We start from the raw sequence: 94,499 nt of genomic DNA, 5'->3' as shown, positions 1-94,499 counted from the left end.
CAGAAAGAACCTCGGAGAACCCGCCACCGGGACGGCCACCCGGGATACCGGCCTGCCCGAATCCGGAAACCCACCACAAAAGCAATCACACCGCGTGATCAAAGATCACGCGGTGGATCGAGGCTGAGAGCGTGTGAGTAGAGCCACCGTGACCCCCGCCCCAGCGGTACCGAGTGTGCCGACGGCCGCGCCGAGCAGTGCTGCAATCCCTGCATCCATGAGGCCCGATTCTGACGAGTGCTGGTCAGCCTGTCAGCCGTTCCGGTTCTCTGTCGTTCGGAATCTGGGCGAAGTGCGGAGGGGGATACGCCCGCGACCAAGGGCAACCTCAGGCAGCTGCATCCGTCACCTGCTTAGGAGAGCAAGCCTGCGTACCTGGGCCGTCTGTGGGCCGTCAGAGGGCGGCCCACGACGGCCAGCGACTACCACTAACGACCATGACAGGCCCGGCACCATCAGGTGCCGGGCCCCTCGTTCCGGCTGCTAGACCCAGGTGTCCAGCCACATGCGGCCGCGCCAGGAGTCCATCGGGAGGGACTGGCCCGTGTAGATGGGCCAGAAGTAGATGAAGTTCCAGACGATCAGCAGGACGAGCACGCCCGCGCCGATCGCGCCGATCGCGCGGCGGCGTTCCGAGGAGCCCGCCGGGCCGAGCATCGCGCCGATCATCATCGCCACGGCCAGGCACAGGTACGGGACGAAGACCACCGCGTAGAAGAAGAAGATGGTCCGCTCCTGGTAGTTGAACCAGGGCAGCAGGCCCGCGGCCAGCGCGCACGCGATCGCTCCCGCCCGCCAGTCGCGCCGGAACAGCCACCGCCACAGCACGTACAGCAGGGCGAAGCACCCCGCCCACCACAGCAGTGGCGTGCCCAGGGCCAGTACCTCGCGGGCGCACTTGGCGGTCTCCGTGGCCGGGCAGCCGTCGGTGCCGGGCGCGGGGGACTCGTAGAAGTACGAGACGGGCCGGCCGAGCACGAGCCAGCTCCACGGGTTCGACTCGTAGGTGTGTCCCGAGGTCAGGCCCACGTGGAACTTGTAGACCTCGGTCTCGTAGTGCCACAGGCTCCGCAGCCACTCGGGCAGGAAGGACAGCGAGCTGTTCTGGTCGTGCTTGGCGGCCCAGTCGCGGAAGTAGCCGCCCTTGCCGTTGTCCGGGCTGAGGATCCAGCCCGTCCACGACGCCAGGTACACGGCGATCGCCACCGGCACCGTCGACAGGAAGCCGGGCAGCGCGTCCCTGCGGAGCATCGCCGCGTACGGGGCGCCCGCGCCGGCCGTGCGGCGCGCGGCCGCGTCCCACAGCACGGTCAGGATCCCGAAGAAGGCCAGGACCACGAGGCCGTTCCACTTGGTGCCGAACGCCAGACCCAGGCAGACGCCCGCCAGGATCCGGTACGGGCGCCAACCCAGCCGCAGCGTCTCCGCGACGGCGAGGTCCGGGCGGGTGCGTCCGTCCCCGTCCACGGGGAGCGCCGCCGCGAGTCTCGCCCGGGCCTTGTCCCGGTCGACGACCAGCGCGCCGAAGGCGGCCAGGACGAAGAACATCAGCACCAGGTCGAGGAGGGCCGTGCGGCTCATCACCAGGTGCAGGCCGTCCACCGCCAGCAGGGCGCCCGCCAGGCAGCCCAGGAAGGTGGAACGGAAGAGGCGGCGGCCGATCCGGCACAGCATCAGAACGGACAGGGTGCCGAGCACGGCGGTCATGAACCGCCAGCCGAACGGATCGAAGCCGAACATCCACTCGCCGATGCCGATCACCCATTTGCCGACCGGCGGGTGCACGACGTAGCCCGGGTCCAGCGGCAACGCCACCCCGTCCGGGTCGGACAGGATCGACTTGTCGATGTCCTTGGGCCAACTCGCCTCGTAGCCCTGCCGGATCGTGGCCCAGGCGTCCTTGGCGTAGTACGTCTCGTCGAATATCACCGCCTTGGGGCTGCCCAGGTGCACGAACCGCAGCACCCCGGCGACCAGGGCCACCAGCAGCGGCCCGGCCCACGCCATGACCCGCTGCCAGGTGACCGCCGCCGAGGCCGGCACGCCGAGCGCCGTCCACAACTGTGCGGAGGGGCGGGCGTACGGGGGTACGAGGCGGGTACGGACGTCCGCGTCGGGGGTCCGCGGCGCGTGGCCGAAGCCCCGCAGACGGCGGAGCCAGACGGACGGCTCGGGCTCGGAGTCGCGTCCGCCCGAGGGGGCGGGCGGGGCCCCCGCGGGGCTGGGCGGCGGCGTCGCGGTACTGGTCACCGGGTCATCGTAGGGAACGCGTCCGCGGGAACCCCAGCGCCGGGGCGGCCCGGGGCGTGCCGGGTGGGGCTCCTGAGAGGATGGGCGGGTGACGACTGACCAGCCCCGCGGCGCCGAGACCTCCCCTTCCACCGGTGTGCTCGTGCTCGCCGGCACCCCGATCGGCGATCTCGCCGACGCCCCGCCCCGGCTCGGGGCCGAGCTGGAGCGGGCCGACGTGGTCGCCGCCGAGGACACCCGGCGGCTGCGCAGGCTGACCCAGGGGCTCGGCGTGCACACCACCGGGCGCGTCCTGTCGTACTTCGAGGGCAACGAGTCCGCCCGCACCCCCGAACTGGTCGAGGCCCTGGAAGCCGGCAAGCGGGTGCTGCTGGTCACCGACGCCGGCATGCCCTCGGTGTCCGACCCCGGCTACCGGCTGGTCGCCGCCGCCGTCGAGAAGGACATCAAGGTCACCGCCGTGCCGGGGCCCTCCGCCGTGCTGACCGCGCTCGCCCTGTCCGGGTTGCCCGTGGACCGGTTCTGCTTCGAGGGATTCCTGCCGCGCAAGGCCGGCGAGCGCCTCGGCCGGCTGCGCGAGGTCGAGTCGGAGCGGCGCACCCTCGTCTACTTCGAGGCGCCCCACCGGCTCGACGACACCCTGGCCGCCATGGCCGAGGTCTTCGGCGCCGACCGGCGGGCCGCCGTCTGCCGCGAACTGACCAAGACGTACGAGGAGGTCAAGCGCGGCGGGCTCGGCGAGCTGGCGGCGTGGGCCGCGGAGGGCGTGCGCGGGGAGATCACCGTCGTCGTCGAGGGCGCTCCGGCCGCCGGACCCGGCGACGTGGACGACGAGGAGCTGGTGCGCAGGGTGCGGGTGCGCGAGGAGGCGGGCGAGCGTCGCAAGGAGGCCATCGCCGCCGTCGCCGCCGAGGCGGGCGTACCCAAGAGGGACGTTTTCGACGCGGTCGTCGCGGCAAAGAACGCGGCACAAAAGGTGCCCGGAATCGGTAAAGACCCGGCCTGAAAAGCAAAGCTCAGACCGTGCACCGGGCACTTTGGGCATGACTCGGCCAAAGACCGTCCAACAGTCGACAGGGCCTGATGCGCTCCCGCCCCCAGAGGCGTCCACTGGCTATGCACCAGTGGAAAAGAGGAGCTGGCATGACAGAGATCGCAGACACCCCGGTACCCGGACCCGTCGTCGCCGCCACCGCCGAATCCCCCGTCGTCCCAGCGCCCTCGAAGCGCAACGTCCCGACCGTCCACGAGGCGTACTCGTTCGCCTGCATGAAGTGCGGGTACGGCTGGGAGCAGGCGTACGAGATAGAACACCACGTCGACGGCGAGGGCCGGCCCTTCATCGTCTACACGGTCCAGGCCGAACGGGTTCCGTCCCCGCTCTCGAACCCGACGTGCATGAACTGCGGCGGCCACGTGGTCCGCATCATGCGCGAGGGTCAGGTCAAGTCGGTGCTCGGTACGCTCGACCGCATCTACCACCACCCCGTCGCGCCCGGCATCGCCGGACCCGTCCCGGCCGGGGCCAACACCCCGCGCACCCCCAAGCCCCGCAAGTCGCCCCCGGCGCACGCCGCCCCGGGGCCGGTGGTCGTCACCGACGGGGAGGAACGCCGGGGGCTGCTGGCCCGGCTGACGCGGCGGTTCCGCCGGTCCTGAGCCCGCCCCCGCACGGGACGCGGGGAGGCGTCCCGGAGCCCCGGTCATAAGATCGGCCGTATGAGCCGTACCGCCAACGACGCACCGCCCCCGCCGCCCGAACCGCTGCGGGTGGCGGTCGCCGATTCCCACACCCACCTGGACATGCAGTCGGGCACCGTCGAGGAGGGCCTCGCCAAGGCCGCCTCGGTGGGCGTGACCACCGTCGTGCAGGTGGGCTGCGACGTGAAGGGCTCGCGCTGGGCCGCCGAGACCGCCGCCGCGTACGAGAACGTCCACGCGGCCGTCGCCCTCCACCCGAACGAGGCCCCCCGGATCGTCCACGGCGACCCGGACGGCTGGTCCCGGCAGGGAGCCCGTTCCGGCGGCGGCGACGGCGCCCTCGACGAGGCGCTCGCCGAGATCGAGGCCCTCGCGGCGCTCGACCACGTGAAGGCGGTCGGCGAGACCGGCCTCGACTTCTTCCGCACCGGCCCCGAGGGCACGGCGGCGCAGGAGCGTTCCTTCCGCGCCCACATCGAGATCGCCAAGCGCCGGGGCAAGGCCCTGGTCATCCACGACCGCGAGGCCCACGCCGACGTGCTGCGCATCCTCCGCGAGGAGGGCGCGCCCGAACGCACCGTCTTCCACTGCTACTCGGGGGACGCCGAGATGGCCCGCGAGTGCGCTGCCGCCGGCTACTACATGTCCTTCGCCGGGACCGTCACCTTCAAGAACGCCGCCCCGCTGCGCGAGGCCCTCGCGGTGGCCCCGCTGGAGCTGGTGCTCGTGGAGACCGACGCCCCGTACCTCACCCCGGCGCCCTACCGCGGCCGGCCCAACGCCCCGTACCTGATCCCGCTCACCGTGCGGGCCATGGCGGCCGTCCGGGGCCTCGACGAGGACGCCATGGCGACCGCCCTGGCCGCCAACACGGCGCGCGCCTTCGACTACGTTCCGCCGAAACCCGGCGCCGCGCTCTGACACACCCGTTCGCCTGACACGCTGCGTAACCGAAAGACTTTGGTGCGTGACGATCGTTCCCGTTAGGGTGCCCTGCCCGAACCAGCGGGGCCGGACCAGTGGAGCGAGCGTCGTGAGCGATACCCAGGGCAGTCACCGCCGTGGCGGTCCCGTCGGTCCCGTCCCGGAGGCGTACCCGGCGCCCCCGACCCGGCACGACGCGGTACCGGAGCCCTGGGATCCGGAGCCTCCGGGACCGCCGGGGGCCGCGCCCGTCGCGGAACGGGAACCCGAACCCGCGTGGCCCGAACCGTGGCCCGCACCGGCGTGGCCCGCCCCCGGCGCGGATCCCGGCCCCGCTGACCCGGTGGACGCGGCCGCCCTGCCGGGAGCGCCCGTGTCCGGGGTGCCCGCGCCCCGGTCCGCGCGCCGCCGCAGGTCCCCCGAGCCGGAGTGGGGCCGGGCGCACGACCGCGGCGCCGACACGCTCCGGCCGCCCCACGACCCACCGCCGCCCCACGAAGCACCGGTCGAGGAGTCCGCGGGCCCGGGGCGGCGACGCCGCCCGGAGAGCGCGCCCGGACCCGCCCCGGCGGCGTTCACGGGAGACCCCGACGCCCCGGTGAACCCGGCGCCCCCCGGTTCCGGACGCCGCCGCGGAGCGGACGCCGCCCCCGAGGCACCGGGAGAGCCCGCCGCCGGCCGCCGCAGACGGGCACTGCCCACCCCACTCCCGACGGCCCCGCCGACCGCGGCCCCGCCGACCGCGGCCCCGCCGACCGCGGCCCCGCCGACCGCGGCCCCGCCGACCGCGGCCCCGCCGACCGCGGACGCGGCGCCCGTCCGGCCCCGCCGCTCCACCGGCACCGCCGCCGACACCTGGCGGCGGATCGTCCCGCAGGCCCTCGTCGTCGCCTTCCTCGCCGGCGGCACCACCGCCTTCGTCGCCGCAGACAAATCGGTTCGGCTCACCGTCGACGGAGTCCCGAGGTCCCTGCACACCTTCGCGGACGGGGTCGACGAACTCCTCGCCGCGGAAGACCTCGGCGTCGGCCCCCACGACCTCGTCGCCCCCGCCCGCGGCAGCGCCCTCGACGACGGCGAGGACATCGTCGTCCGCTACGGGCGGCCCCTGCGCCTCACCCTCGACGGGGAGCGCCGCCAGGTGTGGACCACCTCCCGCACCGTCGAGGGCGCGCTGCGCCAGCTCGGCATCCGCGCCGAGGGCGCCCACCTCTCCGACCCCCGCACCACCCCCGTCCCGCGCAGCGGCCTCACCCTCGACGTCCGCACGGAACGCGGCGTCACCTTCCTGGCCGACGGCCGCGAGACCACCGTCCGCACCAACGCCGCCACCATCCAGGAGGCCCTCGACCAGGCCGGCATCACCCTGCACGGCCAAGACGCCACCTCCGTCCCGCTGACCGCCTTCCCGCGCGACGGCCAGATCGTGACCGTGCTGCGCATCACCGGCACCCGCGAGGTCCGCGAGGAGCGGATCCCGTACGAGATCCAGCGGGTCAGGGACGAGGACCTGTTCGCCGGCACCGAGGTCGTCGAACGGGTCGGCCGCCCCGGAACGCGCCGGGTCACCTACGGCCTGCGCACCGTCAACGGGGTCCGTCAGAAGCCCCGCCGGCTCGCCGACGAGATCGTCCGCGCCCCCGTCGACCGGCTCGTGAAGGTCGGCACGAAGGCACTGCCCGACTCCGTCGCCGGCGCCGACGGCCTCGACTGGGGGGCGCTGGCCCAGTGCGAGTCCGGCGGCCGGCCCGGTGCCACCGACCCGTCGGGGACGTACGGCGGGCTGTACCAGTTCGACGTACGGACCTGGCAGGCCCTCGGCGGCAGCGGACGCCCGCAGGACGCGGCGGGGACGGAGCAGACGTACCGGGCCAAGAAGCTCTACGTGCAGCGGGGGGCGACTCCGTGGCCGCACTGCGGCCGTAGGCTTTACCGGTGAGCACCGCAGAGCAGCAGCCTGAGAGCACGACCCCCGACGCACTTCTCGGCCCGGCCGACATCCGGGAACTGGCCGCCGTACTCGGCGTCCGGCCGACGAAGCAGAAGGGTCAGAACTTCGTCATCGACGCCAACACGGTCCGTCGGATCGTCCGCACCGCCGAGGTGCGGCCCGACGACGTGGTCGTCGAGGTCGGCCCGGGCCTGGGCTCGCTGACGCTCGCGCTGCTGGAGGCCGCCGACCGGGTCGTCGCCGTCGAGATCGACGACATCCTGGCCGCCGCCCTGCCCGCCACCATCGAGGCCCGGATGCCGGCCCGCAAGGACCGCTTCTCCCTCGTGCACTCCGACGCGATGCTCGTCACCGAGCTGCCCGGCCCGGCGCCGACCGCGCTCGTCGCGAACCTGCCCTACAACGTGGCCGTCCCGGTGCTGCTGACCATGCTCGACCGGTTCCCGACCATCGAGCGGACCCTCGTCATGGTGCAGGCGGAGGTCGCCGACCGGCTCGCCGCCGAGCCCGGCAACAAGGTGTACGGAGTGCCCTCCGTCAAGGCCAACTGGTACGCCCACGTCAAGCGCGCGGGCTCCATCGGCCGCAAGGTCTTCTGGCCCGCGCCGAACGTCGACTCCGGACTCGTCTCGCTGGTCCGCCGCACCGAGCCGATCAAGACGACCGCCTCCAAGGCCGAGGTCTTCGCCGTCGTGGACGCCGCCTTCGCGCAGCGCCGCAAGACCCTGCGCGCCGCGCTGGCCGGCTGGGCCGGCTCGGCGGCGGGCGCCGAGGCCGCCCTGGTCGCCGCCGGCATCTCGCCGCAGGCCCGCGGGGAGTCCCTGACGGTCGAGGAGTTCGCGGCCATCGCCGAGAACAAGCCCGAGGCGCCGAGGCCGGCGCTGTGAGCGGGCACCCCACCGGGCAGGCACCCGACGCCGTGACCGCCCCCGGATCCGTCACCGTGCGGGTCCCCGCGAAGGTCAACGTCCAACTGGCGGTCGGCGCCGCCCGACCCGACGGCTTCCACGACCTCGCCAACGTCTTCCTCGCCGTGTCCCTGTACGACGAGGTCACCGCGACCCCGGCCGCCGGGACGAAGGTGACCTGCGAGGGCCCCGACGCCGACCAGGTCCCCCTGGACCGCGCCAACCTCGCGGCGCGCGCCGCCGAGATCCTGGCCGGACGAGCCGGGCTCTCCCCGGACGTGCACCTGCACATCGCGAAGAACATTCCCGTCGCGGGCGGCATGGCCGGAGGCAGCGCCGACGGGGCCGCCGCCCTGGTGGCCTGCGACGCCCTCTGGGGCCTGAACACCCCGATGACGGAACTCCTCGACATCTGCGCGGAACTCGGCAGCGACGTTCCGTTCAGCCTGATCGGCGGCGCCGCGCTGGGCACCGGGCGGGGCGAGATCCTCACCCCCGTCCCCGCCGGCACCTTCCACTGGGTCTTCGCCGTCGCCGACGGCGGCCTCTCGACCCCGGCCGTCTTCCGGGAGTTCGACCGGCTCGCCGCCGGCCACGACATTCCCGCCCCCCGGGCGTCGCCGGCCCTGCTGGCCGCCCTGGCCTCCGGCGACCCCGACGCCCTCGCCCCCACCCTGGTCAACGACCTCCAGCCCGCCGCCCTGTCCCTGCGCCCGCAGCTCGCGTCCGTCCTGGCCGCCGGCACCGGGGCCGGGGCGCTCGCCGCGCTGGTCTCGGGCTCCGGACCCACGACGGCGTTCCTGGTCCGCGACCCCGAGGCGGCGGCCGAGGTCGCCGCCGTCCTCGACGCCTCCGGGCTCTGCCGCGCCACCCGCGTGGCCTCCTCCCCGGCCCCCGGCGCGACCCTGCTCTGACCGGTCCCACCCGCCGGCGCGGCCGTGTACCGGCCCCGCCGGCGGGGCGGGTACCCAGACCGAACATGAGTACCCGCACTCTGTCGGGGCCTCCGCGCGGCGGGCGACCGTGGCCCCATGACAGCCACCGCAAGCGAAATGGCCGCGGCCACGCCCGCCACTCGGGACCGGTACGTCGACCTGTTGAGGGTCGCCTCGCTCGCGACCGTGGTCCTCGGGCACTGGCTGATGGCCGCCGTCGGCCCCGACGGCATGGGGAACCTGCTCGGGATCGTGCCCGACCTCCAGCCACTCACCTGGGCGTTCCAGGTGATGCCGGTGTTCTTCTTCGTGGGCGGCTTCTCGCACGCCCTCTCGTACCGTTCCCTCACCCGCACGACCGACGGACCCGTCTACGCCGCCTTCCTGCGCGCCCGGCTCCAACGGCTGCTGCGCCCCACCCTCGTCTTCGTCGGCGTGTGGACCGCCTGCGCCCTCGTCGTACAGCTCGCCGGCGCCGACCGCGGGCCGCTCGCCGGCGCCGCGCTGCGCCTGGTGACGCAACCGCTGTGGTTCGTCGGGATCTACCTCGCCATGGTCGCCTTCACCCCACCCCTGCTGACGCTGCACGAGCGCCACGGCTGGGCCGCCTTCGCCGCCCTCGCCGGGGCCGCAGCCCTCACCGACGTGCTGCGCTTCGCGCTCGGCGTCCCCTACGTGGAGTTCCTGAACTTCGCCTTCGTCTGGCTCGCCGTCCACCAGCTCGGCTTCCTGCGCGCCGACGGGCGACTCACCCGCCCCGCCGTCCTTGCCGCCGCCGGCCTCGCGGGCGCCGCGCTGCTCGTCGCGTACGGGCCGTACCCGCTCTCCATGGTCGGGATGCCCGGGGAGAAGGTGTCCAACATGGCGCCGCCCACCCTCGCCCTGCTCTGCCACGGCATGTGGCTGGTCGGCGCCGTGCAGCTCCTCGCCCGACCCGCCGCCGCGTGGGTGGCCCGGCCCCGCGTCTGGCGGGGCGTCGTCGCCGCCAACGGGATCGCCATGACCGCGTTCCTCTGGCACCTCACCGCCATGCTGGCCGTGTACGCCGGCCAGATGGGCCTCGGCCTGGCGCTCCCCGAGCCCGCCGGCGCCGCCTGGTGGGCGCAGGTCCCCGTCCGCCTGCTCCTGGCCGCCGCGCTGACCGGCGTACTCGTGGCCGCGTTCCGACGCTTCGAGGCGCCCGTGCGCGGCGGCGCCGGCGCCGGGTCCGGGCCCCGCGCCGCCCTCGGCATCACCCTCTGCCTCCTCGGGATCCTCGGTCTGTCGACGACCGGCCTCGGAGGTCTGCTGGAGGGCCACAGCGCCACCCTGATCGTCCTCCCGGTCACCGCGCCCGCCGCGATCGCGATGGCGCTCGGCGGGTGGCTGCTGGTGGAACGGTCCGCCTCTCCCCGGAGGGTTAGGCTGAGGGGCTGATCCACACCCCTTCCCTGGAGCGCGTCTGATGGCCGTCAATCTGGTCAATGTCGAGGCAGTCGGCAAGGTGTACGGAACTCGTGCCCTGCTCGACGGCATCTCCCTCGGCGTGTCCGAGGGGGACCGGATCGGTGTCGTCGGCCGCAACGGCGACGGCAAGACCACCCTCATCCGGATGCTCGCCAAGCTGGAGGAACCCGACACCGGTCGGGTCACCCAGAACGGCGGACTGCGCATGGGCGTCCTCACCCAGCACGACTCGCTGGACCCCGCGGCCACCGTCCGGCACGAGATCATCGGGGACATGGCCGACCACGAGTGGGCCGGCAACGCCAAGATCCGCGACGTGCTGACCGGCCTCTTCGGCGGCCTGGACCTGCCCGGCTTCGGCCAGGGCCTGGACACCGTCATCGGACCGCTCTCCGGCGGCGAGCGCCGGCGCATCGCCCTCGCCCAGCTGCTCATCGCGGACCAGGACCTCCTCGTCCTCGACGAGCCCACCAACCACCTCGACGTCGAGGGCATCTCCTGGCTGGCCCGCCACCTCCAGGAACGCCGCTCCGCGCTCGTCTGCGTCACCCACGACCGGTGGTTCCTCGACCAGGTCTGCACCCGCATGTGGGACGTGCAGCGCGGTGACGTCCACGAGTACGAGGGCGGCTACAGCGACTACGTCTTCGCCCGCGCGGAGCGCGACCGCATCGCCGCCACCGAGGAGTCCAAGCGGCAGAACCTGATGCGCAAGGAGCTGGCCTGGCTGCGCCGCGGCGCCCCCGCCCGCACCTCCAAGCCGCGCTACCGCATCGAGGCCGCCAACGAGCTGATCGCCGACGTGCCGCCGCCGCGCGACACCTCCGAGCTGATGAAGTTCGCCAACGCCCGCCTCGGCAAGACCGTGTTCGACCTGGAGGACGTCACCGTCCAGGCCGGGCCCAAGACCCTGCTCAAGCACCTGACCTGGCACCTCGGCCCCGGCGACCGCGTCGGCCTGGTCGGCGTCAACGGCGCCGGCAAGACCTCCCTGCTGCGCGCCCTCGCCGAGGCCGCCCGCACCCAGGGCGAGACCCAGCCCGCCGCCGGCACCGTCACCGTCGGCAAGACCGTCAGGCTCGCCTACCTGTCGCAGGAGGTCGGCGAACTCGACCCGTCGCTGCGCGTCCTGGAGGCCGTCCAGCGCGTCCGCGACCGCGTCGACCTCGGCAAGGGCCGCGAGATGACGGCCGGCCAGCTCTGCGAGCAGTTCGGCTTCACCAAGGAGAAGCAGTGGACGCCCGTCGGCGACCTGTCCGGCGGTGAGCGGCGCCGGCTGCAGATCCTGCGCCTGCTGATGGACGAGCCCAACGTCCTCTTCCTCGACGAGCCCACCAACGACCTCGACATCGAGACCCTGACGCAGCTGGAGGACCTCCTCGACGGCTGGCCCGGCTCGATGATCGTGATCTCCCACGACCGGTTCTTCATCGAGCGCACCACCGACACGGTGATGGCCCTGCTCGGGGACGCGAGCCTGCGCATGCTGCCGCGCGGTCTGGACGAGTACCTGGAACGCCGGCAGCGGATGATCGACGCGGCCACCCCGGCGCCCGCGCCGGCCGCCGCGAAGTCGACGGCCTCCGGTGACTCCCGCGCGGCCAAGAAGGAACTCCAGAAGATCGAGCGACAGCTCAACAAGATGTCGGACCGCGAGTCGAACCTGCACGCGCAGATCGCCGAGAACTCCACCGACTACGACAAGGTCGCCAAGCTCGACGCCGAGCTGCGCGAACTCATCTCCGAGCGGGACGATTTGGAGATGCGCTGGCTGGAGCTCGCCGAAGACGCGTGATCGTCGTCTTCCGGCCACGCCCGCCGGCCCGATAACGGCCGAGTCACGGGCCGGTCCGCCCTTGGGAACAGGGGCCGGACCGGCCCGGCATAAGAACGGCGTCAGTGATAGAAAGGGCATCCTCCACCCTCCATGACCTCCTGACGCCGAAGGTATGCGCTGATGACCGAGCCGCCCCAGCCGCCGAACCAGCCACCCACACCTTCCGGTTACGGACACCTCCCGGGCCCGCCGCAGCCCGGCTACGGCTTCCCGCCCCAAGGCGCGAACCCGTACGCCCAACAGCCGCCGACCGTCCCGCAGCAGCAGGCGCACCCCGGCTACGGGTACCCGCCGCCCATGCCGCCCGGCCCGCCGCCGGGAGGCCCCGCGGGCCCCGGCGGGCAGCGCCGGCAGAAGCTGCTGATCGTCATCGCCGCGTCCGTGGCGGGCGTGCTCATCCTCGGCACCGGAGCCTGGTTCGCCTTCGGCAAGGGGGACGACGAGGGCGGGAAGCCCGTCGCGCAGGCCTCGACGCCCGCCGACGCCAAGCCCTCCGCCTCGGCCTCCGTGGACAAGGGCGACGGCAGCGGCAACGGCGCCGGCGAGCAGGAAGACCTCAACGCCGGCCGCAAGCAGGGCGAGGACAAGGTCCTCTGGCTCAAGAGCAGCAAGGTGGACGGGCCCGGCGCCGGCGTCGACAGCGAAGGCCAGTGGATCATCGGGGACACCGTCGTCAAGAGCGTGTGGAAGTCCCTCACGGCCTTCGCCGTCGCCGACGGCAAGGAGAAGTGGACGCTGTCCTTCCCCACCGAGCTGTGCGGTGTCACCCCCGACACCACCACCGACGGCAAGACCGTCGTCATGTTCAAGGACGGCGAGTCGGGCAGCTCCACCTGCAACCAGATGCGACTGGTCGACCTCAAGACGGGCAAGGCGGGCTGGACGAAGGAGGTGCCCAAGGAGGGCCTCTTCGACATCATGACCAGCCCCACCCTGTCCATCACCGGGGACACCGTCGCCGTCAGCCGGTCCACCACCGCGAGCGCCTTCAAGGTCAGCACCGGCGACAAGCTCTTCGGCAGCGCCCAGGCCGAGGGATGCAAACCCGGCAGCTACATCGCCGGCAACAACAAGATGATCGCCATCGCGACCTGTTACGACGACGACCACACCGTCGAGGTCCACGACGCCGACCCGGTCACCGGCAAGTCGACCTGGAACTACCGACTTGCCAAGAACCACGAGGTGACCAGCGTCTACTCGCTGGACCCGCTCGTCCTCGACATCAGCGACAAGGACAAGAAGCAACGCGGCATCGTGGTCCTCGGACCCGACGGCAAGCAGCGCACCAGCGTCTCCGGCGAGGGCAGTTTCGCCAACAAGTGCGGGGGCGGCCTCTTCGGGTCCATCCAGGTGTGCCGCGGCGCCGTGGTCGACTCCAACACCCTCTACCTGCCGACCACCCCGGCCGCCGGCACGGGCAACGAAGTCGTCGCCTTCGACCTCGGCACCGGCAAGGTCAAGTGGCGCGTCCCGGCCGGCGAGAAGAGGACCCTCACCCCCGTCACGGCCGTGAACGGACAACTGGTCGCCTACCGCGCCGCGGAGCAGGACAAGGGCGGCGAGATCCTCACCTATCCCGCCGGCGGCGGCGAACCCACCGCGACCCTGCGCAACCCGTCCGGGCCCGCGTCCGCCGTCGAGAACTCCTTCTACAAGCCGAGGATCGACTACGTCGACGGACGGCTGTACATCTCCGTGACCCACCTGCTCGCCAAGGGCAAGGACGAGAAGCTCCTGATGGTCTTCGGCAAGTGAACGAGCCGACCGAGCCGCCAACCGAGCCGCCCACCGAGAGGCAATGGCACCCCATGAGTACCCCGCCGCCCCCCAGTCAGCCGCCCTCCGGCGGCTTCGGCGCCCCGCAGGACCCCCCGCCCGGCGGGTTCTCCACCCCACCGCTGCCGTCCGCGCCGCCGCCGGTCCCGCAGCAGCCGCCCACCGCGCCTTCGTACGGCTACCCGCAGCAGCCGCCCACCGCGCCTTCGTACGGCTACCCGCAGCAGCCCGGCGCCCAGCCGCCCGCCTTCGGGCACCCCACCGCCCCCATGTACGCGGCCTCGGCCCCGTCCGGCGGCGCCCCCGGCGGCAACCGTGACCAGCGCAACCAGCTGATGATCGTCGGCGCGGCCCTGCTCGCCATCGTCCTCATCATCGGCGGCGGCTTCTGGTACGTCTCCGGCGACGACGGCGGCTCCACGCCCATCGCGAAGGGCGACCCGACCGCGGGCTCGGGCGACGACAAGGCGGCGGCCGGCGGCGGCGGCAAGGAGAAGGCGCCCGGCAACCCCAAGTCCAAGGTGCTGCTGAACCTGCCGAACCCGACGCCGACCGACACCGTCCAGGTCCCGGGTTCCTGGCTCACCGACACCACGTACGTCAAGTCGGACATCGGCAAGGTCGTCGGCTACAACCTCGTCGACGGCGGCAAGAAGTGGGAGATGGCCCTCCCCGGCGAGATCTGCGCCGCCACCCACCACATCAGCGACAACAAGACGGCCATCCTCTTCCGGCCCACCCAGCCGACGGCGGAGAGCAAGTACCCGCCCTGCACCCAGGTCGGCGTCATCGACCTGAACGCGGGCAAGCTCCTCTGGTCCGGCAACACCAAGGGCGCCACCACCGGTGACAAGCCGGCCTCCTTCAGCGAGGTCACCCTCAGCGGCCAGACCGTCGCCGCCGGCGGAACCAACGGCGGCGCGGCCTGGAACCTCGCCGACGGCAAGTCCCTGTGGACCCCCAAGGTCGACGCCGAAGGCTGCTACGACTACGGCTACGCGGGCGGCGAGGCCCTCGCCGTCATCCGCAAGTGCGGCCGCAGCGGCGCCCAGAACCTGATCGCCCAGAGCCTCGACCCGGCCACCGGCGCGCCCACCTCCTCGTACAAGCTCTCCGACGGCATCGAGTGGGCCTCCATCGTGTCCACGAAGCCCCTGATCATCGGCGCCGACGTCGGCAAGACCGCCAAGAACGCCACCGGCGTCAGCGACCTCTTCGTCGTCGACCCCAAGGGCGAGCTGAAGGCCCGCATCGCGCTCAGCTCCGGCACCTTCGCCGGCAAGTGCGGCAGCACCGAGGTCGAGAAGTGCACCGGCATGCTCGTCGGCAACGGCAAGCTCTACCTGCCCTCCTACGAGCATCAGGGCCAGTCGTCCTACGGTCGCACCAACGAACTGCTCTCCTTCGACCTGGAGACCGGCAAGCAGACCAGCGACCGCGCCGACGCCGGCGAGAAGTACCTCCTGTACCCGCTGCGCATGGACGGGTCGAACGTCATCGCCTACAAGGAGCCCCCGTACGACAAGGGCGGCCAGATCGTCAGCATCGACGGCAAGACGATGAAGGAAACCCTCCTCATGGAGAACCCGGCGGACAAGGAGATCCAGCGCGCCGAGACCGGCGACTTCTCGCCGGAGTTCTCCGAGTACCGCTACCACAACGGAAAGCTCTTCATCTCGCGCCGTTCGGTGAGCAAGCCGTACAGCAGCGGGGGCGACCCGGACTACCTGTTCGTGTCCTTCAGCGCGAGCTGATCCCGCCACCGCACCACCGCCGAAGCCCCCGGAAGGTCCGCCCTTCCGGGGGCTTTCGCGCGGTAACGAGGACGCTCCGTCGAACAAGCGTGTAGCTTGCCGGGTCAGAAGGATCGGGGGAGGGTGCCCTCATGGGCGTACGGGTCATGGTGGTCGACGAGCACCGGCTGCTGGCCGAGGCGCTCGCCTCGGCCCTGAAACTGCGCGGCCACCGGGTGCTCGCCGCGGCCGCGCCGGCCGTCGGCGCGGCCGAACTGGTCATCAACCGGTCCCCGGACGTCTGTCTCTTCGGTACCGCGACCCCCGCCGAGCCCGGCGTCTTCGAACCCGTCGTCCGCATCAAGCGGGAGCGCCCCCAGATCGCCGTCGTGGTCCTGGGACCGGTGCCGAGCCCGCGCGGGATCGCCGCCGCCTTCGCCGCCGGCGCCTCCGGGTACGTACGCCACGACGAGCGCATCGAGGGCGTGGAACGGGCCCTCGCCAAGGCGCGGGCGGGGGAGGTCGCGATCTCCCCGCAGCTGCTCCAGGGCGCGTTCGGGGAACTGCTCAACCCCGCCGCCCAACCCGACGACGAGGGCAGCCGGTTGCTGCGGCTGCTCACCCCGCGCGAGATCGAGGTGCTGGTCCGGGTCGCGGAGGGCGAGGACACCCGGCTCATCGCGGCGGGCATGGCCATCGCGCCGAGCACCGCCCGTACGCACGTGCAGCGGGTGCTGATGAAACTGGGCGTGGGCTCCCGGTTGGAGGCGGCCGCGCTGGCCGCCCGTACCGGCCTGTTGGACCGGGCGCTCCCACCGGCACGGTCCATCTCCCCGTTCTCCGAACCCGGTTGAGGCGTGGGCCGCTGATTTCCCCGGAGCGCGTGCATCGGGTAAGCCAGGGGCAGCGCGCGTTCCCCGCGTGCGTCCCCGACACGAGGTGGTAGACGAGTGAGCAAGTACCTGGTCACGGGCGGAGCCGGATATGTGGGCAGCGTCGTGGCCGCCCACCTGCTGGAGGCGGGCCACGAGGTCACGATCCTCGACAACCTGTCCACGGGCTTCGGGGAGGGCGTCCCGGCGGGCGCCACCCTGATCAACGGGCGGATCCAGGACGCCGCCGAGCACCTGGACCCGTCCTTCGACGCCGTCCTGCACTTCGCGGCCTCCTCGCAGGTCGGGGAGTCCGTCGCCGATCCCGGCAAGTACTGGGACAACAACGTGGGTGGCACCCTCGCCCTGATGACCGCGATGCGCGACGCCGGCGTGCGCAGACTGGTCTTCTCCTCCACCGCCGCCACCTACGGCGAGCCGGTCGACGGCCCGCTGACCGAGACCTCGGTGACGGCCCCGAGCAATCCGTACGGCGCGTCGAAGCTGGCCGTCGACCACATGATCGCGGGGGAGTGCGTCGCGCACGGCCTGGCCGCGGTGTCGCTGCGCTACTGCAACGTGGCGGGCGCCTACCGGGGGTTGGGCGAGCGCCACGACCCCGAGACCCACCTGATCCCGCTGGTCCTCCAGGTCGCCCTCGGCGAACGCGAGTCGATCGCGGTGTACGGCGAGGACTACCCGACCCCCGACGGCACCTGCGTACGCGACTACATCCACGTCGCGGACCTCGCCGAGGCCCATCTGGCGGCCCTGCGCGTCGCCACCGAGGGCGAGCACCTGATCTGCAACCTCGGCAACGGCAGCGGGTTCTCCGTCCGCGAGGTCGTCGACACCGTCCGCCGGGTCACCGGCCGCGAGATCCCCGAGGTCGTCGCCCCGCGCCGCCCGGGGGACCCGGCGGTCCTGGTGGCCTCGGCGCGCACCGCCCGCGAGCGGCTGGGCTGGACCCCGACCCGTTCGGACCTCACCAACATCGTCACGGACGCCTGGAACTTCGCCCGCGAGCGACGCTCCTGACCGACCGGCACCGGCACCAACCGGCACCGGCACCGGCACCGGTCCCGCCCGTGCGCGTGGTCCACGCCCCTCGCGCCTCCCCGGCGCGGGGGGCGTGCGCGTGTGAGGGTTCGCGCCGCGTACGGGCGCTCCGCGCGGGCGCCCGGCGTGCGCGAGCCGGGTGAAATGCACCCCGTGCAACTGCCCGTGGCACGAGCCGGTCCGGAAAGCCGATTCCGAACCGGCCCGATGGTCGAAAACAAGCCACCGCAGGGGCTGTTCTGGACGACCGCGCCGGAAAATCGCCCGAAAAACTTCTGCTATTCGGCCAACCGCGAGACCGTGCCGGCTCTACGCTGAAGCGTGACGCCGGTGGGGGCCGGTGTTGATTCAGGGGTCGAGACAAGTCGGGTACGACGTCCGGTCTGGGTAGTGCAGAGATGTCTCGGCGGCGGCCGCGGCGACTGCGGATCACCCGGTCCGGGCGCCGTACCCGCCGTCGTCCGTTCCCCGACCCTTGGGGGTTTTGTGGTTCGTATCCGGGTTCTCGTGGTCGACGATCACCGCATCTTCGCCGAATCTCTCGCAGCCGCGCTCGCGGCCGAGCCCGACGTGGACGTGTCCGCGGCGGGCAGCGGTCCGGCCGCCTCGCGCTGCCTCGAACGCGCGGCGGCCGAGGGCCGCCGCTTCGACGTCCTGCTGGTGGACGCCGACCTCGGTGCCACCGTCGGAGCCGTGCCCACGCAGCGCGAACCGGGCTCCGGCCCGCCGGCGCCCGGGCCCGGCGCGGACGGGATCGCGTTGGTCGCGAACGTGCGGGTGGCCCATCCGGGGGTGCGCACGGTGGTCCTCGCCGAGCGCGACGACCCCCGCCGGGCCGCGCTGGCGCTCCAGGCCGGGGCCTCCGGCTGGGTGGCGAAGGACTGTTCGCTGTCCCGGCTGCTGGCCGTGATCCGGGGCGTGCTCCGCGAGGAGACGCACCTGCCGCCGGCGCTGCTCACCGGGGTGCTCCGCGAGCTGACGGCGGCGCGCAAGCACCGCACGGACAGCGAGCGCCTGGTGGAGTCCCTCACGCCGCGCGAGCACGAGGTGCTGCGCTGCATGGTCGCGGGGCTGGGCCGCAAGGACGTGGCGGCGCGGCTGTTCCTGTCCCCGCACACCGTCCGCACCCACATGCAGAACGTGCTGGGCAAGCTCGGGGTGCACTCCACGCTGGCGGCGGTGGCACTGGCCCGGAGGGCCGGTGTGAGACCGGCCGAACTAGCCGGGGATGTTGTCGAACGGAGCGGTCAGCCGGCGTAGCAGTCCGGCGAGGTCACCGCGCTGGCCCTGGGAGAGCTGGGCGAGGATCGCCCGCTCCTGGGCCAGCAGTCCGGCGAGCGACTGGTCCGCGCGGTCACGCCCCTCGGCGGTGAGCCGGACCAGGACGCCGCGCCGGTCGTTGGGGTCGGGCAGTCGCTCGACGAGGCCCTTCTTGGCGAGCCGGTCGATGCGGTTGGTCATGGTGCCCGAGGTGACGAGGGTCTGCGTCAGGAGCTGACCGGGAGAGAGCTGGTAGGGCGCGCCGGCGCGCCGCAGCGAGGTCAGTACGTCGAACTCCCACGGCTCCAGGCCGTGCTCGGAGAAGGCGAGCCTGCGGGCGCGGTCGAGGTGACGCGCGAGCCTGCTCACGCGACTCAGTACCTCGAGCGGTTCCACGTCGAGGTCAGGGCGCTCCCGCCGCCATGCCGCGACCAGTCGATCGACCTCGTCCTCCATGTCGATCAGTGTAAGGGGTCTGTCGACGTGAAGTCTCTTCAGTTCGAGAATCTCAAGCCTGGATACCTTGTGACCATGTCTCTTGACGTCAAGATATAAATGGGGTGACGATGGGAAGGGAGGGGCCGATACCGCTTCCGCTTCCGATCGCCCCACCAGCAAGGAGGCTCGCACATGCATTCCGACACCGCCCCGGCCCGGATCCCCGCCCCCGGCTCCCCCTCCACGCCGGCCTGGGACCCCCAGCAGTACCTGCGCCACGCCGGGCACCGCGCGCGGCCCTTCCTGGACCTGCTGAACCGCATACCCGAGCTGCCCGCCCGGCCCGCCCGGATCGCCGACCTGGGCTGCGGCCCCGGCAACGTCACCGCACTGCTCGCCGAGCGGTGGCCCGAAGCGCGGATCACCGGCTTCGACCTCTCCCCGGAGATGCTCCGAGGGGCCGACGAGGAGTACGCCGGCCCCACCGCCGGCGGCGGCCGGCTCGACTTCCGCCACGGCGACCTCGCGCACTGGCTCCCCGAGGAGACGTACGACCTGATCGTCTCCAACGCCGCCCTCCAGTGGGTGCCCGGCCACCCGGGCTCCTTCGCCTCCTGGGTCAACGGACTGCGGCCCGGCGGCACCCTCGCCTTCCAGGTCCCCGGCAACTTCACGGCCCCCAGCCACCGCATCCTCGCCGAACTCTGCGACACCCCGCGCTGGCGCGACCGCCTCGCCGGCCACGGCGCGCGATACGTCCATCTGCTGGAACCTGCCGAATATCTCGCCCGATTGATCGAACTCGGCTGCTCCGCGGACGTCTGGGAGACCACCTACCATCAGCTGCTGACCGGGACCGATCCGGTGCTCGACTGGGTCAAGGGCACCGCCCTGCGCCCGGTGCTCACCCGGCTCGGCAACGACCGGGCCGCCGTGGACCTGTTCCTCGACGAGTACCGCGGGGCGCTGCGGGAGGCCTACCCGCCCGGCCCGCGCGGCACCGTCTTCCCGTTCCGCCGCATCTTCGCCGTCGCCCGCAAGGAGGCCTGACCGTGCTCACCGCCGTCGACCACGTCCAACTCGCCGCACCACCCGGCGCCGAAGACCTGCTCCGGGCGTACTACTCCGACGCCCTCGGCATGTCCGAGCTGCCCAAACCGCCCGTCCTCGCCGGCCGGGGCGGCTGCTGGTTCGCCGCCGGCGCCGTCCAACTGCACCTGGGTGTCGAGGAGGACTTCCGGCCCGCGCGCAAGGCCCACCCGGGACTGCGGGTCACCGACATCGAGGCGTACGCGCGCCGCCTGCGCGAGCACGGGGCCGAGGTCGTCTGGGACGACGACCTGCCCGGATACCGCCGCTTCTTCTCGACCGACCCCGTCGGCAACCGGCTGGAGTTTCTCGAACCGCACCATCCGGAACCCTGTCTGGAAGCCGCGGGCTGACCCGGCACGCCGACCCGAACGACGGCGCCCCGCCACCGGAGACCGGTGGCGGGGCGCCGTCGTGCACGGGGTGCGCGGAGATCAGAGGAGTTCCGCGTACGTGTTCCAGCCGCCACCGAGGGTGGTGCGGCCCTTGAAGGTGTTCAGACCCTTCTCGCCGGTCGCCGAGTAGACGTAGGCGACACCGGCGGAGTCCACGCCCACCAGGTCCGTGCGACCGTCACCGGTGATGTCGCCGGCCGCGGTGAGCTTGCCGAAGCCGTTCCAGCCGCTGCTGCCGATCTTGACGCGGTCGCCGAAGGGGGCGGCGGTGTTGCCGGTGCCCGGGTAGGCCCACAGGGCGCCGTCGGTGCCGCGGGCCAGCAGGTCCGCGCGACCGTCGCCGGTCACGTCGCCGGCGCCGATCAGCTTGTTGTAGATGCCCCAGCCGGCGCCGAGCTTCACGCGGTTCGCGAAGCCCTGGCCGTTGCCGCCCTTGCCCGGGTAGAGCCACAGGACGTTGGACTTGTCCCGGGCGAGGAGGTCGCCGTAGCCGTCGCCGGTGAGGTCGCCCACGCCCGCGAAGGTGTTGTAGATGCCCCAGCCGCCGCCGAGGAGGTAGTCCCCGTCGTACAGGTCGCCCTCGTAGCGGTACAGCATGTCCGCGCGGGACGCGGTGGTCAGCGAGGACGTCAGCAGGACGTCGACCTCGGACACCGGCCAGCCGGCGTCGTCGGAGATTTGCTCGCGCGGGGCGAACGTACCGTCGCCGTAGGTGCCGTAGCCGAACAGCGTGCCACCGGCGGTGCGGCCCCACAGCACGGACTTGCCGTGCGCGGGGATGCCACCCTGACCGGCGAACAGGCCGACGGACTCCCAGCCCTTGCCCAACTCGCGGCGGTTGCCGAGCACCCCGTTCGCGTCGGCGGCGTACAGGTAGGCCTGGCCGCTCACGGTACGGGCCAGCACCAGGCCGCGGCCGTTGCTGTCGTTGAGCGGGAGGAGCTGGTTGAAGCCGTTCCAGCCGGTCCCGGTCTGGACGCTGTCGCCGAAGGGCGCCGCGGCGGAGCCGGTGCCCTTGTAGAAGTACATGACGCCGGCCGCCGTGGTGGCCACGACGTCGGTCTGACCGTCGCCGTTGTAGTCCGCGCCACCGATGAGCTGGGTGAACGCGCCCCAGCCGGCGCCGAGCAGGACCCGGTTGCCGAAGGGGACGTCGTAGCCGGCCTTGCCCGTGCCCGGGTACAGGTACAGCTGGCCGTCGTTGGTGCGCGCGAGCAGGTCGGCGTTGCCGTCGCCCGTCAGGTCGCCGGCGCCGAACACCTTGTTGTAGATGTTCCAGCCGCCACCGCTCCACGCCGGCGAGCCGGTGCCGGAGGTGCCCGCCTCGGTGAGGGAGAGGCGGCCGGTGACCGTCAGGCGCAGCAGGTCGGGCCGGCTGTTGTGATCGAGGTCGCCGACGGGGATGACGTCCTTGAAGTCCTCGGCGGAGTCCGTCTTCCAGACGTCGTACGTGATGTCCGCCTCGGTGGATCCCGCGGTCTTGAGGTAGGACACCTTGTTCTGCCCGCGGTACAGGATGTCGTCGGCGCCGTCGCCGTTCACGTCGAACAGGTTCCAGGCGGAGCCGGCGGCGGCGTTCGCGCCGGCCGCGAGGCGCTGCTTCTGCTGCGTGGCGGCCTTCGGCTTGCCCGTCGGCAGGTGTCCGGGGACGCGGTCGTCGGCGGTGACCCTGGGGGTCGGGGTGACGGGCTTCGGCAGCCCGGTCGCCGAGGCCGCGGAGGCCAGCAGCATGCCCGTGGCGAGGGCGGTGGCGGTGCAGGCCGCGAGGCGACCGGAGCGCGTGATGCGCATGAAAGACAAGAGGTCTCCCTGTAAAAAAGCAGGCGAAACCGGGTCGAATGTACCCGCGCGGAGGCGCGCTGAAGCGCGTCGCATCGCAGTGAGGTCTCATTCCCCCCCGGGAAGTAACCGAACAGTACAGCCGGGAGGCGTACGGCAGTAGCCATTTGAGGCCCCGTTTTGATCACGTTCAGAACGCACGGTGCCCGGGCCTCCGGGCCCGGGCACCAACCGCTCCGCGGCGGGTTCGATCAGCTCTTGCGGTGACCCACCAGCCGAGGCTTCGCCTCCAGGTTCTCCAGCCCGTGCCAGGACAGGTTCACCAGGTGCGCGGCGACCTCGGCCTTCTTCGGCTGCCGCGTCTCCAGCCACCACTGCCCGGTCAGCGCCACCATGCCCACCAGGGCCTGCGCGTACAGCGGCGCCAGCTTCGGATCGAAGCCCCGGGCCTTGAACTCCAACCCGAGGATGTCCTCCACCTGAGTGGCGATGTCACTGATCAGCGACGCGAACGTGCCCGTCGACTGCGCCACCGGAGAGTCCCGGACCAGGATCCGGAAACCGTCCGTGTAGTTCTCGATGTAGTCCAGCAGCGCGAACGCCGCCTGCTCCAGCAGCTCCCGCGGATGCCCGGCGGTCAGCGCACCCGTCACCCCGTCCAGCAGCTGGCGCATCTCCCGGTCCACGACGACCGCGTACAGGCCCTCCTTGCCGCCGAAGTGCTCGTACACCACCGGCTTGGACACCCCGGCCTTGGCCGCGATCTCCTCCACCGACGTGCCCTCGAAGCCCTTCTCGGCGAACAGGGTGCGGCCGATGTCCAGCAGTTGCTGACGCCGTTCGGCGCCCGTCATCCGGACCCGGCGGCCGCGCCGGGGCTTGTCGCTGCTGGAACTGCTGCCGTCGATCGCCACGTCCCCCATCATGCCGCGTTCGAGGACTTTTCCTTGCGCCGGGCGTCGATGCGCGCCTCGGACGGCCACCGCACGTCAGAGGCCCAGCCCAGCTGCTCGAACCAGCGGATCAGCCGGGCGCTGGAGTCCACCTGCCCGCGCAGCACACCGTGCCGGGCCGACGTCGGATCGGCGTGGTGCAGGTTGTGCCAGGACTCGCCGCACGACAGCACCGCCAGCCACCACACGTTGCCACTGCGGTCGCGCGACTTGAACGGACGCTTGCCCACCGCGTGGCAGATCGAGTTGATCGACCACGTCACGTGGTGCAGCAGCGCCACGCGCACCAGCGAGCCCCAGAAGAACGCCGTGAAGGCGCCCCACCAGGACATCGTCACCAGACCACCGACCAGCGGCGGCAGCGCCAGCGAGAACATCGTCCAGTAGATGAAGTCCCGCGAGATCCGCCGGATCGCCGGATCCTTGATCAGGTCGGGCGCGTACTTCTGCTGGTCGGTCTGCTCCTCGTCGAAGAGCCACCCGATGTGCGCCCACCACAGGCCCTTCATCAGCGCCGGCAGCGTCTCGCCGAACCGCCACGGCGAATGCGGGTCGCCCTCGTGGTCGGAGAACTTGTGGTGCTTGCGGTGGTCGGCCACCCAGCGCACCAGCGGACCCTCCACCGCCATCGAGCCCATGATCGCCAGCGCGATCCGCAGCGGCCGCTTCGCCTTGAAGGAACCGTGCGTGAAGTAGCGGTGGAAGCCGATGGTGATGCCGTGGCAGGCCAGGAAGTACATGAACACCATCAGGCCGACGTCCAGCCAGCTCACCCCCCAGCCCCAGGCCAGCGGAATCGCCGCCAGCAGGGCCACGAAGGGGAGGGTGATGAACAGCAGCAGGGCGATCTGCTCGACGGAACGCTTGTTCTCGCCACCGAGCGTCGCCGACGGTTCGGGCGTATCGGAGGGCGCGGACGCGTCCTCGATCAGATCTGAACTGATGGTCACAGTGATCCCCTGGGGGGTGAGGGAGACGGCAGGTGCCCTTACGGGGGACCCTACGGACCCGTAAGTTACGGCATCGTAAGTATGGCAAAGGTCCCGTGCGGGGCAAGAGGGCCGCGGGTCGGCGGTCGAGTCGGACAAACCGCCGCTACCGTCCGGTACGCACGGCTCTGCCGGGGCACCGGCACGGGACACCTATCCTGGTCACGTCGGACAGCGCGGTCCGCACGGGCAGCCCGAGCTGCGCACCAGCGGGGACACCCCCCGGACGAGATCCGGGAGGCGCCGCGGCGCACGGCAGGGAGCCCACCGCCCAGTAGCGCTCGAACACTGCAAGGAGCCGCACCTGTGAGCAGTGCTGACCAGGCCCCCCAGGCCCCCGTCACCCAGGCCGACACCGACCGGGCCGAAACCGCGAACGCCGAGCTGCGCGCGGACATCCGCCGCCTCGGAGACCTCCTCGGGGAGACCCTCGTACGCCAAGAGGGCCAAGACCTCCTCGACCTCGTCGAACGCGTCCGCGCGCTCACCCGCACCGACGGCGAAGCCGCCGCCGAGCTGCTCGGGGACACCGACCTGGAGACCGCCGCCAAGCTGGTGCGCGCCTTCTCCACGTACTTCCACCTCGCCAACGTCACCGAGCAGGTGCACCGCGGCAAGGAACTGCGCGCCCACCGCGCCGCCGAGGGCGGGCTCCTCGCCCGCACCGCCGACATGCTCAAGGACGCCGACCCCGAGCACCTGCGCGAGACGGTCAAGAACCTCAACGTCCGCCCGGTCTTCACCGCGCACCCCACCGAGGCGGCCCGCCGCAGCGTCCTCAACAAGCTGCGCCGCATCGCCGCGCTCCTGGAGGAGCCCGTCACCGGGGCGGGCGACCGTCGCCGCCACGACCTGCGCCTCGCCGAGAACATCGACCTCGTCTGGCAGACCGACGAGCTGCGCGTCGTGCGTCCCGAGCCCGCCGACGAGGCCCGCAACGCCATCTACTACCTCGACGAGCTGCACGCCGGCGCCGTCGGTGACGTCCTCGAAGACCTCGCCGCCGAACTCCAGCGCGTCGGCGTCGAGATCCCGGCCGGCACCCGCCCGCTCACCTTCGGCACCTGGATCGGCGGCGACCGCGACGGCAACCCGAACGTCACCCCCGACGTCACCCGGGACGTGCTGATCCTCCAGCACGAGCACGGCATCACCGACGCCCTCGAACTCGTCGACTTCCTGCGCGGACTCCTGTCCAACTCCATCCGCTACACCGGGGCCACCGAGGAACTCCTCGACTCCCTCCAGGCGGACCTGGAGCGACTCCCCGAGATCAGCCCCCGCTACAAGCGGCTGAACGCCGAGGAGCCCTACCGCCTCAAGGCCACCTGCATCCGGCAGAAGCTCGTCAACACCCGCGAGCGCCTCGCCAAGGGCACCGGCCACGAGGAAGGCCGCGACTACCTCGGCACCGCCGAGCTCCTCACGGACCTCACCCTCATCCAGACGTCCCTGCGCGAACACCGCGGCGCCCTCTTCGCCGACGGCCGCATGGACCGCACCATCCGCACCCTGGCCGCCTTCGGGCTCCAGCTCGCCACCATGGACGTGCGCGAGCACGCCGACGCGCACCACCACGCGCTCGGCCAGCTCTTCGACCGGCTCGGCGAGGAGTCCTGGCGCTACGCCGACATGCCCCGCGACTACCGCGGCAAGCTCCTCGCGAAGGAGCTCCGCTCCCGTCGGCCCCTCGCGCCCACGCCCGCGCCGCTCGACGCCGCCGGACAGAAGACCCTCGGCGTCTTCGGCGCCATCAAGGACGCCTTCGAGAAGTTCGGCCCCGAGGTCATCGAGTCGTACATCATCTCGATGTGCCAGGGCGCCGACGACGTCTTCGCCGCCGCCGTCCTCGCCCGCGAGGCGGGCCTCATCGACCTCCACGCCGGCTGGGCCAAGATCGGCATCGTGCCGCTCCTGGAGACCACCGACGAGCTCAAGGCCGCCGACGTCATCCTCGACGCCATGCTCGCCGACCCCTCCTACCGGCGCCTCGTCTCCCTGCGCGGCGACGTCCAGGAGGTCATGCTCGGCTACTCCGACTCCAGCAAGTTCGGCGGCATCACCACCAGCCAGTGGGAGATCCACCGTGCCCAGCGCCGGTTGCGGGACGTCGCCCACCGCTACGGGGTCCGCCTGCGCCTGTTCCACGGCCGCGGCGGCACCGTCGGCCGCGGCGGCGGCCCCTCGCACGACGCGATCCTCGCCCAGCCCTGGGGCACCCTCGAAGGCGAGATCAAGGTCACCGAGCAGGGCGAGGTCATCTCCGACAAGTACCTCGTCCCGTCCCTGGCCCGCGAGAACCTCGAACTGACCGTCGCGGCCACCCTGCAGGCCTCCGCCCTGCACACCGCCCCGCGCCAGTCCGACGACGACCTCGCCCGCTGGGACGCCGCCATGGACACCGTCTCCGACGCCGCGCACGGCGCCTACCGCGCGCTCGTCGAGGACCCCGACCTGCCGGCGTACTTCTTCGCCGCGACCCCCGTCGACCAGCTCGCCGACCTCCACCTCGGGTCCCGGCCCTCCCGCCGCCCCGACTCCGGAGCCGGCCTCGACGGCCTGCGCGCCATCCCGTGGGTGTTCGGCTGGACCCAGTCCCGCCAGATCGTGCCCGGCTGGTACGGCGTCGGCTCGGGCCTCAAGGCCCTCCGCGAGGCCGGCCAGGACATGGTCCTCAGCGAGATGGGAGAGCGGTGGCACTTCTTCCGCAACTTCCTGTCCAACGTCGAGATGACCCTGGCCAAGACCGACCTGCGGATCGCCCGGCACTACGTGGACACCCTCGTCCCCGACGAGCTGAAGCACGTCTTCGCCCGCATCGAGGCCGAACACGAGCTGACCGTCCGCGAGGTGCTGCGCATCACCGGCGGCCACGAGCTCCTGGACTCCCACCCGGTGCTCCAGCAGACCTTCGCCGTCCGTGACGCCTACCTGGACCCGATCTCCTACCTCCAGGTCTCCCTGCTGGCCCGCCAGCGCGCCGCGGCCGAGCGCGGCGAGGAGGCCGACCCGCTGCTCGCCCGAGCCCTGCTGCTCACCGTCAACGGAGTCGCCGCCGGTCTGCGCAACACCGGCTGACGCACCCCGCACACGCGAAGGAAGCCCCCGCCGGATCGGCGGGGGCTTCCTTCGTGTGTGGTCTCCGTCAGGAGTTGTAGGTGGACTGCGCGCGCTCCAGACCCTCCTGGATCAGACACTCCACCGCGTCCGCCGAACGGTCGACGAACCAGTCCAGCTCCTTGCGCTCCGTGGACGAGAAGTCCTTCAGCACGAAGTCCGCCACCTGCATCCGGCCCGGCGGCCGGCCGATGCCGCAGCGGACCCGGTGGTAGTCCGGCCCCATCGCCTTCGTCATCGACTTCAGGCCGTTGTGGCCGTTGTCCCCGCCGCCCAGCTTCAGGCGCAGCGTCGGGTAGTCGATGTCCAACTCGTCGTGGACCGCGACGATCCGGTCCAACGGAACCTTGTAGAAGTCGCGCAGCGCCGTCACCGGGCCGCCCGACAGGTTCATGAACGACATGGGCTTGGCCAGCACCACCCGACGGTTCGCCGGGCCGGGCGGGCCGATCCGGCCCTCGACCACCTGCGCCCGCGCCTTGTGCGCCTTGAACTTGCCGCGCATCCGCTCGGCCAGCAGGTCCACGACCATGAACCCGATGTTGTGGCGGTTGCCCGCGTACTCCGCCCCGGGGTTCCCGAGACCGACGATCAGCCAGGGGGCCGTGTCGTCCGACATCAAAAAGCTCCTTAACGAAGACGACCGCCGTCCCGCTCCAGTGGAGCCGGACGGCGGTCGTTCAGCAAGTGCCGAGAGGGGAGGGCGAGGCTCAGGCCTCGGTGCCCTCGGCCTCGGCGGTCGGCTCCTCGGCCTGCGGGGCGACGACCTGGAGGACGGCGATGTCGCCGTCGACGGCCAGGGTGGTGCCCTTCGGGAGGACCAGGTCCTTGGCGTGGATGGTGTCGCCGGCCTCGAGGCCCGCGATGGAGACGGTGACCTCGGTCGGGATGTGGGTGGCCTCGGCCTCGACGGAGATGGTGTTCTGGAGGGTCTCCAGCATGTTGCCGCCGGCGGCCAGCTCGCCCTCGGTGACGATCGCGACGTCGACGGTGACCTTCTCGCCCTTCTTGACGATCAGGAAGTCGACGTGGGAGATCGTGCGCTTCAGGGGGTGCTTCTGCACGGCCTTCGGGATGACCAGCTCGGTGCCGGCGTCGCCGAGGTCCAGGGAGAGCAGGACGTTCGGGGTGCGCAGCGCCAGCTGAAGGGCGTGGGCGTCGACGTTGACGTGCTTCGGGTCGGTGCCGTGGCCGTAGATGACGGCGGGGGTCAGGGCGTCGCGACGCGCCTGACGGGCAGAGCCCTTGCCGAAGGTGTCACGGAGCTGGGCGGAAAGCTTGACCTCGGACATGCTCACTCCTCGTGGGGTGACGGAAATGGACGACAGTCACCCGGCCGGAACGGCCTGCTACGAAGAGCGCGTCGATAACGGAGCGCCGACACCCGTGTGAACAGGTACGGCCTCCCTCGCCGAGCAACTCGTGGAGTCTACCCGGCCGGGAGGCCGTACCCAAAAGGATCTACCGCGCAGCGGCGGGAGCGCCTACTGCTGCTCCTCGAACAGGCTGGTGACCGAGCCGTCCTCGAAGACCTCGCGCACGGCGCGCGCGATCATCGGGGCGATCGACAGCACCGTGATCTTGTCGAGCTCCAGGTCCGACGGGTCGGGCAGGGTGTTCGTGAACACGAACTCGCTGACCTTGGAGTTCTTCAGGCGGTCGGCCGCGGGGCCGGACAGGATGCCGTGCGTGGCCGTCACGATGACGTCCTCCGCGCCGTGCGCGAACAGCGCGTCGGCGGCGGCGCAGATGGTGCCACCCGTGTCGATCATGTCGTCGACCAGGACGCAGACGCGGCCCTTGACCTCACCGACGACCTCGTGGACGGTCACCTGGTTGGCGACGTCCTTGTCGCGGCGCTTGTGCACGATGGCCAGCGGCGCGTCCAGACGGTCGCACCAGCGGTCGGCCACGCGCACGCGACCGGCGTCCGGGGAGACGATCGTGAGCTTGGTGCGGTCCACCTTGGCGCCGACGTAGTCCGCGAGGACGGTGAGGGCGGACAGGTGGTCGACCGGGCCGTCGAAGAAGCCCTGGATCTGGTCGGTGTGCAGGTCGACGGTCAGGATGCGGTCCGCACCGGCCGTCTTCAGCAGGTCCGCGACCAGGCGCGCCGAGATCGGCTCGCGGCCCTTGTGCTTCTTGTCCTGGCGGGCGTACCCGTAGGACGGGACGATCACGGTGATGGAGCGGGCCGACGCACGCTTCAGCGCGTCGATCATGATCAGCTGCTCCATGATCCACTTGTTGATCGGAGCCGTGTGGCTCTGGATCAGGAAGCAGTCCGCGCCACGAGCCGACTCCTGGAAGCGGACGTAGATCTCACCGTTCGCGAAGTCGAAAGCCTTGGTCGGCACGAGACCGACACCCAACTGGTGTGCGACCTCCTCGGCCAGCTCGGGGTGGGCGCGGCCGGAGAAGAGCATCAGCTTCTTCTCGCCGGTCGTCTTGATCCCGGTCACAGCACTGTCTCCTCAGACGTGTGGAAAGCTGCTCGCCCCCGTGCGCGTCCGTCCCGCACACGGTGAGCCAGCCGAATTGCGTGCACCTATCACGGTACGCCGTCCAGGGCGCACCTGTTTCCGGTCAGTTCACCTCAACGGCCGTCGGAGTCCTCCGGAGCCACCGACTGGGCCGCCGTCGCCGCGGCGCTCCCCGGACGCTTGCGGGCCACCCAACCCTCGATATTCCGCTGCTGGCCACGGGCCACGGCCAGCGCGCCGGCCGGGACGTCCTTCGTGATCACCGAGCCGGCCGCCGTGTAGGCGCCGTCCCCGATGGTGATGGGCGCCACAAACATGTTGTCCGAGCCCGTCTTGCAGTGTGAACCGATGGTCGTGTGGTGCTTGTTCTCGCCGTCGTAGTTCACGAACACGCTGGCCGCACCGATGTTCGTGTACTCGCCGATGGTCGCGTCGCCCACGTACGAGAGGTGCGGCACCTTGGTGCCCTCGCCGATGGTCGCGTTCTTCATCTCGACGTAGGTGCCGGCCTTGGCCTTCAGGCCGAGGTTCGTCCCCGGACGCAGGTACGCGAACGGGCCGACGGACGCCGACTCGCCGATCACGGCGGTGTCCGCCACCGTGTTGTCGACGCGCGCCCGGGGGCCGACCCGGGTGTCCTTCAGGCGGGTGTTGGGGCCGACCTCGGCGCCCTCCGCGATGTGCGTGGCACCCAGGAGCTGCGTACCCGGGTGGATGACCGCGTCCTGCCCGAAGGTGACCGTCACGTCCACCAGCGTGCTCGCCGGGTCGACGACGGTCACGCCGGAGAGCATCGCGTTCTCCAGCAGGCGCGCGTTCAGCAGGGCCCGTGCCTGGGCGAGTTGCACCCGGTTGTTGATGCCGAGGATCTGACGGTGGTCGGCGCCGACCGCCGCGCCGACGCGGTGGCCGGCCTCGCGCAGGATGCCGAGCACGTCGGTGAGGTACTCCTCGCCCTGGCTGTTGTCCGTGCGGACCTTGCCCAGCGCGTCGCTCAGCAGGGCCCCGTCGAACGCGAAGACCCCCGAGTTGATCTCACGGATCGCGCGCTGCGCGTCGGTGGCGTCCTTGTGCTCGACGATCGCGGTCACGGCGCCGTCGGCGCCGCGGATGATGCGGCCGTAGCCGGTCGAGTCGGGCACCTCGGCGGTCAGCACGGTGACGGCGTTGCCGTCGGCCTCGTGCGTGGCGGTGAGTTCGGCGAGGGTCTCGCCGGTCAGCAGCGGGGTGTCGCCGCAGACGACGACCACGGTGCCGGTCTGCTCGCCGCCGAGTTCTTCGAGGGCCATCCGGACGGCGTGTCCGGTGCCGTTCTGCTCGTACTGGACGGCCGTGCGGACATCGGCGTCGATGTCGGCGAGGTGCGCGGTGACCTGCTCGCGTGCGTGGCCGACGACGACCACGAGGTGTGCGGGGTCGAGCTCGCGCGAGGCGGCGACGACGTGACCGACGAGCGAACGCCCGCTGATCTCGTGCAGAACCTTCGGTGTGGCCGACTTCATGCGGGTGCCTTCACCCGCTGCGAGTACGACGACGGCTGCCGGGCGGGTTGCGCTCACGGGGGTGCCCTTCGGCTTCGGGGGTGGACCCGTGAAGGATAGCCGGGGGCCGGGGGGCGGAAACGAAGCCGGGTCCCGACCGGAGGTCGGGACCCGCATGTGTGAAAGCTCCCCCGCCAGGACTCGAACCCGGACATAAGGCACCAAAAGCCTCAGTGCTGCCAATTACACCACAGGGGATCAACCGTGACTTGACCGGACATTACTCCCTGGTGGTCGAGTCGACGAGACCTACTATGCCGCACCACCGCCCCTCATCGCGACGGTATGGATCGGTGCCTTGCAGTACGCGCGTCGCGCGGCGCGCGTGAGGGGTGTCGCGCGCCCTCGTCCCCGGGAATTTCGCTCGCCTGCCGACCGGGGCCCCTGCGTAGGCTGGACGGCATGACCAGTACGGGGGAAGAGCGGGACGGGATGGGGCGCGACGGCCCCTGGTGGTGGGAGAGGCGGCGGAGCGCCGCGCTGGACGTGGGACTCGGTGTGGTGTCCGCCGCCGAGTGCGCCGTCGAGGGGGTGCCCTTCGCCCACGAGGCCGGCATTCCCGTGGTCCTCGGGGTGCTGTTCGGGCTCGTGGTGGGGGCCACGCTCGTGCTGCGACGCAGGTGGCCCATCGCCGTGGTGCTGGTGGCCATCGCCGTCACCCCCGCCGCGATGGGGTTCCTCCTCGCGGTGGTGGGCCTGTACACGCTGGCCTCCTCCGACGTGCCCCGCCGGATCACCGCCACGCTCGCGTCGATGTCGCTGGCCGGGACGTTCGTCGTGATGTACATGCGGACGCGCGGGGACGTGGAGGCCGACGGGACGCTCGTGGTCGTGCTGTCCGTGTTCGTGGCGGTGGCGCTGACCGTGCCGCCGGTGCTGCTCGGGCTGTACATCGGGGCGCGCCGCCGGTTGATGGAGAGCCTCCACGAACGCGCGGACTCGCTGGAGCGGGAACTGTCGCTGTTGGCGGACCGCGCGGAGGAGCGGGCCGAGTGGGCCCGCACGGAGGAACGGACGCGGATCGCGCGCGAGATGCACGACGTGGTCGCCCACCGGGTGTCGCTGATGGTGGTGCACGCGGCGGCCCTCCAGGCGGTGGCCGCGAAGGATCCCGTGAAGGCCGTGAAGAACGCTGCCCTGGTGGGCGACATGGGGCGGCAGGCGCTGACGGAACTGCGCGAGATGCTGGGCGTGCTGCGGGCCGAGTCGCCGAAGCCGGCCAGTGCCTCCCTGGCGCGGCCGGCGTTGGTGGGGATCTTCGAGGACGGGCCGTCGATGGACGAACTGGAGGCGCTGGTCGGGCAGTCCCGCACGGCGGGGATGGTCGTCGAACTGGACGTGCGGGGCGAGTGCCCCGGCTATCCGGCCGAGGTCGAACAGACCGCGTACCGCGTGGTGCAGGAGGCGTTGACCAACTGCCACAAGCACGCGCCGGGCGCGAAGGTCGTCGTACGGCTGGCCCACCGGGACGGTGAGGTGGCCATGCAGGTGGAGAACGGGCCGTGTGACGGCAAGGCCGCCGAACCGGGACTGCCCAGCGGCGGCAACGGACTGGTGGGGATGCGCGAACGGGTGCTCGGACTCGGCGGGGTGTTCGTCTCGGGGCCGACGGACGACGGCGGCTTCAAGGTGTCCGCGGTCCTGCCGCGCGAGCGGCGGTAGGGGACGACTTCCCCGCACGCGGGCACCCGGAGGTCGGGGGAGCGGGCGGCCCCCGACCCCCGACCGGGGTCAGCCCGTGGTGAGACGGACCGGCTGGAGACCCGTGAGGAGCAGGGCCAGCGCCTCGTCGAGGCTCGCGCCGAGGAACCAGTCGCCGGTGTGGTCGATGCCGTAGACACGGCCCTCGCGGTCGATGGCGAGGTGCGAGCCGCCGTCGGTCTCGGAGCCGAGCGGGCTCAGCTCGGTCGACAGGGCGCGGCCGAGGTCGCAGAAGGTGCGGGCCAGGTGGAGCCCGGTGAGCGGGTCCAGGCGTACGCGGGCGGGGGCTATCTGACGGCCGGGCCCGGGCCCGGCCACGGTCAGACCGCCGAACTCGGCCCAGGCCTCGACGGCCGCCGGGAAGACGGTGTGCCGGTGCCCGGCGGGGGTGGTGTGGTCGCGCAGGGCGTCGGCCCAGTACTCGGCCTGCTTGATGTCCCAGCGGCCCGGCTCCCAACCGGCGGTGCGCAGCGCGGAGTCCACCGGCCCCGGGAAACGGGTCGCCGAGGAACGGTCGTAGGAGGCGGACGAGGGGGACGAGGTGCTCATGGCGGCTACTCGGAGTGGGTGAGGTCGACGGAACGTACGCCGAAGTGGGCGAGGAGGGCGTCGCAGGAGCGGCACGGGGGCGCGTAGGTCCCGTGGAGCGGGTCGCCGTCCTCGCGGATGCGGCGGGCGGTGATCCTGGCCTGTTTCAGGGAACGGCGCGCCTCGCTCGCCGTCAGCGGCTTGCGGGAGGCGCGCTTGCTGCGGGCGCCCTCGACGCCGGCGAGATGGCGGGAAAGGAGCATCGCTTCCGGGCATCGGCCGGTGAACCGTTCCCGCTGTCCGCTGGTGAGGGTGTCGAGGAAGTCCTGGACGAGCGGGTGCAGCACGGGTGGCTGGTCGGCCTTCCCGGCGGTGCCGGTGAGGGTCTCCCCGCGTACGGACAGGGCGGCGGCGACGGTGGGGAGGATGCCGTCGCGCCGGAAGCGGAGCACGGGGACGGCGGGGCCGTCGGTGCTGCTCCAGCGCAGGCGGGGATCGCCGGCGGGGCCGGCTTCCGTCGGTTCCGTCCGGTCTGTGCGTGTTGCCGTGTTCTGCATGCTGCGTGTTCCCTCCCGTGGCGGCGGTGCGGGCCGCTGTCGCGCACGCCCCCGTGCTGCGGGGACAGCCTGTCAAATGTCCCCTGTGGTGGGGAAGCGGGGTCGAATATTCGTATCAATTCGGCTCTTCCCACCCCATGTGAGGGGGTGTAGCCGGCATGCTGCTTCGGCTGCGGGTGAGCCCCTTGCCCGAGCACATAGGCTGTGGTGAACCAGCCAGATCCAGCAGGGGGCTACCGCCATGACGACAGGTCGGCTCGGGCAGCAGGCCGCGCCACCCAACGCCGCTTACTCGGGGCAGGTCGTGCATTTCCCGGACCCGGTCCGGGCCGCTCGGCATCCCCACGGAGTACGGATCAGCGGGGACGGGCATCCCGATTTCTCGCCCTACGCGCGCGCCGCGGTGGAGATCGCCGAGCCGCCGGAGGGCTTCGGCGTGGACGAGCTGCGCCTGACGGACTACGTGTCCGCCAACGCGGCGATGCGGGAGGCGGGCCACGAGCTGTGGGACACCGTCGGCCCGGTGGCGACCCCGCACGGATGGACCTGGCACCACGTGGCCGGTTCGCGGCGGATGGAGCTGGTCCCCGTCGAGGTGAAGGCGCTGCTGCGGCACCACGCGGGCCTGGCGACGGCGCCCGTGGACCACGAGAAGCGCGGCACGCGACCCCTCCAGGAAGTGCGCCCGGCGCACCTGGGGCTGCCGAAGACGGTGGTGTCGGTGTCCGAGCAGCAGGTGCAGGGCGTCGAGGAGGACCTCGGCTACCGGCTGCCGGAGGCGTACCGGTCGTTCCTGAAGGCGGCGGGCGGCTGCGCGCCGGTGGGCGGGGGCCTGGACGTGGACCTCGGGGTGCTGGTCGACCAGCCGTTCTTCACGGTGCGCGAGGAAGCGGCGGTCAACGACCTCGTCTACGTCAACAAGTGTCTGCGGGACCACCTGACGAAGGACTACCTGTGCGTGGCCTTCGCGCAGGGCGGTCTGCTCGCGGTGAAGGTGAAGGGCGAGGGGATCGGCTCCGTGTGGTTCTCTCCGTACGACGACGCGCGCGACCGGGACGGCTGGTCGGTGCAGGAGCGCGTGGAGCGACTGTTGCTGCCGTGCGGTGCCGATTTCGACGCCTTTCTCGAACGTTTGGCGGGTAACCCGCCGGAGCTGGAGACGGTGGCCGGTCTGATGGTGGACGGCGGATTCGCTCGTTCGGTTCCGGTGGCGGGTTCCGCGCCGGTGGAGGGGTGACGGCGCGATGGTGACGTTCGCACAGGCGCAGGAACGCGCCGAGGAGTGGATCAACGGGGACGTGCCCGCGTACCAGCACCGTGAGGTGCGGGTGCGGGAGTTCGGGCTGGGCTTCGTGGTGTGGGCCGAGGACCGGGCGGCCGGTCCGGTGTCCGGTGGCGGCCGGCAGCGGCTGGTCATCGCGCGGGACAGCGGTGAGGTGACGCTGTGGCCGGGGCTGCCGGTGGGTGAGGTGATCCGGCGGTACGAGGAGGAGTACGGGGCCGCGACCGCTCCGGCGGGCTCGGAGGCTTCGGTTCCGCCGCCGCGGATCGACTCGGAACAGACCTCGTTCATGCTGAGCCCCCCCGAGTGGTTGCAGGAGGCGGCGGACCGTGCGGGGATCCCGCGGGCACCGGCCGAGGCCTCGTCGGACGCGGGCCCGTCGTCGGATGGGGGAGCCGCTCCGGCGGAGTCCGTCGACGCGCTCGGGAGCCCTTCCGCTCCCGCCACCCCGGCGCCGGACGCCCCCGGCGACGTCGTGCCGTTGCGGCGCGGCGGCGAGGTCCCGTACGAGCCGACCGCCAACGACGGGGTCCCGGTCGGGGCCACGCCGTGGGCCGGCACCGATGTGAACTCCGGCGCGGACGAGGGCTCCGTACCCCTGCCGGCGACGGTGTTCGCGCCGCCGCTGTCCGGGTCGGACCTGGAGGACGCGCCGGCCGCGGCGGCCCCCGACGCGCAGACACAGCTCATGGCCGGTGGCAGCCGGCTGCCGCGGACCGCGGTCGTGCCCGCCCTGGGGCACGGGCCGGACGCGGGTGACATCGCCGACGCGCCGACGAGCAAGGCCCAGCTCTCCCGGCCGGGTTCGGGCGCGTCCGTGAGCCCGCCCGGGCCGCCCGGAGCGCCCGGAGCCTCCGCTCCCGGACAGCCGCCCGTCCCGCCGCGACCGCCGGGTGCGCCCGGTGGTGGGGTGGACCATGCCGCGACGATGCTCGCGGGTCCGGGTGTGGGTCCGGCGGGTCCGGGTGCGCCGACGCCTCCGGGTCCGCCCGGGGCTCCGGGTGCGCCCGGTGGTTCCGGTTCCGCCGGTTCTTCCGGCGCGGGGATCGACCATGCCGCGACGATGTTGGCGGGTCCGGCCGTCGTACAGCCGCCGAGGCCTCCCGGCGCGCCCGGGGCTCCCGGTACTCCCGGGGGCGGGACGCCGCACCACGCCGCGACGATGCTCGCCGGCCCCGGCGCACCCCAGCCGCCCGGTCCGCCCGGCGCGCCCGTCGGTCCGGCGCCGCAGCCCATGGCACCGGCGCCCGCCGCGTCCGGCGTGCCCACCGTCGGCCCCGGTTACCAGGCCGTGCTGCGCTACCGCGCGCCCGACGGCTCCGAGCAGCAGCTGATCCGCCGCTCGGCGCCCGGCACCCCGCACCCCGAGTGGCAGATCCTGCACGAGCTGCGCGCCATGAACGTGCCGCCGCAGCAGGTGCTGGAACTACACACGGAGTTGGGGTCCTGCGAGCTGCCCGGCGGCTACTGCGCGCGGATGATCCGCGAGACCTGGCCCCAGGTCCGGATCACGAGCGTGGCCCCGTACGGAACGGACCACGCGAGCCGTCAGCAGGGCATGCGCCACCTCATCACCCACCAGAGCGAACTCCACCAGGTGGCGGACGGTCCGGCGCGCCCCGCACCGGTACGGGCCCCGCTGCCGCAGGTCCCGCTCCAGCCGGCGATCCCGTTGGACGCGATCGCCCAGGAGCTGGCCGGGGCGTTCGGCCCGCAGGGCGTGTTCCGCTTCGACCAGCGGGCCGTGTCCCGACAGGGCGTGCCGGAGATCGTGGCGCAGACCCTCATGTGGTCGGGACTGCCGGTGGACTTCGGCCCGTTCTTCTGGGCGCAGGCCGTGCCCGGCCAGCCGGTGCCGACACTCGCCGAGTTGGCGGCGCAGCGGCAGGTGCAGCCGGCGTCGGACGCGGGCTCGTACCTCGTCGTCGGAAGCGACTTCGGCAAGGCGCTCTGCGTGCAGTACGGGACGGCGCACATCGTGGCGGTCCCGGTGGAGGCCGGGCCGGGCGGTGCGCCGGTACCGCCGCAGTTCGTCAACTCCAGCCTGCCGCAGTTCGTGCGGTCGCTGGCGATGCTGGGGCACATGTGGCGGCTGCGCCAGCACCTGACGCCCGAGCAGGCGGGACGCTGGACGGTCGATTTCCAGACGAATCTGGCGGGCCTCGACAGCGCGGCGCTGGCATCGCCGGAGAGCTGGTGGTCGGTGCTGCTGGAACAGATGTGGGACGGACTCCTCTGACCCGAGGGTCGGTGTGAATGGCCGGGCCGGAACCCTCGAACGGGGTTCCGGCCCGGCCATTCCGGCTTCTGCTCGCAAATGACGCATCCTTGACAGGAATCCCCGCGAGAGAGGCGCTTCAGGATGAGTGCACCCATGTCACCTCACGGTCCCCAGGGTTTGGCGACCGTGCGCGGCCGCGGTTACCGGCCGGAAGAGGTCGACCGGTACCTCGTGCGCCTGTCGGGCAGCCGGGACGAGGCCTGGGAGCGAGTGGCACGGTTGACCGTCCTGGCCAAGCAGATGGAGACGGAGGCGGAGCGGCTGCGCGAGCAGGTCGCCACGCTGACCCCGCAGACGTACGACGACCTGAGCGAACGGGCCCGGCGGATCCTGCTGCTCGCACAGGAGGAGGCGGACTGCGTACGCGCGGACGCGCGCGCCGACGTGTTCGCCACCCAGGGCGCCGCCGAGGCACACGCGGACCGGGTGACCGAACTGGCGCGGCAGGACGCGGAAGCGGTACGGGAACAGACGGAGGTCCGGGCCCGACAAGGACTGCTGCGGGCGCGCCGCGAGGCGGACGACGCCCTGGGCGAGGCCCGGGACGACGCGGCGGCCTGGCGGTCGGACGCGCACGCCTCCCTCGTCGAGACGCGCCGCCGGTCGGAGGAACTGCTGGCGGAACGCGAGCAGGAACACGCGGACCGCCGGGACGCGGCCGAACGCGAACTGGCGGCGCGGGAAGCCGAACTGGAAGCCCGGAACGCGGAGCTGGAACGCCACGCCGAGGCGCGGCTGGCGGACGCGCGGCGGGCCTTCGCCGAGGCGGAGGAGTCGGCGCGGCACGGGCAGGAGGACGCCGAGGCCCGGGCGTCGGAGGTGCTGGCGCAGGCGCGGGTGCGGGAGGAACGGGTCGGGCGGGAGACGGAACGGGTCCTGCGGGAGCACGAGGAGGCGCAGGACGAGATGCGGGCGCACATGAACCACGTACGGGCGAGCCTGGCGGCGCTTACGGGGAGGGCGCCGGCGGGACCGTAGCCCTGGCCGGGCGGTGGGCCGGTCCGGCCAATCCAGCCCCGCCGGCGTTTGAGGCGCGGGGCGGAGCCCCGGAAGCCCGGCGGAGCCGGGGGCGCTTCGCGCGACTCGGTCAGAGGGTGGGGAGGAAGGCCGCGATCAGGGGGGCGATGGTGGGGAGGTGGGTTTCCAGGGCGAAGTGGCCCGCGCCCTCGATGACGTGTACCTCCGCGTCCGGCACGTCCCGCAGGTACGCCTTGGCTCCGGCCGGGGTGAAGAAGGGGTCGCCCGCGCCCCAGAGGACCAGGACGGGGAGTCGCGCCGAGCGGAGCCATGCCTGCCAGGCGGGGTAGTGGGCGAAGTTCGACGCGTAGTCGAAGGCCAGGTCGGCCTGGGCGTCCGCGCGGCCGGGGCGGGCGAGGTGGTGTTGGTCCAGGGTCCAGGAGTCCGGGGAGATCAGCGCGGTGTCGGCGACCCCGGTCTCGTACTGGAAGCGGGTGCCCTCCTCGGTGAACAGTCCGCGGACCTTCTCCTCGTCGCCGGGGACCTCCCGGCGCAGCCCGGCGAACTCGCGGGCCGCGTCCGACAGTCCCTCCTCGTACGCGTTGCCGTTCTGCACGATGAGGCCCGTCACCCGCTCCGGTCGCCGCGCGGCGACCCGCAGGCCGACCGGGGCGCCGAAGTCGAAGACGTACAGCGCGAAGCGGTCCAGGGCGAGGGCGTCGGTGAAGCCCTCGACGATGTCCGCGAGCCGGTCGAAGGAGTACGTGAACCCGTTCGGGGTCTCGGTCCGGCCGAAGCCGGGATAGTCGGGGGCGATGAGCCGGTACGGGGTGTCGGCCAGGGCGTCCATGAGGCGGGTGAACTGGTGGGAGGAGGTCGGGAAGCCGTGCAGGAGCAGCAGTACGGGGGCGTCGGCCGGGCCGCTCTCGCGGTAGGCGACGGTGACGCCGTCCACGTCGACGGTGCGGTGCTGGATGCGGGCCACGGTCATCACATGCCTCCTGGGGTGCTTGTTCCATTAGTCTCGGGGAGCAGGGCTAATGGGTCAAGGGGATTGGGTAGCATTAGCTGTGTGACTGTGAACTTTCCGCTGATCGGCGAGCACCTCGCGCTCGACCTGCTGAACACCCGTCCCGCCGACGGGGACCTCATCGCCGAACCCGAGGGCCTGTCCGGGTGGTTGGCCGAACAGGACGGGCGGTTGGGGTCGGTCGCCGGCGGGGTCGGGGAGGCCGAGGTGGCCGCGGTGGTCGCGGTACGGGAGGCGGCGCGGGCCGCGTTGGCCGCCGTACGGGGCGGTGAGCGGCCGCCGGTCGACGCGCTGCGCGTGCTGAACGCCGCCCTGGCGGGCGCCCCCGCCCACCGGGAGCTGACCTGGACCGCCGGGGCCGGGCTGGCGGCCGATCGCCGGCGCCCGGCCGCCGACCCGGCGGCGCGCCTCGCGGCGGAACTCGCCGAGGCGGTGGCGGAACTGCTCACCGGGCCGCGGGTGGGGGAGGTGCGGGAGTGCGAGGGGGCGGAGTGCGTGCTGCTGTTCCTCCCGGCGCACCCGCGGCGGCGGTGGTGCGTGGCGGGCGCGTGCGGGAACCGGGCGCGGGTGGCCCGCTACTACGCGCGGCGCCGGGCCTGATCGGGGAAGTCGGGGCGCGGGTAGTGGTACGGGTCGCTCCTGAGGCCGTGTGAGGTCACCACCACGGTGAAGGCGGGCGCGGTTCCGTCCGGGAGGGGGGCCGTGAGGGTGGACGTCGTGGGGTCCAGGGTCGAGGGGACGGCCGTGTCGTCCACGCTCACCCGGGCGTCCTGGAAGCCGCCGCCCGACACGGTGACGACGCCGTCGGCGAGGGCGACGTCGGTGATCACCGGGTTGGCCCGGGTGGCCATCTTGTTCACCAGGTAGGCGCCCGCCGGGGCGCCGGTCAGGGCCCAGATCTCCGAGGGGAGGCGGGGGAGCCCGCCGCCGACGTCCGAGAGGAAGAACAGCACGACGTAGAGCATCGTGACCGCGCTGAGGGTGACGTACTGGAGGTCCATCAGGTCGGTCCGGCCGCTGTCGTTCGCGATGAGGTCGCGCAGGGGTCGGCGGCCGCCGGGGGTCGGCTTCGGGGCGGGTTTGGCCATGCTGCCGTTCTCCACGCGCACCCCGACGACGGTCTTCGCCGCGATGAGGGCCACGTACGGGCCGCCGAGCAGTGGCAGGTACACCGTGGTCAGCGAGGACAGCGGGCCGTGTTCGCCCTGGAACCAGTCGACGCCGCCGCCGGCCGTCAGCCCGTACGCGAGGATCGTGAACAGCAGCCAGAGCAGGATCACCGTCCAGGCCAGGGCCAGGGTGGTGGAGGTGGAGAGCCGGCCGTCGCGGCCGGTGACGAAGCCGGGGTTGCGGCGCAGTCGCAGGGCGACGGGGCAGGTCAGGGCCGTCAGTAAGAGCAGGGCGAAGAGTGCGGAAGTCATGTGTTCCCCCGGGTGGTGGCCGTGGGTAGACAGATAGCCCATTCGTTCGGGCCATGACAACCCGGGCGGTCTACTGCTGGTCGGGCAGGACCGGGAACTTCCGCGGTGCGACCAGGAGCAGCACCACCAGGGCCGCCACCGCCGCGGCCGTCGCGCCGAGGAAGACGTGGTCCACCGCGGCGTCCACGGCCTCCCGCAGGTAGTCGGCGGCGGCCGGCGGGAGCTGTCCCGGCCGGTCGAGGGCCTTCGACACGTCGTCCAGGTGGTCCGGCAGCCCCGCCACGGGGGCGTCCGCGAGTCGGGCGGCCATGGTGGCGTTGGCGACGGCCCCCGTCAGGGCCGCTCCCACGCTCTGGCCGACCTGTCGGGAGAACAGCACGGAGGCCGTGGTGGTGCCCCGTTCCGCCCACCCGACGGTGGACTGCACCCCGACGATCAGCGGCAGTTGGAACAGGCCGAGGGCGCCGCCCAGCAGCAGCATGACCAGTGCGGGCTGCCACACCGAGCCCGGGTACGGGAGCAGGGTGAAGCCGAACAGGGCCAAGGCGGCGATCCCCACCCCGAGGACGGCGCTGTCACGGAAGCCGACGCGCCGGTAGACGTGTTGGGACAGGGCGGCGGTGAGGGGCCAGGTCAGGGTCATCGCCGAGGTGAGGAGCCCGGCGCCGACGGCCCCGAGGCCCAACACGCTCTGGGCGTAGATCGGCAGGAACACCTGCGGGGCGACGATCAGCAGGCCGAGGGCGCCCATGGCGAGGTTGACGGCCGCGATGGTGCGGCGGCGCCAGACCCAGCCGGGCAGGATCGGTTCGGCGGCCCGGCGCTCCACCCGGACCACCACCGCGGCCAGCAGCGCGCTCGCGCCGAACAGCCCCAGGGAGGGCGCCGACAGCCAGGGCCAGGCGACGCCGCCCTGCACCAGGGCGAAGAGCAGCACTCCGCCGCAGGCGAAGACCCCGAGGGCGCCCGCCCAGTCGACGGGCCCCCGGCGGCCGGGCGGGCGTACGGGTTCGACGAGGTGGCGGGCGATGAACCACAGGGCCACGGCGGCCGGCGGCCCGTTGACCAGGAAGATCCACCGCCAGTCGGCGTACGTGGCGATCAGGCCGCCGACGGCCGGGCCGGCCAGGGCGGACACGGCCCACACCGCGGACATCCGGGCCTGGATGCGGGGGCGTTCCCGGCCCGGGTAGAGGTCGGCGGCGAGGGTCTGGACCGTGCCCTGGAGGGCGCCGCCGCCCAGCCCCTGGATGATCCGGAAGGCGATGAGGGCCGGCATGTTCCAGGCGAGCGCGCAGAGCACGGAGCCGACGAGGAACAGGGCCGTACCGAAGATCAGCACGGGCTTGCGGCCGTGGGTGTCGGACAGCTTGCCGTAGACGGGGAGCGAGACGGTGGTGGCGAGGACGTACCCGGCGAAGATCCACGAGAACACGGCGAAGCCGCCGAGGTCGCCGACGATCTGGGGGACGGCCGTGGAGACCACGGCGGCGTCGAGGGCGACGAGGCTCATGGTCAGCATCAGCGAGACGACGACCACGGTCTTCGGGCGCCCCGGTGCGGGGGCGCCGGCCGCCGGTTCCTCCGTGGCGGAAACGATTCCCCCGGACGGTCCGGCCGGCGGGACGATCGCGTCGGCCGGACCGGCCGGCTCCTCCCCGAGGGGCGGTTCCGCTTTCTCCCCGATGCCCATCGAACCCCCTTCACCGTGCACGCATCCGCGGGGAACACCTTCTCACCACGGGTGTTTCCGGCGGTATCCCTCACTTCGGGTCCATCGAAGGGTGCAGAACCCCTAGGGGTTCGTCAGCACAAGGACCCAGGGGCCTTTCGTCCCGCCGGAGGAGGTGGGCGCTCCCGGCGCGTCTTTAACTGGTTCACATGAGGCGAGGTCGTCGGAGGGTGGGGACAACCCCCCGACGGATACGGCGACGGGCACCAGTGCGCCCGAACGCCCCCGCGCCGGAGACTTCACGACGGCGGCACACGGATCACCGCGAGCCGACGCCGACGCCGACGCGGACGCACGCACCGACGCGACGCACCGACGCACGCACACACGCACGCCGACGAACGAACGAGGGGAAACACCGTGACAACGGCTATGACCGAAACCAGGCACGGGGGTACTGGAGGGCATGAAGCCGTCGCGGCCCGGGCACGCAAGGTCGTCAAGGCCTACGGCTCGGGAGAGACCCGTGTCGTCGCCCTCGACGCGGTGGACGTGGACATCCGACGCGGGCAGTTCACCGCGATCATGGGCCCGTCCGGCTCCGGCAAGTCCACGCTGATGCACTGCCTCGCGGGACTGGACACGGTGACGAGCGGTGAGATCTTCCTCGACGACACCGAGATCACCGGCCTGAAGGACAAGAAGCTCACCCAGCTCCGCCGGGACCGGATCGGCTTCATCTTCCAGGCGTTCAACCTGCTGCCGACGCTCAACGCCCTGGAGAACATCACGCTCCCCATGGACATCGCCGGCCGCAAGCCCGACGCGGAGTGGCTGAACCGGGTCGTCGAGACGGTGGGCCTCGCGGGTCGCCTCAAGCACCGCCCCACCGAACTCTCCGGCGGCCAGCAGCAGCGCGTGGCGGTCGCCCGCGCCCTCGCCGCCCGCCCCCAGATCATCTTCGGCGACGAGCCGACCGGAAACCTGGACTCCCGGGCCGGCGCCGAGGTCCTCGGCTTCCTCCGCCAGTCGGTGGACGAGCTGGGCCAGACGATCGTCATGGTCACCCACGACCCGGTCGCCGCTTCCTACGCGGACCGCGTCATCTTCCTCGCCGACGGCCGGATCGTCGACGAGATGATCGACCCGACCGCCGACCAGGTCCTCGACCGCATGAAGGACTTCGACGCACGCGGGCGGACCTCGTGACCGTCATGAAGACCGCGCGACGCAACTTCGTCGCGCACAAGGGAAGGATGGCGCTCTCCGCCATCGCCGTCCTGCTGTCCGTGGCCTTCGTCTGCGGCACGCTGGTGTTCACGGACACCATGAACACCACCTTCGACAAGTTGTTCGCGGTCACCAACTCCGACGTCACGGTCAGCCCCAAGGGCGTCGCCGACGGCGAGGAGACCCCGGGCAGCGGCAAGCCGCAGACGCTGAACGGCTCGGTCGTCGACCGGGTCGAGAAGGCCGAGGGCGTGAAGTCCGCCGAGGGCGGCGTCCTGTCGATGTCCGTCACCGTCGTCAACACCAAGAACGAGAACCTGGGTTCGACCACCGGCGCCCCGACCATCGCGGGCAACTGGAGCGACAACGAACTCAAGTCGATGAAGATCACCTCCGGCAACGCCCCCCGCGGGCCGACCGAGTTGATGATCGACGCCGACACCGCCGAGAAGCACCACCTGGGGCTCGGCGACGAGATCCGCACCATCGCCGTCACCGGCGACAACCGGGCGAAGATCAGCGGCATCGCCGCCTTCACCGTGACCAACCCGGGCGCGACCCTCGTGTACTTCGACACGGCCACCGCCCAGACGTTCCTGCTCGGCTCCGCCGGCGCCTTCACCCACGTCAACGTCACCGCCAAGGACGGGGTGAGCGACGAGCAGCTCAAGCAGAACGTCGCCGCCGCCGTCGGCGCCGACACGTACAAGCTCCAGACCGCCAAGGAAGCCGCGGACGCCAACCGCAAGGACGTCGGTTCCTTCCTCGACGTCATGAAGTACGTGATGCTCGGCTTCGCCGGGATCGCCTTCCTCGTCGGCATCTTCCTCATCTTCAACACCTTCTCCATGCTGGTCGCCCAGCGCACCCGGGAGATCGGCCTGATGCGCGCCATCGGCGCCGACCGCAGGCAGATCAACCGGTCCGTCCTCGTCGAGGCCTTCCTGCTCGGCGTCGTCGGCTCCGTCCTCGGCGTCGCCGCCGGAGTGGGCCTGGCCGTCGGCCTCATGAAGCTCATGGGCCAGATGGGCATGGACCTGTCCACCGACGACCTGACGGTCGCCTGGACCACCCCGGTCCTCGGCCTGGTCCTCGGCGTCGCCGTCACCGTCGTCGCCGCCTACATCCCGGGCCGCCGCGCCGGGAAGGTCTCCCCGATGGCCGCCCTGCGCGACGCGGGCACCCCGGGAGACAAGAAGGCGGGCCGGATCCGGGCCGCCCTCGGCCTGGTCCTCACCGGGGTCGGCGGCGCGGCCCTCTACCTGGCCGGCGCCGCCGAGGAAGCGGCCCCGGGCTCCCTGTGGCTGGGCCTGGGCGTGGTCCTCACCCTCATCGGCTTCATCGTGATCGGCCCGCTCCTCGCGGGTGTCGTGGTCAGGGCGCTGTCCGCCCCGGTGCTGCGGCCCTTCGGATCGGTCGGCCGGCTCGCCGAGCGCAACGCGCTGCGCAACCCGCGCCGCACCGGCGCCACCGCCGCCGCGCTGATGATCGGCCTGGCCCTGGTCGCCTGCCTGTCGGTGGTCGGATCCTCGATGGTGGCCTCCGCCACCGACGAGCTCGACAAGTCCGTCGGAGCGGACTACATCGTCAACTCCATGACCGGCCAGCCGGTCATGCCGCAGGCCGAGCAGGCCATGCGCGCCAACAAGAACCTCGACCACGTCACCGCCTACCGCGAGGTGCCCGCCAAGATCACGGCCCCCGACGGTTCCACGGTCACCGAGGGCCTGGGCGCCACCGACCCGTCGTACGCCAAGGACATCCGCCGCAAGATGCGGGCCGGGGAGCACGCCGACGCGTACGGTCCGAACGCGATGGCGGTCGGTTCGCTCTACGCCGACGAGCACGGGATCAAGCTCGGTGACACGCTGACGGTCGCCTTCACCGGCGGCAAGACCGTCAAGCTGAGGGTCGCCGCGATCACCGGCGACGAGGGCAACATCGACAAGGGCATGAAGTACGTCTCCACCGCCGTCGCCGAGGCCAACGTCCCGGCCGACCGGATGCCGCGCCCCTTCATGCTGCTGGCCAGCGCCAAGGCCGGTCAGGCCGACACCGCGTACGCCGAGGTCAAGGCGGGGCTCGCCGAGTACCCGCAGTACAAGGTGCTCAACCAGGCCGACTACAAGCAGGCGCTGAAGGACCAGGTCGGCCAGCTGCTCAACATGGTCTACGGGCTCCTCGCCCTCGCGATCATCGTCGCGGTCCTGGGCGTGGTGAACACCCTGGCCCTGTCGGTGGTCGAGCGGACCCGCGAGATCGGCCTGATGCGCGCCATCGGCCTCTCCCGCCGCCAACTGCGCCGCATGATCCGTCTGGAGTCGGTGGTCATCGCCCTCTTCGGCGCCCTCCTGGGCCTCGGCCTGGGCATGGGCTGGGGCGCGACCGCGCAGCAACTCCTCGCCCTCCAGGGCCTGAAGGTCCTGGAGATCCCCTGGCCGACCATCCTCGGGGTGTTCGCCGCGTCGGCCCTGGTGGGCCTGTTCGCCGCACTGGTGCCGGCCTTCCGGGCGGGGCGGATGAACGTACTGAACGCAATCGCCACCGACTAGGTCGGGAGGCGGTTGTCACGGGGGTACGCCGGCCCCGGTCGTCCAGTCGGACGACCGGGGCCGGCGTCGTGCCGGGGCCGGCCCACCGCGGCACCGGTCGTCACTGCGCGCGACGACGGCAATCCCCCGCGCGGTCGGGGGAGACGCGTCGTAGGGTGGGAACCCCCGGCCCGTTCACGTGTCGGGCCCTTCGCGTTGCCCCTCCACCGGACGGAAAGCCCTGCTCATGAGCCTGTACGGACTGCTCGACGCCGTCACCCGGGACCCCGCCCTCGCCGAGGCGGTCGCGGCGGCCGGGGACGGCAACCGGATGCACGTGGACCTGGTCGGTCCGGCCGCGGCGCGGCCCTTCGCGATCGCCGCGCTGGCCCGGCGGACCGAACGGACCGTCCTGGCGGTGACCGCCACCGGGCGGGAGGCCGAGGACCTGGCCGCCACGCTGCGTTCCCTGCTGCCGCCGGACGAGGTGGCCGAGTACCCCTCCTGGGAGACGCTGCCCCACGAGCGGCTCTCCCCCCGCAGCGACACCGTGGGCCGCCGGCTCGCGGTGCTGCGCCGGCTGACGCACCCAAGCAAGGACGACCCGGCGACCGGCCCCGTCTCCGTGGTGGTCGCGCCGATCCGCTCCGTACTCCAGCCGCAGGTCAAGGGGCTGGGGGAACTGGTCCCGGTCAGTCTCCGGCAGGGGCAGGCCGTCGACCTGGGGGAGGTCGTCCAGGCATTGGCCGCGGCCGCGTACGCGCGGGTCGAGCTGGTGGAGAAGCGCGGCGAGTTCGCCGTGCGCGGCGGCATCCTCGACGTGTTCCCGCCCACCGAGGAACACCCGCTGCGCGTGGAGTTCTGGGGCGACGACGTCGAGGAGATCCGCTACTTCAAGGTCGCGGACCAGCGGTCCCTGGAGATCGCCGATCACGGGTTGTGGGCCCCGCCCTGCCGTGAACTGCTGCTGACCGACGAGGTGCGGGAGCGGGCCGCCGCGCTCGCCCAGGAGCACCCGGAGCTCGGGGAACTGCTGAACAAGATCGCCGAGGGGATCGCGGTCGAGGGCATGGAGTCCCTCGCCCCGGTCCTGGTCGACGACATGGAACTGCTGATCGACGTGCTGCCGGCCGGGTCGATGGCCGTCGTGTGCGACCCGGAGCGGGTGCGGACCCGGGCCGCCGACCTCGTCGCCACCAGCCAGGAGTTCCTGATGGCGTCCTGGGCGGCCACCGCCGGCGGCGGACATGCCCCGATCGACGTCGGCGCGGCCTCGCTGCGGGGCATCGCCGACGTCCGCGAGCACGCCCGCGCCCTCGACATGATGTGGTGGTCGGTCTCCCCGTTCGCCGCCGACGACAGCGCCGACGGGGCCGACACCCTCAAGCTCGGGATGCACGGCCCGGAGGCCTACCGGGGCGACACCGCCCGCGCGCTCGCCGACACGAAGGCGTGGATCGCCGACGGCTGGCACACCGTGTACCTCACCGAGGGACACGGCCCGGCCGCCCGCACCGTCGAGGTGCTCGGCGGCGAGGGCATCGCGGCCCGCCTGGAGGCGGACCTCGCGGTCCTGGAGCCGGGCATCGTGCACGTGACGTGCGGCTCCCTCGACAACGGCTTCGTCGACCCGGCGCTCCGGCTGGCCGTGCTCACCGAGACCGACCTGACCGGGCAGCGCACCGCCAGCAAGGACCTGGGGCGGATGCCGACCCGGCGCCGCAAGTCCGTCGACCCCCTGACCCTGGAGGTCGGGGACTACATCGTGCACGAGCAGCACGGCGTGGGCCGCTACATCGAGATGGTCCAGCGGACGGTGCAGGGCGCCACCCGCGAGTACCTGCTCGTCGAGTACGCCCCCGCCAAGCGCGGCCAGCCCGGCGACCGGCTGTACATCCCCACCGACCAGCTGGAGCAGGTCACCAAGTACGTCGGCGGCGAGGCCCCGACCCTGCACCGGCTCGGCGGCGCCGACTGGACCAAGACCAAGGCGCGCGCGAAGAAGGCGGTCAAGGAGATCGCCGCCGACCTGATCAAGCTCTACAGCGCGCGGATGGCGGCCCCCGGCCACACCTTCGGCCCGGACACCCCCTGGCAGCGGGAACTGGAGGACGCCTTCCCGTACGCGGAGACGCCCGACCAGCTCACCACCATCGCCGAGGTCAAGGAGGACATGGAGAAGTCCGTCCCCATGGACCGGCTGATCTGCGGCGACGTCGGCTACGGCAAGACCGAGATCGCGGTGCGGGCGGCCTTCAAGGCGGTACAGGACGGCAAGCAGGTCGCCGTCCTCGTGCCCACCACGCTGCTCGTGCAGCAGCACTTCGGGACGTTCTCCGAGCGCTACAGCCAGTTCCCGGTGAAGGTGAAGGCGCTGTCCCGCTTCCAGAACGAGACCGAGTCGAAGGCCACGCTGGAGGGGCTGCGCGAGGGCTCGGTGGACATCGTCATCGGTACGCACCGGCTGTTCTCGCAGGAGACGAAGTTCAAGGACCTGGGCCTGGTCATCGTCGACGAGGAGCAGCGGTTCGGCGTCGAGCACAAGGAGCAGCTGAAGAAGCTCCGCGCCAACGTGGACGTGCTGACCATGTCCGCGACCCCGATCCCGCGCACGCTGGAGATGGCGGTGACCGGCATCCGCGAGATGTCGACGATCACCACCCCGCCGGAGGAGCGCCACCCGGTGCTCACCTTCGTCGGCCCGTACGAGGAGAAGCAGATCGGCGCGGCCGTCCGCCGCGAGCTGCTGCGCGAGGGACAGTGCTTCTACATCCACAACCGGGTCGAGTCCATCGACCGGGCCGCGGCGAAGCTGCGCGAGATCGTGCCCGAGGCGCGGATCGCGACGGCGCACGGGCAGATGTCGGAACAGGCCCTGGAACAGGTCGTGGTGGACTTCTGGGAGAAGAAGTTCGACGTCCTCGTCTCGACCACGATCGTCGAGTCCGGCATCGACATCTCCAACGCCAACACCCTGATCGTGGAGCGGGGCGACAACTTCGGTCTCTCCCAGCTCCACCAGCTGCGCGGACGCGTGGGCCGCGGCCGCGAGCGCGGGTACGCGTACTTCCTGTACCCGCCGGAGAAGCCGTTGACGGAGACGGCGCACGAGCGGCTCGCGACGATCGCCCAGCACACCGAGATGGGCGCCGGCATGTACGTGGCGATGAAGGACCTGGAGATCCGCGGCGCGGGCAACCTGCTGGGCGGTGAGCAGTCGGGCCACATCGCGGGCGTCGGCTTCGACCTGTACATCCGCATGGTGGGCGAGGCCGTGGCCGACTACCGGGCCGCCATCGAGGGCGGGCCGCAGGAGGAGCCGCCGCTGGAGGTCAAGATCGAGCTGCCGGTCGACGCGCACGTCCCGCACGACTACGCGCCCGGTGAGCGGCTGCGCCTCCAGGCCTACCGGTCGATCGCCTCGGCGAACTCCGAGGCCGACGTCAAGGCCGTGCGGGAGGAACTCACCGACCGCTACGGCAAGCTGCCGGAGCCGGTGGAGAACCTGCTGTTGGTGGCGGGGCTGCGGATGCTCGCCCGTGCCTGCGGGGTCGGCGACATCACCCTCCAGGGTCCCAACATCCGCTTCGGGCCGGTGGAGTTGAGGGAGTCCCAGGAGCTGCGGCTCAAGCGGCTCTACCCGGGGGCGGTGCTCAAGCCGGCCGCCTCGCAGGTGCTGATCCCGCGACCGAAGACCGCGAAGGTCGGCGGGAAGCCGTTGGTCGGACGGGAACTGCTGGCCTGGACCGGCGAGTTCCTCACCACGATCCTCGGCTCGTGACGTGACCGACGCGGGTGCGGAGCCGGCCGGCCCGTCGGCTCCGCACCCGCGTCGGCGGGCTACCTCGTCGGGTCGTCGTCGACGCCGAGGCGCTTCTCCGCCTCCTGCTGGGCCCGGTCGACCTGGTCGGCGTACTTCCCGCCGGTCTTCTCGTTGGCCTCTTCCTCGAGGTTGTCCGAGATGTCCTTGCCCTTGGTCTTGGCCTGGTCCCTGAACCTGTCGAAGATCCCCATGTGCACGACCTCCTGATGGTGTCCCCTTTGTGACGCTACGCGCGTTCCGCGTGCTTCGCCCGCCGGCCGGTGGGCCCGCCCGGCGGGCCCCGGCGGGTCGTCGTGCTGCGACCCTGCAACGGTTGCGGTCATCCCCTCACTCACTTCGGACAAGGCTGTATACGCTCAGTCCCGGAACTCATCTTTTCTTTATCCGTACGGCCCGTCAGGAGCAGCGATGCACGGCCCCGGCTTCCCGCCGCAGCATGGCCACCCCGGCCCCCCGCCCAGCGACGGGAGCGTGGTGACGTTGCGCGTACTGTTCGCCGTGCTGCCCGTGCTGACCTGCGGTTTCCTCGCGTGGGGCACGATGTTGCGGCTCGCGTTGGTCACGCGCAAGCCGCGGGACTGGATGCTGCTCGTCGTCAGTTGCGTGCTGCTCGTCGTGTGGGTGATCTTCATCGGCCTCGACAAGACCCCGGACACCAGCGGCTGGCAGAGCGACTTCGGCGCCGGCGGCACCCTCCTGACCGGTCTCGCGGTCACCGTGTACTACCTCGTCGCGGACATCCGCCACCACGAGAACCGGAACAACGGCCGCACGCAGGTCCCGTGGTACCCGGCGCCCGCGCCGTACACGCCGCCGCAGCAGCACGGTTCCGGGCAGGGCTACGGCTACCCGCAGGGCCAGACCCCCACCCCGATCCCGAACCGGCCGGACGTCCCGCCGCAGGTGACGCCGCCGCCGCGGATCGGGCAGGTCCGCGCCGAACTCGACGAGCTGAGCGAACTCCTGCGCAACCGGCCGCCGCAGCCGAACGGGCCCCCCAAGCCGGGCGGCCCCTACCAGGACCCGAACCCGACCGCGACCCAGGATCCCCACCAGTGACCGACCGGCTCATCGGCGACCGCTACCAGCTCGCCGCCATCCTGGGCCAGGGCGGCATGGGCCAGGTCTGGACGGCGTACGACCGCCGGTTGGACCGGCGGGTGGCCGTCAAACTGCTGCGACCCGACAAGGTCGCGGGCCCCGGCACCGTCGCCGAGGAGCTGCGCCGCCGCTTCGTGCGCGAATGCCGGGTCACGGCCCAGGTCGACCACCCCGGGCTGGTCACCGTGCACGACGCCGGCAACGACGGCGACGAGCTGTACCTGGTCATGGGGTACGTCGAGGGCTCCGACCTGTCCGACCACCTCGCGGCCCACGACCCGTACCCCTGGCCGTGGGCCGTCGCGGTCGTCGCGCAACTGTGCGCGGTGCTGTCCGCCGTCCACGCGGTGCCGATCGTGCACCGCGACCTCAAGCCCCGCAACGTGATGATCCGCCCCGACGGCACGGTGCTCGTCCTCGACCTCGGCGTCGCCTCGGTGATGGACACCGACACCACCCGCCTCACCAGCACCGGGACTCCGATCGGCAGCCCCGCCTACATGGCACCCGAACAGGCCATGGGCGGCGCCGTCGGCCCGTACACCGACCTGTACGCCCTCGGCGTGCTGCTGTACGAACTCCTCAGCGGCAACGTGCCCTTCGCCGGGTCCACCGCCCTCGGAGTCCTCCACCGGCACCTGTACGAGCCCCCGGTGCCGGTGCGCCGGCTGCGCCCCGAGGTGCCCCACGCCCTGGAGGCCGTGCTCCTGCACCTCCTCGCCAAGGACCCGCAGGACCGCCCCGGCTCCGCGCAGGAGGTGTACGAGGCCCTCACCCCGCTGCTGCCCAAGCACGGCGTCCCGACCGGCCACCTCGACCCGACCCGCCCGTTCCTGCGCCCGCAGGCCCCCTGGCCCGACCGCCCCACCGTGCCGGCGCGCCCCGACACACCGCCCGCCCCGCCCCGACCGGACATCCCCGGCGCCGTCGACGAGGCCCGCACGCTCCTGGACCAGGGGCGACTCACCCAGGCCGTGGACATCCTCGGCGGCATCCTCCCGGCGGCCGCCGCCGAGCACGGGGACCACTCGCCGGTGGTCCGCTCCCTGCGCAAGCAGTACGCGGCCACGCTGATGGACGACGGCCAGTACCGGCGCGCCCTGCCCGAACTGCGCCGCCTCGTCGAGGAGTTCCCGCCCGGCGACGCCCAGGCGCTGCGCTTTCGCTACGACGCCGCCCAGTGCCTGGAACAACTCGGCGAACCGGCCGCCGCCCTCGCCGAGTACCGCTCCCTGCTGCCGCTGTTCGAGAACCACTACGCCAACCCTGACCCCGGCCTCCCCCTGGAGGTCCGCCGCCGGATAGCCCACCTGCTGCTCTCCCTCGGCGACCGGGCGGGCGCCCACGACACCCTGGTCCGCCTCCTCTTCGACGCGGACCGCGTGCACGGCCCGGGCCACCCCTTCCCGGTGGAGATCCGCCGCACCCTCCAGTGGCTGGGCCAGGTCCGCTGACCCCCGCGCCCGGGCCGCGCTCAGACCCGGACGCCGGCAGCCTCCGCCCGACCGGACGGCGTACCGGACGGGACCGACGGCCGCGAGCCGGTACGCCGCCCCCCACCGGCCCCGCGCCGCAACCGGCCGAACGGGACGAGCCGGACGAGCAGGACCAGGAGGGCGACCGCCGCGGCCGCCGCGCCCGGCACCAGGCCCGGCGGGCGGAACGTACACGTCACCGAGCGGGTGTCGGGGCCCACGGGGACGGCGACCAGACCCAGGTGGGCGCTCGCCGGACGGCCGCCGCAGGTCCAGCCCGCGATCGCCGGCGCCGACACCACCAGCGTGCCGGTCGTGCCCGGCCGCAGGGTGGCCCGCACGCCCGACGCGTCGACCCGGAGCGCGGTCGGCGCGTCGGCCCGCAGCGCGGCCACCGCCGTGTCCAACCGGGCCCGGTCCAGGCATGCCAGCTCCCAACGGGCCGGCGCGGACCGCTCGAAGAGCAACCGCGAGGCGGGACCGTGCGCGACGCCCATCGGCTGGAGCGCGGCCCGGTTGCGCGGCGGACGGGCGTTCAGCCGGAACGCGGTGCCGTCCGCGAGCCGGGCGGTGCCGTTGTACTCCGGGGCCCACAGGAACGCCTCGGTGCCCGCCCGACAGACGCCCGGCGTGAGCGGAGCCTCGTAGACCCGTGCGCCCAACAGGAGTTCCTGGTTGGCGAAGGGGGAGGGGCCGTAGGCGAGCGGGGGACCCGGCGGCCGGACCGTGACCAGCGGCGCGGCCGTCGCCCGGCCGATCGTGCCGTCGGGCCGCAGCCGCGCCCCGACCGCGAAGACGGCGTCGGTCACCGGATTGTCGAGGCTCTGGACACTGCGGCCCCGCGAGGTCCAGCCCGCCCCGAGGGCGACCATCGTGCGGGTGAACACGTCCGGGGTGTGGCTGCTGTAGTACGCCCCGCCCTCACCGCCCAGCAGCAGCGGATCGTTGCCCGTCAGCGCCGGCCGGCCCGCGTCGGTCCGATACCCGGGCCACCCCTCGGCGCCCGCCAACGCCTCGGCGCGCGCCGTGTGCGCGGGCCCCCAGGAGGGGTGGTCGTCCAGCCCGCCGAGCTTGCCCAGGTGTCCGTACGCGATGGTCGCCGCGGCCTGGCCCACCAGGACCGCGACCAGCAGCCCGGCCGCCGGGAGCGCGAGGCGCCGGCCGCGCAGCGCCCACCACGCCCAGCCGGCCACCGCCAGCCCGCCGCCGAACAGCGCGTACCCCCAGCCGGTCGCGAGCGGGCTGCCGGTCGCCCCGAGCGCGGCCAGACAGAGCACCCCCGCGCCCGAGGCCAGCGCCCGCACCCCCGGCGGGCCGGCCGCCAGCCCGGTCCAGGCGGCGATGACCACGATCCCGGCGAGCACGAAGGTCTGCCGGTACGGGCTGCCGTTCGGGGTCGCGAAGGCGTGCCACGCCAGATGGGTCGGCGCCCACTGGAGCGAGAGCAGCACCGCCACCACGAGCCCCGTCCACCACAGTCGGGCCCGCGCCGGCACCGCCCGGTGGAACGGCAGCGCCGCCACCAGCAGCAGCGTCCCGGTACCGACGAACAGGGCGGGTGAGGAGAAGGAGTACGTGGCGGGCAGCAGTCGCGCCAACAGGTCCCCGGTCGCCGCCGGCGCGAACTCCTTGGACCACCCCGGATACGCCTGCCTCGAACTGAGGAACAGCGGCGCCAGCACGGGCGAGGCCAGCGCGACGCCCAGCACGGTCGCCGTCGCGGCCCGAACCGGCACCCGCGCCCGACCGAGCACGCCCCGCCCCTCGCGCACCACGTCCCGGTCCTGCGCCAACCGCACCACGAGCACCAGCGCCGCGCCCAGGGTCGCCATGTACGCGGTGTAGAAGTTCGCCGTCCAACACACGGCCACGACCAGCGCCGCCGCCCCGGGACGTCGGCCGCGCAGGGCCCATTCACCCGTCAGACACAGGAGCGGGAACGCGATCAGCCCGTCCAGCCACATCGGGTTGTACGCGGCCTCGATCACCGACCAGCCGCACAGCGCGTACGAGGCCCCGAGCAGCCCCGCCGCCCACCACGGCCCGCGCCGCTGCGTGCGCAGCAACCACGCCATCGCGGCGGCCGCGGCCGCCGTCTTGAGCACGGTGACCACGTACACGGCGAGGTCGATGTCGGCGCGCGGGAAGACCCCGACGAGCACCGCGAACGGGCTCGACAGGTACGTCCCGAAGTCCGGCAGGAAGCTCGTCCCGTACCCGGAACGCCAGTTGAGGAGCAGGCCGCCCTCGGCGCGCCCGTGCAGCAGGTCCCACAGGTACGCGTGGAACGGCACGAACTGGTTGCCGAGGTCGTTGACGCTGCGGTGGCGGGGCCCGTACGGGAAGACGCGCGCGACGGCGTCCCCGGCACACACGGCCACCGTCGTGATCAGGGCGGCGAGCGCCGAGCCGAACAGGCTGCGGCGCCGCGGGGAGCTGTGCGGTGTCGACATGGTGGGCCGACCCTGGCAGACGCGGAGGACGCCGGGATGGCGCCGGGGTGACCGGCGCGCCAACACTCGCGCACCCCAACACGCTCGGAATCGTTGGTCGAACCAGTGGCTCGGATCACCCTGACTGCATAACATCGATCACCGCACGGCCCTTGTGCATCGACGCACAATCTCCCGGCCCTGGAGGCTCCTTTGCACCGTCGCACTGCGCTCTCCGTCTCCGCCGTCCTGCTCGCGGCGGCTCCCCTGCTGTCCGCCTGCTCGAACGAGACCCGCCCCGGCACGGCAGCCGTGGTCGGCGGCGAACGGATCACCACCTCAGCGCTCCAGGCCCAGGTGAACGACGTACGCGCCGCACAGAACCGGTCCACGACCCCCACGCCGGCCGAACTCGTGGAGAGCTCCCCGCGACTGGAGCGGACCAAGCTGCGCGCGATGATCAACAGCCGGATCCTCGACAGGGTGGCCGAGGACGCCGGGATCACCCTCACCACGAGGGAGCTGGAGGAGCAGCGCAAGCAGTTCGTCGACAGCAGCGGCGGCCCGCAGAAGTTCCAGGCGGCGATCCTCCAGGAGGCGGTGACGGCCCCCGGCCAGATCGACCGCTTCGTCACGGACCAGCTGCTCCTGTCGAAGCTCATGGACAAGTACGGCAAGGACAAGCTCACCGCCCCCGCGTCGGCGGCCGCCGAGAAACTGGGCATCGAGGTCAACCCGCGCTACGGCAGCTGGGACGCCGAGGGGATCCGGCTCGGTGACGGGACCACCCCGTGGATCATCCAGCGGACCCGGCCCGAGCAGGCCGTACCCGCCGGGACCTGAGTCGCCCGTCCGGAGGTAGGTTCGGGGGGTGACTGAGCACGCGACCCCCGAGCCCACCGGCCGCATCGTCCTGCTGACCACCAGCCACCGGGTCGCCCCCGGCCTGCTGTCCTGGTCCGCGTGGCAGATCCTGCACGCCGCGGACCGGGTGCTGTGCGCCGATCCCGACCACCCGCAGCTTCCGTACCTGCGCGAGGCGGGTGTCGAGGTGCTCCACGCGGTCCCCGACGCCCACGAACTCGTCGAGGCCTGCGCCGGCGGCGCCACCGTCGTGGTCCTGCCGAGCGGCGAGGGCGACCAGCGGCTCACCGACGGCCTCGCCCGCCTGGCCGGCTCCGGTCGGGTCGCGATGCCGGACCTGGAACTGCTGCCCGGCTCCTACGACCTGCCCGGCGCGCGGCTGCTCGACCTGGTGCAGGTGATGGACCGGGTGCGGCGGGAATGCCCCTGGACCTCGGCGCAGACCCACGAGGCCCTCGTGAAGTACGCCATCGAGGAGGCGTACGAGCTGGTCGAGGCGATCGAGTCCGGGGACCGGGAGGAACTGCGCGAGGAGTTGGGCGACGTCCTGCTCCAGGTCTTCTTCCACGCCCGGATCGCGCAGGAGCACGCCGACGAGCCGTTCTCCATCGACGACGTGGCCGGGGACCTGGTCGACAAGCTGATCCGCCGGCACCCGCACGTCTTCGGCGACGCGCGGGCCGAGACGCCCGAGGACGTCAACGCGCACTGGCAGGCCACCAAGGCGGTCGAGAAGCGCCGCGCGTCGGTCACGGACGGGGTCCCGGTCGCCCAGCCCGGTCTCGCGCTCGCGGCCAAGCTGGCCGGCCGGGCCCGCACGGGCGGCATCGCGGTGGAACTGCCCCGGGGCGAGGGCGTCGGCTACGAGCTGCTGGAACTGGCGGCGCGCGCCGAGGCGGCGGGCGTCGACCCCGAGACCGCACTGCGCGCCGCGGCCCGCGTCTACCGGGACGCGATCCGGGCGGCGGAGGGCGCCGACGCCTGACCCGCGCCGGGCGGCGCGTCGACGGCAGGGCCTACAGCGGGGCGCGCCCCGAGGGGTTGTGCCAGTGCGGGTCCGGCGGGCTCAGGAACCACTCCCCGAAGCCGACCGGGCGGGTCCGCGCGGGGTCGCCCGCGGGGATCGCGTCGTGGAAGATCCGGTCGGGCCGGGCGCCGAGTTCCTCCAGGAGGTACGCGGTCTCCTCGATGAACTGCGCCGGCCCGCCGAGGTAGACGTCCTGGTCCCGCCACAGGCCGCGGTGGCCGAGTGCGGTCGCCAGCCGGGCGGTGGCCTGGTTGCGGTGCTGCCCGGGGGCGGGCGTGAGGTAGGTGACGGCGAGCCGGCGGTGGGCGCCGGCGTACGCGTCGATGAACGGCCGGTCGTAGAGGTGCGCGGCGTCCCGGGCGACGACGAAGAGCCGTAGGTCCTGGTCGGGAGGGTCGTCCGCGAGGTCCTCCAGCATGGCCCGGATCGGGGCCCAACCGGTGCCGGCGGCGATGAAGGTGACCGGGCGGTCCTCGCGGCGCAGCGTGAGCCGGCCTCCGGGCGCGCCCAGTCGCAACGTCTCCCCGGGCCGTGCCTCGCGGACCAGCACCTGCGACAGCCTGCCCTCCTCGATCCGGCTGACGTGCAGGTCGACGGTGCCGTCGGGGCGGGGCGCGTTGGCCAGGGAGTAGGTGCGCCAGGTGGTCGGGACGCGGGCGCTGCTCACGCTCACGTACTGGCCGGGGAGATAGGGGAGCGGGAGGTCGGGGCGCAGCGTCAGCACGGCGACGTCCTGCCCGTACTGGAGGTGGCGGACGATCTCGGCGTCCCACCAGGGCGGGTCGGTGCTCTCGGCGGCGCCGGCCGTCATCGCGTCGGCGATCACCTGGTAGGCCTCGGCCCAGGCCTTCTCCACGTTGGGTGTCCAGGTCTCGCCGGAGGTCTCGGCGAGGGCGGCGAGCAGGCTGGTGCCGACGGCCGCGTAGTGCTCGGGGCCGACCCGGAACTTGCGGTGGTCACGGCCGAGGTCGCGGAGGTAGGGGACGAGGGTCTCGTTCTCCAGGTGGGTGACCACGTGGGTGAGGGCGGCGAAGAGCCGGTCCCGCTGGCGTTCCATGTCCGCCGGGGAGGAGGGGAAGAGCGGGCGGACTTCGGGGTGGTGCCAGAAGAGGTGCGTGTAGAAGTACTTGACGGCGTGCTCGGCCCGTCGCTCCACCACCGCGAAACTGCTCTTCAAGATCCTCACGTCCACAACAGCGAAAGTAGGAACGGCGGAGCGGGCGGGGTCAAGCCTCGGCGGATCTACGGACAGCCGCGACGAAGCACCCATATGGGATGGCGTGCGGAGGCCGGGATACGGTCAGCGGGTGCATGAGCCGACCCCCGCGGAACCCGCCGACGAGACCTCCTCCCCCCAGGGCCCCACCCTGTTCGACTGGGAGTTCGCCACCGACCCGTACCCGGCGTACGCCTGGCTGCGCGAGCACTCCCCCGTGCACCGCACCAAGCTCCCGAGCGGCGTGGAGGCCTGGCTGGTGACCCGGTACGCGGACGCCCGCCAGGCCCTCGCCGACCAGCGCCTCAGCAAGAACCCGGCGCACCACGCGGAGCCGGCGCACGCCAAGGGCAAGACCGGCATCCCGGGGGAGCGCAAGGCGGAGCTGATGACGCACCTGCTGAACATCGACCCGCCGGACCACACCCGGCTGCGGCGGCTGGTGTCGAAGGCGTTCACCCCGCGCCGGGTGGCGGAGTTCGCCCCGCGCGTCCAGGAGCTCACCGACCACCTCATCGACGGGTTCGCCGCGAAGGGGGAGGCTGACCTCATCCACGAGTTCGCCTTCCCGCTCCCCATCTACGCCATCTGCGAGATGCTCGGCGTACCGCGCGAGGACCAGGACGACTTCCGGGACTGGGCCGGGATGATGATCCGACACGGCGGCGGACCGCGCGGCGGGGTCGCCCGTTCCGTCAAGCGGATGCGGACCTACCTCGGGGAACTCATCCACCGCAAACGGGACGATCTGGGCAACGACCTGATCTCGGATCTGATCCGGGCCGGCGATCACGGCGACCACCTGACGGAGGCCGAGGCCACCGCGATGGCCTTCATCCTGCTCTTCGCCGGCTTCGAGACGACCGTGAACCTCATCGGGAACGGCGTCCACTCCCTCTTCATGAACCCGGAGCAGCGCGAGCGCCTCCAGGTCTCCCTCGCCGCCGGCGAGAGCGGGCTGCTGGAGACCGGTGTCGAGGAGCTGTTGCGGTACGACGGGCCCGTGGAACTGGCGACCTGGCGGTTCGCCACCGAACCGCTGACCCTCGGCGGGCGCGACATCGCGACCGGCGATCCGGTGCTGGTGGTCCTCGCGGCCGCGGACCGGGACCCCGCAAGGTTCGCGGAACCGGACACTCTGGACCTGTCCCGGAGTGACAATCAGCACCTCGGATACGGGCACGGGATCCATTACTGCCTCGGTGCGCCGCTCGCGCGCCTGGAGGGACAGACGGCGCTCAAGAGTTTGCTGATGCGTCTGCCGGATCTGGAACTCGCTGTTCCACCTGCGGACCTGCGCTGGCGGGGCGGACTCATCATGCGTGGCCTGCGCACCCTTCCGGTCCGCTTCACACCCCGAAACGACTGAGGCGCGACCGGGGCCGGCCTGACCGCGAGTCAGTTTCCGATCAAACTTGTTACTTGTGTGCCAAGGCCGCTAGGTTCTGCCGTTACCCCGCCGTTATGCGAAAGGTACAGCCTCATGCGTTCCGGGAACGGCCGCCACAGACGCCCCAAGCAAATACCCGCACTCGTCGTCACTGCCGGAGTCGCCGGTTCCGCGTTGGCCCTGCCGCTGCTCGCGGCAACCAACGCGAGCGCCGCCGACGCCGGCACGTGGGACACGGTCGCCGAGTGCGAGAGCGGCGGTTCCTGGAGCGCCAACTACGGCAGCGGCGCCTACGGGGGGCTCCAGTTCACCCAGGAGCAGTGGAACGAGGCCGGCGGACTCGACTACGCGACGCGTCCCGACCTCGCCAGCCGCTCCCAGCAGATCGCCGTCGCCGAACAGGTGCTGGCCTCGCAGGGCCCCCAGGCGTGGCCGCTGTGCGCGTCCTCGGCCGGCCTGACGCGACAGGGTCCGTCGGCCGCGGTGGACCCCGGCCGGGTCGAGACGCCCGCGCCGGTGGCGCCCACCCCCTCCCGCCCCGACTCCTCGGTGCCGAAGAGCGGTTCCACCCCGGCCACCGACTTCGGGGTGCCGACGCCCACCGCGGCCGCCCCGACCCTGCCCGGCCCGTCCGGCACGCCCTCGTTCACGCTGCCCGACGTCCCGCAGGGGCCCAACACCGGACTGCCCGTCATGCCGGACCCGGACCCGACCCTTCCGACCGGCCCGAGCAACCAGCCGCCGGTCGCCCCGACCACCCCGGGCGGCACGACCGCCCCGGTCGTCCCCTCGGACCCCGCCAAGGACCCGAACCCGGCCGACCCGTCCACCACGCCCTCGGCCTCGACGGGCACCCCGACCGACTCGGCGACGGACGGCGGCGGCAAGCACCGCGGCCCGGCGGCGGACGAGGCCCTCGGGGCCGTTCCCAACACCGCGCCGGAGCCCGTCTACACGGTGAAGGCGGGCGACAGCCTGACCGCCATCGCGGACGCCAAGGGACTCAAGGGCGGCTGGACCAAGCTGTACGAGGCCAACGAGCAGGTCATCGGAGGGGACGCGGACCTCATCAAGCCCGGCCAGAACCTGGATCTAACCAAGTAATAGGGGCAGTTCGGGCACCCATTAAGATCCGAATGTCCGGTTTCGGCAAGTGAGACATGCGTCTCTTCCGCTCAACTGGCGTGTCCCGTATCGAAGCTGCTGCAAACCCTGCCCTCACCTGCGCAAACGTCCCTAACCGGAACGCAAGTAGGGCCCTTTCCCCCCGATGTTGCTCGTTGAACATCGGGGGGAGACCTGTCTACCTTCTGAATCGCTCGTCACCGCGAGCCTCTTCGACCGCATCGCCGAATCCTGCCGGCGGACGGAGAGAACAGTCGTCGCGCAAGCGCCGAAGGCAGGAGCGGGGGAACCAAGGTAGGCGCCGGAACGGGCCGTCGAGAGACGGCCGCGGACCGGCTGGGGGTTAAGACGCACGCCAGTCGTGCGGCCGGGCAACTCACTCGCCCGAACCCGACAGCTCACCTCGTAGGCGTCGGTGAGGAGAAATTCCATGCTGCTTTCCGGCAAGGGCAAGCACCGTCGCGCCTCCAAGGCCGCCCGCATCGTCACGCTCGCCGGTGTCGCCGGTGTCGCCGTCGCGGCCCCGCTGATGGCCGCGGGCTCCGCGTCCGCCGCCACCACCTCCGAGTGGGACAAGGTCGCCTCCTGCGAGTCCGGTGGCAACTGGTCCATCAACACGGGCAACGGCTACTACGGCGGCCTGCAGTTCTCGTCCGGCACCTGGGCCGCCTACGGCGGCAAGGCGTACGCCTCCCAGGCCAACCAGGCCTCCAAGTCGCAGCAGATAGCCATCGCCGAGAAGGTCCTCAAGGGCCAGGGCAAGGGCGCCTGGCCGTCCTGTGGCGTGGGCCTGTCCAACTCCTCGTACGACGGCGGCGGCTCGGCCGAGACCCCCAAGCCGAAGAAGCAGCAGGCCGCTCCCAAGAAGCAGCAGGCCGCGCCGAAGACGGAGACCAAGCGCTCCGAGGGCTCCACCACCACGCGCTCCGAGCGTTCCACGGCCGCCACCCCGGCGCCGCAGAAGGCTCCGAAGACCACCGCCGCCCCGAAGATCGGCAACGGCTCGTACGAGGTCAAGGCGGGCGACACCCTGGGCACCATCGCCGACGCGAACGGTGTCAAGGGCGGCTGGCAGAAGCTGCACGAGCTGAACAAGGACATCGTCCCGGACGCCGACCTGATCTACCCCGGGCAGAAGCTGAAGCTCAGCTGAACCCCCCGATGACCCCGCGTCAGTCCTGACGCACCCCTGCCCGGCGCGTACCCCTCCACGCGCCGGGCGGTGGCGTGTCCGGGCCCGGTGGCGCCCGATCCCGCCGACGATCAAGAGCCGTATGTCCTGGAAGAAGGGTATTCGGGTCCTTTTTCGTCCCAGGACCCGGGCGGTCGGCCGGCCGAGTGGCCGGAGCCGGTTAGGCTCTAGTCGGCAAGGCCATCCCACGGCCTGACCCGCCACCGCACACCCAGCGTCACATCCCAGAAGGAGATGCTCGTGCCGTCCATCGACGTCGTCGTAGCCCGGGAAATCCTGGACTCCCGAGGCAACCCCACGGTCGAGGTCGAGGTTGGCCTCGACGATGGCAGCACCGGTCGTGCTGCAGTTCCGTCCGGCGCCTCCACCGGTGCATTCGAGGCCATCGAGCTGCGTGACGGGGACCCCAACCGTTACTTCGGCAAGGGTGTCGAAAAGGCCGTCCTCGCCGTCATCGAGCAGATCGGCCCGGAGCTCGTCGGCTACGACGCCACCGAGCAGCGCCTGATCGACCAGGCCATGTTCGACCTGGACGCCACCGACAACAAGGGCTCCCTCGGCGCCAACGCCATCCTCGGCGTGTCCCTCGCCGTCGCGCACGCCGCGTCCGAGGCCTCGGACCTGCCGCTCTTCCGCTACCTCGGCGGTCCGAACGCGCACCTGCTGCCCGTCCCGATGATGAACATCCTCAACGGTGGGTCGCACGCCGACTCCAACGTGGACATCCAGGAGTTCATGATCGCCCCGATCGGCGCGGAATCCTTCTCCGAGGCGCTGCGCTGGGGCGCCGAGGTCTACCACACCCTCAAGAAGGTCCTGCACACCAAGGGCCTCTCCACCGGCCTGGGCGACGAGGGCGGCTTCGCCCCGAACCTGGAGTCGAACCGCGCCGCGCTGGACCTCATCGTCGAGGCCATCAAGCAGGCCGGCTACGTCCCCGGCAAGGACATCGCGCTCGCGCTCGACGTCGCCGCGTCCGAGTTCTACAAGGACGGCAAGTACGAGTTCGAGGGCCAGTCCCGCTCGGCCGCCGAGATGACCGAGTACTACGAGGAGCTCGTCTCCGCGTACCCGATGGTCTCCATCGAGGACCCGCTGTACGAGGACGACTGGGCCGGCTGGAAGACCCTCACCGACAAGCTGGGCTCCAAGGTCCAGATCGTCGGCGACGACCTCTTCGTCACCAACCCCGAGCGCCTGGCCCGCGGCATCGAGGAGGGCTCCGCGAACGCCCTGCTCGTCAAGGTCAACCAGATCGGTTCGCTGACCGAGACCCTCGACGCCGTCGAGATGGCCCAGCGCAACGGCTTCAAGTGCATGATGTCGCACCGCTCCGGCGAGACCGAGGACGTCACCATCGCCGACCTCGCCGTCGCCGTGAACTGCGGCCAGATCAAGACCGGCGCCCCGGCCCGCTCGGACCGCGTCGCCAAGTACAACCAGCTGCTGCGCATCGAGGAGATCCTCGACGACGCCGCGGTGTACGCCGGCCGCTCCGCCTTCCCGCGGTTCCGCTCCGCGAACCAGTAGGAAGGGCGGGGGCCAATCACGCCCCGGCCTCCGTACGTCCCCGCACTCGGTCCCGTACCGTGTGCGGGGACGTATTGCGTAGCGCACACAGGGGAGGCGGGACCATGGCCGGGAACCGGGATCGGTTCTCCACCTTCTCGACCGCGACCAGACTCAAGGCACTCGGCGAACGGACCGCGGCGCACGTCTACCGCTCCCAGTCACGCCGCCAGGTCCGCCGCAGCCGGCTCACCGGCCGGGCCGCGCTCCTGGTGCTCGTGCTCTGTACCCTGGTCGTCGCCCTCGCGTACCCCATGCGCCAGTACGTGTCCCAGCGCTCCGAGATCGCGCAGCAACAGCGGGACGCCACCGACGCGCGCGAACGGCTGGAGAAGCTCCGCGACGAGAAGGCCCGCTGGCAGGACCCCGCCTACGCGGAACAGCAGGCGCGCAAGCACCTGCACTTCCTGCGACCGGGGGAGATCGGCTACATCATGAACGACCCCGGCACCGAGGCCAAGGAAGACCGCCGCACCGGGCAGGCCGGCTCCGACCGGCCCTGGTACTCGAACGTCTGGGACGGCGTCGACAAGGCAGACCGCCCCGGCGACTGACCCCGACACGCCACGCCCGCGACACACCCGCACACGAACGAAGAGACTCATCCCAGGCATGCAGACGCCCCCGCCCCAGACCGACCGCACCGAGCCGACCGCCGCGGACATCGAGGCGTTCCAGCAGCAGCTCGGCCGCCCGCCGCGCGGGCTGCGCGCCATCGCGCACCGTTGCCCCTGCGGGCAGCCGGATGTCGTCGAGACCGCGCCCCGACTCCCCGACGGCACCCCCTTCCCGACGCTGTTCTACCTGACCTGCCCGCGCGCCGCCGGTGCCATCGGCACGCTGGAGGCCAACGGCGTGATGAAGGAGATGCAGGCCCGGCTCGCCGACGACCCGGAGCTGGCCGCCGCCTACCGGGCCGCGCACGAGGACTACATCACCCGCCGCGACGCCATCGAGGTGCTCCAGGGCTTCCCGAGCGCCGGCGGCATGCCGGACCGGGTCAAGTGCCTGCACGTGCTGGTGGGCCACTCGCTGGCCGCCGGCCCCGGCGTGAACCCGTTCGGCGACGAGGCCCTCGCGATGCTGCCCGAGTGGTGGGCCAAGGGCCCCTGCGTCACCCCGTGCGGGGAGAAGAAGGACGCGGACGCGTGAGCGCCGCACGGGTCGCGGGCATCGACTGCGGGACGAACTCCATCCGCCTCCTCGTCGCGGACTGCGACCCGGCCACGGGCGAGTTCGTCGAGCTGGACCGGCGGATGACGATCGTCCGGCTGGGCCAGGGCGTGGACAAGACCGGCCGGCTGGCCCCGGAGGCGCTGGAGCGCACCTTCGCCGCGTGCCGCGAGTACGCCGCGGTCATCAAGGAACTGGGCGCCGAACGGATCCGGTTCGTGGCGACGTCGGCCTCCCGTGACGCCGAGAACCGGGACGACTTCGTCCGGGGCGTCCTGGACATCCTGGGCGTGGAACCCGAGGTGATCACCGGGGACCAGGAGGCCGAGTTCTCCTTCACCGGCGCCACCAAGGAGCTCACGGGCCGCACCGACATGGAGCGGCCGTTCCTGGTCGTCGACATCGGCGGCGGCTCCACCGAGTTCGTCGTGGGCGCCGATCACGTCCGGGCGGCCCGCTCCGTGGACGTCGGCTGCGTCCGGATGACGGAACGCCACCTGGTGGTGGACGGCACCGTCACCGACCCGCCGACCGAGGAGCAGATCGCCGCCATACGGTCCGACATCGAGGCGGCCTTGGACCTGGCCGCCGAGACCGTGCCGCTGACCGAGGCCCGCACCCTGGTCGGCCTGGCCGGCTCGGTGACCACCGTCGCCGCGATCGCGCTGGGGCTGACGGAGTACGACTCGGCCGCCATCCACCACTCCCGGATCCCCTACGCGACGGTGCGCGAGATCAGCGAGCGGATGCTGACGGCCACGCACGCCGAACGCGCCGCGATCCCGGTCATGCACCCGGGCCGGGTCGACGTGATCGGCGCCGGCGCCCTGGTCCTGCTGGCGATCATGGAGCGGATCGGGGCCGAGGAGGTCGTGGTCTCCGAACACGACATCCTCGACGGCATCGCGATCAAGACCGCGGAAGACGCCGAGGCCGACAAGCAGCGGACCTGACCCGGTGAACCACATGAGGGAGGTGCTCCGGCCGACCGGCCGGAGCACCTCCCTCGTCGTCAGATGCCGCGGTAGACGTCACGGCGGTCGCCGACCTTGACGACGAGGATGACGAGTTCGCCGTCCCGTACCTGGTAGGCGATCCGGTGGCTGCCGACGCGGAGGCGGTAGAGGCCGGACGGGCCGGTGAGCTTCTTGACGTCGGCGTCCTCGCGGTAGGGATCGTCCCCCAGCGCCGTCAGGGCGGCGAGGATGCGCATGGCCGCAGGGCGGTCGATCGACCGAAGCTGCCGTTGCGCCGCGGTGGTGAACCGGAACGCGTACTTCACGCCGCGTCGTCACCCCGTTCGCTGAACAGGTCGGCCAGCAGCTCGGCCATGGTCACGGTCGGCCCGCCTTCGGCCAGTACGGCCTCGGCTTCCCGGGCGAGCAGCTCGTCGGCCGCCTCTTCGAGCGCGTGGAAGTCCGCGATCGGAATCAACGCGGCCACCGGGGCGCCATTGCGCGTGATGATCGTGGGATCACCCTGCTCGGCGCGGTTGATGTGGTCCGCGAGGTGGGCGCGGGCCTCGCGCACGGTCACAGCGTTCTCGCTCATGACAACAGTGTACGCAGCATTGTGTACACGGGCGAGGGGGGACTGATCCGGCGACCGCGCGCGCCCTCCGGGGGCCCGGGTGGGCCGGGCGCGCGCGGCGGCGCGGTGTTCGGCACGACGTGCCGGTGCGGGGCCCCACCCCACGTCTTCCATGGGGGTGGACACGCCCGTTGGGGCACTGGCGACGGCCTCCGTCGTCGCCACACAGCTCAACGAACTGGCGGACAAGCCGGGGCTCGGCTCCCGTCGGGACGAGCTGAAGTCGCTGGCCGACGCCCTCCAGGGGCTGGGCGACGGCGACATCGAACCCTGGACCGAACTCGATCTCCTCCAGGCCTACGCGCGGCCGGAGAGCGTGAGCGCCGCCCTGGCCGAGGCACCGGAACACCGGGCCTGGGCCCTGCTGGAGGTCGCCATCGGCACCCTCGTGTTCCTGCCGCTGTTGTTCACCTGGTTCGGCCTCAGCCGAGCCGCGGACGCCTACCGGACACTCATCGGCGAGGACCCGAAATCCGCCGCCCGCCCCTTCCTGCAACTGTGGCAGTCCGGCTTCGAGGGCCGGCTGGCCGACTGGTCCACCTTCGGACACGTCGCCGGATCGGCCACCGCCGTCATCCTCCTGCTGTTCCTGCTCGCCGCCGTGCACGGGGTGCGCAGAACCCGTACGGAACACCGGGCGGACCAGGCACGGCGCACCGCCGACGAACTGCTCGCCCTGCTCGTCCCGCTGCTCACCCGGGCCCAGTTGCTGCTCAACGAACAGCGGCTCTCCTCCCCCCGACGGTTCACGGCGGAGCTCACCGGAGCCGCCGCGAACCTCGGCAGGCTCGGGGAGAACGCGGTGCGCGCCCACGAGCGCTCGGCGCGGTCGCGACCTCGCTCGCCGCGTCGGTCGAGGCCGCCGACACCCGGCTCGACGCCCTCGACTCCGCCGTGCTCCCGCTGGAACGGGCCGTCGCCCGGGTCGAGGCGGCCGTACTGACGAACGCCGGCGAGGTCGGCCGCGCCGTCGCCGCGCTCACCGACCCGCTGGAACAGCGCACCTCCCGCCTGGAGACGCGCACCCGCAGGACGATCCGATCAGGACGGCCCGACGATGAGGAGGCCGCCGCGGCCGCGGTTCACCCCGCTCCCGGGCCCGGGGCGCCGGTCGGAGCCCGGGCGGACGTGGACGGCGCGGTCCTCCCGGACACCGTCGTCGACGGGGCGACCCACGGCCCGTTGACCGTACGGGCCGCGTCCGTGCGGGGCGACTCCCATCGCTACCACGCGGAGCCCCGGCAGGACGCGGTGGTGGTGGCCCGGTTGGGGGCGCCGGGCGAGGACACCGGGGTGCTCCTGCTGGGCGTCGCGGACGGGGTCGGCTCCGTACCGCGCTCGCACCTCGGGTCCCACCTCGTGTGCCGCGAGATCGTCGGTGACGGCGGCCAGGGCGAGGTGCGCACGCTGGCCGGGCGGCCCGGCCTGCTCTACAAGAGCTACCGGGAACCGCACCGCGTCGCGAGGGACTCGCTGGCCGGCCTGGTCTCCGTACGGCTCGGGCTGCGGGCCGAGGAGCGCGACCGGCTGGACGCGTCGACGGCCTGGCCGCCGTGCCGCGGCGTGGACGCCGGCCGGGTCACCGGGTTCCTGATGAACGAGGCTCCCGCCTCCATGCGGTGGGCGACCGCGGACGGCTCGACGAAGCTGACCGAGCTGGCCTTCCTGCTCCGCCCGGGCAAGGCTGCCTGGCAGGGGGTCGTCCAGCCCTCGCCGGCCGAGCGGTTGGCCCTCGTGGTCGCGCTCGTCGAGCTCGTCGACCGGCTGCACGCGACGGGCCTCGGTTTCGGCGACCTGTCCGAGGCCAACGTGCTGTGGACGGTCCGCCCCGAACCCGCCGTCCACCTCATCGACTGCGACGGCGCCCGCCTGGTGGGCGCCGACCCGGTGCTCGCCCAGGCGGAGACCCCGGACTGGCGCGATCCGCTGGCACCGGCCGGCGCGGCCACGGGACGCGGCCGGACCTGGGCCAGTGGCGCATCGCGCTGGCCGGACGGCGGCAGATCGCTTTGGAGGCGGCTCGTCCCCGCGAGCGGCCGGTCCTCGACCCCCGCAAGTTCGACGGGCCGAGGAGACGGGGGAGCATCAGGCTTCGCGACTGAAGCTCCCCGCGACCCGTCCAACGGGCTGCTCCATCCGGCCGAGACCCTTCGAAAGGCAGCTTCGGGGGCCGAAAGTCCCTTCCTCCCCACCAGGTTCGTGAAGTTCTTCACAAGGAAAAAAGGCCTGCGGGGTCAACGTGGGGGCCGTTCGGCCCCCTCAGGGGGTCCACAGGCCCGTTTCGGGCGAGCGTTCGTGCGAATCGCGGACAGCGGCGAGGGGCGTCGGTAGGTATCCACGAACCCGGTGGTCTACTCCGCTCGAAGGCCTTCAGGCCAGTTCAGGACTGGTGTACAACGTATCCCGTTACACCGTGGTTCCCGATTCCCGCCATGACCTGGGTCACGTGGGCGGCGCAGTGTAGCAGAGGGTGGGAAGCTCCTTGTGAAGGGGCTCACGAGCGTCACCCCTGGGGGTGCTGGATACTCGTTCCATGAGCACCACGGAGCGTCCCAGGATCCTCGTTGTAGGAGGTGGGTACGTAGGCCTGTACGCAGCCAAGCGCATCATGAAGAAGATGCGCTACGGCGAGGCGACCGTCACGGTCGTCGACCCGCGCTCGTACATGACCTACCAGCCCTTCCTCCCTGAAGTGGCCGCAGGCAGCATCTCGCCTCGGCACGTCGTCGTCCCGCTGCGACGCGTGCTGCCCAAGGCGGAGGTCCTCACCGGCCGGGTCACGACCATCGACCAGGACCGCAAGGTCGCCGTCGTCACGCCGCTGGTCGGCGAGGCGTACGAGCTGCCCTTCGACTACCTGGTGATCGCGCTCGGCGCCGTCTCCCGCACCTTCCCGATCCCCGGCCTGGCCGAACAGGGCATCGGCATGAAGGGCGTCGAAGAGGGCATCGGTCTGCGCAACCACGTGCTGGAGCAGCTCGACAAGGCCGAGTCCACGACGGACGAGAACGTCCGCCGCAAGGCCCTCACCTTCGTCTTCGTCGGCGGCGGCTTCGCCGGCGCGGAGACCATCGGTGAGGTCGAGGACATGGCCCGCGACGCCGTGAAGTACTACACCACCATCAAGCGCGAGGACATGCGCTTCGTGCTGGTGGACGCGGCCGACAAGATCCTTCCCGAGGTCGGGCCGAAGCTCGGCACCTGGGGCAAGGAGCACCTCGAGTCCCGCGGCATCGAGATCTACCTGAACACCTCCATGGACTCCTGCGTGGACGGCCACGTGGTGCTGAAGAACGGCCTCGAGGTCGACTCCAACACCATCGTGTGGACCGCCGGCGTGAAGCCCAACCCGGCGCTCGCCCGCTTCGGTCTGCCGCTGGGCCCGCGCGGCCACGTGGACGCCGAGCCGACCCTCCAGGTCAAGGGCACGGACTACATCTGGACCGCCGGCGACAACGCCCAGGTTCCCGACATGGCCGCCCGCAAGGCCGGCGTCGAGAACGCCTGGTGCCCGCCGAACGCCCAGCACGCGCTGCGCCAGGCCAAGGTCCTCGGCGACAACGTCATCTCGGGCATGCGGGGCTTCCCGCAGAGCGAGTACTCGCACTCCAACAAGGGTGCGGTGGCGGGCCTCGGCCTCCACAAGGGCGTCGCGATGATCGTCATGGGCAAGATGAAGATCAAGCTCAAGGGCCGGCTCGCCTGGTACATGCACCGTGGCTACCACGGCATGGCCATGCCGACCTGGAACCGCAAGATCCGCGTCTTCGCCGACTGGACCCTCGCGATGTTCCTCAAGCGCGAGGTCGTCTCCCTCGGAGCCCTGGAGACCCCGCGCGAGGAGTTCTACGAGGCCGCCAAGCCGGCGCCGGCCCCGGCGGCCACCGCCGCCCCGGCCGCCAAGGCCAAGGCCTCCTGACCCGGCGCGCTCCGGCAGGATCCTGAGCACGACCAGCACGTCCCCGAAGGGGCTGCCCGCCATCCGTGGTGCGGGCGGCCCCTTCGGCGTTCCCCCGGATTGTCCGGTGCCGGAACTGGGTAGGTCGTTCGGTCGAAACTTCTGGAGGTGCCCACCATGACCGACGCCGCGCCGCGGCTGGCCGCTCTTGCCGAGACCCTGCTGGGCACACCCCTGCCCGTCCGCGTACGAGCCTGGGACGGGAGCGAGGCCGGTCCGCCGTCCGGACCCATTCTGGTACTGGCCAACCGGCGCGCCCTGCGCCGTGTGCTGTGGAAGCCCGGGGAGCTCGGACTGGCCCGCGCGTGGGTCGCCGGAGACCTCACCGTCGACGGCGACCTCTTCGAACTGCTGGACCGGGTCGCCGGGTTGCTCTGGGAGTCGGACCCCGCGCCCGCCCGCCCCGCGGTGGAGCCCCTCGTCGGCCTCGGCAAGCTCGCCGCCCTGCGCCCCCACCTGCCCGCCCGGGCCGCCGCCGCCTCCGGCTCGGCCGCCCTGCTGCGCGACCCGGAGGCCCGGGCCGCCCTCCGCGAGCTCGTCGCCCTGGCCCGACCCTGGCCCGCGCCCGCCCCGCCGCCCGAGGAGGCCGTCCGACGCTCCGGGGCCCGCCACACCAAGGGCCGCGACCGCGAGGCCATCAGCCACCACTACGACGTCGGCAACGAGTTCTACGAGCGGGTGCTCGGCCCGTCGATGGTGTACTCCTGCGCCTACTGGAGACCCGGCGGCACGCTGGAGGAGGCCCAGCGGGACAAGCTCGACCTGGTCTGCCGCAAACTCGCCCTGAAGCCCGGACAACGCCTGCTCGACGTCGGCTGCGGATGGGGCTCCATGGCCCTGCACGCGGCCCGCGAGTACGACGTCCAGGTCACCGGCATCACCCTCTCGCGCGAGCAGGCCGCGTACGCCCGCAAGCGGGTCGCGGAGGAGGGCCTGGCCGACCGGATCGAGATCCGGATCCAGGACTACCGGGACGTCAAGGACGGCCCCTACGACGCCATTTCCTCGATCGGGATGGCCGAGCACGTCGGCGCCGAACGCTACCGCGAGTACGCCCGCACCCTCCACGCGCTGCTGCGCCCCGGCGGACGACTGCTGAACCACCAGATCGCCCGCCCTCCGGAGCCCGACGAAGAGGCCTACCGGATCGACGAGTTCATCGACGCCTACGTGTTCCCCGACGGGGAGCTGTCCCCGGTCGGCGGCACCGTGGGCGAACTGGAACGCGCCGGCTTCGAGGTGCGCGACGTCGAGGCGCTGCGCGAGCACTACGCACTCACCCTGCGGGCCTGGGTCGCCCGCCTGGAGCGGCACTGGGACGAGGCCGTGCGCCTGACCTCGCCCGGCCGGGCCAGGGTATGGCGGCTGTACATGGCGGCCTCCGCGCTCGGCTTCGAACACAACCGGCTCGGGGTCAACCAGGTGCTCGCCGTCCGGCCCGGCCCGAGGGCCGAATCGGGGCTGCCGCTGCGCGCCCGGGAGTGGGGCGCACCGCAGGCCCCGTGAAGCGGCGGACGACGACGAAGGGCCCCGCGACGGTGAACGTCGCGGGGCCCTTCGCCCTGTGGCCCGCCAAGGCCTGAGGCCCGGGTCCTCGGCCGGGCTACTCGGTCTTGATGGCGGTCAGCATGTTCAACCGGGCGGCGCTGCGGGCCGGCCACATGGCCGCCAGCACGCCCACCACGCCGGCGAGCAGCAGGAAGATGCCGATCCGGTCCCACGGCAGGACCAGCGCGTAGTCGGGCACCGTCTCGGTGAGGGTGGAGCCGACCGCCCAGGCGAGGAAGATGCCGATGGCGACACCGAGGACCGCGCCGAAGAGCGAGATGACCACGGCCTCCAGACGGATCATGTTCTTGACGCGGCTGCGGTCCAGGCCGATCGCCCGCAGCATGCCGATCTCCTGCGTCCGCTCGAAGACGGACATGGCCAGGGTGTTGACCACGCCGAGCACCGAGACGATCAGCGCCATGCCGAGCAGGCCGTACATGACGTTCAGAGCGGTGTTGATCATGCCGCCCATCTCGTTGCGCATGTCCTGCTGGGTGGCGATGGAGATGGCCGGGTTGTTGCCGAGGGCGTCGAGGACGGCCTTCTCGCCGGCCTTCGACTCGCCGCCGACGGCGTTGACGTACACCTCGGGGATGTACGGGTTCTCGGTGTGCGGGCTGAGGATCTTCTCGTCGAGGACGTACGGGGAGAGCAGGCCCTCCAGGTCCTTGTAGACCGCGCCGACCTTCAGCGAACCCTTCTTGCCGTCGTCGTACATCACCTGGAGGGTGGAGCCGACCGTCAGGCCCTGCTCCTTTGCCGTCTTCTCGGCCACCGCCACCTCGCCCTTGGCGAGGCTGTCCAGCGAGCCGGTGACCACGTCGATGTTGAGCAGGTCGCCGATGGCCTTCGGGTTGACGCCCGAGGCCGCCTTGAAGTCCTCACCGATCTTCAGGCTGTCGGCCCGCTGCGGGGAGACCGCCTTGATGCCGGGCGCCTTGGCCAGGGCCTCGGCGACGGACGCGTCCAGGCTGCCGCCACCCATGGCCATGGAGACCTTGTAGTCGGCCTTCAGCTTGTCGGTGCTCATCCGGTCCACGGCCTTGCCCATGGTGATGCCGAGCACGGACAGGGCGGTGACCAGGGTCAGGCCGATGGCGAGGGACGCGGCGGTGACGGCGGTGCGGCGCGGGTTGCGCACGGCGTTCTGCGCGGCCAGCTTGCCCGGTACGCCGAAGACCTTCTCCAACAGCGGTCGCACGGCGGCGATCAGCGGCCGGGACAGCAGCGGGAGCAGCACGATCAGGCCGATGAGGATGAAGAAGGCACCGCCGCCGATCAGGTAGCGGCCGTTCTCGCCGCTCACGGACACGCCGCCCAGGGCCATCGCGAAGCCGACGAGGCTCAGGACGCTGCCGCTGATGTTGCGCAGGAGCAGGGACTTGGCGTCGGCCGGCAGGTGGGCGCTGCCCATCGCGGCGACCGGGGGGATCCGGCCGGTGCGCCACGCGGGGAACACGGCCGCCACCGTGGTGACGAAGACGCCGATGACGAGGGCCGCGATGATCGTCGCCGGGGCGATGACCAGGTCACCGGCCGGGATCTTGGCGCCGATGGAGTCCATCAGGGACCGCATGCCGATCGCCAGGCCGATACCGGTGACCAGGCCGATCGCGGAGGAGATCAGACCCACGACCAGGGCCTCGCTCAGGACCGAGCGCACGACCTGACCGCGCTTGGCGCCGACGGCGCGCAGCAGGGCGAGTTCCTTGGTGCGCTGGGCGACCAGCATGGTGAAGGTGTTGTAGATCAGGAAGATGCCGACGAAGAGCGAGATCCCGGCGAACACGAGCAGCATCGTGCTCATGCCGCTCATCTGGGCCTTGATGTCCTTGGCCTGCTCCTTGGCGAGCTCGGCGCCGGTCTGGGCCCGGGTGTTCTTCTCGTCGAGCAGCGGCTTGATGTCGGCCAGCAGTTGGTCGGAGGAGGCGCCTGCCGCGGCGCTGACGGACAGCTCGTCGAAGAAGCCCGGCTTCAGGTACAGCTGTTGGGCGGTGGCCGTCTCGAAGAGGACGAGGCTGCCGCCGGCGTTGACCTGGCCGTCCTCGGTGGTGAAGACACCGCCGAGGACGTACTCCTTCACCGGGCCGTTGGTGGCGACGCGGACTTTGTCCCCCACCTTGTAGTTGCCCTTGGTCGCCGTCTCCTTGTCGAGGGCGATCTGGTTCGCGGCGGTCGGACCGGCGCCTTCGACGAACGCGTAGGACGGGTCCTGGCCGCCCTTCGCCGGGGCGAAGTTGGAGCCCCGGTTGGCCCAGCCGTCGCCGATGAGCTTGCCGTTCTCGTCGCCGACGCCGGCGAAGCCGGAGACCCGGGCGGAGACGGTGTCGACGCCCTTGACGGCCTTGACCTTGTCGACGGTCTGCCGGCTGATGCCGGGGTCGCCCTCGCGGGCACCGTCCTCGTTGCGGCCCGCGCCCCACGAGGTCACGGAGACGGCGACTTTGTCGAAGCTCTTGGCGGACTGGCCCGAGAGGGCCTTGCCGAGGGTGTCGGTGAACACGAGCGTGCCGGAGACGAAGGCGACGCCGAGGGTGACGGCGAGCACCGTCATCAGCAGTCTGGCCTTGTGCGCGAGCACGTTGCGCAGGGCGGTACGGAACATGGTGGAGGATCCAGGTGTCGGGGGCCGGCGGAGGACGTGCGGAGGGGCGGTCCCTCAGCTGGTGCGGCCCTTGGCGTCGAAGGCCTTCATGCGGTCGAGCACCCCGTCGGCGGACGGGTCGATCATCTCGTCGACGATCCGGCCGTCGGCGAGGAAGATGACGCGGTCCGCGTAGGAGGCGGCGACCGGGTCGTGTGTGACCATGACGACGGTCTGGCCCAGCTCGCGGACCGAGTTGCGCAGGAAGCCGAGGACCTCGGCGCCGGAGCGCGAGTCCAGGTTTCCGGTCGGCTCGTCACCGAAGATGATCTCGGGGCGGGAGGCTAGGGCGCGGGCGACCGCCACGCGCTGCTGCTGGCCGCCGGAGAGCTGGGTCGGGCGGTGCCCGAGCCGGTCGGAGAGACCGACCATGGAGATCACGGAGTCCAGCCACTGCTTGTCGGGCTTGCGGCCCGCGATGTCCATGGGGAGCGTGATGTTCTCCAGAGCGGTCAGCGTCGGCAGCAGGTTGAACGCCTGGAAGATGAAGCCGATCTTGTCCCGGCGCAGCTGCGTCAACTGCTTGTCCTTCAGGGAACCCAGCTCGACGTCGCCGATGCGCACGGAGCCGGCCGAGAAGGTGTCCAGACCGGCGACGCAGTGCATCAGCGTCGACTTGCCGGAGCCGGACGGGCCCATGATCGCGGTGAACTGGCCGGCGGCGAAGTCGACGGACACGTTGTCCAGCGCGACCACCTGGGTCTCGCCCTGGCCGTACACCTTGGAGAGCTGGGTGGCGCGGGCGGCCACGGCCTGGGTGGTGTGCGGGGCGTAGTTCATGGTGGTCACGGGGACTCCTGTCGAGCATGGGTGCTGCGGTGTGGCGGGACCCTTCCATCCTCGCCGCGCACCACCCCGCTCCGGATCAGCCGAGGTGCCCGTTCATGGGCCCACTGGAGTCTGATCGCCGGCGCGGGGTTCTCCTCCTCTGGTATGACAGGGGCGGTCGGGGAACGGGGCCTCGCCGGCGGGCCCGGGCGGGCCCGGGGGCCGCTCCGGAACGCCTTGCGGTGCCGGGGGGAGCCTCTCGCGGATCTCTCGGGGATCTCTCGGGGTCGGCCGTCCGTCGACCACCGCGCCGGCCGTTGCGGGGCGCGGGGTGGTCCGGGGTGGCGGGCCGGTGGCGACCGGGTGGCGTGCGGCGGCGAAATCCCGTCATTCCCATCGCGGGGGTGATCGTCGTCGGGAAGGTGCCGACAACGCCTTATCGGGCCTGACGGGCTCTCAAGCGCCAATAAAATCAGACAACATCGGGCAGAAGCCCAGGTCGGGGCAGGGGCGTTCCGGATAGGCTCGACGCAGCGTTGAAGGCTTTTTCCACGGGGGCCGCCACGCCCTGCCCGGATGGTGGAATGCAGACACGGCGAGCTTAAACCTCGCTGGCCCTCGGGCCGTGCCGGTTCAAGTCCGGCTTCGGGCACGACCACGCTCTGTGCGGACGGGAAACACACGAACGGCGGGAGTGCCCTGGGGGCGCCCCCGCCGTCGTGCTGTCCGGGGCGCGGGCGCGATCATCCGAGGGCCCGACTCCGCCCGCCGCGAGCCCCGTTGGCGGTCCTGCCGGACGGGGCGTCGGGGGCGTCCGTGAGTCCGTTCGCCGGCGGGGCCGTTCCTTCGCGAGTCCGTCGCGAGTGTGCCGTGAGCGCGCCGTCAGTGCGTCGTGAGTCCGTCGTGGTCCGTTCGTTCGGGGAGGCCTCGCCCAACGCCCGCTGCCGTGACGGTGGTTGGGCGCCCGCCGGCCCGGAGTGTGTCGGGGGCGTGGCGAGATGCCTCGGCCCGGGGTGTGTCGGGTGAATGCGGGCGGGCGCGGAGGTGGCGCGGAAAAGCGGCCTTTCGGGAGTGCCGGAATGTCCCGCGATTCGTGAGACGGCGATTAGCCGGGCGTTTCGGAGCGGGGATATCGGGCGATACGCGGGACGCGCGGATCAAGGGCGGAGCGAACCGGCGGCCGGCCCGCTCCGGAAGGGCGTGACGGCCGGTCCGCAGGCACCGGAAGCCTTGCGGCCGTAAGCTCCGACGTCCTGGTCGCCCCGCGCGGGCCAGGGGTCCCGCTTGCCCTTTTTGGGCTCCTGTGAGAGGGGGAAAGATCCTCCTCCAGCAGTAGGGTGATTCCTTTGCGAGCGCATTACTCTTGTTGCTAAGGCCGCGCACGGTGGCCATGGAGGAGTGAGATGAGGAGCAGTAACCCGGTCTTCTCGCGACGGGGGTTCAGCCGCGACAACGGCGGCTACGCGGGCTTCGACGCGCAGCAGGCGCAGGCCGGGACCGCGACCAACCCGTACGCGACGAACCCTTACGCCGCAGACCCCGCCACGGGGATGCCGCAGGCGCCGGTGCGTTCCGGTGCGATGACCATCGACGACGTCGTGAGCCGTACGGCCATGACGCTCGGCGTGCTCACGCTCACCGCGACCATCGCCTGGCTCGCCCTGCCGGTCGACGCGGCCAACCTGAACAAGTCGTACGGCATCGCCGTCGTCGCGATGCTCATCGCGTTCGGCCTGGCGCTCGTCCAGTCCTTCAAGCGCAAGGCCTCGCCGGCGATCATCCTCGCCTACGCGGCCTTCGAGGGCGTCTTCCTCGGTGTCATCAGCGCCGCGGTCAGCACCTACATCGGCTCCGGCGTGGTCATCCAGGCCGTGCTCGGCACGCTCTGCGTGTTCGCCGGCGTGCTGTTCGCGTACAAGATGCGCTGGATCCGCGTCACCCGCCGCTTCTACGGCTTCGTGATGGCCGCCGCCATGGGCTTCATGCTGCTCATGGTCGTCAACCTGCTCTTCTCGGTCTTCTCGGGCGGCGACGGCCTGGGCTTCCGCAGCGGCGGCCTCGGCATCCTGTTCGGTGTCATCGGCATCATCCTCGGCGCCTGCTTCCTCGCCCTCGACTTCAAGCAGGTCGAGGACGGCGTGACGTACGGCGCCCCGCGCGAGGAGGCGTGGCTGGCGGCCTTCGGCCTCACCACGACCCTGGTCTGGATCTACCTGGAGATGCTGCGGCTCTTCTCGATCCTCTCCGGCGACGACTAGTCGTACCGGTCATCCGCCCGGGCGAACGCCCACACGGCATCAGGAAGGCCCCGCGAGCACTCCGCTCGCGGGGCCTTCCCGTGTCTCGTGGGGGATGCGGAGCCGGTCGGGGACTCGGGGCGGGGGCAGGGGCAGGGACGGTGACAGGGTTTCAGCCCAGTCTGCGGGCGGCCCTGCGCAGGTCGTACTCGTGGATGATCGCCTTGGCCTGGCCGTACGACAGTTCGTGCGCGCCGCGCAGCCAGCTCACCTTCTCCTCGAACCGGACGAGGGAGGGGCCGTCGTCCACGGTGCGGAGCCAGTCGGAGAGTTCACGACCGGTGGTCAGGGGGATTCTGTCGATCATGTTGCGGTGTGTCTGCTCGGAGAACTCTACGGACATGGGCGCCTCCGGAGGTATCGCCGTGTTCTCTTCACGACACCGTGCCTCAGCGTTCGCTCGTTGGCAATGGTGCCCGGGCGGCGCGTAAGGTCGGCCGGGTGCTCGATACCTCGCCCCTGACCCTCGTGGTCGAACGTTTCGCCGACCGGCTGCGGGCCGCACCGCAGAGCCGACTCCAGCGCGGCGCCGCCGCCGAGGCGCTGGAACTGGCCCGCGAGTTGGCCGTACGGGCCCAGCGGCTGGAGAGCGCCGCAGGCGCCGCGGGAGCGGGGGCGGCTCCGGAGCGCGTCGTGCCGGACGCGGGCATCTTCGTCGTCGGGGACCAGGTGGCGGTCGCCGGCCTGGACCTCGCGGAGGCGCTGCGCGCCACCACCGCCGCACCCGCCCCGGACGACGCGAAGGCCCCGTCCGCGATGCTGGACGAGGCCGTGCGACTGGTGGAGCAGGCGGAGATCAGAGCGATGCGATGACGCGGTCCGCGAGGATGTACACGTTGCTGTCGGGGTCCTCGGCGTCACCGCAGGAGAAGGTCAGCGCGTAGGCGCCGGAGATTCCCGAGCCGCCCAGCAGGACCGGCGCGGTGCCCGAACGCAGGGCCTCGGAGAGCCGCTCGGCGGTCTCCCGGTGCCCCGGGGTCATACAGAGCGTGGTGCCGTCCGTGAAGACGTACACGTCCAGGGTGCCCAGCGGGCCCGGACGGACGTCCGCGAGGGCCGTACGGGCCTCCGCGAGCTCCTCCAGGCGGTTCACCGTGCGCTCGTGGTCCGCTCCCGGGTGGGAAGCCTGCGCCGGCACGAAATCGGGGTGCGAGGGGTGGCGCCGGCGGGCCGCCGCCAGCTCGGGGGAGTCCTCGGGGTACTCGTCGAGGAGCTCGTCGCCCAGGAGCGGCTCCAGGCCCACCATGTCCGCCTGCCGGGGCAGGAAGACCGGGTTCTCCTCGCCGAGGCCCGGCAGACCGCCGAGCAGCGAGGGGGCGTCGGCGGCGTCACGGGCCTCCTGCGCGGCCCAGAAGGCCCGCGCCTCGGCCAGCTCGCGCTCGCGCTCCTCGGCGAGCGCTTCGGCCACGGCGGCTCGTATCTCCGACGCGGGGGACTCGACGGCGCTGCGGGCATGCGGGACGGTCGCACCGCGCGGGTGCGACGACACGACGAGCTCACCGCGCAGGGCCGTGACCTGCTTTCGCAGTCCGTGTACGGCGTGCAGCGCAGCGGCGCCCACGGCCGTGGCAGCGGCCGTGGTCAGCAGCAGGGCAAGAGACATGGCGCTCACTGACTAACTCCCGGTTGATTCGATCCCCCGACTTCCTACATCAGCTTGACCTCTGCTGGGAATGGCAGGCAGTGCATTACGTCATGAATTGGACAGGTCTTTGGGCCCTGGGGCGTGTGGTGGGTAGGGCCTGACCTGCACAAATGCCAAACCCCCGGGACAAAGGTCACATCCTGGGGGAGATTCGGTCACAGCTCGGCCGCGACGGGATTAGATTCGGCGTCAGTACGACGGGCGGCATCCGGCCGAAATCCTTACGGCGCTTGGGCCCCGGGCTTGATCAGGTATGCGCCGGCCCGCATGGGGAGCCTTCGAGGCCGTCGCGCAGCGTTCCGAGGCCACTACGGCACGGCCTGATCGCTTTTCGCCCCCGACCCGCTTCGAGCGCCCCCACCGGTGACCGGACGGAGCGAAGGGGCCCCCTCGACACGAAGGGGCCCCGGTTTCGTCGCCACGGGCCGGTGGGTCGTCTCCGACGGACCCCTACCCGCCGCTCCGGCTCAGCTCAGACGCTCGATCACCATGGCCATGCCCTGGCCGCCGCCCACGCACATCGTCTCCAGACCGAACTGCTTGTCGTGGAACTGCAGGCTGTTGATCAGGGTGCCGGTGATGCGGGCACCGGTCATCCCGAACGGGTGACCGACGGCGATGGCCCCGCCGTTGACGTTCAGCTTCTCCAGCGGGATCTCCAGGTCCCGGTAGGAGGGGATGACCTGGGCCGCGAAGGCCTCGTTGATCTCGAACAGGTCGATGTCGTCCACCGTCAGGCCGGCCCGCTTCAGGGCCTGCTTCGACGCCTCGACCGGGCCCAGACCCATGATCTCGGGGGAGAGGCCGGTGACACCGGTGGAGACGATGCGGGCCAGCGGGGTCAGGCCCAGCTCGCGCGCCTTCGTGTCGCTCATGATCACCAGCGCCGCGGCGCCGTCGTTCAGCGGGCAGCAGTTGGCGGCCGTGACCAGGCCGTCCGGGCGGAAGACGGGCTTCAGACCCTGGACGCCCTCCAGCGTGACCCCGGCGCGCGGCCCGTCGTCGGTGGAGACGACCGTGCCGTCCGGGGTGGTGACCGGGGTGATCTCACGGGCCCAGAAGCCGTTCTTGACGGCTTCCTCGGCCAGGTTCTGGGAGCGGACGCCGAACTCGTCCATGTCCGCGCGGGTCACGCCCTTGGCGCGGGCCAGGTTCTCGGCGGTCTGACCCATCGCGATGTACGCGTCCGGGACCAGGCCGTCCTCGCGCGGGTCGTGCCACGACGCGCCCTCGCTCTGCGCGACGGCCGCGGTACGGGCCTCGGCGTCGGAGAAGAACGGGTTGTGCGTGTCCGGCAGGCCGTCCGAGGAGCCCTTCACGGACCGGGAGACCATCTCGACGCCCGCCGAGATGAACACGTCGCCCTCGCCCGCCTTGATGGCGTGCAGCGCCATGCGGGAGGTCTGGAGCGAGGAGGCGCAGTAGCGGGTGATCGTCGTGCCGGGCAGGTAGTCCATGCCCATCTGCACGGCCACGATGCGGCCCAGGTTGTGGCCCTGCTCGCCGCCGGGAAGACCACAACCGAGCATCAGGTCGTCGATCTCGCGCGGGTCCAGCCCGGGAACCTTGGCGAGCGCGGCCTGGATCACCGTGGCGGTCAGGTCGTCCGGGCGGACGTCCTTGAGGGACCCCTTGAAGGCGCGCCCGATGGGCGAGCGGGCGGTGGAAACGATGACGGCTTCGGGCATCGGGGCTCCAAGGGGGTGCGTTGCGGCTCATGTCGGACCGCATGTGAAGTTACCGGCCCGTACGGTCGAGGTCACCGGCCTCGGCATGTGATGAGGGCCGCACTGCGCTCACCGCGGGTCCCGCGGGCCGGATCCGGACGCCGTGCCCGACCGGACCCCCGAGCCGCTCGGAGGCCCGCCAGGACCCCGAGACCAGAGGCCCGGCACGACCCTGAAAAGGGCTGCCTACGCGCCCGTCCGGCTGCCGGAGAGACCCGCCGGGGCCTCCCCCTCGCCCGGCTGGCCGATGTCCGGATCGGTCGGCACCCGCCGCCGACGCCGGTGCTTGAGCAGGGCCCACGGGCCCCGGGCCGCCGTGACCTCCGTACCGGCCTCGCCCGCCGCGGCGGACGCCGCCTTCGCCACCGGCAGCATGTCCTCGTCGCGGGAGACGTCGAGGCGGTCGGACTCCGGCCACAGACCCAGCGCCGCGCACAGCGTCGGCAGCACGGCCATCGCGGCGGTCGCGTACCCCTCCGCCGACGGGTGGTAGGAATCCGGGCCGAACATCTCACGTGGGTTCGCCGCGAACTCGGGACCCAACAGGTCCCCCATCGAGACCGTACGGGCGCCCAGGGCGAGGACACCGATCGTCTGCGCGGCGGCCAACTGGCGCGAGACCCGCCGGGCCAACATGCGCAGCGGCTGGTAGACGGGCTCGATCGTGCCCAGGTCAGGACAGGTGCCGACGACGACCTCGGACCCCGCCAGCCGCAGCCGACGCACGGCCGCGGTGAGCAGCCGGACCGACTGGGTGGGCGGCATCCGGCGCGTCACGTCGTTCGCACCGATCATGATCACGCAGACGTTCGGGGCCGGCGCTCCCGACTCCACTCCGTCGAGGAGGAGACCCACCTGCCGGTCGAGATCGTCCGACATGGCCCCCGACAGGGCCACGTTGCGCAGCTCCACCGGCCGCTCCGCCACCGCCGCCAACCCCGACGCCAGCAGGGCGCCCGGGGTCTGCCGGGCCCGCCGCACCCCCAGCCCGGCAGCCGTGGAGTCGCCCAGCATGCCCATCCGCAGCGGCCCCGGGCTCAGCTCGGGCCCGCCGAACTCACTCCCGTACAGGCCGTCCGCACGCGGCGGATCCGGCAGCCCGGTGCCCACCGTCCGCTTCGCGAACTGCACCTCCGCCAGCACCAAACCCACCGCGGCGGCCCCGACGAGCCCCAGTCCGCCCCCGCCGTACGCCGCGCCCGCCGCGATCCGGCGGGCCGTCCTCGCCCTGGACACCCTTCAACCACCTCGCTTCCCTGCCTGGCCTCGAAGACCTACCTGCCCCGTAGTGCCGGTCGGTCAATCCCTTTCCGCATACTCTGGCCGGACCTCCCGGAGAACCCGTGGAGTCCCCTCCTTGGAGAACATGGTGCAATTCCACGACTCGATGATCAGCCTCGTCGGCAACACCCCGCTGGTGAAGCTCAACCGTGTGACCGAAGGGCTTCAGGCGACCGTCCTGGCCAAGGTCGAGTACTTCAACCCCGGCGGTTCGGTCAAGGACCGCATCGCCGTCCGGATGATCGAGGCCGCCGAGCAGAGCGGTGCCCTCAAGCCCGGTGGCACCATCGTGGAGCCGACCAGCGGCAACACCGGTGTAGGACTCGCCATCGTGGCCCAGCAGAAGGGCTACAAGTGCATCTTCGTCTGCCCTGACAAGGTGTCCATGGACAAGATCAATGTGATGCGCGCGTACGGCGCCGAGGTCGTGGTCTGCCCGACCGCCGTCGACCCCGAGCACCCGGACTCCTACTACAACGTGTCCGACCGCCTCGCGCGCGAGCCCGGCGCCTGGAAGCCCGACCAGTACAGCAACCCGAACAACCCCCGTTCGCACTACGAGACCACCGGCCCCGAGCTGTGGGACCAGACCGACGGGAAGATCACCCACTTCGTCGCGGGCGTCGGCACCGGCGGCACCATCTCCGGCACCGGCAACTACCTCAAGGAGGTCAGCGGCGGCCAGGTCAAGGTCATCGGCGCCGACCCCGAAGGCTCCGTCTACTCCGGCGGATCCGGCCGCCCCTACCTCGTCGAAGGCGTCGGCGAGGACTTCTGGCCGACCGCCTACGACCCCAACGTGACCGACGAGATCATCGCGGTGTCCGACAAGGACTCCTTCCAGATGACCCGCCGCCTCGCCAAGGAAGAAGGCCTCCTCGTCGGCGGCTCCTGCGGCATGGCCGTCGTCGCCGCGCTGCGCGCCGCCGAAAGCCTCGGCCCGGACGACGTCGTCGTCGTCCTGCTCCCCGACAGCGGCCGCGGCTACCTCAGCAAGATCTTCAGCGACGAGTGGATGGCCGGACACGGCTTCCTCGAGGAGGCGGGCCCCTCCGCGCGCATCGGCGAGGTGCTCAAGGACAAGGACGGCGGCATCCCCTCCCTCGTCCACATGCACCCCGAGGAGACCGTCGGCGAGGCCATCGACGTCCTGCGCGAATACGGCGTCTCGCAGATGCCGATCGTCAAGCCGGGCGCCGGCCACCCCGACGTGATGGCCGCCGAGGTCATCGGCTCCGTCGTCGAGAAGGAACTCCTGGCGGCACTCTTCGCCCAGCGGGCCTCCCTCGGGGACCCGCTGGAGAAGCACATGAGCGCCCCCCTGCCGCAGGTCGGATCCGGCGAACCGGTCTCCGAACTGATGGCCGTCCTCGGCGAGGCCGACGCGGCGATCGTGCTGGTCGAAGGCAAGCCCACCGGCGTCGTCAGCCGCCAGGACCTCCTGGCGTTCCTCGCCAAGGGCGCGAAGTAGGCACGACGCTCAAACGGTACGGGCCCGACACGTGACGGCAGCACCGGCTTAACACGGATCCGGCACAGTGGTGGTTGTCGGCGAGAACGCGCAACGCTCCTCGCCGGCCCACCGACTGGTGTCGGACCGGCTCCGGAGCGGCTCCCGGACCGAGACGACGCCATGGACGCGGACGGCCCTGACCCGGCCCGTGTCCATCGCGGGGACCGCCGTCGTCCCGCCCCCGGGCAACCGGGGTGCGGCGGTCCCCGCGCTTACGCTCCCCCCCTTTTGCGGGCTCGGTTCGCCTCCGGGGCGCTTGCAGCCCGACTCACAGGCTCCTACGTGCTCATACCGCTCGTTCCTCGCGGTCTTCCGCGCGAGGAGCCTGTTCCCCGGGCGCGCCCCTTCGGCTCACTCGCCCTTGGAGCGGAGGGACTTGGTCGCGTGGACGAAGTTCACCGCCACGATGCCCGCCCACGCCACCAGCAGCCCCTTGAACCCGGTCTGGACGGCGGCGATCGCGGAGAGCGGGATCGCCAGCACCAGCGTGATGATGGCGAACCCGAAGCGTTCCCCGAAGTTGGTGTCCGAGGGCGCCGTGCGGTGGTCGCCGCGGGCCGCCGCCAGACGTTCCTCGGCCAGGCGCCGGCGCAGCTGGACGTCCACCTTCTCGACGAACGAGTCCACCAGCGCGGACTCGTACTCGGGCCCCAGCTCCCGTCGCGCGTCCAGCGTCGCGTCGAGTTCCTTCTTCAGCTCTTGGCGCTCCATGCCCCCAGGCTAGGCAGCGCGGGCGCCCCCGGCACTGGGGCTAGCCCCCGTCTCGCGGAGCGGCCGGCGGCTTGCCGTCCTGCATAACCGCATGCAGAGTGCTCGGTGACTGAATATTCACCGGGACGGGGACGGAGGGGACGGGATGAACGACAGCCCGGCCGCGCGGCTGCAGAAGCTCTTCGAGGGGCACCGGCTGACGCCGACGCAGCGGCGGATCGCGCACTGCATGGTGCGCGGGGCGGCGGAGGTGTCCTTCCTGTCGAGCGTGGAGCTGGCGGAACTGGCCGGGGTGAGCCAGCCGTCCGTGACCCGGTTCGCGGTGGCGCTCGGCTTCGACGGGTACCCGGCGCTGCGCCGACACCTGCGCGAGGTGGCGCCGCCCGCCGGGCAGGGCGAGGGCGGCAGCGCGGACGCGTACAACGAGTACCAACAGGCCGTCCAGGGCGAGATCGAGAACCTGCGCCGGCTGTCGGCGATGCTCGCGGATCCCGCGCCGGTCGTGGAGGCGGGGCGGCTGCTCGCGGGATCGACCCCGCTGCCGGTGCTCGGTCTGCGGGCCGCGTCCTCGCAGGCGCGCGGGTTCGCGTACTTCGCCGCCAAGGTCCACCCCGACGTGCGGCTGCTCGACGAGGGCGGCTCCATGCTGGCCGACCGGATCGACGCGGCCGTGACCGCCGGGGCGTCGGCGCTGCTGTGCTTCGCGTTGCCCCGGCATCCGCGGGAGGTCGCGGAGGCGCTCGAACACGGGCGGGCGGCCGGGCTGACCGTGGTGACGGTCGCCGACTCGGCGTTCGCCCCCGTGGCCCGCCACAGCGACCTGCTGATCCCGGCGCCGGTCGGAACCGGGCTGGCCTTCGACACGGCGTGCGCGCCGATGCTGCTGGGCCGGGTGCTGCTGGAGGCGATGGCGGACGCGCTGCCGGACGCCCAGGCACGCCTGGAGGCCTTCGACGCCCGGGCCGCGGCGCGCGGGCTGTTCGTCGAGTAGGGACACGCGGAGGTCGGGCCGGGCCTGCGCTCAGCGGTAGTCGAGCTCGGCGAGCTCGGTGGCGAGACGGTTGCGCAGCACCGGGACGCGGCCCAGGACGGGCAGCGCAGTGTTGCGCACGGCCCGCAGGACAGGATTGCGGGTGGTCGCGATGCGGGTCATCCGGTCGGTGAAGGCCACCACCCGCAGGGCGACGGGGCGGCGCGTCGCCTCGTACGCGTCCAGCCGGCCGTTGGTCAGGGCCCGGCCGAGGGCGTGGGCGTCCTGGATGCCGGTGTTCATGCCCTGGCCGCCGGCCGGGCTGTGCACGTGGGCGGCGTCCCCGGCGAGCAGGATCCGTCCGGCCCGGTAGCGGTCGGCGACCCGGTGGTGGACGTGGAACCGGGAGGACCACAGGACCCCGGTGACGCGGGCCTGGCCGGGCGCGCGGTCGTCCAGGAGCGCCTGGACGAAGCCGAGTTCCGGTTCGGCGGGCGCCCGGTCCACGGTGGCGACGATCCGGTGGCGCCGGCCGTCCTCGCCCGGCAGTGGGGCGACCACGGTCAGTCCCGCCGCGCCGAAGGTCAGCGAGACCTCCCGGCGGCCCGGCGCCCAGTCCATGGTGACGTCGGCGAGGGCGAAGGACTCCTCGTACGAGCTGCCGGTGAAACCGATCCCGGCCGCCTCGCGGACGACGCTGTGCATCCCGTCGGCGCCCACGACGTGGTCGGCGCGCAGGGTCTCGCCGGTCGCGGTGGTCAGGGTGACGCCCTGCTCGTCCTGGGTGACCTCGGTGACCTCGTACGGGCGGTGGACCTCGCCGCCCAGCACGCGCAGCCGGTCGAGCAGCACCGCCTCGGTCTCGTACTGGGGAACCATCAGCGCATACGGGTGGGCGGTCCGCAGCCCGTCGAAGGGGATCGAGGTCAGGACGCGGGCGCCGTCGCGGATCCGGAACCGGGTGACGGGGATGCCGCGACCGATCAGTTCGGCGGAGAGCGCGCCGGACGGGTCCAGCTCGTCGAGGACCTCCAGGGTGCGGGCGTGGACGACGGCGGCGCGGGAGGTGTTGGCGCCTTCCGCCTGCCGGTCCAGGAGCACGAAGTCGATGCCGGCCCGGGCGAGGGTGACGGCGAGCGCGAGGCCGGTCGGGCCGGCGCCGACGACGGCGACCTCGGTGCGGGCGGGGAGTGCGGGACGGGTCACGGGATGCCTCCTCCGGGATGCCAACGGTTGTTGGCCAACGTCTGTTGACTTCAGGGTGCGCCTGCTTCGGTGGCATGTCAACGATCGTTGGCCTACATTCGTTGACATGGCAGCACACGAGGTGGGGAGCAGGGGCGCGCAGACCAGGGCGGCGATCCTGCGGGCGGCGCGCGAACGGTTCGCCGCACAGGGATACGAGCGCACGACGATCCGGGCCGTCGCCGCCGACGCGGACATCGACCCGTCGATGGTCATGCGGTACTTCGGCAACAAGGAGAAGCTGTTCGACGCGGCGCTGGCCGTGGACCTGCGCTTGCCGGACCTGGGCGCGGTGCCGGAGTCGGACCTGCCGCAGGCGCTGGTGCGCCACTTCGTCGAGCGGTGGGAAGGCGACCCGTCCGACGACGCGCTCCTGGTGCTGCTGCGCTCGGCCGTCACGAACGAACGGGCCGCGCAGCGGATGCGGGACACGTTCGCCGGGCAGGTCGCGCCCGCGCTGGCCGCCGTACTGGGCCCGGAGCGGGCGGCGCGGGTGGCCGGCCTGGTCGCCGCCCAACTGCTCGGGCTGGGCCTGGCCCGCTACCTGCTGCGGCTGCCGGGGGTGGTGTCGCTGAGCGCGGACGCGGTGGTCGCCGGACTGACCCCGGCGGTGCGCGCGACGCTCGCCGAGGCAGGCTGACCCCCGGACCCCCGCGGTTTCAGAGGAGGGCGTCCGGGTGCGCGCCGCCCGCCTCGGCGACGATCGCGGACAGCGGCTGCGCCGGGCGGACCGGGGCGAAGCGGACCGCTCCGGCGGCGTCCACCGTGAAGCCGTGGATCGCCGGTCGGGGGAGGCTGTTGTAGCCGTGGTGGGCGGTGAAGAAGTACGCGCCGGTGTCCGGGACGGCGATCAGGTCCCCCGGGGCCAGTTCCGGCAGCTCCCGCGCCGTGGCCAGCAGGTCCCCCGCGAAACAGGCCGGGCCCGCGACGTCCTGGGGGACGGGGGTGCCGGTCTTGGGGAAGCCCTTCGCGTCGTACGGGAGGATCCGCAGCGGCCACGCCGCCGGGGCGTACACCGTGCGGGTGGCGACCTGGACCCCGGCGTGCGTGACGGCGATGGGGCGGCCGCCGGTCGCCTTCGTGTACTCCACCCGTGCCAGGACGAGCCCGTGCTTGGCCGTCAGTGAGCGGCCGAACTCCGTGACCAGGCCGTAGGCGCCCGAGAACAGGCCGGGCGCGGCGGACCGCAGGGCCGCCACGTACTGCGCGTACGTCGGTGTCTCGGCGTCCGAGGAGAAGTTCACCGGCAGGCCGCCCCCGATGTCGAGGGTGTCGACCTGACGGCGCCCGGCCGCCGCGTTGATCTCCTCGGCCAGGGCGTACAGCTCCCGCACCCCCTCCGCGATCAACGGCAGGGGCACGCCCTGGGAGCCCGAGTGGGTGTGCAGCCGGGTCAGCCACGGCCGGTCCGCGTACGCCCTCAGCAGCCACTCGCGCGCCCCCGGGTCGCGCAGCGGGACGCCGAACTTCGAGGTGGCCGTGGCCGTGGACAGGGCGTCGATGGCGCCCGCGCCGGTCTGCGGGTTGATCCGTACGCCGATCGGGGAGCGGGTGGGGGCGGCCGCGACCAAGGCGTCGATGCGGCGCAGCTCCTGCCCGTTGTCGGCGTTGACGGCGATGCCCAGGGCGAGAGCCTCGCGGAGTTCCGCCGGGGTCTTGGCGGGGGAGTCCAGCACGGTGTGTTCCGCCGCGACCCCGGCCGCCCGGGCCAGGGCCAGCTCGCCGGGGCTCGCCACCTCGCAGCCGACCCCGACCGAGGACAGCAGCCGGAGCACGGGCACCAGGGGGCAGGCCTTCACCGCGAAGGCGTGCAGGACGGGGGCGCCGGCCGGCAGGGCGTCGGCGAACGCGCGGGTCAGGGCGCCGGCCGACGCGCGGATCCCGGCGGTGTCCAGCAGGCAGACCAGCGGTTCCGCGTCGAGGAGGCCCTGCCGTGCGGCGGCCCGTACGGCCCGGTCCCGGCGGGTGGCGGCGCTCTGCGCGTGCGTGTCGGCGGCCATGTCCGCCATCCCATCATCCGACGGGGCCGGCCGCAGCTGTTGACTGAATCTATTCAGGACGCAAGGATGTGAATGGATTGACCCACACCGGAGGAGGCACCGCCATGTCAGGACCCCGCCCCGTACGGGCCGCGCGAGGCACCGAACTCAGCACCCTGGGATGGCAGCAGGAGGCCGCGCTGCGGATGCTCCAGAACAACCTCGACCCCGAGGTCGCCGAGCACCCCGACAAGCTCGTCGTCTACGGCGGCACCGGCAAGGCCGCGCGCGACTGGCGCTCGTACGACGCCATGGTCCGCACCCTGCGGACCCTGAAGCAGGACGAGACGATGCTCGTCCAGTCCGGCCGCCCCGTCGGCGTGATGCAGACCCACGAGTGGGCGCCGCGCGTCCTGCTCGCCAACTCCAACCTGGTCGGCGACTGGGCCAACTGGGAGGAGTTCCGCCGCCTGGAGCACCTCGGCCTCACCATGTACGGGCAGATGACCGCCGGCTCCTGGATCTACATCGGCACCCAGGGCATCCTCCAGGGCACCTACGAGACCTTCGCCGCCGTCGCCGCGAAGAAGTTCAACGGCACCCTCGCGGGCACCATCACCCTCACCGCCGGCCTCGGCGGCATGGGCGGCGCCCAGCCGCTGGCCGTCACCATGAACGACGGCGTCGCGATCTGCATCGACGTCGACCCGCGCGCCATCGACCGCCGCATCGAGCACCGCTACCTCGACGTCAAGGCCGACAACCTGCGCCACGCGCTCCAGCTGGCCGTCGAGGCCCGCGACGCCCGCAAGCCGCTCTCCATCGGCCTGCTCGGCAACGCGGCCGACCTGCTGCCGCAGATGCTCGCCGAAGGCGCCCCGATCGACATCGTGACGGACCAGACCTCCGCCCACGACCCGCTCGCCTACCTCCCCGTCGGCGTCGACTTCGACGACATGGCGGACTACGCGGCCAAGGACCCGGCGGGCTTCACCACCCGCGCCCGCGAGTCCATGGCCACGCACGTCGAGGCCATGGTCGGCTTCATGGACGCCGGCGCCGAGGTCTTCGACTACGGCAACTCCATCCGCGGCGAGGCCCAGCTGGCCGGCTACGACCGCGCCTTCGCCTTCCCCGGCTTCGTCCCCGCCTACATCCGGCCGCTGTTCTGCGAGGGCAAGGGCCCCTTCCGGTGGGCCGCCCTGTCCGGCGAGGCCTCGGACATCCACAAGACCGACAAGGCGATGCTGGAGCTCTTCCCGGAGGCCGATTCTCCTCAAAACGCGTCCCTGCACCGCTGGATCAAGATGGCCGGCGAGCGCGTCCACTTCCAGGGCCTGCCCGCCCGCATCTGCTGGCTCGGCTACGGCGAGCGCGACAAGGCCGGCGAGCGCTTCAACGAGATGGTCGCCGACGGCACCCTGGCCGCCCCGCTGGTCATCGGCCGCGACCACCTCGACTGCGGCTCGGTGGCCTCCCCGTACCGCGAGACCGAGGCCATGCTCGACGGCTCCGACGCCATCGCGGACTGGCCGCTGCTCAACGCCATGGTCAACGTCGCCTCCGGCGCGTCCTGGGTCTCCATCCACCACGGCGGCGGCGTCGGCATGGGCCGCTCCATCCACGCCGGCCAGGTCACCGTCGCGGACGGCACGAAGCTCGCCGGCGAGAAGATCCGCCGCGTCCTGACCAACGACCCGGGCATGGGCGTCATCCGCCACGTCGACGCGGGCTACGACATCGCCGAGTCGGTGGCCGACGACCGCGGCGTCCGCGTCCCCATGCGCGAGGGCGACGACGCGTGAGCGACCACCCCGCCGGGGCGACCTCGTTCCACTCCATGTGGGACGAGCTCGCCCCCATCGGCCGGCACACCGACTCCGGCGGCTACCGCCGGCACGCCTGGACCGGCGCCGACGCCGACTGCCGCACCTGGTTCCAGGCCCAGGCACAGGCCCGCGGCCTCACCTACGAGACGGACCGCAACGGCAACCAGTGGGCCTGGCTCGGCGACCCCCTCGCGGGCGACGCCGTCGTCACCGGCTCGCACCTGGACTCCGTCCCCGACGGCGGGGCCTTCGACGGCCCCCTCGGCGTGGTGTCCTCCTTCGCGGCCCTGGACGAACTCCGCCGCAGGGGAGCGGAGCTCTCCAGGCCCCTGGCCATCACCAACTTCGGTGACGAGGAAGGGGCCCGCTTCGGCCTCGCCTGCGTCGGCTCCCGCCTCGCGGCCGGGCAACTGACCAAGGAGAAGGCGTACGAGCTCCGCGACGCGGACGGGATCACCCTGCCCCGCGCCATGGAGGCCGCCGGGTACGACCCCGAGACGATCGGCGTCGACCCCGAGCGCCTCGCCCGCATCGGCGCCTTCGTCGAACTCCACGTCGAACAGGGCCGGGCCCTGGACCTGTCCGGGGACCGGGTCGGCATCGCCTCCGCGATCTGGCCGCACGGCCGCTGGCGCTTCGACTTCCACGGCGAGGCCAACCACGCGGGCACCACCCGCCTCGTCGACCGGCGCGACCCCATGCTCACGTACGCGGCGACCGTGCTGGCCGCCCGCACCGAGGCGGCCCTCGCCGGCGCCGTCGCCACCTTCGGGAAGATCGCCGTCGAGCCCAACGGGGTCAACGCCATCCCCTCGCTGGTCCGCGGGTGGCTCGACTCGCGCGCCGGCGACCAGGCCACCCTCGACACGGTCGTCACGGCCATCGAGAAGGCCGCCCGCGAACGCGCCGACCAGGACGGCATCGACCTCGACATCGTCCGGGAGTCCTTCACCCCCGTCGTCGAGTTCGAACACGCCCTGCGCGACGAACTCGACCGGATCCTCGGCGGATCCCTGCCCGTCCTCGGCACCGGGGCGGGACACGACGCGGGAATCCTCTCCGCCGCCGTCCCGACCGCGATGCTGTTCGTACGGAACCCGACCGGCGTCTCCCACTCCCCGAAGGAGTTCGCCGCCGAGGACGACTGCGTGGCCGGAGTCCTGGCCCTCGCCGACGTACTGGAAGGACTCGCGTGCAGGTGACCGCGGACAAGACGTACTGGCTGGAACACGCCTGGCTCGGCACCCACGTCGAGCCGGGCGTCGCCCTGGACGTGGACGCCGACGGGCGGATCGCCGCCCTGCGCACGGACACCGCGACCCCGCCCCCCGGGGCGGAGGTGCTGCGCGGTCTCACCGTCCCGGGCCTGGCCAACGCGCACTCCCACGCCTTCCACCGCGCCCTGCGGGGCACGGTCCAGGTCGGCAGCGGCACCTTCTGGACCTGGCGCGACTTCATGTACAAGGTCGCCCAGAACCTCACCCCCGACAGCTACTTCGCGCTGGCCCGCGCGGTGTACGCGGAGATGGCCCTGGCCGGCATCACCCACGTCGGCGAGTTCCACTACGTCCACCACGCGCCCGGCGGCGCCCCCTACGCCGACCCGAACGCGATGGGCGAGGCACTCATCGAGGCCGCCGCCGCGGCCGGCATCCGCATCACCCTCCTCGACACCGCCTACCTCTCCTCGGGCTTCGGCAAGGCACCCGAACCGCACCAGCGGCGGTTCTCCGACGGCACCGCCGATGCCTGGGCCGAACGGGTCACCGCCCTCAAGCCCCGCGCGCACGCCCGAATCGGCGCCGCGATCCACTCGGTGCGCGCGGTGCCCGCCGACCAACTGGCCACCGTCGCCCACTGGGCCGAGGAGCGGCGGGCACCCCTGCACGTCCACCTCTCGGAACAGACCGCCGAGAACGACGCCTGCCAGGCCGCCCACGGCCGCACCCCCACCCAACTCCTCTCCGACCACGGCGTGCTCGGCCCCCGCACCACCGGCGTCCACAACACGCACCTCACCGACACCGACATCGCCCTGCTCGGCGGAACCTCCACCGGCACCTGCATGTGCCCCACCACCGAACGCGACCTCGCCGACGGCATCGGCCCCGCGACCCGCCTCCAGCACGCCGGCAGCCCGCTCTCCCTCGGCAGCGACAGCCACGCCGTCATCGACCTGCTCGAAGAGGCCCGCGCGATGGAGCTGAACGAGCGGCTGCGCAGCCGCACCCGCGGCCACTGGACGGCGCACGCCCTGCTCTCCGCCGCCACCGAGGACGGGCACGCCGCCCTGGGCCTGCCCGACGCGGGCCGGCTGGAGATCGGCGCCCTCGCGGACTTCACCACGATCGCCCTGGACTCCGTACGCACCGCCGGCCCGCTGCCCCGCCTGGCCGCCGAGACCGCCGTGTTCGCCGCGTCCGCCGCCGACGTCCGCCACACCGTGGTGAGCGGCCGGCACGTGGTCCGCGACGGGGCACACACCCTGGTCGGGGACGTGGCGGCCGCCCTTTCCGAGTCGATCGCAGCCGTCCGAGGCTGACCGGCCGAAAGATCCGGGGCGGAGCCCGGGCAACCCCGAGAGGAATCATGACCACCACCGTCATCACCAACATCGGCAGCCTCGTCACCAACGACCCCGCCCTCGGCGACGGCAGTCCCCTCGGCCTGATCGAGAACGCGGCCGTCGTCATCGAGGACGAGCGCGTCGCCTGGGTCGGCCCCGCCGACCGGGCGCCCGCCGCCGACCGCGACGTCGACGCCGCGGGCCGGGCCGTCATCCCCGGCTTCGTCGACTCCCACTCGCACCTGGTGTTCGCGGGCGACCGCACCGCCGAGTTCAACGCCCGGATGTCCGGGCGCGCCTACTCCGCGGGCGGCATCCGCACCACCGTCGCCGCGACCCGCGCCGCCACGGACGCCGCACTCGAAGCCAACCTGCTGCGCCACCTCGACGAGGCCCGCCGCCAGGGCACCACCACCTTCGAGACCAAGTCCGGCTACGGCCTCACCGTCGCAGACGAGGCCCGCGCCCTGCGCATCGCCGCCGCGCACACCGAGGAGGTCACCTACCTCGGCGCGCACATCGTGTCCCCCGACTACGCCGACGACCCCGCCGGCTACGTGGACCTGGTCACCGGCGAGATGCTGACGGCCTGCGCCCCGTACGCCCGCTGGGTGGACGTGTTCTGCGAGAAGGGCGCATTCGACGGCGACCAGGCCCGGGCGATCCTCACCGCGGGCGCGGCCGCCGGGCTGATCCCGCGCATCCACGCCAACCAGCTCTCCCACGGCCCCGGCGTCCAACTCGCCGTCGAGCTGGAGGCCGCCTCCGCCGACCACTGCACCCACCTCACGGACGCCGACGTCGACGCCCTCGCCCAGGCCGCCGGCACCACCGTCGCCACCCTGCTGCCCGGCGCCGAGTTCTCCACCCGCGCCCAGTGGCCCGACGCCCGCCGGCTCCTGGACGCGGGCGCGACCGTGGCCCTGTCCACGGACTGCAACCCCGGCTCCTCCTACACGAGTTCGATGCCGTTCTGTATCGCGCTCGCCGTCCGGGACATGGGGATGACCCCCGACGAGGCGCTCTGGTCCGCCACCGCCGGCGGTGCCCGCGCCCTGCGCCGCACCGACATCGGCACGCTCGCCCCCGGAGCCCGCGCCGACCTGGTCCTGCTGGACGCCCCCAGCCACGTCCACCTCGCCTACCGCCCCGGCGTCCCGCTGGTCTCCGCGGTCTGGCAGCGAGGGGTCCGCGCCGTCTGACCCGAGC

At 72.2% G+C, this 94,499-nt stretch carries 77 protein-coding genes, 2 tRNA genes and 1 riboswitch; of the genes, 50 read left to right on the top strand and 29 right to left on the bottom strand.

All coding sequences use genetic code 11. The features are described from left to right. Positions 1–483 precede the first annotated feature (483 nt). Positions 484–2,250 carry a dolichyl-phosphate-mannose--protein mannosyltransferase gene (locus tag OTB19_RS02415; protein ID WP_420716778.1) on the bottom strand — a complete coding sequence of 589 codons (1,767 nt, stop codon included), beginning with the start codon at positions 2,248–2,250 and terminating at the stop codon, positions 484–486. A gap of 88 nt (positions 2,251–2,338) precedes the next feature. Here OTB19_RS02415 and rsmI point away from each other — a divergent pair, with 88 nt between their 5' ends. The 14 genes from rsmI (at position 2,339) to OTB19_RS02345 (ending at position 18,655) form a co-directional block, all read left to right on the top strand. After that, positions 2,339–3,256 carry a 16S rRNA (cytidine(1402)-2'-O)-methyltransferase gene (gene rsmI / locus OTB19_RS02410; RefSeq protein ID WP_267796236.1) on the top strand — a complete coding sequence of 306 codons (918 nt, stop codon included), beginning with the start codon at positions 2,339–2,341 and terminating at the stop codon, positions 3,254–3,256. 137 nt (positions 3,257–3,393) lie between these two features. After that, positions 3,394–3,909, top strand: a complete 516-nt coding sequence (locus tag OTB19_RS02405; RefSeq protein WP_420716777.1) for a hypothetical protein — start codon at positions 3,394–3,396, stop codon at positions 3,907–3,909. A 60-nt stretch (positions 3,910–3,969) separates the two neighbouring features. After that, positions 3,970–4,872: a TatD family hydrolase gene (locus OTB19_RS02400; protein WP_267796235.1), complete on the top strand. Its 903-nt coding sequence runs from the start codon at positions 3,970–3,972 to the stop codon at positions 4,870–4,872. A gap of 697 nt (positions 4,873–5,569) precedes the next feature. Continuing rightward, positions 5,570–6,814 carry a ubiquitin-like domain-containing protein gene (locus tag OTB19_RS02395; protein ID WP_420716781.1) on the top strand — a complete coding sequence of 415 codons (1,245 nt, stop codon included), beginning with the start codon at positions 5,570–5,572 and terminating at the stop codon, positions 6,812–6,814. Then, complete coding sequence (gene rsmA, locus OTB19_RS02390; RefSeq protein WP_267796233.1) at positions 6,811–7,713, top strand: 16S rRNA (adenine(1518)-N(6)/adenine(1519)-N(6))-dimethyltransferase RsmA; 903 nt, start codon at positions 6,811–6,813, stop codon at positions 7,711–7,713. The genes OTB19_RS02395 and rsmA overlap by 4 nt, the downstream gene beginning before the upstream one ends. 32 nt (positions 7,714–7,745) lie before the next feature. Then, complete coding sequence (locus OTB19_RS02385; protein ID WP_267796247.1) at positions 7,746–8,648, top strand: 4-(cytidine 5'-diphospho)-2-C-methyl-D-erythritol kinase; 903 nt, start codon at positions 7,746–7,748, stop codon at positions 8,646–8,648. 117 nt (positions 8,649–8,765) lie between these two features. Continuing rightward, complete coding sequence (locus tag OTB19_RS02380; RefSeq protein ID WP_267796232.1) at positions 8,766–10,085, top strand: acyltransferase family protein; 1,320 nt, start codon at positions 8,766–8,768, stop codon at positions 10,083–10,085. 28 nt (positions 10,086–10,113) lie between these two features. After that, positions 10,114–11,910 (top strand): ABC-F family ATP-binding cassette domain-containing protein, encoded by a 1,797-nt coding sequence (locus OTB19_RS02375; protein WP_267796231.1) that lies wholly within the window; start codon positions 10,114–10,116, stop codon positions 11,908–11,910. 162 nt (positions 11,911–12,072) lie between these two features. After that, the gene (locus tag OTB19_RS02370; protein ID WP_267796230.1) at positions 12,073–13,710 is read left to right on the top strand and encodes a PQQ-binding-like beta-propeller repeat protein; all 1,638 of its coding nucleotides are present in this window, start codon (positions 12,073–12,075) and stop codon (positions 13,708–13,710) included. 53 nt (positions 13,711–13,763) lie between these two features. Continuing rightward, positions 13,764–15,485 (top strand): PQQ-binding-like beta-propeller repeat protein, encoded by a 1,722-nt coding sequence (locus tag OTB19_RS02365; protein WP_267796229.1) that lies wholly within the window; start codon positions 13,764–13,766, stop codon positions 15,483–15,485. Positions 15,486–15,616: 131 nt separating this feature from the next. Continuing rightward, positions 15,617–16,318 carry a response regulator transcription factor gene (locus OTB19_RS02360; RefSeq protein WP_267796228.1) on the top strand — a complete coding sequence of 234 codons (702 nt, stop codon included), beginning with the start codon at positions 15,617–15,619 and terminating at the stop codon, positions 16,316–16,318. Positions 16,319–16,414: 96 nt separating this feature from the next. Then, the gene (galE, locus tag OTB19_RS02355) at positions 16,415–17,374 is read left to right on the top strand and encodes a UDP-glucose 4-epimerase GalE (RefSeq protein WP_267796227.1); all 960 of its coding nucleotides are present in this window, start codon (positions 16,415–16,417) and stop codon (positions 17,372–17,374) included. A 174-nt stretch (positions 17,375–17,548) separates the two neighbouring features. Beyond that, positions 17,549–17,713 carry a hypothetical protein gene (locus OTB19_RS02350; RefSeq protein WP_267796226.1) on the top strand — a complete coding sequence of 55 codons (165 nt, stop codon included), beginning with the start codon at positions 17,549–17,551 and terminating at the stop codon, positions 17,711–17,713. 168 nt (positions 17,714–17,881) lie between these two features. After that, positions 17,882–18,655: a response regulator transcription factor gene (locus OTB19_RS02345; protein WP_267796225.1), complete on the top strand. Its 774-nt coding sequence runs from the start codon at positions 17,882–17,884 to the stop codon at positions 18,653–18,655. Here the strand turns inward: OTB19_RS02345 and OTB19_RS02340 are convergent. After that, positions 18,614–19,111, bottom strand: a complete 498-nt coding sequence (locus tag OTB19_RS02340) for a MarR family winged helix-turn-helix transcriptional regulator (protein ID WP_053679498.1) — start codon at positions 19,109–19,111, stop codon at positions 18,614–18,616. The two genes, OTB19_RS02345 and OTB19_RS02340, sit on opposite strands and share 42 nt — an antisense overlap. 174 nt (positions 19,112–19,285) lie before the next feature. On the opposite strand from OTB19_RS02340, the gene OTB19_RS02335 reads away from it, so the two are divergent. Together OTB19_RS02335 and OTB19_RS02330 are read left to right on the top strand one after the other, a co-directional pair. Next, positions 19,286–20,143 carry a trans-aconitate 2-methyltransferase gene (locus OTB19_RS02335; protein WP_267796224.1) on the top strand — a complete coding sequence of 286 codons (858 nt, stop codon included), beginning with the start codon at positions 19,286–19,288 and terminating at the stop codon, positions 20,141–20,143. Positions 20,144–20,145: 2 nt separating this feature from the next. Continuing rightward, positions 20,146–20,535, top strand: a complete 390-nt coding sequence (locus OTB19_RS02330; RefSeq protein ID WP_267796223.1) for a VOC family protein — start codon at positions 20,146–20,148, stop codon at positions 20,533–20,535. Positions 20,536–20,616: 81 nt separating this feature from the next. Here OTB19_RS02330 and OTB19_RS02325 read toward each other — a convergent pair whose 3' ends face one another. The 3 genes from OTB19_RS02325 to OTB19_RS02315 form a co-directional block, all read right to left on the bottom strand. After that, positions 20,617–22,368, bottom strand: a complete 1,752-nt coding sequence (locus OTB19_RS02325) for an FG-GAP repeat domain-containing protein (RefSeq protein WP_267796222.1) — start codon at positions 22,366–22,368, stop codon at positions 20,617–20,619. Between the two features lie 239 nt (positions 22,369–22,607). After that, entirely contained in the window at positions 22,608–23,282 is a 675-nt protein-coding gene (locus OTB19_RS02320) for a TetR/AcrR family transcriptional regulator (RefSeq protein ID WP_053679491.1), read from the bottom strand. Beyond that, a complete protein-coding gene (locus OTB19_RS02315) occupies positions 23,279–24,259 on the bottom strand; it encodes an acyl-CoA desaturase (protein ID WP_267796221.1) in 981 nt (326 codons plus the stop codon). Before OTB19_RS02315 ends, OTB19_RS02320 begins: the two co-directional genes overlap by 4 nt. A gap of 423 nt (positions 24,260–24,682) precedes the next feature. Here OTB19_RS02315 and ppc point away from each other — a divergent pair, with 423 nt between their 5' ends. Continuing rightward, a complete protein-coding gene (ppc, locus tag OTB19_RS02310; RefSeq protein WP_267796246.1) occupies positions 24,683–27,376 on the top strand; it encodes a phosphoenolpyruvate carboxylase in 2,694 nt (897 codons plus the stop codon). 67 nt (positions 27,377–27,443) lie between these two features. On the opposite strand, the gene pth is transcribed toward ppc, so the two are convergent. From pth to OTB19_RS02285, 5 genes are all read right to left on the bottom strand, one after another. Next, a complete protein-coding gene (gene pth, locus OTB19_RS02305) occupies positions 27,444–28,034 on the bottom strand; it encodes an aminoacyl-tRNA hydrolase (RefSeq protein ID WP_053679488.1) in 591 nt (196 codons plus the stop codon). A gap of 91 nt (positions 28,035–28,125) precedes the next feature. Further along, positions 28,126–28,707 carry a 50S ribosomal protein L25/general stress protein Ctc gene (locus tag OTB19_RS02300; RefSeq protein WP_267796220.1) on the bottom strand — a complete coding sequence of 194 codons (582 nt, stop codon included), beginning with the start codon at positions 28,705–28,707 and terminating at the stop codon, positions 28,126–28,128. 192 nt (positions 28,708–28,899) lie between these two features. After that, positions 28,900–29,877: a ribose-phosphate diphosphokinase gene (locus OTB19_RS02295; protein WP_053679484.1), complete on the bottom strand. Its 978-nt coding sequence runs from the start codon at positions 29,875–29,877 to the stop codon at positions 28,900–28,902. A 134-nt stretch (positions 29,878–30,011) separates the two neighbouring features. Beyond that, entirely contained in the window at positions 30,012–31,457 is a 1,446-nt protein-coding gene (glmU, locus tag OTB19_RS02290; RefSeq protein ID WP_267796219.1) for a bifunctional UDP-N-acetylglucosamine diphosphorylase/glucosamine-1-phosphate N-acetyltransferase GlmU, read from the bottom strand. A 108-nt stretch (positions 31,458–31,565) separates the two neighbouring features. Continuing rightward, a tRNA-Gln gene (locus OTB19_RS02285) sits at positions 31,566–31,637 on the bottom strand. Between the two features lie 204 nt (positions 31,638–31,841). Between OTB19_RS02285 and OTB19_RS02280 the strand changes: the two genes are divergently transcribed. After that, entirely contained in the window at positions 31,842–33,101 is a 1,260-nt protein-coding gene (locus tag OTB19_RS02280) for a sensor histidine kinase (protein ID WP_267796218.1), read from the top strand. A gap of 69 nt (positions 33,102–33,170) precedes the next feature. Here OTB19_RS02280 and OTB19_RS02275 read toward each other — a convergent pair whose 3' ends face one another. Next, positions 33,171–33,689, bottom strand: coding sequence for an SUKH-3 domain-containing protein (locus OTB19_RS02275; RefSeq protein WP_267796217.1), 519 nt, complete (start codon positions 33,687–33,689; stop codon positions 33,171–33,173). A gap of 5 nt (positions 33,690–33,694) precedes the next feature. After that, a complete protein-coding gene (locus OTB19_RS02270) occupies positions 33,695–34,225 on the bottom strand; it encodes a YwqJ-related putative deaminase (protein WP_267796216.1) in 531 nt (176 codons plus the stop codon). A gap of 241 nt (positions 34,226–34,466) precedes the next feature. On the opposite strand from OTB19_RS02270, the gene OTB19_RS02265 reads away from it, so the two are divergent. The 3 genes from OTB19_RS02265 to OTB19_RS02255 all read left to right on the top strand — a co-directional run bounded on the left by OTB19_RS02265 (position 34,467) and on the right by OTB19_RS02255 (position 38,766). Then, complete coding sequence (locus tag OTB19_RS02265) at positions 34,467–35,462, top strand: SMI1/KNR4 family protein (protein WP_267796215.1); 996 nt, start codon at positions 34,467–34,469, stop codon at positions 35,460–35,462. A 7-nt stretch (positions 35,463–35,469) separates the two neighbouring features. Then, positions 35,470–37,746 carry an SUKH-4 family immunity protein gene (locus OTB19_RS02260; protein WP_267796214.1) on the top strand — a complete coding sequence of 759 codons (2,277 nt, stop codon included), beginning with the start codon at positions 35,470–35,472 and terminating at the stop codon, positions 37,744–37,746. A 135-nt stretch (positions 37,747–37,881) separates the two neighbouring features. Beyond that, on the top strand, positions 37,882–38,766 hold the full coding sequence (locus OTB19_RS02255) for a cellulose-binding protein (RefSeq protein ID WP_267796213.1): 885 nt from the start codon (positions 37,882–37,884) through the stop codon (positions 38,764–38,766). Positions 38,767–38,875: 109 nt separating this feature from the next. On the opposite strand, the gene OTB19_RS02250 is transcribed toward OTB19_RS02255, so the two are convergent. Further along, positions 38,876–39,736 carry an alpha/beta fold hydrolase gene (locus tag OTB19_RS02250; RefSeq protein ID WP_267796212.1) on the bottom strand — a complete coding sequence of 287 codons (861 nt, stop codon included), beginning with the start codon at positions 39,734–39,736 and terminating at the stop codon, positions 38,876–38,878. Positions 39,737–39,817: 81 nt separating this feature from the next. Between OTB19_RS02250 and OTB19_RS02245 the strand changes: the two genes are divergently transcribed. Then, complete coding sequence (locus OTB19_RS02245) at positions 39,818–40,375, top strand: ABATE domain-containing protein (RefSeq protein WP_267796211.1); 558 nt, start codon at positions 39,818–39,820, stop codon at positions 40,373–40,375. Here the strand turns inward: OTB19_RS02245 and OTB19_RS02240 are convergent. Next, the gene (locus OTB19_RS02240) at positions 40,354–41,196 is read right to left on the bottom strand and encodes a hypothetical protein (protein ID WP_267796210.1); all 843 of its coding nucleotides are present in this window, start codon (positions 41,194–41,196) and stop codon (positions 40,354–40,356) included. The two genes, OTB19_RS02245 and OTB19_RS02240, sit on opposite strands and share 22 nt — an antisense overlap. A 70-nt stretch (positions 41,197–41,266) precedes the next feature. Next, positions 41,267–42,889 (bottom strand): MFS transporter, encoded by a 1,623-nt coding sequence (locus OTB19_RS02235; protein ID WP_420716776.1) that lies wholly within the window; start codon positions 42,887–42,889, stop codon positions 41,267–41,269. 411 nt (positions 42,890–43,300) lie between these two features. On the opposite strand from OTB19_RS02235, the gene OTB19_RS02230 reads away from it, so the two are divergent. The 3 genes from OTB19_RS02230 to mfd all read left to right on the top strand — a co-directional run bounded on the left by OTB19_RS02230 (position 43,301) and on the right by mfd (position 50,410). After that, on the top strand, positions 43,301–44,077 hold the full coding sequence (locus OTB19_RS02230; RefSeq protein WP_392891326.1) for an ABC transporter ATP-binding protein: 777 nt from the start codon (positions 43,301–43,303) through the stop codon (positions 44,075–44,077). Then, positions 44,074–46,650 carry an ABC transporter permease gene (locus OTB19_RS02225; protein ID WP_267796208.1) on the top strand — a complete coding sequence of 859 codons (2,577 nt, stop codon included), beginning with the start codon at positions 44,074–44,076 and terminating at the stop codon, positions 46,648–46,650. Before OTB19_RS02230 ends, OTB19_RS02225 begins: the two co-directional genes overlap by 4 nt. A 226-nt stretch (positions 46,651–46,876) precedes the next feature. After that, positions 46,877–50,410, top strand: a complete 3,534-nt coding sequence (gene mfd, locus OTB19_RS02220) for a transcription-repair coupling factor (protein WP_267796207.1) — start codon at positions 46,877–46,879, stop codon at positions 50,408–50,410. A gap of 59 nt (positions 50,411–50,469) precedes the next feature. On the opposite strand, the gene OTB19_RS02215 is transcribed toward mfd, so the two are convergent. Continuing rightward, on the bottom strand, positions 50,470–50,643 hold the full coding sequence (locus OTB19_RS02215) for an antitoxin (RefSeq protein ID WP_267796206.1): 174 nt from the start codon (positions 50,641–50,643) through the stop codon (positions 50,470–50,472). Between the two features lie 283 nt (positions 50,644–50,926). On the opposite strand from OTB19_RS02215, the gene OTB19_RS02210 reads away from it, so the two are divergent. Together OTB19_RS02210 and OTB19_RS02205 are read left to right on the top strand one after the other, a co-directional pair. Then, positions 50,927–51,511: a hypothetical protein gene (locus tag OTB19_RS02210; protein ID WP_267796205.1), complete on the top strand. Its 585-nt coding sequence runs from the start codon at positions 50,927–50,929 to the stop codon at positions 51,509–51,511. Beyond that, positions 51,508–53,007: a serine/threonine-protein kinase gene (locus OTB19_RS02205; protein ID WP_267796204.1), complete on the top strand. Its 1,500-nt coding sequence runs from the start codon at positions 51,508–51,510 to the stop codon at positions 53,005–53,007. The genes OTB19_RS02210 and OTB19_RS02205 overlap by 4 nt, the downstream gene beginning before the upstream one ends. A gap of 20 nt (positions 53,008–53,027) precedes the next feature. Here OTB19_RS02205 and OTB19_RS02200 read toward each other — a convergent pair whose 3' ends face one another. Next, positions 53,028–55,481 carry a YfhO family protein gene (locus OTB19_RS02200; RefSeq protein WP_267796203.1) on the bottom strand — a complete coding sequence of 818 codons (2,454 nt, stop codon included), beginning with the start codon at positions 55,479–55,481 and terminating at the stop codon, positions 53,028–53,030. A 192-nt stretch (positions 55,482–55,673) separates the two neighbouring features. Between OTB19_RS02200 and OTB19_RS02195 the strand changes: the two genes are divergently transcribed. After that, positions 55,674–56,303, top strand: coding sequence for a SurA N-terminal domain-containing protein (locus tag OTB19_RS02195; RefSeq protein WP_267796202.1), 630 nt, complete (start codon positions 55,674–55,676; stop codon positions 56,301–56,303). 28 nt (positions 56,304–56,331) lie between these two features. After that, on the top strand, positions 56,332–57,309 hold the full coding sequence (locus OTB19_RS02190; RefSeq protein WP_267796201.1) for a nucleoside triphosphate pyrophosphohydrolase: 978 nt from the start codon (positions 56,332–56,334) through the stop codon (positions 57,307–57,309). A gap of 31 nt (positions 57,310–57,340) precedes the next feature. On the opposite strand, the gene OTB19_RS02185 is transcribed toward OTB19_RS02190, so the two are convergent. Beyond that, positions 57,341–58,543, bottom strand: coding sequence for a globin domain-containing protein (locus OTB19_RS02185; RefSeq protein ID WP_267796200.1), 1,203 nt, complete (start codon positions 58,541–58,543; stop codon positions 57,341–57,343). Positions 58,544–58,658: 115 nt separating this feature from the next. Here OTB19_RS02185 and OTB19_RS02180 point away from each other — a divergent pair, with 115 nt between their 5' ends. From OTB19_RS02180 to OTB19_RS02150, 7 genes are all read left to right on the top strand, one after another. After that, entirely contained in the window at positions 58,659–59,936 is a 1,278-nt protein-coding gene (locus OTB19_RS02180; protein ID WP_267796199.1) for a cytochrome P450 family protein, read from the top strand. Between the two features lie 195 nt (positions 59,937–60,131). Then, positions 60,132–61,061, top strand: a complete 930-nt coding sequence (locus OTB19_RS02175) for a transglycosylase family protein (RefSeq protein WP_324290496.1) — start codon at positions 60,132–60,134, stop codon at positions 61,059–61,061. A 277-nt stretch (positions 61,062–61,338) separates the two neighbouring features. Next, positions 61,339–61,509, top strand: a riboswitch (cyclic di-AMP (ydaO/yuaA leader). Positions 61,510–61,512: 3 nt separating this feature from the next. After that, the gene (locus OTB19_RS02170) at positions 61,513–62,235 is read left to right on the top strand and encodes a transglycosylase family protein (protein ID WP_267796197.1); all 723 of its coding nucleotides are present in this window, start codon (positions 61,513–61,515) and stop codon (positions 62,233–62,235) included. 273 nt (positions 62,236–62,508) lie between these two features. Further along, on the top strand, positions 62,509–63,804 hold the full coding sequence (gene eno / locus OTB19_RS02165; RefSeq protein ID WP_267796196.1) for a phosphopyruvate hydratase: 1,296 nt from the start codon (positions 62,509–62,511) through the stop codon (positions 63,802–63,804). 104 nt (positions 63,805–63,908) lie between these two features. After that, positions 63,909–64,397 (top strand): FtsB family cell division protein, encoded by a 489-nt coding sequence (locus tag OTB19_RS02160; protein WP_053681478.1) that lies wholly within the window; start codon positions 63,909–63,911, stop codon positions 64,395–64,397. Between the two features lie 58 nt (positions 64,398–64,455). Continuing rightward, positions 64,456–64,995, top strand: a complete 540-nt coding sequence (locus OTB19_RS02155; protein WP_053681476.1) for a DUF501 domain-containing protein — start codon at positions 64,456–64,458, stop codon at positions 64,993–64,995. Further along, complete coding sequence (locus OTB19_RS02150) at positions 64,992–65,969, top strand: Ppx/GppA phosphatase family protein (RefSeq protein WP_267796195.1); 978 nt, start codon at positions 64,992–64,994, stop codon at positions 65,967–65,969. Before OTB19_RS02155 ends, OTB19_RS02150 begins: the two co-directional genes overlap by 4 nt. A 59-nt stretch (positions 65,970–66,028) precedes the next feature. On the opposite strand, the gene OTB19_RS02145 is transcribed toward OTB19_RS02150, so the two are convergent. Continuing rightward, on the bottom strand, positions 66,029–66,298 hold the full coding sequence (locus OTB19_RS02145; protein WP_267796194.1) for a type II toxin-antitoxin system RelE family toxin: 270 nt from the start codon (positions 66,296–66,298) through the stop codon (positions 66,029–66,031). Then, positions 66,295–66,567 carry a type II toxin-antitoxin system Phd/YefM family antitoxin gene (locus tag OTB19_RS02140; RefSeq protein ID WP_267796193.1) on the bottom strand — a complete coding sequence of 91 codons (273 nt, stop codon included), beginning with the start codon at positions 66,565–66,567 and terminating at the stop codon, positions 66,295–66,297. Before OTB19_RS02140 ends, OTB19_RS02145 begins: the two co-directional genes overlap by 4 nt. A gap of 157 nt (positions 66,568–66,724) precedes the next feature. Between OTB19_RS02140 and OTB19_RS02135 the strand changes: the two genes are divergently transcribed. From OTB19_RS02135 to OTB19_RS02120, 4 genes are all read left to right on the top strand, one after another. Continuing rightward, positions 66,725–67,549, top strand: a complete 825-nt coding sequence (locus tag OTB19_RS02135; RefSeq protein WP_267796192.1) for a hypothetical protein — start codon at positions 66,725–66,727, stop codon at positions 67,547–67,549. Next, the gene (locus OTB19_RS02130) at positions 67,501–68,937 is read left to right on the top strand and encodes a protein phosphatase 2C domain-containing protein (RefSeq protein ID WP_267796191.1); all 1,437 of its coding nucleotides are present in this window, start codon (positions 67,501–67,503) and stop codon (positions 68,935–68,937) included. Before OTB19_RS02135 ends, OTB19_RS02130 begins: the two co-directional genes overlap by 49 nt. A 202-nt stretch (positions 68,938–69,139) precedes the next feature. After that, entirely contained in the window at positions 69,140–70,525 is a 1,386-nt protein-coding gene (locus OTB19_RS02125) for an NAD(P)/FAD-dependent oxidoreductase (protein WP_267796190.1), read from the top strand. A gap of 156 nt (positions 70,526–70,681) precedes the next feature. After that, the gene (locus OTB19_RS02120; RefSeq protein WP_267796189.1) at positions 70,682–72,070 is read left to right on the top strand and encodes an SAM-dependent methyltransferase; all 1,389 of its coding nucleotides are present in this window, start codon (positions 70,682–70,684) and stop codon (positions 72,068–72,070) included. A gap of 97 nt (positions 72,071–72,167) precedes the next feature. Here the strand turns inward: OTB19_RS02120 and OTB19_RS02115 are convergent, their stop codons facing one another. Together OTB19_RS02115 and OTB19_RS02110 are read right to left on the bottom strand one after the other, a co-directional pair. Then, entirely contained in the window at positions 72,168–74,720 is a 2,553-nt protein-coding gene (locus OTB19_RS02115; protein ID WP_267796188.1) for an ABC transporter permease, read from the bottom strand. Between the two features lie 54 nt (positions 74,721–74,774). Next, on the bottom strand, positions 74,775–75,539 hold the full coding sequence (locus OTB19_RS02110) for an ABC transporter ATP-binding protein (RefSeq protein ID WP_267796244.1): 765 nt from the start codon (positions 75,537–75,539) through the stop codon (positions 74,775–74,777). Between the two features lie 558 nt (positions 75,540–76,097). On the opposite strand from OTB19_RS02110, the gene OTB19_RS02105 reads away from it, so the two are divergent. Continuing rightward, positions 76,098–76,179, top strand: a tRNA-Leu gene (locus OTB19_RS02105). A gap of 751 nt (positions 76,180–76,930) precedes the next feature. Next, positions 76,931–77,785 (top strand): Bax inhibitor-1/YccA family protein, encoded by an 855-nt coding sequence (locus OTB19_RS02100; RefSeq protein WP_267796187.1) that lies wholly within the window; start codon positions 76,931–76,933, stop codon positions 77,783–77,785. A gap of 151 nt (positions 77,786–77,936) precedes the next feature. Here OTB19_RS02100 and OTB19_RS02095 read toward each other — a convergent pair whose 3' ends face one another. Continuing rightward, complete coding sequence (locus tag OTB19_RS02095) at positions 77,937–78,167, bottom strand: DUF4287 domain-containing protein (RefSeq protein ID WP_053681451.1); 231 nt, start codon at positions 78,165–78,167, stop codon at positions 77,937–77,939. Between the two features lie 98 nt (positions 78,168–78,265). Here OTB19_RS02095 and OTB19_RS02090 point away from each other — a divergent pair, with 98 nt between their 5' ends. Beyond that, on the top strand, positions 78,266–78,637 hold the full coding sequence (locus OTB19_RS02090; RefSeq protein ID WP_267796186.1) for a hypothetical protein: 372 nt from the start codon (positions 78,266–78,268) through the stop codon (positions 78,635–78,637). Here OTB19_RS02090 and OTB19_RS02085 read toward each other — a convergent pair. The 3 genes from OTB19_RS02085 to OTB19_RS02075 all read right to left on the bottom strand — a co-directional run bounded on the left by OTB19_RS02085 (position 78,621) and on the right by OTB19_RS02075 (position 82,432). Continuing rightward, on the bottom strand, positions 78,621–79,427 hold the full coding sequence (locus OTB19_RS02085) for a hypothetical protein (protein ID WP_267796243.1): 807 nt from the start codon (positions 79,425–79,427) through the stop codon (positions 78,621–78,623). The genes OTB19_RS02090 and OTB19_RS02085 overlap by 17 nt on opposite strands. 509 nt (positions 79,428–79,936) lie before the next feature. Further along, a complete protein-coding gene (locus OTB19_RS02080; RefSeq protein WP_267796185.1) occupies positions 79,937–81,157 on the bottom strand; it encodes an acetyl-CoA C-acetyltransferase in 1,221 nt (406 codons plus the stop codon). A gap of 225 nt (positions 81,158–81,382) precedes the next feature. Further along, the gene (locus OTB19_RS02075) at positions 81,383–82,432 is read right to left on the bottom strand and encodes an SGNH/GDSL hydrolase family protein (RefSeq protein WP_267796184.1); all 1,050 of its coding nucleotides are present in this window, start codon (positions 82,430–82,432) and stop codon (positions 81,383–81,385) included. Between the two features lie 133 nt (positions 82,433–82,565). Between OTB19_RS02075 and OTB19_RS02070 the strand changes: the two genes are divergently transcribed. Continuing rightward, a complete protein-coding gene (locus OTB19_RS02070; protein WP_267796242.1) occupies positions 82,566–83,948 on the top strand; it encodes a cystathionine beta-synthase in 1,383 nt (460 codons plus the stop codon). Positions 83,949–84,341: 393 nt separating this feature from the next. Here OTB19_RS02070 and OTB19_RS02065 read toward each other — a convergent pair whose 3' ends face one another. Beyond that, positions 84,342–84,701 carry a hypothetical protein gene (locus OTB19_RS02065; RefSeq protein ID WP_267796183.1) on the bottom strand — a complete coding sequence of 120 codons (360 nt, stop codon included), beginning with the start codon at positions 84,699–84,701 and terminating at the stop codon, positions 84,342–84,344. Positions 84,702–84,846: 145 nt separating this feature from the next. On the opposite strand from OTB19_RS02065, the gene OTB19_RS02060 reads away from it, so the two are divergent. Then, positions 84,847–85,692, top strand: coding sequence for a MurR/RpiR family transcriptional regulator (locus OTB19_RS02060; RefSeq protein WP_267796182.1), 846 nt, complete (start codon positions 84,847–84,849; stop codon positions 85,690–85,692). A gap of 30 nt (positions 85,693–85,722) precedes the next feature. Here OTB19_RS02060 and OTB19_RS02055 read toward each other — a convergent pair whose 3' ends face one another. Further along, a complete protein-coding gene (locus tag OTB19_RS02055) occupies positions 85,723–86,877 on the bottom strand; it encodes an FAD-dependent oxidoreductase (protein WP_267796181.1) in 1,155 nt (384 codons plus the stop codon). A 106-nt stretch (positions 86,878–86,983) separates the two neighbouring features. Here OTB19_RS02055 and OTB19_RS02050 point away from each other — a divergent pair, with 106 nt between their 5' ends. Further along, the gene (locus tag OTB19_RS02050) at positions 86,984–87,556 is read left to right on the top strand and encodes a TetR family transcriptional regulator (RefSeq protein WP_267796180.1); all 573 of its coding nucleotides are present in this window, start codon (positions 86,984–86,986) and stop codon (positions 87,554–87,556) included. A 19-nt stretch (positions 87,557–87,575) separates the two neighbouring features. Here OTB19_RS02050 and OTB19_RS02045 read toward each other — a convergent pair whose 3' ends face one another. Continuing rightward, positions 87,576–88,916 (bottom strand): diaminopimelate decarboxylase, encoded by a 1,341-nt coding sequence (locus OTB19_RS02045; protein WP_267796179.1) that lies wholly within the window; start codon positions 88,914–88,916, stop codon positions 87,576–87,578. A gap of 104 nt (positions 88,917–89,020) precedes the next feature. Here OTB19_RS02045 and hutU point away from each other — a divergent pair, with 104 nt between their 5' ends. The 4 genes from hutU to hutI are packed head-to-tail and all read left to right on the top strand — an operon-like array spanning position 89,021 to position 94,492. Further along, positions 89,021–90,700: a urocanate hydratase gene (gene hutU / locus OTB19_RS02040; RefSeq protein WP_267796178.1), complete on the top strand. Its 1,680-nt coding sequence runs from the start codon at positions 89,021–89,023 to the stop codon at positions 90,698–90,700. Positions 90,701–90,735: 35 nt separating this feature from the next. Then, positions 90,736–91,926, top strand: coding sequence for an allantoate amidohydrolase (locus tag OTB19_RS02035; RefSeq protein WP_267796241.1), 1,191 nt, complete (start codon positions 90,736–90,738; stop codon positions 91,924–91,926). After that, positions 91,923–93,266: a formimidoylglutamate deiminase gene (locus OTB19_RS02030; RefSeq protein WP_267796177.1), complete on the top strand. Its 1,344-nt coding sequence runs from the start codon at positions 91,923–91,925 to the stop codon at positions 93,264–93,266. Before OTB19_RS02035 ends, OTB19_RS02030 begins: the two co-directional genes overlap by 4 nt. A gap of 47 nt (positions 93,267–93,313) precedes the next feature. Beyond that, positions 93,314–94,492 carry an imidazolonepropionase gene (gene hutI, locus OTB19_RS02025; RefSeq protein WP_267796176.1) on the top strand — a complete coding sequence of 393 codons (1,179 nt, stop codon included), beginning with the start codon at positions 93,314–93,316 and terminating at the stop codon, positions 94,490–94,492. Positions 94,493–94,499: the final 7 nt, after the last annotated feature.

This window comes from Streptomyces sp. H27-H5 (assembly GCF_026627505.1).
GTDB lineage: Bacteria > Actinomycetota > Actinomycetes > Streptomycetales > Streptomycetaceae > Streptomyces.
This window is presented reverse-complemented; position numbering and strand designations above follow the sequence as displayed.

What these genes read in the sequence shown, in the direction of transcription:
- OTB19_RS02140 (WP_267796193.1), bottom strand. Translation starts at nt 66,567, where the DNA reads ATGAGCGAGAACGCTGTGACCGTGCGCGAGGCCCGCGCCCACCTCGCG.
- OTB19_RS02035 (WP_267796241.1), top strand. Translation starts at nt 90,736, where the DNA reads ATGTGGGACGAGCTCGCCCCCATCGGCCGGCACACCGACTCCGGCGGC.
- OTB19_RS02300 (WP_267796220.1), bottom strand. Translation starts at nt 28,707, where the DNA reads ATGTCCGAGGTCAAGCTTTCCGCCCAGCTCCGTGACACCTTCGGCAAG.
- OTB19_RS02255 (WP_267796213.1), top strand. Translation starts at nt 37,882, where the DNA reads ATGTCACCTCACGGTCCCCAGGGTTTGGCGACCGTGCGCGGCCGCGGT.
- OTB19_RS02160 (WP_053681478.1), top strand. Translation starts at nt 63,909, where the DNA reads ATGGCCGGGAACCGGGATCGGTTCTCCACCTTCTCGACCGCGACCAGA.
- OTB19_RS02230 (WP_392891326.1), top strand. Translation starts at nt 43,301, where the DNA reads ATGACCGAAACCAGGCACGGGGGTACTGGAGGGCATGAAGCCGTCGCG.
- OTB19_RS02200 (WP_267796203.1), bottom strand. Translation starts at nt 55,481, where the DNA reads ATGTCGACACCGCACAGCTCCCCGCGGCGCCGCAGCCTGTTCGGCTCG.
- OTB19_RS02405 (WP_420716777.1), top strand. Translation starts at nt 3,394, where the DNA reads ATGACAGAGATCGCAGACACCCCGGTACCCGGACCCGTCGTCGCCGCC.
- OTB19_RS02280 (WP_267796218.1), top strand. Translation starts at nt 31,842, where the DNA reads ATGACCAGTACGGGGGAAGAGCGGGACGGGATGGGGCGCGACGGCCCC.
- hutI (WP_267796176.1), top strand. Translation starts at nt 93,314, where the DNA reads ATGACCACCACCGTCATCACCAACATCGGCAGCCTCGTCACCAACGAC.
- OTB19_RS02120 (WP_267796189.1), top strand. Translation starts at nt 70,682, where the DNA reads ATGACCGACGCCGCGCCGCGGCTGGCCGCTCTTGCCGAGACCCTGCTG.
- OTB19_RS02095 (WP_053681451.1), bottom strand. Translation starts at nt 78,167, where the DNA reads ATGTCCGTAGAGTTCTCCGAGCAGACACACCGCAACATGATCGACAGA.
- OTB19_RS02375 (WP_267796231.1), top strand. Translation starts at nt 10,114, where the DNA reads ATGGCCGTCAATCTGGTCAATGTCGAGGCAGTCGGCAAGGTGTACGGA.
- OTB19_RS02060 (WP_267796182.1), top strand. Translation starts at nt 84,847, where the DNA reads ATGAACGACAGCCCGGCCGCGCGGCTGCAGAAGCTCTTCGAGGGGCAC.
- hutU (WP_267796178.1), top strand. Translation starts at nt 89,021, where the DNA reads ATGTCAGGACCCCGCCCCGTACGGGCCGCGCGAGGCACCGAACTCAGC.
- OTB19_RS02065 (WP_267796183.1), bottom strand. Translation starts at nt 84,701, where the DNA reads ATGGAGCGCCAAGAGCTGAAGAAGGAACTCGACGCGACGCTGGACGCG.
- OTB19_RS02275 (WP_267796217.1), bottom strand. Translation starts at nt 33,689, where the DNA reads ATGAGCACCTCGTCCCCCTCGTCCGCCTCCTACGACCGTTCCTCGGCG.
- OTB19_RS02365 (WP_267796229.1), top strand. Translation starts at nt 13,764, where the DNA reads ATGAGTACCCCGCCGCCCCCCAGTCAGCCGCCCTCCGGCGGCTTCGGC.
- OTB19_RS02085 (WP_267796243.1), bottom strand. Translation starts at nt 79,427, where the DNA reads ATGTCTCTTGCCCTGCTGCTGACCACGGCCGCTGCCACGGCCGTGGGC.
- OTB19_RS02110 (WP_267796244.1), bottom strand. Translation starts at nt 75,539, where the DNA reads ATGAACTACGCCCCGCACACCACCCAGGCCGTGGCCGCCCGCGCCACC.
- mfd (WP_267796207.1), top strand. Translation starts at nt 46,877, where the DNA reads ATGAGCCTGTACGGACTGCTCGACGCCGTCACCCGGGACCCCGCCCTC.
- pth (WP_053679488.1), bottom strand. Translation starts at nt 28,034, where the DNA reads ATGTCGGACGACACGGCCCCCTGGCTGATCGTCGGTCTCGGGAACCCC.
- OTB19_RS02380 (WP_267796232.1), top strand. Translation starts at nt 8,766, where the DNA reads ATGACAGCCACCGCAAGCGAAATGGCCGCGGCCACGCCCGCCACTCGG.
- OTB19_RS02045 (WP_267796179.1), bottom strand. Translation starts at nt 88,916, where the DNA reads ATGGCCGCCGACACGCACGCGCAGAGCGCCGCCACCCGCCGGGACCGG.
- OTB19_RS02325 (WP_267796222.1), bottom strand. Translation starts at nt 22,368, where the DNA reads ATGCGCATCACGCGCTCCGGTCGCCTCGCGGCCTGCACCGCCACCGCC.
- OTB19_RS02050 (WP_267796180.1), top strand. Translation starts at nt 86,984, where the DNA reads ATGGCAGCACACGAGGTGGGGAGCAGGGGCGCGCAGACCAGGGCGGCG.
- OTB19_RS02080 (WP_267796185.1), bottom strand. Translation starts at nt 81,157, where the DNA reads ATGCCCGAAGCCGTCATCGTTTCCACCGCCCGCTCGCCCATCGGGCGC.
- OTB19_RS02360 (WP_267796228.1), top strand. Translation starts at nt 15,617, where the DNA reads ATGGGCGTACGGGTCATGGTGGTCGACGAGCACCGGCTGCTGGCCGAG.
- OTB19_RS02250 (WP_267796212.1), bottom strand. Translation starts at nt 39,736, where the DNA reads ATGACCGTGGCCCGCATCCAGCACCGCACCGTCGACGTGGACGGCGTC.
- OTB19_RS02320 (WP_053679491.1), bottom strand. Translation starts at nt 23,282, where the DNA reads ATGATGGGGGACGTGGCGATCGACGGCAGCAGTTCCAGCAGCGACAAG.
- OTB19_RS02270 (WP_267796216.1), bottom strand. Translation starts at nt 34,225, where the DNA reads ATGCAGAACACGGCAACACGCACAGACCGGACGGAACCGACGGAAGCC.
- eno (WP_267796196.1), top strand. Translation starts at nt 62,509, where the DNA reads ATGCTCGTGCCGTCCATCGACGTCGTCGTAGCCCGGGAAATCCTGGAC.
- OTB19_RS02240 (WP_267796210.1), bottom strand. Translation starts at nt 41,196, where the DNA reads ATGACTTCCGCACTCTTCGCCCTGCTCTTACTGACGGCCCTGACCTGC.
- OTB19_RS02235 (WP_420716776.1), bottom strand. Translation starts at nt 42,889, where the DNA reads ATGGGCATCGGGGAGAAAGCGGAACCGCCCCTCGGGGAGGAGCCGGCC.
- OTB19_RS02125 (WP_267796190.1), top strand. Translation starts at nt 69,140, where the DNA reads ATGAGCACCACGGAGCGTCCCAGGATCCTCGTTGTAGGAGGTGGGTAC.
- OTB19_RS02170 (WP_267796197.1), top strand. Translation starts at nt 61,513, where the DNA reads ATGCTGCTTTCCGGCAAGGGCAAGCACCGTCGCGCCTCCAAGGCCGCC.
- OTB19_RS02260 (WP_267796214.1), top strand. Translation starts at nt 35,470, where the DNA reads ATGGTGACGTTCGCACAGGCGCAGGAACGCGCCGAGGAGTGGATCAAC.
- OTB19_RS02115 (WP_267796188.1), bottom strand. Translation starts at nt 74,720, where the DNA reads ATGTTCCGTACCGCCCTGCGCAACGTGCTCGCGCACAAGGCCAGACTG.
- OTB19_RS02335 (WP_267796224.1), top strand. Translation starts at nt 19,286, where the DNA reads ATGCATTCCGACACCGCCCCGGCCCGGATCCCCGCCCCCGGCTCCCCC.
- OTB19_RS02215 (WP_267796206.1), bottom strand. Translation starts at nt 50,643, where the DNA reads ATGGGGATCTTCGACAGGTTCAGGGACCAGGCCAAGACCAAGGGCAAG.
- OTB19_RS02155 (WP_053681476.1), top strand. Translation starts at nt 64,456, where the DNA reads ATGCAGACGCCCCCGCCCCAGACCGACCGCACCGAGCCGACCGCCGCG.
- OTB19_RS02265 (WP_267796215.1), top strand. Translation starts at nt 34,467, where the DNA reads ATGACGACAGGTCGGCTCGGGCAGCAGGCCGCGCCACCCAACGCCGCT.
- OTB19_RS02100 (WP_267796187.1), top strand. Translation starts at nt 76,931, where the DNA reads ATGAGGAGCAGTAACCCGGTCTTCTCGCGACGGGGGTTCAGCCGCGAC.
- OTB19_RS02340 (WP_053679498.1), bottom strand. Translation starts at nt 19,111, where the DNA reads ATGGAGGACGAGGTCGATCGACTGGTCGCGGCATGGCGGCGGGAGCGC.
- OTB19_RS02400 (WP_267796235.1), top strand. Translation starts at nt 3,970, where the DNA reads ATGAGCCGTACCGCCAACGACGCACCGCCCCCGCCGCCCGAACCGCTG.
- OTB19_RS02370 (WP_267796230.1), top strand. Translation starts at nt 12,073, where the DNA reads ATGACCGAGCCGCCCCAGCCGCCGAACCAGCCACCCACACCTTCCGGT.